Annotated in this window: 110 protein-coding genes, 2 tRNA genes, 2 pseudogenes and 6 other annotated features (1 of these 120 running past the window's edge); of the genes and pseudogenes, 92 read left to right on the top strand and 22 right to left on the bottom strand. The window is 36.7% G+C overall.

Translation table 11 applies throughout. The features are described 5' to 3' along the window. The 12 genes from ACQKNI_RS11110 to ACQKNI_RS11055 all read left to right on the top strand — a co-directional run. Nucleotides 1-701 carry the 3' portion of a glyceraldehyde-3-phosphate dehydrogenase gene (locus tag ACQKNI_RS11110; RefSeq protein ID WP_088230810.1) on the top strand. The gene continues 328 nt to the left of window position 1, outside the view, so only the last 701 of its 1029 coding nucleotides appear in the window; its start codon lies beyond the left edge, outside the window; it ends in the stop codon at nt 699-701. Between the two features lie 385 nt (nt 702-1086). Next, a complete protein-coding gene (gene speD / locus ACQKNI_RS11105) occupies nt 1087-1470 on the top strand; it encodes an adenosylmethionine decarboxylase (RefSeq protein WP_098413228.1) in 384 nt (127 codons plus the stop codon). A gap of 286 nt (nt 1471-1756) precedes the next feature. Next, a complete protein-coding gene (nrdR, locus tag ACQKNI_RS11100) occupies nt 1757-2218 on the top strand; it encodes a transcriptional regulator NrdR (RefSeq protein WP_001203687.1) in 462 nt (153 codons plus the stop codon). Between the two features lie 139 nt (nt 2219-2357). After that, entirely contained in the window at nt 2358-3764 is a 1407-nt protein-coding gene (locus tag ACQKNI_RS11095; RefSeq protein ID WP_088230808.1) for a replication initiation and membrane attachment family protein, read from the top strand. 33 nt (nt 3765-3797) lie between these two features. Next, nucleotides 3798-4736, top strand: a complete 939-nt coding sequence (gene dnaI, locus ACQKNI_RS11090; protein WP_088230807.1) for a primosomal protein DnaI — start codon at nt 3798-3800, stop codon at nt 4734-4736. Nucleotides 4737-5015: 279 nt separating this feature from the next. Next, nucleotides 5016-5897 carry a putative sporulation protein YtxC gene (gene ytxC, locus ACQKNI_RS11085; protein ID WP_088230806.1) on the top strand — a complete coding sequence of 294 codons (882 nt, stop codon included), beginning with the start codon at nt 5016-5018 and terminating at the stop codon, nt 5895-5897. 31 nt (nt 5898-5928) lie between these two features. Beyond that, nucleotides 5929-6157 (top strand) — a binding site (T-box leader). A gap of 48 nt (nt 6158-6205) precedes the next feature. Continuing rightward, a complete protein-coding gene (gene thrS / locus ACQKNI_RS11080) occupies nt 6206-8143 on the top strand; it encodes a threonine--tRNA ligase (RefSeq protein WP_098253179.1) in 1938 nt (645 codons plus the stop codon). A 210-nt stretch (nt 8144-8353) separates the two neighbouring features. Then, nucleotides 8354-8474 (top strand) — a sequence feature (ribosomal protein L20 leader region). Nucleotides 8475-8536: 62 nt separating this feature from the next. Continuing rightward, the gene (infC, locus tag ACQKNI_RS11075; RefSeq protein ID WP_000973214.1) at nt 8537-9040 is read left to right on the top strand and encodes a translation initiation factor IF-3; all 504 of its coding nucleotides are present in this window, start codon (nt 8537-8539) and stop codon (nt 9038-9040) included. A 21-nt stretch (nt 9041-9061) separates the two neighbouring features. Next, on the top strand, nt 9062-9262 hold the full coding sequence (rpmI, locus tag ACQKNI_RS11070) for a 50S ribosomal protein L35 (protein ID WP_001125945.1): 201 nt from the start codon (nt 9062-9064) through the stop codon (nt 9260-9262). Nucleotides 9263-9299: 37 nt separating this feature from the next. Further along, entirely contained in the window at nt 9300-9656 is a 357-nt protein-coding gene (gene rplT, locus ACQKNI_RS11065; RefSeq protein ID WP_001138362.1) for a 50S ribosomal protein L20, read from the top strand. 494 nt (nt 9657-10150) lie between these two features. Next, on the top strand, nt 10151-10642 hold the full coding sequence (locus tag ACQKNI_RS11060) for a dUTP diphosphatase (RefSeq protein WP_000365050.1): 492 nt from the start codon (nt 10151-10153) through the stop codon (nt 10640-10642). A 70-nt stretch (nt 10643-10712) separates the two neighbouring features. Further along, the gene (locus ACQKNI_RS11055; protein ID WP_060632484.1) at nt 10713-11798 is read left to right on the top strand and encodes a M42 family metallopeptidase; all 1086 of its coding nucleotides are present in this window, start codon (nt 10713-10715) and stop codon (nt 11796-11798) included. 41 nt (nt 11799-11839) lie between these two features. Here the strand turns inward: ACQKNI_RS11055 and ACQKNI_RS11050 are convergent, their stop codons facing one another. Further along, the gene (locus ACQKNI_RS11050; RefSeq protein ID WP_088230804.1) at nt 11840-12457 is read right to left on the bottom strand and encodes a TetR/AcrR family transcriptional regulator; all 618 of its coding nucleotides are present in this window, start codon (nt 12455-12457) and stop codon (nt 11840-11842) included. 296 nt (nt 12458-12753) lie between these two features. On the opposite strand from ACQKNI_RS11050, the gene ACQKNI_RS11045 reads away from it, so the two are divergent. The 4 genes from ACQKNI_RS11045 (at nt 12754) to ACQKNI_RS11030 (ending at nt 16912) form a co-directional block, all read left to right on the top strand. After that, nucleotides 12754-13407: an HlyD family secretion protein gene (locus ACQKNI_RS11045; protein ID WP_071771032.1), complete on the top strand. Its 654-nt coding sequence runs from the start codon at nt 12754-12756 to the stop codon at nt 13405-13407. Between the two features lie 12 nt (nt 13408-13419). Then, nucleotides 13420-15213 (top strand): DHA2 family efflux MFS transporter permease subunit, encoded by a 1794-nt coding sequence (locus ACQKNI_RS11040; protein WP_088230803.1) that lies wholly within the window; start codon nt 13420-13422, stop codon nt 15211-15213. Between the two features lie 112 nt (nt 15214-15325). Next, a complete protein-coding gene (locus tag ACQKNI_RS11035) occupies nt 15326-15865 on the top strand; it encodes a sigma-70 family RNA polymerase sigma factor (RefSeq protein ID WP_088230802.1) in 540 nt (179 codons plus the stop codon). Between the two features lie 21 nt (nt 15866-15886). Continuing rightward, complete coding sequence (locus ACQKNI_RS11030; RefSeq protein WP_088230801.1) at nt 15887-16912, top strand: DUF4179 domain-containing protein; 1026 nt, start codon at nt 15887-15889, stop codon at nt 16910-16912. Between the two features lie 30 nt (nt 16913-16942). Here the strand turns inward: ACQKNI_RS11030 and ACQKNI_RS11025 are convergent, their stop codons facing one another. The 3 genes from ACQKNI_RS11025 to sspI all read right to left on the bottom strand — a co-directional run bounded on the left by ACQKNI_RS11025 (nt 16943) and on the right by sspI (nt 18769). Further along, complete coding sequence (locus ACQKNI_RS11025; RefSeq protein WP_088230800.1) at nt 16943-17656, bottom strand: CPBP family intramembrane glutamic endopeptidase; 714 nt, start codon at nt 17654-17656, stop codon at nt 16943-16945. A gap of 168 nt (nt 17657-17824) precedes the next feature. Beyond that, nucleotides 17825-18382: an HD domain-containing protein gene (locus ACQKNI_RS11020; protein ID WP_088230799.1), complete on the bottom strand. Its 558-nt coding sequence runs from the start codon at nt 18380-18382 to the stop codon at nt 17825-17827. A gap of 177 nt (nt 18383-18559) precedes the next feature. Next, nucleotides 18560-18769, bottom strand: coding sequence for a small acid-soluble spore protein SspI (gene sspI / locus ACQKNI_RS11015; RefSeq protein ID WP_000009509.1), 210 nt, complete (start codon nt 18767-18769; stop codon nt 18560-18562). Nucleotides 18770-18851: 82 nt separating this feature from the next. Between sspI and ACQKNI_RS11010 the strand changes: the two genes are divergently transcribed. The 6 genes from ACQKNI_RS11010 to ACQKNI_RS10985 all read left to right on the top strand — a co-directional run bounded on the left by ACQKNI_RS11010 (nt 18852) and on the right by ACQKNI_RS10985 (nt 26705). After that, nucleotides 18852-19649 (top strand): TrmH family RNA methyltransferase, encoded by a 798-nt coding sequence (locus ACQKNI_RS11010; RefSeq protein WP_140417361.1) that lies wholly within the window; start codon nt 18852-18854, stop codon nt 19647-19649. A 91-nt stretch (nt 19650-19740) separates the two neighbouring features. Beyond that, nucleotides 19741-19969 (top strand) — a binding site (T-box leader). A 43-nt stretch (nt 19970-20012) separates the two neighbouring features. After that, nucleotides 20013-21047: a phenylalanine--tRNA ligase subunit alpha gene (gene pheS / locus ACQKNI_RS11005; protein WP_088230797.1), complete on the top strand. Its 1035-nt coding sequence runs from the start codon at nt 20013-20015 to the stop codon at nt 21045-21047. Between the two features lie 18 nt (nt 21048-21065). Beyond that, entirely contained in the window at nt 21066-23486 is a 2421-nt protein-coding gene (gene pheT, locus ACQKNI_RS11000) for a phenylalanine--tRNA ligase subunit beta (protein WP_088230796.1), read from the top strand. A gap of 235 nt (nt 23487-23721) precedes the next feature. Next, nucleotides 23722-23973: a binding site (T-box leader), on the top strand. Nucleotides 23974-24025: 52 nt separating this feature from the next. Next, on the top strand, nt 24026-25417 hold the full coding sequence (gene asnS / locus ACQKNI_RS10995) for an asparagine--tRNA ligase (protein WP_088230794.1): 1392 nt from the start codon (nt 24026-24028) through the stop codon (nt 25415-25417). Between the two features lie 175 nt (nt 25418-25592). Continuing rightward, complete coding sequence (locus tag ACQKNI_RS10990) at nt 25593-26495, top strand: SDR family oxidoreductase (protein WP_088230793.1); 903 nt, start codon at nt 25593-25595, stop codon at nt 26493-26495. Nucleotides 26496-26570: 75 nt separating this feature from the next. Further along, nucleotides 26571-26705 (top strand): YuzL family protein, encoded by a 135-nt coding sequence (locus ACQKNI_RS10985; RefSeq protein WP_002138569.1) that lies wholly within the window; start codon nt 26571-26573, stop codon nt 26703-26705. A gap of 175 nt (nt 26706-26880) precedes the next feature. On the opposite strand, the gene rnhC is transcribed toward ACQKNI_RS10985, so the two are convergent. Then, nucleotides 26881-27819, bottom strand: a complete 939-nt coding sequence (gene rnhC, locus ACQKNI_RS10980) for a ribonuclease HIII (RefSeq protein WP_088230792.1) — start codon at nt 27817-27819, stop codon at nt 26881-26883. 124 nt (nt 27820-27943) lie between these two features. Here rnhC and zapA point away from each other — a divergent pair, with 124 nt between their 5' ends. The 12 genes from zapA to srtB all read left to right on the top strand — a co-directional run bounded on the left by zapA (nt 27944) and on the right by srtB (nt 43325). Further along, nucleotides 27944-28213, top strand: a complete 270-nt coding sequence (gene zapA, locus ACQKNI_RS10975) for a cell division protein ZapA (RefSeq protein WP_000082701.1) — start codon at nt 27944-27946, stop codon at nt 28211-28213. Between the two features lies 1 nt (nt 28214). Beyond that, nucleotides 28215-28754 (top strand): CvpA family protein, encoded by a 540-nt coding sequence (locus ACQKNI_RS10970; RefSeq protein ID WP_088230791.1) that lies wholly within the window; start codon nt 28215-28217, stop codon nt 28752-28754. 55 nt (nt 28755-28809) lie between these two features. Continuing rightward, the gene (polX, locus tag ACQKNI_RS10965; protein WP_088230790.1) at nt 28810-30528 is read left to right on the top strand and encodes a DNA polymerase/3'-5' exonuclease PolX; all 1719 of its coding nucleotides are present in this window, start codon (nt 28810-28812) and stop codon (nt 30526-30528) included. 19 nt (nt 30529-30547) lie between these two features. Beyond that, nucleotides 30548-32908: an endonuclease MutS2 gene (locus ACQKNI_RS10960; protein ID WP_088230789.1), complete on the top strand. Its 2361-nt coding sequence runs from the start codon at nt 30548-30550 to the stop codon at nt 32906-32908. Nucleotides 32909-33101: 193 nt separating this feature from the next. Further along, nucleotides 33102-33791: a 23S rRNA pseudouridine(2604) synthase RluF gene (locus ACQKNI_RS10955; RefSeq protein ID WP_088230788.1), complete on the top strand. Its 690-nt coding sequence runs from the start codon at nt 33102-33104 to the stop codon at nt 33789-33791. Between the two features lie 108 nt (nt 33792-33899). Next, nucleotides 33900-34151 (top strand) — a binding site (T-box leader). 114 nt (nt 34152-34265) lie between these two features. Next, nucleotides 34266-35591 (top strand): branched-chain amino acid transport system II carrier protein BrnQ6, encoded by a 1326-nt coding sequence (gene brnQ6, locus ACQKNI_RS10950; protein ID WP_088230787.1) that lies wholly within the window; start codon nt 34266-34268, stop codon nt 35589-35591. Nucleotides 35592-36076: 485 nt separating this feature from the next. After that, on the top strand, nt 36077-36787 hold the full coding sequence (gene isdC, locus ACQKNI_RS10945; protein ID WP_088230786.1) for a heme uptake protein IsdC: 711 nt from the start codon (nt 36077-36079) through the stop codon (nt 36785-36787). 54 nt (nt 36788-36841) lie between these two features. Next, a complete protein-coding gene (locus ACQKNI_RS10940; RefSeq protein WP_427282412.1) occupies nt 36842-39805 on the top strand; it encodes an NEAT domain-containing protein in 2964 nt (987 codons plus the stop codon). 69 nt (nt 39806-39874) lie between these two features. Beyond that, nucleotides 39875-40756 carry a heme ABC transporter substrate-binding protein IsdE gene (gene isdE / locus ACQKNI_RS10935; protein ID WP_140417360.1) on the top strand — a complete coding sequence of 294 codons (882 nt, stop codon included), beginning with the start codon at nt 39875-39877 and terminating at the stop codon, nt 40754-40756. Between the two features lie 28 nt (nt 40757-40784). Beyond that, nucleotides 40785-41768 carry a FecCD family ABC transporter permease gene (locus ACQKNI_RS10930; RefSeq protein WP_088230783.1) on the top strand — a complete coding sequence of 328 codons (984 nt, stop codon included), beginning with the start codon at nt 40785-40787 and terminating at the stop codon, nt 41766-41768. Then, nucleotides 41758-42528, top strand: coding sequence for an ABC transporter ATP-binding protein (locus tag ACQKNI_RS10925; RefSeq protein ID WP_088230782.1), 771 nt, complete (start codon nt 41758-41760; stop codon nt 42526-42528). The genes ACQKNI_RS10930 and ACQKNI_RS10925 overlap by 11 nt, the downstream gene beginning before the upstream one ends. A 32-nt stretch (nt 42529-42560) precedes the next feature. Then, nucleotides 42561-43325, top strand: a complete 765-nt coding sequence (gene srtB / locus ACQKNI_RS10920; protein ID WP_088230781.1) for a class B sortase — start codon at nt 42561-42563, stop codon at nt 43323-43325. A 66-nt stretch (nt 43326-43391) separates the two neighbouring features. On the opposite strand, the gene isdG is transcribed toward srtB, so the two are convergent. Next, nucleotides 43392-43715 (bottom strand): heme oxygenase, encoded by a 324-nt coding sequence (gene isdG / locus ACQKNI_RS10915; protein WP_088230780.1) that lies wholly within the window; start codon nt 43713-43715, stop codon nt 43392-43394. Nucleotides 43716-44009: 294 nt separating this feature from the next. On the opposite strand from isdG, the gene ACQKNI_RS10910 reads away from it, so the two are divergent. Beyond that, nucleotides 44010-45209 carry a class I SAM-dependent rRNA methyltransferase gene (locus ACQKNI_RS10910; protein ID WP_088230779.1) on the top strand — a complete coding sequence of 400 codons (1200 nt, stop codon included), beginning with the start codon at nt 44010-44012 and terminating at the stop codon, nt 45207-45209. A gap of 38 nt (nt 45210-45247) precedes the next feature. Here ACQKNI_RS10910 and ACQKNI_RS10905 read toward each other — a convergent pair whose 3' ends face one another. After that, nucleotides 45248-45442, bottom strand: coding sequence for a YwbE family protein (locus ACQKNI_RS10905; protein ID WP_001014310.1), 195 nt, complete (start codon nt 45440-45442; stop codon nt 45248-45250). Next, entirely contained in the window at nt 45443-45616 is a 174-nt protein-coding gene (locus tag ACQKNI_RS10900) for a hypothetical protein (RefSeq protein WP_001293578.1), read from the bottom strand. It lies immediately after the preceding gene. Nucleotides 45617-45786: 170 nt separating this feature from the next. On the opposite strand from ACQKNI_RS10900, the gene ACQKNI_RS10895 reads away from it, so the two are divergent. From ACQKNI_RS10895 to ACQKNI_RS10875, 5 genes are all read left to right on the top strand, one after another. Then, nucleotides 45787-46479 (top strand): response regulator transcription factor, encoded by a 693-nt coding sequence (locus ACQKNI_RS10895; RefSeq protein WP_088230778.1) that lies wholly within the window; start codon nt 45787-45789, stop codon nt 46477-46479. Nucleotide 46480: 1 nt separating this feature from the next. Further along, on the top strand, nt 46481-47416 hold the full coding sequence (locus ACQKNI_RS10890) for a HAMP domain-containing histidine kinase (protein WP_427282367.1): 936 nt from the start codon (nt 46481-46483) through the stop codon (nt 47414-47416). Between the two features lie 126 nt (nt 47417-47542). Then, nucleotides 47543-48466 carry an ABC transporter ATP-binding protein gene (locus ACQKNI_RS10885; RefSeq protein ID WP_088230776.1) on the top strand — a complete coding sequence of 308 codons (924 nt, stop codon included), beginning with the start codon at nt 47543-47545 and terminating at the stop codon, nt 48464-48466. Between the two features lie 14 nt (nt 48467-48480). Then, nucleotides 48481-49179 carry an ABC transporter permease gene (locus tag ACQKNI_RS10880; protein ID WP_088230775.1) on the top strand — a complete coding sequence of 233 codons (699 nt, stop codon included), beginning with the start codon at nt 48481-48483 and terminating at the stop codon, nt 49177-49179. A gap of 168 nt (nt 49180-49347) precedes the next feature. Further along, nucleotides 49348-50043: an ABC transporter permease gene (locus tag ACQKNI_RS10875; protein WP_088230774.1), complete on the top strand. Its 696-nt coding sequence runs from the start codon at nt 49348-49350 to the stop codon at nt 50041-50043. A 63-nt stretch (nt 50044-50106) separates the two neighbouring features. Here the strand turns inward: ACQKNI_RS10875 and ACQKNI_RS10870 are convergent, their stop codons facing one another. The 4 genes and pseudogenes from ACQKNI_RS10870 to ACQKNI_RS10855 all read right to left on the bottom strand — a co-directional run. Continuing rightward, on the bottom strand, nt 50107-50439 hold the full coding sequence (locus ACQKNI_RS10870) for a spore coat protein C (RefSeq protein WP_098253414.1): 333 nt from the start codon (nt 50437-50439) through the stop codon (nt 50107-50109). A 287-nt stretch (nt 50440-50726) separates the two neighbouring features. Next, nucleotides 50727-51257, bottom strand: coding sequence for an SMI1/KNR4 family protein (locus tag ACQKNI_RS10865; RefSeq protein ID WP_427282364.1), 531 nt, complete (start codon nt 51255-51257; stop codon nt 50727-50729). Between the two features lie 361 nt (nt 51258-51618). Further along, complete coding sequence (locus ACQKNI_RS10860; protein WP_088230771.1) at nt 51619-52122, bottom strand: DinB family protein; 504 nt, start codon at nt 52120-52122, stop codon at nt 51619-51621. Between the two features lie 58 nt (nt 52123-52180). After that, nucleotides 52181-52831 (bottom strand): annotated as a pseudogene (locus ACQKNI_RS10855) (iron chelate uptake ABC transporter family permease subunit); the annotation flags it as partial. Nucleotides 52832-53046: 215 nt separating this feature from the next. On the opposite strand from ACQKNI_RS10855, the gene ACQKNI_RS10850 reads away from it, so the two are divergent. The 8 genes from ACQKNI_RS10850 to uvrC all read left to right on the top strand — a co-directional run bounded on the left by ACQKNI_RS10850 (nt 53047) and on the right by uvrC (nt 61878). Continuing rightward, nucleotides 53047-54192 (top strand): BclA C-terminal domain-containing protein, encoded by a 1146-nt coding sequence (locus ACQKNI_RS10850; protein WP_427282363.1) that lies wholly within the window; start codon nt 53047-53049, stop codon nt 54190-54192. A gap of 191 nt (nt 54193-54383) precedes the next feature. Then, nucleotides 54384-56069 carry a long-chain-fatty-acid--CoA ligase gene (locus tag ACQKNI_RS10845; RefSeq protein ID WP_140417359.1) on the top strand — a complete coding sequence of 562 codons (1686 nt, stop codon included), beginning with the start codon at nt 54384-54386 and terminating at the stop codon, nt 56067-56069. Between the two features lie 106 nt (nt 56070-56175). Then, nucleotides 56176-56763 carry a TetR/AcrR family transcriptional regulator gene (locus ACQKNI_RS10840; protein WP_000742218.1) on the top strand — a complete coding sequence of 196 codons (588 nt, stop codon included), beginning with the start codon at nt 56176-56178 and terminating at the stop codon, nt 56761-56763. An 11-nt stretch (nt 56764-56774) separates the two neighbouring features. Further along, nucleotides 56775-57551, top strand: coding sequence for an enoyl-CoA hydratase (locus tag ACQKNI_RS10835; RefSeq protein WP_088230770.1), 777 nt, complete (start codon nt 56775-56777; stop codon nt 57549-57551). A 78-nt stretch (nt 57552-57629) separates the two neighbouring features. After that, a complete protein-coding gene (gene etfB / locus ACQKNI_RS10830) occupies nt 57630-58403 on the top strand; it encodes an electron transfer flavoprotein subunit beta (RefSeq protein ID WP_064474654.1) in 774 nt (257 codons plus the stop codon). 37 nt (nt 58404-58440) lie between these two features. Further along, a complete protein-coding gene (etfA, locus tag ACQKNI_RS10825; protein WP_088230769.1) occupies nt 58441-59418 on the top strand; it encodes an electron transfer flavoprotein subunit alpha in 978 nt (325 codons plus the stop codon). 212 nt (nt 59419-59630) lie between these two features. Then, nucleotides 59631-59945, top strand: a complete 315-nt coding sequence (gene trxA / locus ACQKNI_RS10820; RefSeq protein WP_001018943.1) for a thioredoxin — start codon at nt 59631-59633, stop codon at nt 59943-59945. 148 nt (nt 59946-60093) lie between these two features. Beyond that, nucleotides 60094-61878 carry an excinuclease ABC subunit C gene (uvrC, locus tag ACQKNI_RS10815; protein ID WP_088230768.1) on the top strand — a complete coding sequence of 595 codons (1785 nt, stop codon included), beginning with the start codon at nt 60094-60096 and terminating at the stop codon, nt 61876-61878. 114 nt (nt 61879-61992) lie between these two features. On the opposite strand, the gene ACQKNI_RS10810 is transcribed toward uvrC, so the two are convergent. Further along, entirely contained in the window at nt 61993-62442 is a 450-nt protein-coding gene (locus ACQKNI_RS10810) for a YslB family protein (protein ID WP_000042215.1), read from the bottom strand. 300 nt (nt 62443-62742) lie between these two features. On the opposite strand from ACQKNI_RS10810, the gene sdhC reads away from it, so the two are divergent. The 4 genes from sdhC (at nt 62743) to ACQKNI_RS10790 (ending at nt 66467) form a co-directional block, all read left to right on the top strand. Continuing rightward, nucleotides 62743-63369 carry a succinate dehydrogenase cytochrome B558 gene (sdhC, locus tag ACQKNI_RS10805; RefSeq protein WP_088230767.1) on the top strand — a complete coding sequence of 209 codons (627 nt, stop codon included), beginning with the start codon at nt 62743-62745 and terminating at the stop codon, nt 63367-63369. A 13-nt stretch (nt 63370-63382) separates the two neighbouring features. Continuing rightward, nucleotides 63383-65176 carry a succinate dehydrogenase flavoprotein subunit gene (gene sdhA / locus ACQKNI_RS10800; RefSeq protein ID WP_061677094.1) on the top strand — a complete coding sequence of 598 codons (1794 nt, stop codon included), beginning with the start codon at nt 63383-63385 and terminating at the stop codon, nt 65174-65176. Next, a complete protein-coding gene (gene sdhB, locus ACQKNI_RS10795) occupies nt 65169-65930 on the top strand; it encodes a succinate dehydrogenase iron-sulfur subunit (RefSeq protein WP_088230766.1) in 762 nt (253 codons plus the stop codon). Before sdhA ends, sdhB begins: the two co-directional genes overlap by 8 nt. Nucleotides 65931-66020: 90 nt before the next feature. Continuing rightward, complete coding sequence (locus tag ACQKNI_RS10790; RefSeq protein WP_088230765.1) at nt 66021-66467, top strand: acyl-CoA thioesterase; 447 nt, start codon at nt 66021-66023, stop codon at nt 66465-66467. A 36-nt stretch (nt 66468-66503) separates the two neighbouring features. Here ACQKNI_RS10790 and ACQKNI_RS10785 read toward each other — a convergent pair whose 3' ends face one another. Beyond that, nucleotides 66504-67283, bottom strand: coding sequence for a M15 family metallopeptidase (locus ACQKNI_RS10785; protein WP_088230764.1), 780 nt, complete (start codon nt 67281-67283; stop codon nt 66504-66506). A gap of 262 nt (nt 67284-67545) precedes the next feature. On the opposite strand from ACQKNI_RS10785, the gene motA reads away from it, so the two are divergent. Both motA and motB read left to right on the top strand, forming a co-directional pair. Beyond that, complete coding sequence (motA, locus tag ACQKNI_RS10780) at nt 67546-68340, top strand: flagellar motor stator protein MotA (protein ID WP_088230763.1); 795 nt, start codon at nt 67546-67548, stop codon at nt 68338-68340. Then, on the top strand, nt 68330-69115 hold the full coding sequence (gene motB, locus ACQKNI_RS10775) for a flagellar motor protein MotB (protein ID WP_088230762.1): 786 nt from the start codon (nt 68330-68332) through the stop codon (nt 69113-69115). The genes motA and motB overlap by 11 nt, the downstream gene beginning before the upstream one ends. Nucleotides 69116-69139: 24 nt before the next feature. On the opposite strand, the gene ACQKNI_RS10770 is transcribed toward motB, so the two are convergent. Further along, nucleotides 69140-69967, bottom strand: coding sequence for a 5'-nucleotidase, lipoprotein e(P4) family (locus tag ACQKNI_RS10770; RefSeq protein ID WP_088230761.1), 828 nt, complete (start codon nt 69965-69967; stop codon nt 69140-69142). A gap of 310 nt (nt 69968-70277) precedes the next feature. On the opposite strand from ACQKNI_RS10770, the gene ACQKNI_RS10765 reads away from it, so the two are divergent. The 3 genes from ACQKNI_RS10765 (at nt 70278) to ACQKNI_RS10755 (ending at nt 72941) form a co-directional block, all read left to right on the top strand. Beyond that, the gene (locus ACQKNI_RS10765; RefSeq protein WP_088230760.1) at nt 70278-71162 is read left to right on the top strand and encodes an ABC transporter ATP-binding protein; all 885 of its coding nucleotides are present in this window, start codon (nt 70278-70280) and stop codon (nt 71160-71162) included. A 2-nt stretch (nt 71163-71164) separates the two neighbouring features. Next, nucleotides 71165-72391 (top strand): ABC transporter permease, encoded by a 1227-nt coding sequence (locus ACQKNI_RS10760; RefSeq protein ID WP_088230759.1) that lies wholly within the window; start codon nt 71165-71167, stop codon nt 72389-72391. A 118-nt stretch (nt 72392-72509) separates the two neighbouring features. Further along, nucleotides 72510-72941, top strand: a complete 432-nt coding sequence (locus tag ACQKNI_RS10755; protein WP_033691283.1) for an Rrf2 family transcriptional regulator — start codon at nt 72510-72512, stop codon at nt 72939-72941. A 61-nt stretch (nt 72942-73002) separates the two neighbouring features. Here ACQKNI_RS10755 and ACQKNI_RS10750 read toward each other — a convergent pair whose 3' ends face one another. After that, the gene (locus ACQKNI_RS10750) at nt 73003-73668 is read right to left on the bottom strand and encodes an aquaporin (RefSeq protein ID WP_088230758.1); all 666 of its coding nucleotides are present in this window, start codon (nt 73666-73668) and stop codon (nt 73003-73005) included. Nucleotides 73669-73811: 143 nt separating this feature from the next. After that, nucleotides 73812-74777: a DMT family transporter gene (locus ACQKNI_RS10745; RefSeq protein ID WP_098882740.1), complete on the bottom strand. Its 966-nt coding sequence runs from the start codon at nt 74775-74777 to the stop codon at nt 73812-73814. Nucleotides 74778-74876: 99 nt separating this feature from the next. On the opposite strand from ACQKNI_RS10745, the gene ACQKNI_RS10740 reads away from it, so the two are divergent. Continuing rightward, complete coding sequence (locus ACQKNI_RS10740) at nt 74877-75449, top strand: helix-turn-helix domain-containing protein (RefSeq protein WP_088230756.1); 573 nt, start codon at nt 74877-74879, stop codon at nt 75447-75449. A gap of 71 nt (nt 75450-75520) precedes the next feature. On the opposite strand, the gene ACQKNI_RS10735 is transcribed toward ACQKNI_RS10740, so the two are convergent. Then, nucleotides 75521-75706, bottom strand: coding sequence for a PspC domain-containing protein (locus ACQKNI_RS10735; protein WP_088230755.1), 186 nt, complete (start codon nt 75704-75706; stop codon nt 75521-75523). A gap of 180 nt (nt 75707-75886) precedes the next feature. Here ACQKNI_RS10735 and ACQKNI_RS10730 point away from each other — a divergent pair, with 180 nt between their 5' ends. The 7 genes from ACQKNI_RS10730 to ACQKNI_RS10700 all read left to right on the top strand — a co-directional run bounded on the left by ACQKNI_RS10730 (nt 75887) and on the right by ACQKNI_RS10700 (nt 83321). Beyond that, nucleotides 75887-77128 carry an amidohydrolase family protein gene (locus ACQKNI_RS10730; RefSeq protein WP_098841303.1) on the top strand — a complete coding sequence of 414 codons (1242 nt, stop codon included), beginning with the start codon at nt 75887-75889 and terminating at the stop codon, nt 77126-77128. Between the two features lie 98 nt (nt 77129-77226). Beyond that, complete coding sequence (locus ACQKNI_RS10725; RefSeq protein ID WP_088230753.1) at nt 77227-78522, top strand: purine/pyrimidine permease; 1296 nt, start codon at nt 77227-77229, stop codon at nt 78520-78522. 165 nt (nt 78523-78687) lie between these two features. Then, complete coding sequence (gene gerE / locus ACQKNI_RS10720; protein ID WP_000659484.1) at nt 78688-78912, top strand: spore germination transcription factor GerE; 225 nt, start codon at nt 78688-78690, stop codon at nt 78910-78912. A gap of 446 nt (nt 78913-79358) precedes the next feature. Then, nucleotides 79359-79892 carry a hypothetical protein gene (locus ACQKNI_RS10715; protein WP_088230733.1) on the top strand — a complete coding sequence of 178 codons (534 nt, stop codon included), beginning with the start codon at nt 79359-79361 and terminating at the stop codon, nt 79890-79892. 307 nt (nt 79893-80199) lie between these two features. After that, the gene (locus tag ACQKNI_RS10710; RefSeq protein WP_240522898.1) at nt 80200-80868 is read left to right on the top strand and encodes an ABC transporter permease subunit; all 669 of its coding nucleotides are present in this window, start codon (nt 80200-80202) and stop codon (nt 80866-80868) included. A 10-nt stretch (nt 80869-80878) separates the two neighbouring features. Next, nucleotides 80879-81886, top strand: coding sequence for an ABC transporter permease (locus ACQKNI_RS10705; RefSeq protein ID WP_255291247.1), 1008 nt, complete (start codon nt 80879-80881; stop codon nt 81884-81886). A 175-nt stretch (nt 81887-82061) separates the two neighbouring features. Next, nucleotides 82062-83321, top strand: coding sequence for a helix-turn-helix domain-containing protein (locus ACQKNI_RS10700; RefSeq protein WP_427282362.1), 1260 nt, complete (start codon nt 82062-82064; stop codon nt 83319-83321). A 361-nt stretch (nt 83322-83682) separates the two neighbouring features. Here ACQKNI_RS10700 and ACQKNI_RS10695 read toward each other — a convergent pair whose 3' ends face one another. After that, complete coding sequence (locus ACQKNI_RS10695; RefSeq protein ID WP_098253409.1) at nt 83683-84249, bottom strand: TcaA NTF2-like domain-containing protein; 567 nt, start codon at nt 84247-84249, stop codon at nt 83683-83685. A gap of 166 nt (nt 84250-84415) precedes the next feature. Between ACQKNI_RS10695 and gerE (ACQKNI_RS10690) the strand changes: the two are divergent. From gerE (ACQKNI_RS10690) to ACQKNI_RS10645, 10 genes and pseudogenes are all read left to right on the top strand, one after another. Beyond that, nucleotides 84416-84505 (top strand): annotated as a pseudogene (gerE, locus tag ACQKNI_RS10690) (spore germination transcription factor GerE); the annotation flags it as partial. A 77-nt stretch (nt 84506-84582) separates the two neighbouring features. Then, on the top strand, nt 84583-85245 hold the full coding sequence (locus tag ACQKNI_RS10685) for a type 1 glutamine amidotransferase domain-containing protein (protein WP_098253408.1): 663 nt from the start codon (nt 84583-84585) through the stop codon (nt 85243-85245). 438 nt (nt 85246-85683) lie between these two features. Next, complete coding sequence (racE, locus tag ACQKNI_RS10680) at nt 85684-86493, top strand: glutamate racemase (protein ID WP_088230729.1); 810 nt, start codon at nt 85684-85686, stop codon at nt 86491-86493. Nucleotides 86494-86616: 123 nt separating this feature from the next. Beyond that, a complete protein-coding gene (locus ACQKNI_RS10675; RefSeq protein WP_088230728.1) occupies nt 86617-87663 on the top strand; it encodes a GerMN domain-containing protein in 1047 nt (348 codons plus the stop codon). A gap of 130 nt (nt 87664-87793) precedes the next feature. Continuing rightward, a complete protein-coding gene (rph, locus tag ACQKNI_RS10670) occupies nt 87794-88531 on the top strand; it encodes a ribonuclease PH (RefSeq protein ID WP_001261769.1) in 738 nt (245 codons plus the stop codon). A gap of 11 nt (nt 88532-88542) precedes the next feature. Next, entirely contained in the window at nt 88543-89151 is a 609-nt protein-coding gene (locus tag ACQKNI_RS10665; RefSeq protein ID WP_141555273.1) for an XTP/dITP diphosphatase, read from the top strand. Nucleotides 89152-89164: 13 nt separating this feature from the next. Then, nucleotides 89165-89668, top strand: a complete 504-nt coding sequence (locus tag ACQKNI_RS10660) for a metallophosphoesterase (protein ID WP_088230726.1) — start codon at nt 89165-89167, stop codon at nt 89666-89668. 109 nt (nt 89669-89777) lie between these two features. Beyond that, nucleotides 89778-89851, top strand: a tRNA-Gly gene (locus ACQKNI_RS10655). A 1-nt stretch (nt 89852) separates the two neighbouring features. Beyond that, a tRNA-Arg gene (locus tag ACQKNI_RS10650) sits at nt 89853-89926 on the top strand. 531 nt (nt 89927-90457) lie between these two features. Then, nucleotides 90458-90658, top strand: a complete 201-nt coding sequence (locus ACQKNI_RS10645; RefSeq protein ID WP_088230725.1) for a cytoplasmic protein — start codon at nt 90458-90460, stop codon at nt 90656-90658. A gap of 85 nt (nt 90659-90743) precedes the next feature. Here ACQKNI_RS10645 and ACQKNI_RS10640 read toward each other — a convergent pair whose 3' ends face one another. Further along, nucleotides 90744-91358, bottom strand: coding sequence for a PH domain-containing protein (locus tag ACQKNI_RS10640; protein WP_088230724.1), 615 nt, complete (start codon nt 91356-91358; stop codon nt 90744-90746). Between the two features lie 316 nt (nt 91359-91674). Between ACQKNI_RS10640 and ACQKNI_RS10635 the strand changes: the two genes are divergently transcribed. The 7 genes from ACQKNI_RS10635 (at nt 91675) to ysxC (ending at nt 101114) form a co-directional block, all read left to right on the top strand. Continuing rightward, nucleotides 91675-91923: a hypothetical protein gene (locus ACQKNI_RS10635; protein WP_088230723.1), complete on the top strand. Its 249-nt coding sequence runs from the start codon at nt 91675-91677 to the stop codon at nt 91921-91923. Between the two features lie 198 nt (nt 91924-92121). Next, entirely contained in the window at nt 92122-93120 is a 999-nt protein-coding gene (locus tag ACQKNI_RS10630) for a hypothetical protein (protein ID WP_088230722.1), read from the top strand. 309 nt (nt 93121-93429) lie between these two features. Beyond that, complete coding sequence (gene tig / locus ACQKNI_RS10625) at nt 93430-94707, top strand: trigger factor (RefSeq protein ID WP_088230721.1); 1278 nt, start codon at nt 93430-93432, stop codon at nt 94705-94707. 264 nt (nt 94708-94971) lie between these two features. Beyond that, on the top strand, nt 94972-96231 hold the full coding sequence (gene clpX, locus ACQKNI_RS10620; protein WP_000472280.1) for an ATP-dependent protease ATP-binding subunit ClpX: 1260 nt from the start codon (nt 94972-94974) through the stop codon (nt 96229-96231). A gap of 106 nt (nt 96232-96337) precedes the next feature. Next, on the top strand, nt 96338-98008 hold the full coding sequence (lonB, locus tag ACQKNI_RS10615; protein ID WP_140417367.1) for an ATP-dependent protease LonB: 1671 nt from the start codon (nt 96338-96340) through the stop codon (nt 98006-98008). Nucleotides 98009-98190: 182 nt separating this feature from the next. After that, nucleotides 98191-100521, top strand: coding sequence for an endopeptidase La (gene lon, locus ACQKNI_RS10610; protein WP_088230719.1), 2331 nt, complete (start codon nt 98191-98193; stop codon nt 100519-100521). Continuing rightward, complete coding sequence (gene ysxC / locus ACQKNI_RS10605) at nt 100518-101114, top strand: ribosome biogenesis GTP-binding protein YsxC (RefSeq protein ID WP_088230718.1); 597 nt, start codon at nt 100518-100520, stop codon at nt 101112-101114. The genes lon and ysxC overlap by 4 nt, the downstream gene beginning before the upstream one ends. Nucleotides 101115-101145: 31 nt before the next feature. On the opposite strand, the gene ACQKNI_RS10600 is transcribed toward ysxC, so the two are convergent. Continuing rightward, on the bottom strand, nt 101146-101562 hold the full coding sequence (locus ACQKNI_RS10600; RefSeq protein WP_088230717.1) for an organic hydroperoxide resistance protein: 417 nt from the start codon (nt 101560-101562) through the stop codon (nt 101146-101148). A 2-nt stretch (nt 101563-101564) separates the two neighbouring features. Beyond that, nucleotides 101565-102017, bottom strand: a complete 453-nt coding sequence (locus ACQKNI_RS10595; RefSeq protein ID WP_088230716.1) for a MarR family winged helix-turn-helix transcriptional regulator — start codon at nt 102015-102017, stop codon at nt 101565-101567. Nucleotides 102018-102433: 416 nt separating this feature from the next. Here ACQKNI_RS10595 and hemA point away from each other — a divergent pair, with 416 nt between their 5' ends. From hemA to ACQKNI_RS10545, 10 genes are all read left to right on the top strand, one after another. Continuing rightward, entirely contained in the window at nt 102434-103768 is a 1335-nt protein-coding gene (gene hemA, locus ACQKNI_RS10590) for a glutamyl-tRNA reductase (protein WP_088230715.1), read from the top strand. A gap of 17 nt (nt 103769-103785) precedes the next feature. Beyond that, nucleotides 103786-104619, top strand: coding sequence for a cytochrome c biogenesis protein (locus ACQKNI_RS10585; protein ID WP_088230714.1), 834 nt, complete (start codon nt 103786-103788; stop codon nt 104617-104619). Nucleotides 104620-104634: 15 nt separating this feature from the next. Then, entirely contained in the window at nt 104635-105564 is a 930-nt protein-coding gene (gene hemC, locus ACQKNI_RS10580) for a hydroxymethylbilane synthase (protein WP_088230713.1), read from the top strand. A gap of 2 nt (nt 105565-105566) precedes the next feature. Next, nucleotides 105567-106319, top strand: a complete 753-nt coding sequence (hemD, locus tag ACQKNI_RS10575; RefSeq protein ID WP_088230712.1) for a uroporphyrinogen-III synthase — start codon at nt 105567-105569, stop codon at nt 106317-106319. Between the two features lie 20 nt (nt 106320-106339). Further along, a complete protein-coding gene (hemB, locus tag ACQKNI_RS10570) occupies nt 106340-107329 on the top strand; it encodes a porphobilinogen synthase (protein ID WP_001087076.1) in 990 nt (329 codons plus the stop codon). Next, complete coding sequence (gene hemL, locus ACQKNI_RS10565; RefSeq protein ID WP_088230711.1) at nt 107329-108618, top strand: glutamate-1-semialdehyde 2,1-aminomutase; 1290 nt, start codon at nt 107329-107331, stop codon at nt 108616-108618. Before hemB ends, hemL begins: the two co-directional genes overlap by 1 nt. Nucleotides 108619-108696: 78 nt before the next feature. Further along, a complete protein-coding gene (gene spoVID, locus ACQKNI_RS10560) occupies nt 108697-109704 on the top strand; it encodes a stage VI sporulation protein D (RefSeq protein ID WP_098357521.1) in 1008 nt (335 codons plus the stop codon). Between the two features lie 61 nt (nt 109705-109765). After that, the gene (gene ysxE, locus ACQKNI_RS10555; protein ID WP_088230709.1) at nt 109766-110791 is read left to right on the top strand and encodes a spore coat protein YsxE; all 1026 of its coding nucleotides are present in this window, start codon (nt 109766-109768) and stop codon (nt 110789-110791) included. Nucleotides 110792-110916: 125 nt separating this feature from the next. Then, nucleotides 110917-111148: a binding site (T-box leader), on the top strand. 38 nt (nt 111149-111186) lie between these two features. After that, on the top strand, nt 111187-113832 hold the full coding sequence (locus tag ACQKNI_RS10550) for a valine--tRNA ligase (RefSeq protein ID WP_088230708.1): 2646 nt from the start codon (nt 111187-111189) through the stop codon (nt 113830-113832). 94 nt (nt 113833-113926) lie between these two features. Then, nucleotides 113927-115228: a bifunctional folylpolyglutamate synthase/dihydrofolate synthase gene (locus ACQKNI_RS10545; RefSeq protein ID WP_088230707.1), complete on the top strand. Its 1302-nt coding sequence runs from the start codon at nt 113927-113929 to the stop codon at nt 115226-115228. Nucleotides 115229-115343: the final 115 nt, after the last annotated feature.

Genomic DNA, 115343 nt, shown 5'->3' with positions numbered 1-115343 from the left:
AAGCTGGAGCGAAAAAAGTTATTTTAACAGCGCCTGGTAAAAATGAAGATGTAACAATTGTAGTTGGTGTGAACGAAGACCAACTAGATATTACAAAACATACTGTTATTTCAAACGCATCTTGTACAACAAACTGTTTAGCGCCTGTTGTGAAGGTGTTAGATGAGCAGTTCGGAATTGAAAACGGTTTAATGACGACTGTTCACGCTTATACAAATGACCAAAAAAATATTGATAACCCACATAAAGATTTAAGAAGAGCACGTGCTTGCGGACAGTCAATTATTCCGACAACGACAGGTGCTGCGAAAGCGCTAGCAAAAGTTCTTCCGCACTTAAATGGAAAACTTCATGGTATGGCACTTCGTGTACCAACACCAAACGTGTCTCTTGTTGACTTAGTAGTAGATGTAAAACGTGATGTGACAGTTGAAGCTATTAATGATGCATTCAAAACTGTTGCGAATGGTGCATTAAAAGGCATTGTAGAATTTAGCGAAGAGCCTTTAGTATCTATTGACTTTAATACAAATACACACTCAGCTATTATTGATGGTTTATCTACAATGGTAATGGGTGATCGTAAAGTGAAAGTACTTGCTTGGTATGATAACGAGTGGGGCTACTCTCGTCGTGTTGTAGATCTTGTAACGTTAGTTGTTGATGAATTAGCGAAACAAAAAAATGTGCAACATATTTAAGTGAATGAGGGAGAGGGCAAATAAATATTTGCCCTCTTTTTTTATTTTTTTCTGAAAAGGAAAAAATATATGAGTATATTTTAAAAAGTGGACATACCACGAACCGTTGTTATTACTGTATTTGTGAATCATTTATTTTTTTTAGGGAAAAGTAAAGAGGAAATTATGACAGAAAATCGAAAAAACTGTTGTTGCAAAATGAAAATAAACAAAGTATACTAACACTCGTAAACTTAAGAGCTGAGGTACGTAGTCACTACTTAAAGGGTTAGGACCTCTCTGGACTAACTTTCCCCCGTGGTAGTGGAGCAAGCCAAATTGCAAATTAGTTTTCAATTCGAACAGTTAGAATAAATTTACAAGGGGGAACTGTAGAATGGATACTATGGATACGATGGGTCGTCACGTAATCGCTGAACTTTGGGATTGCGATTTCGACAAGCTTAATGACATGCCATATATTGAACAATTATTTGTGGATGCAGCACTAAAAGCTGGTGCTGAAGTACGTGAGGTTGCTTTTCATAAATTTGCACCACAAGGTGTAAGTGGAGTAGTAATTATCTCGGAATCACATTTAACAATTCATAGCTTTCCGGAGCATGGTTACGCAAGTATTGATGTTTATACTTGTGGGGATCGTATTGATCCAAATGTTGCTGCAGAATATATTGCAGAAGGTTTAAACGCGAAAACGCGTGAGAGCATCGAGCTTCCTCGAGGCACTGGTAGCTTCGAAATTAAGCAGAGAGAAACAAAAGCTCTTTAAAAAAGAACATAATTGATTTAAAATGTAAAGAGGTGTATAATGCACCTCTTTTTTAGTTTATAAAAAGGGAAAAACGTAACGTACTCGTTAGTTGAATAAATTGAACTTTTACAAATAAGTTAGCGCTTCATCTACCATCTTATTTTTTGAAAACGGGATGATAACATAATGCGTGTAAACTTAAAGTGGTAAGAGCGTTAGAATGAGTTATATAATATTGTATATATATTTTCAGGCGAAGTGAGTAGAGAAAAAATAAAGGGTATAGTGTAAAGGAGTGAATATATTGCGTTGTCCGTCCTGTTCTCATAATGGCACAAGAGTGTTAGATTCGCGTCCGGTAGACGAGGGACGCTCTATTCGAAGAAGGAGAGAGTGTGAAAGCTGTTTAAGTCGCTTTACGACATTTGAAAGAGTAGAAGAATCACCTCTTATCGTTGTTAAAAAAGAAGGTACACGAGAAGAGTTTAATAAAGAAAAGATTTTACGCGGTTTAATTAAAGCGTGTGAAAAAAGACCAGTATCTTTAAGACAATTAGAGGAAGTAACACAAAGTGTGGAACGTGAGCTTCGTAATTTAGGTATTTCAGAAGTGAAAAGTGATATGATTGGTGAAATAGTTATGGAAGAGCTTCGTGATATCGATGATGTTGCTTACGTACGTTTTGCTTCTGTATATCGTCAATTTAAAGATTTAAATGTATTTATTGAAGAATTGAAAGATATACTGCAAAAAGAAAGAGAATAGAAGCCTATTCAATTCTCTTTACATACTGTAAGTAATGAGATAAGAGAGCTAGGAGCGTAAGCTAATAGCTCTTTTTCGCTAATAAAGTGAAGCTTTGATCAGTAGAGGATAGATTGGATGAGAGAAAGGAAAAGCAAGAATGGAAAAACAGTCATGGATGGAGCTATTGCCGATTGATCGTTATAAAGTAAGTGCGAAAGGGCTACTACATAATTACGACCGAAAAGTGTTAACAATGTTGTATCAACCGTTAATAGGTAGTAGAGCTTTTAGCTTATACATGACGCTATGGGGAGAGTTAGAACAAGATCGTGTATTTGGAAAAGAGAATACACACCATTCCCTTATGGTGACCATGCAAATGCAACTTCCTGAAATATATGAGGAACGAGTGAAGTTAGAGGCAATTGGGCTTTTAAAGGTATATATTAAGAAAGAAAAAGATATTCGAATGTTTATATACGAGTTGCAACCGCCTTTATCTCCAAAGCAGTTTTTTGATGATATTGTTTTAAGTATCTTTTTATACAATCGATTGAGTCGGACAAAATATAATCAAGTAAAGCAATATTTCTTAGAGGAAGAGTTTGATTTTGCCTCTTATGAAAATGTTACGCGTTCGTTCAATGATGTGTTTGGTTCGTTTAATCCAGGACAGCTTGAGCATGCGCAAGAAGACCTTCGTATTCCAAAAACGACAACTATGCCAAGTAACGAGAAGGGAGACGCTCCGAAAGTTTGGAATGATTTCTTTGATTTCTCCTTATTTGTAGACGGATTGTCCGCTCTTGTTCCTAAAAAGGCGATTACAGATCCAGTTCGAGAGTGTGTGATTACGCTTTCTTACGTATATGGTGTAGATGTGTTATCGATGCAAAATATCGTTCTTGGTGCGGTGACAGAGATGCAAACAATTGATATCGAAAGGCTTAGAAAAGGAGCGCGCGATTGGTATCAATTTGAAAACGGGCAAGCATTACCTGTATTAAGCGAAAGAGTGCAGCCTCATAGTGCGCGTATGATGAAAGAGAAAGAGCCTTCAACGCAGGAAGAGATGCTAATAAAGCAGTTAGAAGAAATCTCGCCAAAACAACTATTGAAAGAGATATCTGGTGGTGCAGAGGCGACGAAAGCGGACTTGCAAATCGTTGAAGATGTAATGATCAATCAAAAACTAACGCCAGGCGTTGTAAATGTACTTATTTATTACGTTATGCTACGCTCAGATATGAAGCTCGCGAAAACGTATGTGGAGAAGATTGCTGGTCATTGGGCGCGTAAAAAGGTCGGTACAGTAGCTGAAGCGATGGCATTGGCGAAAGAAGAAAACCGTCAATATCAAGAGTGGGCTGAAACGAAGAAAAAAGGCCGTACGTCGAAGAAAACAGTACGAAAAGAAATGGTACCAGATTGGCTGAAAGAAGAGCCGAAGGAACAAGCGAAAGAAATTGCGAAGAAAGATGTAAGTTCGGAAAAAGGTGCAAGTACGTTAGAAGATGAAAGAAAACGACTAGAAGAAGTGTTGAAAAAATATAAGCGTGATTAATAGAAGAGAATGAACGCTCTTTGAGGTGAGAAAATGGAGCATATTCAAAATTCATTTGCAAAATTAATGGAGAATAAAAATTTTAAAAATAGATATGAAGTATTAAAGGCAGAAGTGATGGCACACCCGCGTGTGAAAGAATTTATAGACGAACATAAAGGTGAAGTAACAACTTCGATGATTGAGCGCAGTCTTGTGAAGTTATATGAATATATTGGACAAAGTGTAGGTTGTGCGGATTGTCCGGATTTAGGATCATGTAAAAACATGCTGCAAGGATATGAGCCAAAGCTTGTTATCCAAGGTAAGATGATTGATATTCAATATGATCGCTGCATTAGAAAAGTAGCGTATGACGAGAGAAAGAAATATGAAAAACTCGTTCAAAGTGTATATATGCCAACTGATATTTTACAGGCAACGATGGAGAATTTAGATCCTTCCGATTTAGATGCACGTATCGATGCAATTGGAGCGGCGAATGAATTTTTAAGTACATATGAACCAGGTAAAAAAGTACAAGGTTTATATTTGTACGGTAAATTTGGTGTAGGGAAAACGTATTTGTTAGGAGCAATCGCGAATGAACTTGCTCGAAAGAAAATAAGTTCGATGCTCGTATACTTCCCGGAATTTTTACGTGAAATTAAAAGTTCGATTCAAGATAATTCAATCGGGGAAAAGATTGATGCGGTGAAACGTGTACAAGTGTTAATGTTAGATGATATTGGAGCCGAAGCGATGTCAAGCTTTGTACGTGACGATGTGCTTGGCGCAATCTTACAATTCCGTATGCTTGAAAACTTGCCGACGTTCTTTACGTCTAACTTTGATTTCAAGGAGCTGGAACATCATTTAACGTATACACAGCGCGGTGAAGCGGAAGAAATGAAAGCAGCTCGTATTATGGAACGAATTAAGTATTTAGCGAAACCAATTCCAATTGGCGGGAAAAACCGTCGTCATAAGTAAAAGAGTAAGCTGAGAAGCTTGCTCTTTTTTTCGTTTGGAATGCTTTTCATAGTAGTCGAATTGTAAAATGAAAAGTTCTTATAGAAAATTCATTGTGGCTTGTATCATTTTTTTCTTTCTCCCTTAATATATATAAAATTAGCAAGCCATATCGAGTGGGTTTTCTAACGATAGGAAATGAAATTCTACTAAGAGTGAACTTCCAAGGGCCAAAACTCTTATAGGATTTGTAACGTATAGATACAATCCTTTAGAGCGGGGATAAAAGGGGGGACAAAAGTGATTGAAATTTGCTTCGAAGAAAAAAATGATGCTATGCACGTATATAAACAACTACTGAAAAGAGCGGAAATGTTATATAAGGAAACGAGTGTGTACTTACAGGAACAGAAAGTTGTGATTCACATACCAGTGCGTGAATCGAATTATATTGAAAAGATTTTATTGCCAGTAATGGTGTATTTCATTGTGAATGTGAAACAAAATGAGTGGATATATACAATTTTAAAAGAAAAGTTTTTTTATGAAGAACAAGAAGAGTGTCATCAAATATTGCATATGGCACAGGAGATTTTAAAGGGAAGAAGAAAAGGTGTAGCTCAGGATTTAACACGCAATACATTTGAATCATACATTAAGTCTTCTTTAAATAACTGGATTTGTGATCCGCTCTCATTCTCGTTTTCATCGTATGTTCGTTTTCGTCTTCGTACATATAGGGAAATGGTAGCTAAGCTTGCGGAAGTAGCGATTGATGAGTATAAGATGGAACAAGAATATCAAATGTTCATTGAGACGCTCCGGCAACAAGTGAGTAGCCGGAAATCGCGTTTGTCCTGTATGCACCTTATTTTTGATGAAAGCTTTATTTTTTATGATGATAAAGGTAGACGTTTAAAACAGGAGAAATTGGTCCAATATATAGATGAAGAATTATTAAAGCAAAAGGATGTATATATTGATACGAAAGTAATTGCACCACTTCTTTCTATTTCGCCGAAAAAAATTTATTTATATACGAAAGAACAAGACCATAATATGATTATTACGTTGCGAAACGTATTTCAAGAACGATTACAATTACATGGATTACATGAGTTTGAACGCAATGTGAAAAAATTAAAAAATAAAGGTAACGCCCTTGATTTTCTAAGTTTTTGAGCATATAATTACCTACATAAATGAAATATATTGAAATGTCATGATGAGGACATGAGTAGTTTTCTACGATTTTCAGAGAGGGAAGCCTTAGGGTGTGAGCTTCCTAGTACGGGATTATTACTTACCACCTCTAAACTTTAGCAGTGAACGATTTTTTTAGTAATTGCTAACGGACAACACCGTTATGTTGAACTTGAGCAATTAACAATTATGTTAATTGGAACAAGGGTGGAACCACGAATTCAACACTCGTCCCTTTTTACGGGATGAGTGTTTTTTATTTTGAAAAAAAAGAGGAGTGACCAGTGATGGCAGATGTAGTTAAAATTACTTTCCCTGATGGAGCTGTGAAGGAGTTTCCAAAAGGCGTAACAACTGAAGAAATCGCAGCTTCTATTAGCCCAGGCTTAAAGAAAAAGGCTGTGGCTGGAAAATTAAATGATGAGATGATCGATCTTGTTACACCAATCGAAGAAGATGGTGCAGTTTCTATTATTACATTAGATTCTGAAGATGGCTTATACATTTTACGCCATTCAACAGCCCACCTTTTAGCACAAGCGTTAAAACGTTTATATAAAGATGTTAAGCTTGAGCTTGGTATTGGTCCAGTAATTGAAAATGGCTTCTACTACGATATTGATATGGAAGAAGCAATTACAGTTGAAGACTTCAAGAAAATCGAAAAAGAAATGCAAAAAATCGTGAATGAGAACTTAGAAATCGTTCGTCATGAAGTACCACGTGCAGAAGCACTTCGTCGCTTTGAAGAAATTGACGATGAGTTAAAATTAGATTTAATTAACGATCTTCCAGAAGATGCGGTTATTTCAATCTATGAGCAAGGCGAATTCTTCGACCTTTGTCGTGGTGTTCACCTTCCATCTACAGGAAAAATTAAAGTGTTTAAATTATTAAGCGTTGCGGGTGCTTACTGGCGCGGCGATAGCAATAATAAAATGTTACAACGTATTTACGGTACTGCATTCGTTAAGAAAGCAGAATTAGATGAGCACTTACGTATGCTTGAAGAAGCAAAAGAGCGCGATCACCGTAAATTAGGTAAAGAATTAAAACTATTTACTAATAGCCAAAAAGTAGGACAAGGTTTACCACTTTGGTTACCAAAAGGCGCAACAATTCGCCGTATTATCGAGCGTTACATAGTTGATAAAGAAGCAAGCTTAGGCTATGATCACGTATACACTCCAGTACTAGGAAGCAGAGAGCTTTATGAAACTTCTGGTCACTGGAACCACTACCGTGATGGCATGTTCCCATCAATGGAAATGGATAATGAAGAATTAGTTCTTCGTCCAATGAACTGCCCTCACCACATGATGGTTTATAAAAACGATATTCACAGCTACCGTGAACTACCAATCCGTATTGCGGAACTTGGAACAATGCACCGCTATGAAATGTCAGGTGCGTTATCTGGATTACAACGTGTACGCGGAATGACTTTAAACGATGCGCACATTTTCGTTCGTCCAGATCAAATTAAAGAAGAGTTAAAACGTGTTGTAAACTTAACTCTAGAAGTGTACAAAGATTTCGGTTTAGAGAACTATTCATTCCGTCTATCTTATCGTGACCCAGCAGATACTAAAAAGTATTATGCGGATGATGAGATGTGGGAAAAAGCACAAGGTATGTTAAAAGAAGCGATGGACGAAATGGGTCTTGATTACTATGAAGCTGAAGGTGAAGCGGCATTCTACGGTCCAAAACTTGATGTTCAAGTTCGTACTGCTCTTGGAAAAGACGAAACACTTTCAACTGTACAATTAGACTTCTTACTTCCAGAACGCTTTGAATTAGCTTACGTTGGTGAAGATGGTAAACAACATCGTCCAGTTGTAATTCACCGTGGTGTTGTATCAACTATGGAACGCTTCGTAGCCTTCTTAATTGAAGAATACAAAGGTGCATTCCCTACTTGGTTAGCTCCAGTTCAAGTACAAGTGATTCCAGTTTCTCCACAAGTGCATTTAGACTACGCGAAGAAAGTACAAGACGAATTACGACGTGCTGGTATCCGTGTTGAATTAGATACTCGTGAAGAGAAAATCGGTTACAAAATCCGTGAAGCACAAATGCAAAAAATTCCGTACATGCTTGTAGTAGGTGACAATGAAGTAACTGAAAACGGCGTAAACGTACGTAAATATGGTGAACAAAAATCAGAGACAATCGCATTAGAGGCGTTTGTTGACATGATTAAAGTAGAAGGAAAACGATAAGAAAGAGCCGCGGTATACCGCGGCTTTTCTATATAAGATAAGTGAGGAAAATTAGCAAAAATAACCATATAACACTTATCATAAAAAAGTATTGCAAGTATGGTAGTTGTTTGTTACAATATTTCTTGTTGTTAGTAAAACACATCGCGTCTTCTTGACAGACGTCATGTCCTATGATAAACTCATCAAGGATAATAGAATATTGTTTTGTGGAACAAGTAGAAGCACCCGCTTCTCACCTGATGGACGCATTCGCAGTTTACAGGTAAATGTATTTCTTACTTAAGATTTTACAAGTGTGGGTGTCGTATGCCCGCACTTTTTTTGTCGGGTTCTATGACTACAAAATATGTTCTGAGAAAACCTTGGAGGTGGCTTACTATTAGCAAGGATATGATGATTAACGAGCAAATTCGTGCACGTGAAGTACGCTTAGTTGGCGCAAATGGCGATCAACTTGGAATCAAGTCTCGTAATGATGCTTTAGACTTAGCTGCAAATCTTAATCTTGATTTAGTATTAGTTGCTCCAAATGCGAAACCGCCAGTATGCCGCATTATGGACTACGGTAAATTCCGCTTTGAGCAACAGAAGAAAGAAAAAGAACAGCGCAAAAATCAAAAAGTAATTAGCATGAAAGAAGTTCGTTTAAGTCCAACAATTGATGAACACGACTTTAACACAAAACTTCGTAATGCTATCAAGTTTTTAGAGAAAGGCGACAAGGTTAAAGCGTCAATTCGCTTTAAAGGACGTGCCATTACTCATAAAGAAATCGGTCAACGTGTTTTAGATCGCTTCTCAGAAGCTTGTGCTGAAGTTAGTACAATCGAATCTAAGCCTAAAATGGAAGGACGTAGTATGTTCTTAGTTTTAGCACCGAAAAACGATAAGTAATAGATAGAGGAGGAAATACCTATGCCTAAACAAAAAACTCATCGCGGCGCTGCAAAGCGTTTCAAAAAGACTGGATCAGGTAAACTGAAACGTTCTCACGCTTACACAAGCCATTTATTCGCTAACAAATCTACAAAAGCTAAACGTAAACTACGTAAAGCTGGTGTAGTAAGCGCTGGTGACTTCAAACGCATTCGTCAAATGCTTGACAACTTAAAATAAGTTCGGCTGATATATAGAACAATTAGGAGGTAATATTATGCCAAGAGTAAAAGGTGGTACAGTTACTCGTCAACGTCGTAAAAAAGTAATTAAATTAGCAAAAGGTTACTACGGTTCAAAAAATACATTATTCAAGGTTGCTAACCAACAGGTTATGAAATCTCTAATGTATGCATTCCGTGACCGCCGTCAAAAGAAACGTGACTTCCGTAAATTATGGATTACACGTATCAACGCAGCAGCTCGTATGAATGGTCTTTCTTACAGCCGCTTAATGCACGGTCTTAAAAATGCTGGCATCGAAGTTAACCGCAAGATGCTTGCTGACTTAGCTGTTCATGACGAAAAAGCTTTCGCTGAATTAGCAACAGTTGCAAAAAACAACATTAACTAATTAGTTAAAACCTTAGAAGAGAAATCTTCTAAGGTTTTTTGTTTATATGTATTGCAAATGTTCCATGGTTTGTAAAATCCCCTACATATTATCGTTATTGATATGACAAAATCAATACAAAAACTACAGCAATATAGAAGAATATATGTATAAAGTCGGGAGAATCTTCCTGGCTTTTTTTATTTATGCTCCTTTGGAAAGAAGAGTATCTTTCCTAGCAGAAACGACACTGCTATAATGGAAAGATGATATGGAACTTTCATCAGATGAAGTAAAACTTTAATCAGTGGGTGCTACCCTTGGCTAAGTATTAGCTATTACCGATCGTGTGAACAATCGAATAGTGATGATTGAAACGTATTTGTAAATTAAGGACAAGCTATTTTATAAAGAGTTAGATAGCTGACTTGTTAATAAGAACTGAAACATAATAATGAACTTTGAGATGAAACAACATTGTTGCATAAAATGCGATGTTGGAGGAGGACAATAGAATGGACTTACTACAACTATTTAAATTACAAAAGGAATTAGATGACCGTATTGCGAAAGAACATGATTTACAACCGAAAAAGTTGTTGAAAGAAAAAATGTTAGCTCTTCTTGTGGAAATCGGAGAACTTGCAAACGAAACACGTTGTTTTAAATATTGGAGCAACAAACCAGCTTCAGAACGTGAAGTGATATTAGAAGAATACGTAGATGGTTTACATTTTATTTTATCAATCGGAATTGATTTAGGTATTGATAAAAACTTCCTATTCTATAAGTGTGCACAAACGAATAAAACACAAGTAGAAATTTTCCTAGACACATATGCGAAAGTGATTCGTTTTACAGATCAACCATCTATTACAAACTATATTGAATTATTTACAAGCTATCTTCGACTTGGACAGGCGCTTGAATTTGAACAAGAAGAGATTGAGAAAGCGTATTTAGACAAAAATGAAGTAAATCATCAGCGTCAAACACAAGGATACTAATTTAATTTTTGAATATTTCAATTTAATTATTGTATAATGAAGTGACTGAAGAAAAAGGAGGGTGTTGGCAATGACAAAATTAGACGCGACATTGACAATGCTAAAAGAATTAACAGATGCACGTGGTATTGCTGGTAACGAGCGTGAACCACGTGAAGTAATGAAGAAATATATCGAGCCGTTTGCAGATGAACTTTCTACTGATAATTTAGGAAGTTTAGTTGCGAAAAAAGTAGGGGAAGAAAACGGCCCGAAAATTATGGTTGCAGGTCATTTAGATGAAGTTGGCTTTATGATTACGCAAATTGATGACAAAGGTTTCCTTCGTTTCCAAACGGTTGGTGGCTGGTGGTCACAAGTTATGCTTGCACAGCGCGTAACCATTGTAACGCGTAAAGGAGATGTAACAGGTGTAATTGGTTCAAAACCACCACACATTTTACCTCCAGAAGCACGTAAAAAGCCAGTTGACATTAAAGACATGTTCATTGATATCGGTGCTTCTAGCCAAGAAGAAGCAATGGAATGGGGCGTGCGACCTGGAGATCAAGTTGTACCGTACTTTGAATTCCAAGTGATGAAGAATGAAAAAATGTTGCTTGCAAAAGCATGGGATAACCGAATTGGTTGTGCAATTGCAATTGACGTATTAAAACAATTAAAAGATGAAAAGCATCCGAACGTTGTATATGGCGTAGGGACTGTACAAGAAGAAGTCGGTCTTCGCGGTGCGAAAACATCTGCAAACTATATTAAACCAGATATCGCATTCGCAGTAGATGTTGGTATCGCTGGGGATACACCTGGTGTAACGGCAAAAGAAGCGCAAAGTAAAATGGGTGATGGACCGCAAATTATTTTATATGATGCTTCTGTTATTGGTCATACAGGTTTACGTGACTTTGTAGTTGATGTTGCTGATGAATTACAAATTCCATACCAATATGACTCTGTAGCGGGTGGTGGAACGGATGCAGGTGCCATTCACATTGCTGTAAACGGTATTCCATCTATGGCAATTACGATTGCAACGCGCTATATCCATTCACATGCGGCAATGTTACACCGTGATGATTATGAAAATGCAGTGAAGTTAATTGTAGAAGTTATTAAACGTCTTGATAAAGAGGCTGTACATAACATTACTTTTAATTAATAGAAAAAAGCGAAGGAGATTCTCCTTCGCTTTTTTACGTTTTAAAAAGGTCTTTCTAATCCTGCAGCAGTATGGGTCCCTAAAATAATTAAGCGCGTTAATTGCATGGCCATAAAATGTGGGGTATAGATCATACCTTTTTTAAGCCATGACATAATCATTCCTAGATGAGCACCAGTAACATAGCTAATGAGAATGTCACGAGGGACCATAAGTTTTTCATCGTTAGGCTGTGAAATAGATAAGCTTAATGTTAAGTATGTTTGAATGGCTTTCATCATTTTATGAGTATAGTTTCCAGCTGCTTTATCACCAAGCATAACATTATAGAACTGAGCATTTTCTGCGATATGCTCAAACAAATCCAAAAATGTCGGATGTGGTGAATCGAATGTCAGTTGAAACTCTTCTTTATTTCTAATTTTCGGTTTAATTACTTCCGTTAACTTCTCTAACATTTCTTCAATACTTTTTTCTAATAGGTCATATTTATCGTGGTAATGGCTATAAAACGTAGCACGATTTACAGGAGCACGTTCTGCGATATGTTGAACAGTTACATTTTCAAATCCTCTTTCGCCTACTAAAGCGACAAAAGCATCCTGTATGAGTTGTCTCGTTCGTTTTACACGGGGATCATTTGTATTTTTAATAGACATTTTAACTTCTCCTTGTTTAGTTTTTTATATTTAAACAACACATTTATATTATTTTGTTGTTTAACCGACATTTCATGCTTAAATTGTCGGTTGTAGATTCAAAATAATTATTTATAATTATAAACGATAGTCCTTCAGTAATCAGCACCGCTCGCAGGTAGACGAATTACAGTTTACACTGCAAAGGTGTGATTTTTTTGTTTAAAAGTTAATATAATTAACAATTAAACAATATAAACAATAAGGATGTAAATAGTTTAGAAAAAAATTATATGCGATATAAGGAGAGGAATGCAATGAATCAGTTTCGAAGAATGGTAATTATCAACATTATCACATTAATTGTATTAGTTGGCGGCGGTATCGGCGGTTATTACTATTACAATCAAACGGAAAACTATTTAAAAACAGACAATGCAAAAATTGACGGAAAGGTAATTCCAATTGCGTCACCAGTAGCGGGTAAATTAACCGACTGGAAAGCTGAAGTAGGCAAAAATTACAATGAGAACGATAAGTTAGGTGCTGTCACTGTAGCAGCGGCTAATGGAGAACAAACAGTAGACGTAACAATTCCGCAAAATGCAACAGTTGTACAATCAAACGCAACAACAAATGCCTTCGTTGGAGCGGGAAGCCCAATTGCTTACGCATTTGATATGAATAATTTGTGGGTAACAGCAAATATTGAAGAAACAACTATTGATGATGTTCAAAAAGGCCAAACAGTAGATGTGTATGTAGATGCATACCCAGATACAACGTTAACAGGAAAAGTAGAACAAGTTGGATTAACAACAGCAAATACATTCTCAATGTTACCATCAAGTAACGCAACAGCGAACTATACGAAAGTAAAGCAAGTTGTACCAGTTAAAATTTCTTTAGATCATAGTAAATCAGTAAATATTGTTCCTGGAATGAATGTGTCAGTTCGTATTCATAAGTAAGGGGGAGATGAAATGTCCTCAATTGCAATTGTAGGATATGCACTATTTTGTATAATCGTCTTCTTCCTTGTAAATCGTCTTTTACGAAAGAAAAAAACGAACGTGGGAGAAGAACAAGTCCCAGCCGTAAGTAAAATAGAAGTAAGTAAGGTAGAAATAGAAGAGAAAGAAATCGAACAAAAACAAGAAACAGAAGCTTCTAACGTTGTAGAATTAGAAACAGGGAAGCAAGAGCAAGTAAAACAGGAAAAAGAAATGCTGAAAAGACAATTACCAGTAGAGAATGTGAATGTAAAAGCAGTTGTAACGGTATTAATTCTCGGTATGTTCATTTCTATTTTAAATCAAACGATCATTAATGTTGCATTGCCTCCGTTAATGAACGAATTTAACGTATCAACTTCAACGGCCCAATGGTTAATTACAGGCTTCATGCTTGTAAATGGAATTTTAGTACCGATTAGTGCCTTTTTAGTTTCACGGTTTACGTATCGTAAATTATTTGTAGCGGCAATGCTATTTTTCACGGTAGGATCTATCATTTGTGCTACATCAGGTAACTTTACAATGATGATGACGGGCCGTATTATTCAAGCGGTTGGTGCAGGTATTTTAATGCCTGTTGGTATGAATATCTTCATGACATTATTCCCTCCTCATAAGCGCGGAGCAGCGATGGGATTATTAGGGGTAGCGATGATTTTAGCGCCAGCTATCGGACCAACTATAACAGGTTGGGTAATTGAAAATTATAGCTGGAACTTAATGTTTTATGGAATGTTTGTGGTTGGCTTAATTATTACGTTCTTATCTTTAAAATTCTTTACACTAGCACAGCCGGTGTCTAAAACAAAGTTAGATGTATTTGGTGTTATTAGTTCAAGTATTGGACTAGGTAGCTTACTGTACGGATTTAGTGAAGCTGGAAATAATGGCTGGACTAGTGCAGAAGTTATTATAACACTTATCATCGGTGTCATTGGTTTAGCAGTATTTATTTGGAGAGAGTTAACAACAGACAATAAAATGCTGGATTTACAAGTGTTTAAATATCCAACGTTTACTTTCACATTAGTAATTAACGCAATCGTAACAATGGCATTATTCGGAGGTATGCTATTACTTCCAGTATACTTGCAAAATATTCGCGGCTTTACGCCGATGGAATCTGGTCTATTACTCCTTCCAGGATCATTAATTATGGGGATTATGGGACCAGTAGCAGGAAAGTTATTCGATAAATATGGCATTCGTCCATTAGCGATTGTTGGGTTAGCGATTACGACATTTGCGACATATAAATTTACAACGTTATCGATGGATACACCGTATAGCGTTATTATGACGGATTATATTATACGTTCGATTGGTATGTCATTCATTATGATGCCAATTATGACAGCTGGTATGAACGCATTGCCGATGAAATTAATTTCTCACGGTACAGCGACGCAAAATACGTCAAGACAAGTAGCTGGTTCAATCGGAACGGCGATATTAATTACGCTTATGACGCAACAAACGACTGCTCACGTAGCAGATTACGGAAATATGTTAACAACGTCAAACCCAATATTAGTTGATAAAGTACACGGTATGGGGCAAAGCTTAGCGGCATTAGCCGGCTCAGCGCAAGCAGGAGATGCGATGAGTACGCAACTATTATATGGACAAATTTCAAAGCTATCTGCAATTAACGGTATTAACGATGCCTTCTTAATTGCAACAATACTCGCGGGTGTTGCTTGGGTGCTATCGTTCTTCTTACCATCAGGCAATAAACGAAATAGAAAAGCAGGGAATTAATTTCCCTGCTTTTTTTATTTGGGTATTATTAATAAATGTATATAATTTGATAGAAATGAGTAGTGACGATACGAATTAATAGATGTAGAGCACGTTAGAGAGGAGGGGACACATGAAACTTACAGAAGAGAACGTTGTGAATCAGCTAAGGAAAAGGAACGAAAAAGCACTATACTTTATTATCGATCATTACGGTGGACTTATAAAAAGTATTATTCAGAAGCATTTAGCTTCGTTTCAAGATGTACAAGAGGAATGCATGGATGATGTGTTATTGGCAATTTGGAATCATATTGAAAAGTATGATGAAGAGAAAAATACATTAAAAAATTGGATTGCAGCTATTACAAAATATAAATCTATTGATTATGCAAGAAAATATGCGAAGACAGTAAATGAAAAAGGATTAGACCAAATAGGTGAAATAGCGATGCATACTACTCTTGAAAACGAAATTAGTAATGATATGGAACATATATTAAATCATTTAAAGAAGAACGATAAAGAAATCTTTATGAAGCATTACGTGGAAGAAGATAGTGTAGAAGATATTGCGGAGAAAATGGGAGTGAAAACTTCTTTTATATACAATCGTCTATCAAGAGGTCGAAAGAAGTTAAGGGCATTATTTTTACATAACCGGATGAAATAAATAAGAAAAGAGGTGAAGGAAATGAAAGATCTATATGAAATGTTAAATGATATAAAAATGGATGAGAATGAATATGAAGAGGTTAACTTAACTCACATAGAGAAACAGAAAATGAAAAAGCGAATTCGTAAAAAAATAAAAAAGAATAAAGCTCATACGAAAAGGAATGTAGCGATTATAACATCTGCTGCGGCATTATTTATCATGATGATGACTGTAGACATGAGAAGGATGATTGCAGATATACCGTTAATCGGAAGTAAAATGGAAGACTACGTAAACAGTAGAGGCGAACCTTTAAAAGAATATAAAACGACAATAGGACAAACAGTTTATGATAACGGTGTAGAAGTGCGGTTAGATGAAGTGTTGATAGATGAAGGGCAGATTATTGTTAATAGTACGTTTAAGTCTAACCGTATTAATTTAGCAGAGGCCCATCCTAGTCCTGATATTTATATAAACGGAAAATTGTTAAACGGCAGTGGTACTGGCGGAGAAAAGAAAATAAATGAGTACACGTATACATTTTTCTCAAATAAAGATTTAAAAGATGATGGAATGAATCCGCTAGAAATTCTTGGAGAATGTGATATACAAGTTGTGTATCGAGATATTGTTTTAAAAGAGGGGAATTCAACATGGAAAGGAGAATGGGGCTTTTCTTTCAAAGCATCTGGAGACAAATTGAAAGCTGAAACGAAAACAATCCCAATCCATAAACATTTTGAATTGGAAAATGGACAAAAAATAGAAGTGGAAGATTTGAAAGTGTCTCCTATATCTACGAAGCTGAACTATAAGATGTTGAACGGAACAAAGTTAGACGTAACATTTATCGGGAAGGATCAAGATGGTAAAGAGTTAAAACTAGATTCAGGCCTTACATTATCGAAAAATAGTTATTGGCGTTTTGAAAAACTAGAGGATAGTGTAACGAAAATTGTCCTGACGCCTGTCTTAACTTCTGGTGAAGAAGGAGAAAAGAAAACGAATTATCGAAAAGTTTTAACGGAAGAAGAGTTTGAAGTTGTGATAAAAGAATAAAGAGAGGAGGTATCTGGATGATACCTCTCTTTATACTAAAAAGGCGAACATATTATTCATAATATGAAATAACATAGCTGGAATAATGGAATTTGTTTTCTTACATAAAATAGCCATTAAAAGTCCCATGAAGAAGGTGATTACCATGACTCCGAGTGAGTATGTGTGTGCGATACCGAAGAAGAAACTCGTTAAGACTGCTGCAATCCAAAATGGAAAGCGTTCTGAGAAGAAGCGAAGTATGAAGCCACGGAAAATGAGTTCTTCAAAAATGGGTGTGAGTATTGCAAAGCCAATAAGTAGTAATGTTTGATATTGATTAAAAACTTCTAAGTTTAGTGCAGAAGATTGTTGTTTTGTTGCGTCTTGAAATACATAATTTGACATGATGAAATTAAGAAGAATATTTAATGCGAAAAACAGGAACAAGTATATGTATGTACGCCATTCTTTGAGTGCCCTAAAGTTAAATGCCTCTAGTAATAGTCTTTTTGCAGGTTCGTATTTAAAAATGAAGAACAATAAAATCCCTAGTTGCAATGCGATACTTGTAGTATTTGCAATAGAATCATATAAGGCTATTTGCTTTTTATTTGTGAGACCAGCTGTATAAATCATTAAAGGTAATGCTAGAAATAAAGTGATAAGTCCGGTTCCAAAAAAGGCAAATAAGACAGAGCTAATAAATTGCCCCCATGACATGGAGTGTTTCTGTTCGTATGGAAGTTGTGTAGTGGATTGCATGTATAAAATCACCTCTTTTATATTCTTATATATAATTATAAAGTATTGTTATTTATAATGTTATGTTCAAATATTACATACAAAGTTAGAAATTTTTAAATTGAACTTCTTGTTACATGATTAGTAAAAATAATAAAAGAGGTATCACCCTATAGTGATGCCTCTCTCTCATTGATAACTATGTTCTGCCTTATTGTTCGATTTTGATTGCTCTATTTGCAATTCGCGCTCTACCAATCGGTCTAATTGCTGAATTGCTTTCAATGCTTTTTCATAAGAAATCGTTCTATAATGATGTGCCCCGCCCGGTTCTTCATCGGCTTCATCCGCCCACTTAATAACGTTTTGTAGAGGTGTTCTTTCAAGCGTTTGTTCTAATAGGAAAGAATCGGTGTGTAGAAGAATTGCAACAGAAATTTCTTTTGCTAGTTTCGGATGTTCTCCTAATCTAATAAGCAATTTATGTGCTCTTTCAGCGCCTTTAATTGCATGGATATCATTCTTTTTATATAAGTCATAGTCCCATTCGCCGCCTGTGTACCACGTATGGTGTCCGATATCATGAAGGAAACCAGCTTTTGTCGCAGCATCGACTGAGGCGTGATGCTTTTTAGCTAAGTGAAACGCATGGTAAGCGACAGCAATCGCGTGGACCATCCCAGAACGGTTTACGTATTTTTGTGTAATGTGGTGTTTAAAAACTTGTTCAAGCGTAATACGGTGCATAAAACATTCACTCCCTTTATCTAATGGTGTATATGAAGAAAAATCGATCGGTTTAAATGTATTTTGAACATTGTACTCCATCGGGGTAGCGTTAGTAAAGTAGAAATGTTTAGGAAAAGAAAAATTTTACTGGCATAAAAAATCACCTTAGTGTTTTCTAAGGTGATTTTTTATTGCTTATTTTTTTAACCCTTGCTCTAGTGTTTCTAACATTTCGTGTTTTTCATTTTCATCAGCATTTTTCCAAATAACTTCGAATAAAACGCCAAGACCTGGAAGCATTTTTTCTTCGCCACTTTGAATTGCATCGACAATCGTTTCTTGTAATTGGTCTTGTGAATTTCCAGATACATTCGCTAATACAGCGCCGCGTAAATTAAAACTCATGATTTTCACCTCTTTTTCAGAATTGAAACTGACGTTAGTTTTTGTTCTTTTTTATGTAAATATGTATGAAAAATAGGCTATAATGATAAGACAAGAAGAGAGGGAAATACATATTATGAAAAACATTGATTCAGTACAAAATCCGCGTGTGAAGCAGTGGAAAAAGCTGCAGACGAAAAAAGAGCGCGATAAAAAAGGTTTATTTTTTGTAGAAGGGTTCCATTTAGTAGAGGAAGCTTTAAAGGCAGGAGTTGTAACAGAACTTATCGTTTCAGATCAGACGGACCTTCCGAAAGATTGGACAGTTAATGATGTGGAAATGTATATCGTGCCTGAGGTAATTGTGAAAGTACTTCGTGAAACAGAAACGACGCAAGGTGTATTTGCTGTTTGTGAAAAGCATGAGAAAGAAGTAGTACTTACTGATGGGAAATTTCTTTTATTAGATGGTCTTCAAGACCCAGGTAATTTAGGAACGATTATTCGTACAGCTGATGCAGCTGGTATTCATGCCGTTGTGCTTGGAGAAGGTTGTGTTGATGTTTATAATAGTAAAGTACTCCGCTCTACACAAGGTTCTATTTTCCACTTACCAATTGTAAAAGGAAACTTAGAAGAATGGGTAGACAAGCTAAAAGAAAATCACGTCCCTGTATATGGAACAGCTCTTGAAAATGGAGTTCCGTATGGTGAAGTAACACCGGCCGGAAGTTTTGCATTAATTGTAGGAAATGAAGGAAGCGGCGTACGCCAAGAAATTCTTGCAAAAACGGATCAAAACTTGTATATTCCGATTTGCGGCGGGGCAGAATCATTAAATGTTGCGGTTGCAGCAGGGATTTTAACGTATTATTTACAAAGTCCAGTTGCGAACAAATAAAAAACTTCTTATAATAAGTTGAAGTACATGTTCATAAAAAGTGGTGAACTGAGTATCGAACTTTTTTGAACATACAATAAAAGTTAAATAACGAAAAACGTTGATAGAGAAGAGTAGCTTACAAAATCGCCATATAGGGAGAGAATGCCGTAGACTGAAAGCATTCTTATGGTAGATGGAAGTGAATTCACCTCTGGAGTTGACGCCAGGACCATGTATATGTAAAGGCGTTCCGGTCAGAATTGATCGTTATAACTAATGAGTGGGCAGACTTGTTCTGTCAATTTAGGGTGGTACCGCGAATTTACCTCGTCCCTTTTTGGGAGCGAGGTTTTTTTATTTTTAAAATTAGGAGGGTTCCAAATGGAAGCACGTTTAAAAGAGCTAAAACAACAAGCGTTAGCGCTTATTGAAGAAGCGAAAGAGCTAAAAGGCTTAAACGATGTACGCGTAGCGTATTTAGGTAAAAAAGGTCCAATCACTGAAGTATTACGTGGTATGGGAAAATTATCAGCAGAAGAGCGTCCACGTATGGGAGCATTAGTAAATGAAGTACGTGAAGCGATTCAAACGCGTCTAGAAGACAAAATTGGTAACTTAGAAAAAGCAGTAATTGAAGCGAAATTAGCTACTGAAACAATTGATGTTACATTGCCAGGTCGTCCTGTTGAAACAGGTTGTCATCATCCGTTAACAGCTGTTGTTGAACAAATTGAAGATGTATTCATCGGTATGGGTTATGAAGTAGCTGAAGGAACAGAAGTAGAAAAAGACTACTACAACTTCGAAGCACTAAACTTACCGAAAGATCACCCAGCGCGTGATATGCAAGATACATTCTACATTACAGAAGAAACGTTACTACGTACGCATACATCTTCTGTGCAAGCACGTACGATGGAAAATAATAAAGAAAAAGGCCCAATTAAAATTATTTGTCCTGGTAAAGTGTATCGCCGCGATGACGATGATGCGACGCATTCACACCAGTTCATGCAAATTGAAGGTCTTGTAATTGACAAAAATATTCGCATGAGTGACTTAAAAGGTACACTGCAAGTCTTCGTGAAGAAGATGTTCGGTGAAGATCGTGAAATCCGTCTTCGTCCAAGTTTCTTCCCATTCACAGAGCCATCTGTAGAGATGGATATTTCTTGTATGATGTGTCACGGCAAAGGTTGCGGCACTTGTAAAGGAACTGGCTGGATTGAAATTTTAGGAGCAGGTATGGTTCACCCGAACGTGCTTGAAATGGCTGGTTATGATTCAAAAGAATATCAAGGTTTCGCATTCGGTATGGGCGCAGAGCGTATCGCAATGTTGAAATACGGCGTTGATGACATTCGTCATTTCTATACAAATGATGTACGTTTCTTACAACAATTCAAACGAGCGTAAGGGAAGGAGAGGATAAATATGTTCGTATCATATCGTTGGTTACAAGAGTATGTAGATATTAAAGATGTAACAGCACAAGAACTAGCAGACAAAATCACGAAAAGTGGTATTGAAGTAGAAGGTGTTGAAGTATTAAATAAAGGTGTAAAAGGTGTTGTAGTTGGTCACGTATTAGAATGTGAAAAACACCCAGAAGCTGATAAATTAAGCAAATGCTTAATCGATATCGGTGAAGAAGAACCAGTACAAATTATTTGTGGTGCTGCTAACATTGCAAAAGGTTTAAAAGTACCAGTTGCAAAAGTTGGTGCTGTACTTCCTGGTAACTTTAAAATTAAAAAAGCAAAACTACGTGGTGAAGCTTCTCACGGTATGGTTTGTGCTCTTCAAGAGCTTGGCATTGATGGAAAGTTAGTTTCAAAAGAATACGCAGATGGTATCTTCATCTTCCCAAGTGACGCTGAAGTTGGTGCGGATGCACTTGAAATTCTAAACTTACATGATGAAGTACTTGAGCTTGGTTTAACACCAAACCGTGCAGATTGCTTAAACATGTTAGGTGTAGCATATGAAGTAGCTGCTATTTACGGACGTGAAGTGAAACTTCCAGCTATCGACTTACAAGAAACAGCAGAAAAAACTTCTGATTACATTTCTGTAAGCGTAGAAGCGAAAGAAGAAAATCCATTATACATTGCAAAAATGGTTAAAAACGTAAAAATTGGTCCATCACCAATGTGGATGCAAACGCGCCTTATGGCAGCTGGTATTCGTCCAATTAGCAATGTAGTTGATATTACAAACTACATTTTAATGGAATACGGTCAACCGTTACATGCATTCGATTACGATAAATTAGGTTCAAAAGAAATCGTTGTTCGTCTAGCAACAGAAGGCGAAAAGATTCAAACGTTAGATGATCAAGAACGTTCATTACAAAGCCACCACCTTGTGATTACAAATGGCACAAAAGCTTTAGCTGTTGCTGGTGTAATGGGCGGAGCTGATTCTGAAGTTACAAATGATACAGTAAACGTTCTAATTGAGTCTGCATACTTTGCAGGTCAAACAGTACGCCGTACATCAAAAGACTTAGGTCTTCGTAGTGAATCAAGCGCACGTTTCGAAAAAGGAATCGACCCAACACGTACATTCGAAGCAATTCAACACGCAGCTGCTTTAATGGCGAAATACGCTGGTGGTGAAGCACTTGAAGGTGTAGTAGAAGCTGATAACTTACAAGTAGAAGAGCGTACAGTATCTGTTACTGCTGAAAAAGTAAACCGTGTATTAGGTACAAATATTTCTGCGAGTGAAATGGGTACAATGTTCACAAACTTGAAATTCCCATTCACAGAAGTAGAAGGAACATTCCATGTAAATGTACCAGCACGTCGTCCTGATATTACAATTTCAGAAGACTTAGTAGAAGAAGTGGGCCGTCTATACGGTTATGACCACATTCCAGTTACATTACCTTCTGGAACGATGACTCGTGGTAAATTAACAGCAGCACAAACGAAACGTCGTAAAGTACGTCGCTTCCTAGAAGGTGCTGGTTTATATGAAGCAATCACGTATTCATTAACAAGCGCTGACAAAGCGAAACAATACATGGTTGAGCCAAACGAAAAAGCACCTGTAAACCTTGCACTTCCAATGAGCGAAGAGCGTAGCCAACTTCGTTTAAGCTTAGTGCCACAATTGTTAGAAGCAGTTTCATACAACGTTGCACGTAAAAACGACAGCGTTGCTTTATACGAAGTAGGTTCTATCTTCTTACCAACAGAAGCAGGAGAACTTCCGAAAGAAGAACAACATCTTGCAGGTGTTATGACAGGTCTTGCTCTTCACCATGCGTGGCAAGGTGAGAAGAAAGTTGTAGACTTCTTCGTAGTTAAAGGTGTGTTAGAAGGATTATTCGACGTACTAGGCGTTGCAAACCAAATCACATATGCACCAACAAAACGTGAAGGTATGCACCCAGGTCGTACAGCTGACATCGTATTAGATGGCGAAGTAATTGGTTTCATCGGCCAATTGCACCCAGAAGCAGAAAAACAATTAGATGTGAAAAATACATTCGTATTCGAACTATCTCTTGTAAAAGTATTCGGTGCAGACGCAGAAGAAACTTACTACTCAGCAATTCCACGTTTCCCATCTATGACACGTGATATGGCTGTTGTCGTAACGAAAGAAACAAAAGCTGGCGAAATGAAGCAAGTTATTGCTGAAGCTGGTGGAGAACTTCTGAAAGACGTAACACTATTTGACTTATACGAAGGTGAAAAAATGGAAGAAGGCAAGAAATCACTTGCATTCTCTATGAATTACTTCGATGCAGAACGTACGTTAACAGACGAAGAAGTAACAGAAGCACATAACCGTGTATTAACAGCGGTAGAAGAGAAATTTGGTGCGGAGTTACGTAAATAATAAGAAATTGCCGGATTCATTCCGGCAATTTTTTTATGGAACGATTGTCGGAAAGTGTCGGTAGGTCGATATTCTGTGTCGAACCGCCGATATAATTAAAGTTACGGTTGATATATTATGAAAATCGCTGATATATTTGGAGTTACGGTTGATATATTGTAAAAATCGCCGATATATTTTCTGGCGTCTTGCATCTTTCTCTCGAATGTAGTACATTAATTTTAGTTTAACAAAATGAAAGACGATGATAAGGAAAAGTAGTATATACTATAATCCAAAGCGAGTCAGGGGCGGTGAGAGCCTGATGAGGCGGTATATGTGAAGAACACCTTGGAGTTGCTAACCGAAATTGAATCTCGTATTCAAGAGTAGACTTAGACGGGAATCCGGCCTGTTACAAACCGGGAAGTATGTATTACATACGAGTTAAAGTTGGTCTTTATGACAAATTGGGTGGTACCGCGAAGTTTAACCTTTCGTCCCTTTATGGATGAAAGGTTTTTTTGTATTTAAATACATGGGTAAAGGAGCATTTCACTATGGAAAACACATTAGTAAAAAGTCTGTATAGAGATACAGAAAAGTATGCAGATCAAACAGTACAAGTATCAGGGTGGATTCGTAACTTACGTGATTCAAAAGCATTTGGTTTCATCGAATTAAACGACGGTAGCTTCTTCAAAAGCGTTCAAATCGTTTTCGATACAGAATTAGAGAACTTCAAAGAAATTGCAAAGCTTCCACTTAGCTCTTCAGTTAAAGTAGAAGGTAAAGTAATTGCAACGCCTGGAGCAAAGCAACCATTTGAAATTAAAGCAGACAGAATTGATATCGAGGGCTTATCAGATTCTGATTACCCACTTCAAAAGAAGCGTCACACATTTGAATACTTACGTACAATCGCTCACTTACGCCCAAGAACAAATGCATTCTCTGCAACGTTCCGCGTACGTTCTATCGCAGCATTTGCAATTCACCAGTTTTTCCAAGAGCGTGGATTCGTACATGTTCACACACCAATCATCACTGGTAGTGATACAGAAGGTGCTGGTGAAATGTTCCGCGTAACAACGCAAGATTTAAACAACGTACCAAAAGGTGAAGACGGACAAGTTGACGAATCAAAAGACTTCTTCGGCAAAGAAACAAACTTAACAGTAAGTGGACAGCTGAACGCTGAAGCTTACGCATTAGCATTCCGTGATGTTTACACATTCGGACCTACATTCCGTGCAGAAAACTCAAACACAACTCGCCACGCGGCTGAGTTCTGGATGGTTGAGCCTGAGATTGCATTCGCTGAATTAGGCGACGTAATGAACCTTACAGAAGATATGCTGAAATATGCAATGAAATACGTATTAGAGCATGCACCAGAAGAAATGGAATTCTTCAACAGCTTCGTTGATAAAACAGTTCTAGAGCGCATGAACAACGTAATCAACTCTGACTTCGGTCGCATCACTTATACAGAAGCAATTAAAGTACTTCAAGAATCAGGTGCTGACTTCAAATACCCAGTAGAATGGGGAATTGACTTACAAACAGAGCACGAAAGATACTTATCAGAAGAAATCTTCAAACGCCCTGTATTCGTAACTGACTATCCGAAAGACATTAAAGCATTCTACATGCGCTTAAATGACGACGGTAAAACAGTAGCTGCTACTGACCTTCTAGTTCCTGGCATCGGCGAATTAATCGGCGGAAGCCAACGTGAAGAAAGAATGGACGTTTTAGTAGACAGAATTAAAGAACTAGGTATGAACGAAGAGGACTACTGGTGGTACTTAGAACTTAGAAAATACGGCGGTACAAAACACGCTGGATTCGGTCTAGGTTTCGAGCGCTTCCTAATGTACATCACTGGCATGGCTAACATCCGTGACGTAATTCCATTCCCAAGAACTCCAGGTTCTTCTGAATTCTAAAATATACAAAAAAACGAGAGCGATTGCTCTCGTTTTTTTATTGGAACAGGGTGTAATTAGAACTCGAATTTTATAAAGTATTTTACGATTGGGAAAGATGTTGTTCAAAGTTTCCTTCTCACCTCATATATAAGTAAAATGAATGCGACATTTATGGGGAAGGGGTTTTGATACAATGGGGGACATTCCAAGTCATACAAAGTGGAATTTGGGTGACAAGTATATAGTAATCACTGGTGCAACAAGTGGTATTGGATTAGCGGCAGCTAAAGTATTTGCAGAACGTGGTGCCAAGCTAGGAATCATTGCTCGTAATGAAGTGAAAGCGAATGATGTGATGACTCAAATTGAAAATTTAACGAATGGGAATGCAGTGGTAGACATATTTTTCGCTGATATGGCTTCCCAACAATCTATACGCCAGGTAGCTACTGAGATTTTAGAAAGGTGTCCGAGAATTGATATATTAGTGAATAATGCTGGAGCTTTATTTCAAACAAGGCAACTTACGGAGGACGGTTTGGAGATGACTTGGGCGGTAAACCATTTAGGTCCATTCCTACTTACTAATTTACTGTTGGGGCGTTTAAAGGAAAGTGCTCCTGCTCGTGTGATCACCACCGCATCTCACGGTCACAAAATGGCTAAAAAGGGAATTGATTTCGGTGATTTAGATGCAGAACAACTTTATCGTGGTGTTAAGAAGTTTATGGGCGGTCCTACCATGCGTTATGCTCAATCAAAATTAGCAAATATTTTATTTACCACTGAATTGGCAAGGCAGTTGGAGGGGACGGGTGTTAGTGCATACAGCTTCGACCCAGGGCTAGTGGCTACGAATTTCAACCAACATAATGGTCTAGTTGCTCGCTTAACGATGGCAGCAATGAAACCTTTCTCGCGTACGCCCGAGGAAGGTGCTGAAACTTTAATATGGCTAGCAGAATCAACTGGAGTTACTAATCATAGTGGCTGTTACTATGCCGATAAGCAAATCGGAAAAACGTCTGAAGCTGCCTTGGATAAAGATGCCGCAAAACGTCTATGGGACATTAGTGAAAAACAGATAGGAGAGTAAATGAGTGTTTGTTCATATGGCTATGTTGAATAGTTTTTTACCCTTAAGTAAAAAGTAATCTTGGGGGTGAGTGCAATGAGTAAAAAAGTGAAAACAGATCATTCTAGATCAGTCCTAGGTTCTCCAGAGGTGGAAGGACAAGGAACAACTACGCATGAAACGGGTTCTCATAAAGTACCTTCATCAAATAAGAAGCAGAAGCGAAGTTAAATATGAAAAAGGGGAGTCATGGAGACTCTCCTTTTTTACTTAATAAAGAATGTTGTATATTAGCGATTCGAAACAGCATATTAATTTGCCCATATTTCATTCATAAAAGGCGAAAAGAATTCAATTCTTTTCGCCTTGTTTAGTTCATAAAAATCCTGTCGATACTAAAAAGTAGTTATTTTTTCAATAAGCGAAACGCCTTCTCTGTATTAGCAAAATGCAGTTTCACAAACTCAGGTAATCTTTCTTTACCAACTTTTTGAATTAATTTAGCAGCGGCGATATCAACTTGTTTACCAGCACCTTTTGGAAGTGGCATACCAGCTTTTTTACTTAGTTCATCAAACTGTTTTACGAATGAGTAACGGGCTAAAATGGAAGCGGCAGCTACTGCTAAATGGACGCTTTCGCCTTTTGTAGCGAAGTAAACATTTTCACGCTGTACCTGTTTTTGTGTTGCTAAATATTTATAGTATGTATCAGGTTGTGTGAATTGGTCGATTAAGATGCCTTCTGGTTTTGTTGGGGCCATTTTTGCTAATAAGTTTGTAATTGCTTTATTGTGTAGTAAAGCTTTTAGCTTACCTTGATTATTTCCTTTATCAAACAGCTCGTTATATTTTTCGTTATGAAGGACAAGAGAGCTGTAAGGAACAACGTGTAGAAGTTGTTTCGCAATCGCAGTAATTTGATCATCATTTAAGTTTTTGGAGTCTTTTACACCAAGTTCTTTTAAAAGTGGAATTTGCTTCGCATCCACATATACAGCAACTACTGTCATCGGTCCGAAGTAATCGCCAGTACCAACTTCATCAGACCCTACGATAGACATTGTACCGATGGAAGCAGGCGGTGCATAACGGTGTGAATCGACAGATTTTTTTACAGCTGTTTTTGGTGTTTGAGAGACAGTTTGCCAACGAGAAGCTTCTGCTTCAGCACGGCCTCCTTGGAACATAACTTTTCCGGATTTATACGCTGTAATCGTGCAAGATGGCACCTTTGCCATGAAGATACCGCCTTGCGGAATTTTGGGGCTAAGTGCTTGTTTATATTGTTGTTTCATGTCTTCAATTACTGTGGAACTTGTTTGTATTACGATAGAATTTGACAAGATGGTCACTCCTTTTTTTATATTGTTATTTTTATCATATCGGATTGTTCTTTCTGTTTCCATAATATGATGGTTCATGGTATGATAAACTTTAGGATTCTGTACGTGATTGGAGGCCGGTGAGTTGTCACAACAAAAGGGAAAGAAAAGTCGAATTAATGTAGAAATCTATGGTCAGCAATATTCAGTTGTTGGCGATGAAAGTACAAGTCATATCCGCATGGTAGCAGCGATTGTGGATGATAAAATGCGCGAACTCAATGCCAAGAATCCTTCGCTTGACACGAGTAGACTAGCGGTATTGACGGCGGTAAACGTCATACACGATTACATAAAATTAAAAGAAGAACATGAAAAATTGAAAGAAAGTATGACAAAAAAAGGAATGGAATAACATGATTGATATTATTATCATTTTACTGCTTGTTATGGGGTTTTTCCTCGGCTTACGCAGAGGGTTTATTCTACAACTTGTAAAGTTAACAAGCTTTATTATCGCATACCTTGTTGCATACTGGTACTGTAAAGATTTAGCGCCAGCACTTGCGAAATTTATTCCGTATCCATTTGATAAAAATGTATCTGTTCCAGAATGGATTGATGCAAATAATATCGAAACTGTATTTTATCAAGCGATTGCGTTTATCGTATTATTTATTATTACAAAAATCGCACTTTCATTGCTTGGTAATTTATTAAATATGTTTGCAGAAATACCGGTTTTAAAGCAAGTAAATGCGTTTGCGGGGGCAATCCTCGGATTTTTAGAAGTGTATATTATTTTGTTTGTCTTAATTATCGTTGGAACGATTCTTCCAATTGAACAAATACAAACACCATTACAAAAATCATCAATTAGCAAAATAATTGTAGACGATACACCGATTCTTTCTGAAAAGGTGAAGGAGCTATGGCAGACAGGTAGCAGAGTATAACTTCTCTTTTTTCGGAAAGGGAAGTTTTTTTCTATGAAAGAAAGGCGGGGCAATGATGAAAGTGAATAAAAAACAAGTTATTAAATTACTGGAAACAATTGGGCTTTTTATGGAACTGAAGGGTGCAAATCCATTTAAAATATCTGCATTCCGTAAAGCGGCAGCAGCGTTAGAAATTGATGATCGTAGTCTTTCTGAAATTGAAGATTTTACAAAGATTCCAGGCATCGGAAAAGGAACAGCAGCAGTTATTCAAGAATATATAGAATCGGGAACATCTGAAGTATTGCAAGAGCTTGAAAAAGAAGTACCGAGTAGTTTACTACCGTTATTAAAACTTCCAGGCCTTGGTGGTAAGAAGGTAGCTAAGTTATATAAAGAACTTGGTGTTGTTGATATGGATTCGCTAAAAGCTGTTTGTGAGGAAAATAAAGTACAAGCTTTAGCAGGTTTTGGTAAGAAAACAGAAGAGAAAATATTAGAAGCAATTGAGCAAGTAGGGTCTCGTCCAGAGCGTTTACCAATTGCGATGGTATTGCCTATTGCCGGGGAAATAGAGGAGAAATTGTCGAATATTGCTGAAGTAATTCGTTTTTCTCGCGCTGGTAGTTTGCGCCGTGTTCGTGAGACAGTGAAAGATTTAGACTTCATTATTGCAACGACAGAACCAGCTGCAGTACGTGAGCATTTACTGCAATTCGATAATATGATTGAAGTAATCGCGAGCGGTGATACGAAAGTTTCTGTTCGTCTTCAATATGAATATGATATTTCAATTGATTTCCGCTTAGTAAAACCAGAAGAGTTTATTACAACTCTTCACCATTTCACAGGATCAAAAGACCATAACGTAAAAATGCGTCAAATCGCAAAAGATAAAGGCGAGAAAATTAGTGAGTACGGTGTAGAGAACTTGGAAACAGGTGAAGTGAAGACATTTGAAACAGAAGAGGAGTTCTTTGCTCATTTCGGTCTTCCATTTATCCCGCCAGAAGTACGTGAAGATGGAAAAGAAATTGAATTAATTAAAGAGTATCCAAACTTAATTCAGTTCTCTGATATACAAGGTGATTTACATATGCATACAACATGGAGTGACGGTGCCTTTTCCATTGAAGAAATGGTACAAGCATGTCGTGCTCGTGGATATAAGTTTATGGCGATTACGGACCATTCACAATACTTAAAAGTAGCGAACGGTTTAACGAAAGAGCGTCTTCGTGAACAAGCGAAAGAAATTGAACGTATGAATGAGAAGTACCCAGACATTACAATTTTACGCGGAATTGAAATGGACATTTTACCGGATGCCTCGCTTGATTTTGATGACGAAGTATTGGCAGAACTAGATTATGTCATTGGAGCGATTCACTCTAGCTTCTCACAAGACCGTGAAACGATTATGAAACGTCTTCGCGCTGCGCTAGAGAATAAGCATGTCACAATGATTGCTCATCCGACAGGACGTCTTCTTGGACGACGCGCAGGCTATGATGTAGATACAGATTTATTAATCGAGCTCGCAAAAGAGACAAATACAGTTTTAGAATTAAATGCGAATCCGAACCGCCTAGATTTAAGCGCGAAATTATTAAAACAAGCACAAGATGCTGGTGTAAAAGTAGCGATTAATACGGATGCTCATACGCTTGAAATGTTAGAAGATATGGAAACAGGTGTAGCGGCAGCACGTAAAGGTTGGATTCAAAAAGATAACGTGATTAACACGTGGGATATTGAACGTTTATTAGACTATATTAAACGTAATAAGTAACACAAGGGGGACCTGCAACATGTTAGAAAGAACGTTGCGTGTATTAGAATACAATAAAGTAAAAGAACAATTACTTGAACATACAGCCTCTTCACTTGGTCGTGATAAAGTGAAGCATTTAGTGCCGAGCACCGATTTTGAAGAAATTGTAGAGATGCAAGATACAACGGATGAAGCAGCGAAAGTCATTCGTTTAAAAGGTAGTGCACCATTAGGTGGTATTACGGATATTCGCTCAAATGTGAAGCGTGCAAAGATCGGAAGTATGTTAAGCCCAAATGAACTACTGGATATTGCGAATACGATGTACGGTAGTCGTAATATGAAACGTTTCATTGAAGATATGGTTGATAATGGTGTCGAGCTTCCAATTTTAGAAACTCATGTCGCTCAAATTGTATCTTTATATGACTTAGAAAAGAAAATTACAAATTGCATCGGTGATGGCGGTGAAGTAGTCGATAGCGCAAGTGATAAACTGCGTGGTATTCGTACTCAAATTCGTACTGCGGAAAGCCGTATTCGTGAAAAGTTAGAAAATATGACGCGTTCTTCAAACGCGCAAAAGATGCTGTCTGACTCGATTGTTACGATTCGTAACGAACGCTACGTAATCCCGGTAAAACAAGAATACCGCGGCGTATATGGCGGTATTGTTCACGATCAATCGGCTTCTGGACAAACGTTATTTATTGAACCGCAAGTCATTGTAGAATTAAATAACGCGCTTCAAGAAGCGCGTGTGAAAGAAAAACAAGAAATTGAACGCATCTTATTGATGTTAACAGAAGAAGTGGCAGTAGAAGCAGATATCGTTTTATCTAACGTAGAAGTAGTTGCGAATCTTGACTTCATTTTTGCGAAAGCTTTTTATGCGAAACGTATTAAAGCAACGAAACCAATCGTAAATAACGAGCGTTACATGGATTTAAGACAAGCACGTCATCCGCTTATTGATCCAGAAATTATCGTGCCAAATAACATTATGTTAGGTAAAGATTTCACGACAATTGTTATTACAGGACCGAATACAGGTGGTAAAACAGTTACGCTGAAAACAGTTGGTATTTGTGTATTAATGGCGCAATCGGGTCTCCACATTCCAGTAATGGATGAGTCAGAGATTTGTGTATTCAAAAATATCTTTGCTGATATCGGTGATGAGCAATCGATTGAGCAAAGTTTAAGTACGTTCTCCTCACATATGGTGAACATTGTTGATATTTTAGAAAAAGCGGATTTTGAAAGCTTAGTTTTATTCGATGAACTAGGTGCTGGAACAGACCCACAAGAAGGGGCTGCACTTGCAATTTCAATTTTAGATGAAGTATGTAATCGTGGTGCTCGCGTTGTTGCAACGACGCATTACCCAGAATTAAAAGCATACGGATATAACCGTGAGCAAGTTATTAATGCGAGCGTTGAGTTTGATGTGAACACGTTAAGTCCAACGTATAAATTATTAATCGGTGTACCAGGGCGCAGTAACGCCTTTGAAATTTCGAAGCGTCTTGGATTATCTGATCGCGTGATTGATCAAGCACGTAACCATATTAGTACAGATACAAATAAAATTGAAAATATGATCGCGAAGTTAGAAGAAAGTCAAAAGAACGCAGAGCGTGACTGGAACGAAGCAGAAGCGCTTCGCAAACAATCTGAAAAACTTCATCGTGAATTACAACGTCAAATTGTTGAATTTAACGAAGATCGTGATGAGCGATTATTAAAAGCGCAAAAAGAAGGCGAAGAAAAAGTCGAAGCTGCGAAGAAAGAAGCAGAAGGCATTATTCAAGAACTACGTCAATTGCGCAAAGCACAGCTTGTAAATGTGAAAGACCATGAGCTTATTGAAGCGAAGAGCCGTCTAGAAGGCGCAGCACCAGAGCTTGTGAAGAAACAAAAAGTAAACGTGAAAAACACTGCGCCGAAACAACAGTTGCGCGCAGGTGATGAAGTAAAAGTATTAACGTTCGGTCAAAAAGGTCAATTACTTGAAAAAGTAAGCGATACAGAGTGGAGCGTACAAATCGGTATTCTGAAGATGAAAGTGAAAGAGTCTAACATGGAATACATTAACACACCGAAACAAACAGAGAAAAAAGCAGTCGCAACAGTAAAAGGTAGAGACTATCACGTTTCATTAGAACTTGACCTTCGTGGTGAACGATTTGAAAATGCAATGGCGCGCGTTGAGAAATATTTAGACGATGCCCAGCTTGCAAGCTATCCGCGCGTATCAATTATTCACGGTAAAGGAACGGGAGCACTTCGCCAAGGTGTTCAAGAGTACTTGAAGAAGCACCGCGGTGTGAAAACCTTCCGTTACGGTGACATGGGCGAGGGAGGCCTAGGCGTAACAGTTGTCGAATTAAAATAGAAAACAACGAAACAAAGGGGAAACCATTATATGTTTATGGACAAACTTGCAAAAGTATTGTTAGCTTGTTGTGGAATATTTTTGGTGATTGGGGTTATTTATTTAGTTGTTTTTGCGAAGTGAAAGAGCGTCAATCGTGGCATAATAATATTGCCATAGATTGACGCTTTTAATATATGAAAAGGAATAAGCTATGAAAATCAACCAATACATAAGCGAAGCAAAATCCTGCTCAAGACGTGAAACAGATCGCCTTATTAAAGCTGGATGCGTGGCTATTAACGGGGAAATATGTACGCACGGTGCACTCGTGAGCGATGGTGATGTTGTAACGATAGATGGACAGATTATTGTAAAAGAAGAGAAAGAAAAAGTGTATATCGCCTTTCATAAACCAGTCGGAATTACTTGTACAGCAGCTGATCATATTGAAGATAACATAATTGATTATATCAATTACCCAGAGCGTATCTTTCCTGTTGGACGATTAGATAAAGCGTCAGAAGGACTTATTTTATTAACGAATGATGGTGCGATTGCGAATCAAATTTTACACGGAGATCATGAGCATGAGAAAGAATATGTTGTGACGGTCGATAAGCCTTTTACAGATTGGTTTATTGATGAGATGTCCAGCGGTGTACAGATTAAAGATGGGATGACGAAGCCGTGTAAAGTGACGAGAGTGGATCAGTCTACATTCCGCATCGTTTTAACGCAAGGAATGAACAGACAAATTCGTAGAATGAGCCGAGCTTTCGGGTTTACTGTAATAAAGCTAAAGCGAGAACGCATTATGAATATAGAGCTAAATGATCTTGAAGTAGGAAAGTGGCGAGACATTACAGCTGAAGAATTAGAATTATTAATAGGACAGTTATAGGGAGGAAAAATTTTCTCCCTATATTTTTTTGTCAGAAAAAATAAAACTATTGATTTTTAAAAAAATAGCCCATATAATAAAAAACAACAAGTTTCGACAAGATATTTAATAAAAGTAATGATGAGGACATGAGTTGTTTTTTACGATTCTCAGAGAGGGAAGCCTTAGGCTGTGAGCTTCCTAATACGAAAAGACAAGCTTACCACCTCTAAACTTCAAGAGTGAACTGCATGATGCATTGTAATTCTTGACGGATAAAACCGTTATCAATTTACACGAGCTATAAAATGAGCTTATTTCGTTATAAATTCATTTTATTAGAATAAGGGTGGAACCACGATTTCAACACTCGTCCCTTTGTTAGGGACGGGTGTTTTTTGCGTTCTTTTACGGGGAAGTATGCTTGAAAGAGGATATTTGACGGATTTTAATTCAGAATATTTTGTTAATAAATCATTTAGGGGGTTAGTAGAAATGAAATCATCTTTAAAGTTTTCTGAGATGTTTGCAATAAGTTTAATGTTATTTGCACTATTTTTTGGCGCAGGTAATATGATTTTTCCACCAGCGTTAGGGCAAGGTGCTGGAACTGATGTATGGATCGCCTTGTTTGGTTTTATTGTAACAGGAGTTGGATTGCCTTTATTAGGCGTAATTGTTATAGCGTTAAAGGGAGATATTAACGAGCTAGCGGGACGTGTACATCCTATATTTGCACTTGTTTTTATCACTGCCATTTATTTATGTTTAGGTGTATTCGTAAGTGTTCCGCGTACAGGAACAGTTGCTTATGAAATGAGTGTTGCACCGTTTTTACCTAGTGAGGTAGCTGGTCAATCATATCCACTTGTTATCTTTACATTTATTTTCTTTGCACTAACTTTCTATTTAGCTTTAAATCCATCGAAATTAGTGGGACGCATCGGTAAAGTATTAACTCCAATTTTGTTAGCTGTTATTGCAATTATTGTAGGGAAAGCACTTATTACACCAATCGGAGAATTTGGTGCACCGACAGAAGCATATAGTGCTCCTCTTTTTAAAGGTTTTATTGACGGATATTTAACGTTAGATGGACTTGCAGCACTTGTTTTCGGAAATGTTGTTATTAATGCGTTAAAAGCAAAAGGTGTTACAAATAAGAATAGCATTGCGAAAGTAACAATCTTTGCAGGGTTTATTGCAGCACTTGGTTTATTACTTGTGTATTTAGCACTTGCTTACCTTGGAGCTTCTAGTGTATCACTTGGAATGGGTGCAAACGGAGGAATTATTTTAACAAATGTTGTGAATCATTTATTTGGAAGTTACGGAACTTTATTACTAGGTATTGCGATTACAGCAGCATGTTTAACAACTTCTGTAGGTATCGTCGCTGCTTGTGGAGAATACTTTTCTTCCTTATTACCGAAACTTTCATATCAAAAAGTTGTTTTCATTTTCTGTGTATTAGCATTTATGGTAGCGAATCTTGGATTAACTCAGTTAAATGCATTAGCATTACCAATTTTAATTGCAATTTATCCAATTGGAATCGTTCTTATCGTATTATCACTCGTTGAAAACTACGTTCGTCTTCCATTAGCGATGTACGTGGGGGGGATTGTAGGAGCATTTGCAATAAGTTTCTTTGATGGACTACACAATGCGAATCTTCAAATTGCAGCATTAGCACCTATTTTAGATAAGATCCCATTATATAGTGTAGGGATTGGCTGGTTAATTCCAGGTATGATCGGTATAGGATTTGGTTATATAATTTCTAAGTTTCAAAAGCATGAAATTGCTGTAGAAAAATAGAGAAAAGAGGCTTTCTATGAAAGGAGGCCTCTTTTTTTGTAGGAAAAGCCGTATATAGGGAAATTTAGATATTAAAAATTTTATACGTAATATAGTTGACAAAAAAATTATGAGTAGGCTAAGATTGACTTAGTTGTGGAAATATTGGAAAGGAAGTGACGGGAGCAAGGAAAGAGGTTTTCTATGACTATATCATTTTGGGAAGAAGAGGTGATAGAACAATAGAAGAGGTAGGTTATTTTTTTTGATTTGCATTGAGAATGATAATCAATAAAACAATTGAAGTATTTTATAGAGCTTATTATAGCGGAAATGAAGGGAATTATTTTTTTGATCTTCAATGAGAATGATAATCAACGATGCTTATGTTACATAAAGTAATGACAATTAAATAAAGGAGAAGAGATTATTTTCTCTTACCTATTGAGAATAATTATCATTTTCAAATTATAAAGCGAAAGATAAACAAGGAGGAAGTAAGCAAGATGAGAAAGTTTTCAGTATTACCCGCATTTATCATAACGTTAGTATGTATGCTAGCTTTTCTCGTAATGCCATCTGGACAAGCTTCAGCAAAATTAGCTGACGGTATTTACGATATTAACTACGTTATCAAAAAGGCGGAAGATGATTCGGCTTCAATGGCAAATGATTATTTTGAAAAACCAGCTAAGTTAGTTGTAAAAAATGGTGAGATGAAAGTACAAGTTCCAATGAATCATAGTGCTTGGATTACAGAATTTAAATCACCAGATAATGGTAATTTTGTTGATTCAAAAGTAATTAGTAAGGACGAAGCAGCAGATAAAAGAACGGTTGAATTTAAAGTTGATGATTTATCTAAACCGTTAGGAGTAAAAATTCATGTTGTTGTACCAAGTGCAAACTATGATCACCACTACACAATTCGTTTTGCATTTGATGCAAACGTAAAAGCTGTAGGCGACGATAACAATGCAGCTGTTGTAACAAAAACTGATGATCAAACTAAAAAAGATGGACAAGTAAAAGAAGAGCAAAAGAAAGAAGAAAGTAAAGAAACAAACAAAGATGCAAATAAAGGAACAAATGAGAGTGGCAAGGCTGAAAAAACAGATAACCCAAAAACAGGTGATGATGCACGCATTGGATTATTTGCAGCGTTAGTTCTTATCTCGGGCGTTTTCTTAGTTCGTAAAGTGAAGTTAAGTAAATAAATTTTAAAAGGGAGAGTAATTCTATTGAACAGGTATTTAAAGATTGTTGTTGCAATGTTTCTAACGATTTTTACATTCGTATCAACACTACACCCCCTTGCAGTTCAAGCAGCTACAACTTTAGCTGACGGTGAGTATTCAATTGGGTTCAAAGTGTTAAAAGATACATCAGATGAAGAGTCAATGATGAATCAATATTCAGTAAGCCCGGGAACTTTAAAAGTGAAGGATGGGAAAAAGAAAGTATCCTTTACATTAACGAATAGTTCGTGGATTACGAAGTTTGAAACAGAAAAAGCAGGTCAGTTCATTGAGACAAATGTAATTAGTGAAGATAAAGAAAAAGATACAAGAGTAGTAGAATTTGATGTAGAAGATGTAGAGAAGGTATTAAATGCGAAAGTAAAAGTAGATATTGACTTTTTAAATTATCATCATGACTATAACGTTCGTATCGCATTTGATCAAAATAGCATTACACCAATTCATGTAGAAGAACCAGACGAAAAAGAGGACCCAGCTAATAAGCCAGATCCAAATGAAACTACGGATCCAGGTCAGAAGCCCGACCAAAAGCCTGACCCAGATCAACAACCAAATTCTAACACAATTGCAGATGGTGAGTACAGCATTCCATTTAAAGTGTTAAAAGATAAAACAAATGAAGAATCTAAAATGAATACTTACATGGAAAATCCAGGGGTATTGAAAGTGGAAAATGGTAAGAAAAAAGCAATTGTAACGCTAAAAAGTAGCTCATTAATTAAAAATTTCCAAACGGAAAAAGATGGTGCATTTGTTGATGCAAAAGTAGTGAGTGAGGATAAAGAAAAAGATACAAGAGTAGTAGAGTTTGAAGTAGCCGATTTATCAAAAAAACTGAATACAAAAGTATTCATCGAGATGGCATCAAAAAATTACAAGCAAACGCATGACGTACAACTTGTATTTGAGCAAGACAAACTTGAACCAATTAAAAGTGGAGATAAACAACCAGATGGAGATAAACAACCAGACGGAGATAAACAACCAGACGGAGATAAACAACCAGATGGAGATAAACAACCAGACGGAGACAAGCAACCAGATGGAGACAAACAACCAGACAGAGACAAACAACCAGATGGAGACAAACAACCAGACGGAGACAAGCAACCAGATGGAGATAAACAACCAGACGGAGACAAACAACCAGATGCTGAAACAATTAAAGATGGCGAATACAGCATCAATTTTAAAGTGTTAAAAGATAAAACCGAAGAAATTTCAATGATGAACACGTACACGAAGAGTCCAGGTGTATTAAAAGTGAAAGAGGGCAAAAAGTATGTATCCTTCACATTAACGAATAGTTCATGGATTACAAAGTTTGAGTTTGAGAAAAATAATTCGTTTGTTAATGCAAGTGTATTAAGCGAAGATTCGAAAGCTGATACAAGAGTAGTGGAAGTAGAAGTAGCCGATTTATCGAAAAAATTGAATGCAAAAGTGAAAGTAGATATCGATTCAATGAATTACCACCATTTCTATGATATTCAATTTGCATTTGATAAAGACAGCATACGGTCTTTAGACAACCAAGGTGGAAAAGACAACCAAGGCGGAAACAACAACCAAGGCGGAAAAGACAACCAAGGCGGAAACAACAACCAAGGTGGAAAAGACAACCAAGATGGAAAAGACAACCAAGGCGGAAACAACAACCAAGATGGAAAAGACAACCAAGGCGGAAACAACAACCAAGGTGGAAAAGACAACCAAGGTGGAAACAACAATCAAGGTGGAAAAGACAACCAAGGCGGAAAAGACAACCAAGATGGAAAAGACAACCAAGGCGGAAACAACAACCAAGGTGGAAACAACAATCAAGACAATAACATAACAATTGATCCAAATGCTCTTAAAGATGGTGAATACAGTATCGGTTTTAAAGTGTTAAAAGATAAAACTGAAGAAATTTCAATGATGAACACATATACGAAGAGTCCAGGCGTATTAAAAGTGAAAGATGGTAAGAAGTATGTATCCTTCACATTAACGAATAGCTCATGGATTACAAAGTTTGAGTTTGAAAAGAATGGCGCGTTCGTCGATGCAAAAGTATTAGGTACAAGTAAAGAGCGAGATACAAGAGTAGTAGAAGTGGAAGTAGATGATTTATCGAAAAAGCTAAATGCAAAAGTGAAAGTAGATATCGATGCGATGAACTATCACCATGTTTACGATATTCAATTTGCATTTGATAAAGGTAGTATTAAAGCTTTAGGTAACCAGGGCGGAAACAACAACCAAGATGGTAAAGGTAACCAAGGTGGAAACAATAATCAAGATGGTAACGGTAACCAAGGCGGAAATAATAACAAAAATGGACACGTAACAGTTGATCCAAAAAATTTAAAAGACGGTCAATATGATATTGCTTTTAAAGTGTTAAAAGATAAAACGGATGAGATTTCAATGATGAATCAATACGTTGTAAATCCAGCGAGATTAACAGTAAAAGATGGCAAAAAATATGTTGCGGTGGCACTAAAAGATAGTGCGTGGATTACGAAATTCCAAACAGAAAACGCTGGTGCATTTGTTGATGCAAAAGTAGTGAGTGAAGATAAAAATGCAAATACGAGAGTAGTAGAATTTGAGATTGATGATTTATTTGCGAAATTAAATGCGAAAGTAAAAGTAGATATCGATTCAATGAACTACCATCATTTCTATGACGTACAAATTCAATTTGATACAAATAGTATTGGTGCAGTAGGAACTATTAAAGAGGATCCAAAAAACGATCCGAAAAATCCAGTGATTACACCGAAAGTAAAAAATGTAAAAACAACTGGTACTCCTGATTTTAATCGAAATGCAGATGGTAAGAAGAAAAACGATGCTACAGATAATGGTGCAAAAAAAGAGAAAAACTCAAAAACAGCAGATACAGCACAGATTGGAATGTATATGTTGCTATTACTAGGATCACTTGCTTTCTTAGTTCGTAAATATAGAGCAGGTAGACTGTAAAACTTGGAGTCTTGATGCATGGTTTCATGCATCAAGACTCGTTTCATATTGTACTGAAAGGAGTGGTGATTGAGAGTGAAGAAAATCACGAGTGTATTCATGGCTATCATTCTTTTATTTAGTATAGCTGGGTGCTCATCATCAAAAAAAGAAACGGCAAAAAAGGTAAAGAGCAGTAATGAGGAACGTGTTATTGCAACGACAGTCGCCGTGACCGAAATTATGGCTGCGTTAGAAGTAGATTTAGTTGGTGTTCCAACTAGTTATAAAACATTACCGAAGCGTTATAAAGTTTTACCGGATGTTGGAAATCCGATGAGTCCTGATATGGAAAAAGTAAAATCACTGAAACCATCAGAAGTATTATCTGTTACGACACTTGAATATGAGTTGAAGCCAGTTTTTAATGAAGCGGGCATTAAAGCAAACTTTTTAAATTTAACGAGTTTAAAAAATATGCAAAACTCAATTACAGAACTGGGTAAAAAATATGGGCGTGAGAAACAGGCTGAAGCAGTCGTAACAAAGTTTGATAAAAAGGTTGCAGACATTCAAAAACAAGTAAAAGGGAAGAAAGAACCGACAGTCCTTATTTTACTTGGAGTGCCTGGAAGCTATTTAGTAGCGACAGAACACTCATATATTGGGGATTTAGTAAAACAGCTAGGTGGTAAAAATATCGTACAAGGTGAAAAGGTAGAGTATTTAGCTTCTAATACAGAGTATTTAAAAAAAGCTGACCCAGATATTATTTTACGTGCAGCACATGGTATGCCAGATGAAGTTGTGAAAATGTTTGATAAGGAATTTAAAACGAACGATATTTGGAAGCATTTTGCTGCAGTTAAAAATAATAGAGTGTACGATTTAGAAGAGCGTTTATTTGGAACAACAGGGAATTTAGCAGCTATAGAGGCGTTAGATGAACTAAAGAAAATGATGTATCCATGATACATTTCATAAATAAAGGAAGATTACGATGAATAAAAAATTTTGGAGTTTTTTCATAGTTACTGTATTACTCGTTGTGATGACTACTATTTCGGCAGTGAAAGGGAGTCTAGAAGTTGGAGTTTTTGAGCTTTTACAAGGTATATTTACAGAGACAAATGAAGATGTTGAAGTCATTAAAGATTTACGTTTCCCGCGCATTATTATTGCACTTTTTACTGGAGCAGCGCTTGCTGTTTCTGGTGTGCTCTTCCAAGCTGTTATGAAAAATCCACTTGCGGATGCTGGGGTTATCGGGATATCTTCAGGGGCCAGTTTTATGACGCTTGTTATCATTACGCTATTTCCTCAGTTCTTTTTCTGGACACCACTATTCGCGTTTTTAGGTGGAGCGTTTGCTTGTTATCTCGTTTATTCGTTTTCTTGGAAATCAGGTTTAAGTCCGCTGCGCATCATTTTAATCGGTATAGCGATTAATGCGATGTTTACTGGTTTAAATGAATCTTTCGTTACGATTTGCGGATATTTCATTAAAAGTATTAAACAGACGACAACATCTAATATAACGATGAAGACATGGAGCGATGTGGAAGTGCTTGTTACATATGGATCGATTGGCCTCATACTTGCACTGTTTGTAGGGGCATGGTGTAATTTATTATCTTTACAAGATAAAACGGCTAAAAACCTTGGACTGCATGTGACAAGGGTACGCCTTATTATTTCAGCCATTGCTGTCCTGTTAGCAGCTGTATCAACTGCGATTGCGGGCGTTATCGCTTTCGTTGGATTACTTATCCCACATATTTCAAGGCAATTGGTTGGATCAGACCATAAAGTACTTATTCCGTTTTCAGCCCTTGCAGGTGCGTTATTAATTTTAACGGCGGACACAATCGGTAGGCTAATCGTACCGCCTAATGAAATTCCAGCGGCAACGATTATGGCAGTTATCGGTGGTCCGTTCTTAATATTCTTGCTTAGAAAGAGTGATCGAGTTCATGGAAATTAAAAATGTAACCTTTTCTTATGATAATGTAACGGATCGCTTAAAGTCTGTTAGTAGTGAGATAGAGGTTGGAAAAATTACAACAATTATTGGTCCAAATGGTTGTGGGAAATCAACATTACTAGGTGTTATGTCGCGAAATCATAATCCCCGTAGCGGGGAAGTAATGCTAGATGGGAAAGCTATTAGCCAGTATAAGCCGAAAGAATTTGCTAGAAAGCTAGCGGTCGTTCATCAGCAAAATGAGGCGCCATCAGATATTACAGTTGAGAAATTGACGAGTTTTGGGCGTATGCCATATAAAAATATTTTTTCTACACAAAGTGATGAGGATAGCGAAGCAATCGAAAGAGCATTGACGTGTACGAGACTACAAGATAAGCGTGATAAGCCAATACATGCATTATCTGGTGGAGAAAGGCAACGTGTTTGGATTGCGATGACTTTAGCGCAAAATACGCCCATGCTGTTCTTAGATGAACCGACGACGTATTTAGATATCTATTATCAGCTTGAAATATTAGAGTTAGTGAAAGAGTTAAATGAAGTACATGGTTTAACGATTGTTATGGTATTACATGACATTAATCAAGCAATCCGTTATAGCGATCATATTATCGTTATGAAAGATGGAGAAATTGTGATGAAGGGTAAGCCAGGTGAAGTCGTAACGGAAGAAATGATTAAGACGATATATGGTGTAGACGTTGTTGTAAAGCACGATGAAGATACAGGGTTATACATGGTACCAATGGGAATTTAAAGGCTGAGTATAATCCGTTTTGAGGTGATAATTTGAATAGTAAGAAAGAACGGAAAAAGAATTCTTTTTTTCAACGAATACTTACAATTGTATTTTTAGGAATATTTTTCTATTCAATGTATGAATTGGGTGGGATTTTCATGGATTATTATGAAAATCGTAAAGTAATGGCTGAGGCGCAGCATATTTATAAGAGAAGTCCAATGGAAGAAAAATCAGAAGATGGGGAGGTACGTAAACAGTTTCAAGCTCTCCAAAAAATCAACCCAGAAATAGTTGGATGGATTACGATGGATGATACACAAATTAATTATCCAATCGTTCAAGCGAAGGATAATGATTATTATTTATTTCGTAATTACAAAGGTGAAGATATGAGGGCGGGAAGTATTTTTATGGACCATCGCAATGATGTGAAATCTCAAAATCGAAATACGATTTTATATGGTCATCGTATGAAGGACGGTTCTATGTTTGGGAGTTTAAAAAAGATGTTGGATGAAGATTTCTTCATGTCCCATCGTAAATTGTATTACGATACATTATTTGAAGGATACGACGTTGAAGTGTTTTCAGTATATACGACAACAACGGACTTTTATTACATTGAAACGGATTTTGAAAGCGATGCAGCATATACAGCGTTCTTAAAGCAAATTCAAGATAAATCACTTTACAAAACGGATACGGAATTGACGGCTAATGATGAAATTGTAACATTTTCTACATGTGACTATGCGCTTGATCCAGAGGCTGGAAGGTTAGTTGTACATGCAAAATTAGTGAAAAGAAATTAAAGAAAAAAGTATAGAATATGAGGAGTGATAACGCTCCTCATATTCTATACTTTAAAAAAATGATTTTTACTGTGCAGCAGCCATTGGCATACGTACAACTTTAACATCATAGTAAGCTATTTTATTATCAAGAATAAAGTCTGGTCGCCCACCTTGATGTGAGTGAGCATCTTTAAAGGCAGAGCTCTTTGTCCAGCCTTGAAAATCTTCTTTTGCATTCCAACGAGTGCTAATTGTTACTTCATCGTAATCAACTGTATTTTGTGTTAAAAGAACTTCTAGACCTAAAAAGCCAGGCATTGTTTCGACTTTACCTACTTTATTAAAACGCTCAATTAATTTATGTCCATTGCCCTTCGTAATTTTAGTTGTATTTGTAACAATAATCATGTGTATTCCTCCTATATAGATCACTTTATTTTCGAGAACTCATATACATTAAATGATAATGAAAATCATTATCAATGTCAATAGTAATTATGAAATATACAATTTTTTTGGTTATTGTGGATAGGAAGATGTTTACTTTAAAAGTTAGTAAATGTATAGCGGTTTGCGAGAGTATGAGCTAGTTGTACTAGCAAAGCAATAATATGGTATAGTGAAACGAGGCTGTTTTTTAGCCTCGTTTTTTACATGCTTCCTACGAATTAGAAAGCATTCAAATGGAAAGGAAGACATTACATGCGATCAGAAGTAACTATAAAAATAAAACCGAAATTTATAAAAGAAATTAAAAGTGGATATCCGCTTATTTTAAAAGATGCAATTCAAAACTTAAATGATGTTCGAGAAGAAGGAACAATCATTAAAGTGGTAGATGAGAAGAACCAATTCATCGGAAAAGGTTATTATGGAAAACAAAATAAAGGATATGGTTGGATTTTAACGAGAAAAGAGAGTGAACAAATTAATCAATCTTTCTTTGAAAGTAAAATAAAATCCGCCTTACATAAACGCAAGCCATTTTACAAATCAAGTGATACGACAGCATTCCGTGTTGTAAACGGTGAAGGTGATGGGCTTGGAGGCTTAATCATCGATTATTATGACGGCTATTATGTAGTAAGTTGGTATAGTGAAGGGATTTATACTTTCAGAGATGAGATTATAGCAGCTCTTCAAAAAGTAGCAAACTTTAAAGGTATTTATGAGAAAAAGCGCTTTGATACGAAAGGGAAATACATTGAAGGTGATGATTTCGTAGCAGGAGAGCGCGGTGAATTCCCGCTTATCGTAAAAGAGAATGGTGTGAACTTTGCGGTTTATTTAAATGACGGAGCGATGGTTGGTGTATTTTTAGATCAACGTAACGTTCGAAAACAAATTCGTGATAAATATGCAAAGGGAAGAACAGTGTTAAATATGTTCTCTTATACAGGTGCTTTCTCTGTATTTGCAGCGCTTGGTGGAGCGAGCAAAACGACGAGTGTCGACCTTGCAAATCGTAGTTTAAGTAAAACGATTGAGCAGTTTAGTGTAAATGAAATTGATTATGAAGCACAAGATATTATTGTAGAAGATGTGTTTTTATATTTCAAATATGCAGCTAAGAAAAAGATGAAATTTGATATGGTCGTACTAGACCCTCCAAGCTTTGCCCGCTCAAAAAAATATACATTTAGTGCAGCAAAAGATTATAAAAACTTATTAAAAGAAACAATTGCCATTACAGAAAATAACGGGATTATCGTTGCTTCTACAAATTGTAGCGCGTTCGATATGAAAAAGTTTAAAGGCTTTATCGATACAGCATTTAAAGAAATGAACGGCAAATATAAAATATTAGAAGAACATTCTTTACCAGAAGATTTCCGTACAATCGATCAATTTAAAGAAGGAGACTATTTAAAAGTAGTTTTCATCGAGAAAATTAAAGGTTAATAAAGAAAAGGAGCTCGAGTTTACTTGAGCTCCTTTTCTTATTGGACGATATTTTGTACTCTACCGACTTGCCCGTCCTGCAATCGTACTTTAATGCCATGCGGATGAGAAGGGGAGTTTGTTAAAATATCTTTTACAATGCCACGTGTTAATTTGCCAGTGCGTTGATCTTGTTTTAATACAATATCAACTTCAAGGCCGGGTGCGATATTAGAACGTTTTTGTCCGTTCATTTATACACCTGTACGTCTACGTTGGTTGTTTGTTTTCTTTGTTTGTTGGTTTTGTAATTTTTTTGTTTCTTGGCTTTGGTTTTTTGCATTTTGACCATTACCGTTACCTTGCTTTTTCTTTGCAAGTTGTTCACGCATTAAATCAGCTAAGCTTACTTTTTTGTTTTCTGACATGATAAGTCTCCTTTATATAAAGTTAATTATGAACTATCGTAGTAAATTTCATCATATCATTGTTATGGAAGGAAGGGAAGTTGGTTTGAAAATTCATATAATTCTTCACAGTGTTCATTCGTTACGATACAATTAAAATGTTAATGTTTGTAAAAAAAGGGGATAGAAATATGTCACATCATATTTTATTAGTTGAAGATGATATCTCAATTCAAGAGATGGTGGGAAAATATTTAATGAAGGAAGGCTTTCAAGTTACAATTGCGTCTGATGGAGAAGAAGGGGTGCAAGCCTTTTTTAAATCACCTTTTGATTTAGTTATCCTCGATATCATGATGCCGAAGTTAGATGGATTAGAGGTTGTACGTATTATTCGTGAGAAGAGTGCAGTTCCGGTTTTAATGATGTCAGCAAAAGATACAGATGTTGATAAAGCTGTTGGATTAGGACTTGGAGCAGATGATTACATTTGTAAGCCATTTTCTATGATTGAATTGGCTGCACGTGTAAAAGCAGGTATTCGAAGATCTACGAAATATTCAACGACAGAAACAACAGAAAAAATGATTCAGATTGGTGATTTAACCATAGATCCAATCAACTTTACTGTGGAGAAAAACGGGAAGCCTCTCAAACTTACTTTAAAAGAATTTGAGATTTTGAAACTGTTCGTAAAGAATCAAAATCGTGTATTTACGAAAGCTCAAATATATACGTTAGTTTGGAATGAAGAGTATTACGGTGATGATAATGTTATTAATGTTCATATGAGAAGATTGCGTGAGAAAATCGAAAATGATCCATCTAATCCAGAATATATTAAAACGTTATGGGGCATCGGCTATAAGCTGGAAGTGATGTAGTATGGTCAATTTGTTAATGGGCATTATTTTTATATTGTTATGTGTCATTTACATACAATATAAAATGAGAAAAACTAGTATCAAAAATTTACGATACACATATGAAAAGCTAGAAAGTATTGTAAATGAACAAACAGGCGAGAAGTTACTCATTATGACGGATGATCAAGAATTACAAAAGTTATTAGTGGCGATTAATCATTTATTAGATGCAAAGCAGAAAACGAATGCAGATCATGCGAAAGTAGAAATTTCAATGAGAAAAATGCTTTCAAATATTTCGCATGACTTAAAAACACCACTAACAGTTATTCTTGGATATACAGAAATGTTAAATGAGGATGAAACGATAAACAAAGAAGAACAGCAAGTATTACTTGAAAAGGTGCATGTGAAAACATTAGAAGTAATGGAATTGATTCATAAGTTTTTTGATTTAGCAAAATTAGAATCAGGTGACAAAGCAATCGAGATAACAAAAGTAAATATGAATGAAGTTTGTCGCGAGAAAATTTTATCCTTTTATGATTTGGTGACAGCGAAAGGTTTTCAAGTTCATATTGATATACCAGAAAGAAATATATATGCACTTGGAAATGTAGAAGTATTAGGCAGGGTATTGAATAATTTAATATCAAATGCGATTACATATGGAGACGATGGAAAGATGATCGGTATGACTTTAAGAGAGGATGCAACGAGTGTGTATATAGATGTATGGGACACAGGAAAAGGAATTGATGAGTCTCATATTGACAAAGTGTTTGAGCGTATGTACACACTTGAAGATTCCAGAAATAGATTGTACCAAGGTAGCGGTCTAGGATTAACGATTACGAAAAGGCTTGTGGAGGCGATGGATGGAGAAATTCATCTTTCTAGTAAGCCGTATGAAAAAACGACTTTTACAGTTTTATTAACAAAGATGCAGTTTTAGCTTGTAGAGCAGTAGATTCTACAAGCTTTTTTTTCAGCGTAAGGAATTTGTAAGGAACGGGTAAGAAAAAAGAGATTTCCGTTGTCTATTATAGAAATATAGAGTAGTGCGAAAGGGGAAAGTGACATGACATATATATTAAAAACGAACCAGTTAACGAAAGTGTTTAAAGGAAAAGAGGTCATTTCTAGTGTTAATATGCATGTGAAAAGAGGAGAGATTTACGGCTTTTTAGGACCGAACGGTGCGGGTAAAACAACGATTATGAAAATGATTACGAATTTAATTAAACCGACGAGCGGAGATATTGAAATTTTCGGTGAGAAGTTAACAGACACTTCTTATGAAGTATTAAAAAGAATGGGGACAATTATTGAATATCCGGTTTTTTATGAGAAACTAACGGCGAAGGAAAACTTAGAATTACATTGTGAATATATGGGTTATTACGATAAAAATGCAATTGATCATGCTTTAAATTTAGTGAAACTGCACGGCATAGATAATAAAAAAGTAAAAGATTTCTCATTAGGGATGAAACAACGACTCGGTATTGCAAGGGCAATCATGACAAAACCAGAGCTACTTATTTTAGATGAACCGATTAACGGTTTAGATCCAATTGGTATTAAAGAATTGCGAGACTTATTTAAAATGCTCTGCAAAGAATATGGCATTACTTTATTAGTTTCTAGTCATATTTTAGGTGAGATGGAACAAATGGCAGATACAATTGGCGTTATTCAAAATGGGAAACTAATAAAAGAAGTTTCAATGAAGAGTATTAATGGAAAACAAACAGAGTACATTGAAATTACTGTTCCTGATGTGAAACGGGCGGCTTATGTTTTAGAAGATAAACTCGGTATAAAAAATTACAAAATAATGAGTGGAAACATAATTCGTGTGTATGATACGGCAGTGTCTCAGCAAGCTATTTCAAAAGCACTTATTATGAACGATGTGGAAATTGAAAGTATTAATAAGAAGCATAGTTCGTTAGAAGAGTATTTCTTGAATGTAATGGATGGGGAAGGCATTCATGCTTAATGGAGGTGGTTTATATGTTTAAACTAATGAAGCTCGAATGGAAGAAACATCAACTATCTAGTTACTTTAAAGGGGTAGCGATTTGTATTATAGCAATTTTTGCTGCAGTAAGCCTTATGGGATTAGGAGCGAAAGGTGAAGTAGATGCGGCGCTCACTGATTTTACAAAATATATGACCTTAGCAAACATCTTTATTAGGATGACATTTCTTATTTTTAGTGCGGTCATTTTATCACGTTTAGTAATTGATGAGTATAAGAACAAAACAATGCAACTACTGTTTATGTATCCATTGCAAAGAAAAATGTTAATGAGGGCGAAATTAACAATTGTTTTTAGTTTTTGTTTTGTGAGCATGGTTATTGCTACTTTCACTATTAGTTTGCTCATATTTTTTATGAATCCAATGATGGGAGTAATTGAAACGCCTGTCACGATGGGTGAAATAATAGCTACCGTTCCAGCTACTTTTATAAATGCATTTATGATATCTGGCATAAGTTTAATTCCTTTATTTTTTGGGATGAGAAAGAAATCGGCACCGACAACGATTACTTCTGCAGTAATAATCGGGATGATAATGAACAGTAACATTGGAAGTAATCAAGTAAGTTTTTATAATTTTATAGCTATCCCAATAGTGCTCTGTTTATTAGGGATTTTTATTAGTTATCTTTCATATCGTAAAATCGACAAGATTGATGTGGCGTAAAACAACGACGAACTGGGGTATGATCAGTGAAGAAAATAATAGTAATTTCTATTTTATTTCTTACAATTGCTAGTGTAGTTTTTGGTTTTAAGGCATTTTAGGGAAAGGATTTTAAGTAAAACAGGAGCAATTTATATTGATTAAGTCTTAAACGAGAGGAGGACCATCATGCTACGTCTTATGAAGCTAGAACTAAAAAAAATTAAGCTCGGATGGTATGTGAAGAGAGCAGTTATTGCAAATATTGTTATACTGGCATTATTGATCTTTGTTAGTATCGTTTCTCAAATAGAAGGAGATCCAGAAATAAGGGATCCACAGGCGATTTTGTTAATGGCTAGTGCATTAGTAAGAGCAACATTTATTATTTTTGGTGGTGTATTAATAGCCAAATTAATAATTGATGAATATAAAAACAAAACAATATTACTGATGTTTTCTTATCCTATTAACCGAAAGAAAATGATGATTAGTAAGTTGGCTATTACAGCAATAGTAACATTCATAACAGTTATTTTATCTAATATTTTTGTAGTAGGAATTTTCTTTGGAATAGATAGTTATTTTTCGATTCTTCCTAATCCATTCACAGTAGATCAATTGATGCAAGAAGGTATAAACCTGGTTCCTTTAGCGATTGCAACTGCGGGAATAAGTTTAATTCCTCTATACTTCGGAATGCGTAAACATTCGGTGCCGACTACAATTGTTTCATCTATTATCGTTGTATTAGTCGCAATTAATAACCAGCCAATGTTTCCTATAGCGACTTTTCTTCCTCTTCAACTAGCATTTGCAGCAATTGGAGTTGCGATTGCATATTACGGAATTAAAAATATAGAGAGGGAAGATGTAACAGTGTGACAAGAATAAGAAAAAAGAGTTGGCGTTACACCAACTCTTTTTTTGTATATGTATGTTTCGTTACTACTCTTTAAATTTGTAGTGTTTACTTAAATACTCTTGAACTCCTGGAGAAATGTTAAAGTTATTAGGACCTTTATATTCGATAGTAAACTCTCCATCTTCACTTGTTTCAAAGGCGATTGCATAGCTATCCATTTTCGAATCGTAAGAAGTATTTTTGACTTTCGCGTCTAGATTAAAGTATTTTGTAATATAATTTTTTGATTCTGCAATTGCTGTTTGTTTTTTCCAAGGGGTACCATAATATGTGAAATAAAGAGATACACTGATAACTCCAATAATAGAAGTTAGTAAAACAGTTCCCATTGCTATTTTTTTTTTTTTGTATTCAATTTGGTTTACCCTCCTAATAATATGTATTTATCTCGCTATTTGTGGGCAGTCCGTAAACGTCAGATTGATTAAAGTTTTACTTTATTTTAACGTATCTTTTCCATAAAACAACCATTTATTAAAAATAGTTTCACATGAAACAAGTTACAGAAAAAGACAAGGTGAAACCATTTATCAAGACCTAAAATGAAAAAAGTTAGATAAATTAAAAGACATTACATATTTTATATGACTAATATGTAATGTCCTTTCTTATTTAACTAAAGCACCCGTTACTTTAAGTACATTTATTCACAATTCTCTTCTTTTAAACAAATTTCGATGAATTCAAAAATATTCTTTGCCTTAATAGCACGTCTTCCCCAATCATGGTAAAAGTATAAAACTTGTCCTGACACTCCAACTTCAGATGGATCTGTGTCAATGCAAAGATAATCTCCGCCACCATTTTCTGCAATTGGAATCCACTTAGAATTCCAAAGATCTGGTTTAAGCTCTTTTTCAATATTTGGCTCTAAATCATCATCAGGATCGAATTCTTCCTGTAAAAATCTCCAATTATTGATAATTTCAGAAGTAGGGGACAGAGTCAAATTCCTTACAAATGGATTCACCCCGGGTTCCCAAGTTTGTCCGTTATACACTCTGTAAAAGCTCTTCATTTCTTCAGGGAGTGTAACCCCCAGTGTATCCTCAATAAGTTGAAACTCTTCATCACTTGCACCTGGCTGAAGATTTAATGATTCTTTAAAGTTACCTTCAGAATTTGATCCTCTTTCGATAATACGTTGCCACAACCATTCAGCTTGATTTATCATGCTATTTATCCTCCTCTTACGTCTTAAACATAATACCTTCACTACAGTGATTGTTTAGTAAATTTTAATCTTATTCAAAATCAAATTCTCATTTCTTCTTACACAAATAAATTTTACCATAAAGATCTATTGTTCTAGTTCAACTATCCTATGTTGTTGTAGTAATAAATGATAAGCTTGTTCGCGAGTCGAATAGGAAAGGAGAACACCTTTCTCTTTATAATAGATATTGAACTATATTTTCAATATCTGTATAACTAATCTAATATGTATAAGAAAAGAGGATATATGCTCATATATTGAACATAATATCCTCTTCTTAGTTTAGTCTATTTAACGTGAACACCTTGTTTTTTTGTCGTTACATTTTAGGAGCTTCCATTCCAGCCACAGCCCATTCTTCTTTTGCAGGGCCGTATACGCCAGGAACGGTTAAGCCAGCTTGTCGCATTAAAACCGTCATTTGTCCGCGGTGATGATTTTGATGATTAATAAGTGTCATTAAAAATATAGAATTCGGCATAGGACGGCCAAAGAAGTCATTAATAGTAGCCAAGTCTTTATCGGTCCATTCACTTTGAAGTGCTTCAACAAAAGCTGCATTCACTTTACGATATTCATCTGCAATTGTTTTTGCTGAAGTTGGCACAGGATAATCTTTTGTTTCTCCTTCAAACTTTAGTCCTGTTCCAGATAGCATAACTGGAATTGCCGTAACGATATGCCAAGCAACTCGTCCTAAATTCCAATGTCCAGGCGCAATTTCTTGTGATAAAGATTTATCCGTTAATGCATTGAGCATTTTCTGAGTAGCCTCAGCTTCGTATTTCCATGATTGTAGAAAGCCTTCAATTGTTTGGTACATATTTATCCCTCCTAATTATGTTTATAGGTTAAGTTCGAGATACTTGATTTATTCCCTTTTAATTAACCTTTTTCCCACTCTTCCTCATCAGCCACAAGAAGTATGGTGCTCCAAGTACAGCAACAACAAGACCAGAAGGAATTTCTTTCGGATATGCAATTGTTCGCCCGATTAAATCAGCAATGGAAAGAAGGATTGCTCCAAACAGTGCTGAACAAACGAATAGTCTTTGGTGATTCATCCCAACAACGATTCTTGCTAAGTGTGGTGCGACAAGGCCTAAAAAGGCAATTGTGCCGACAGCAGCGATATTTACAGATGCAAGTAGTGTCGCTAACACAATTAGAGTTAGGCGCGTTTTATTTACTGGTTGTCCGAGTCCAGTTGCTAAATCATCTCCAAGTACAAGAACATCAAGTTGTTTCATTAAGAAAAAGATAATGAGTACGAGAATAAGCGATGGATATAGAATGATATTTTCTAAGTGATTCCATCCTCTTGCATACGTACTGCCAGATAACCACGTTAAAGCAGCGGCAACATTCAAATTTGCTCTAACGATAAAGATTTGAATAATTGCTGAGCCAAGCGCGGGAATGCCAATCCCTATTAAAGCGAGAGCTGTTGGACTAAATCCTGATTTCCAAGCGAAGAAGAGGACAATTCCAACTGCAAGTAGTCCGCCAATAAATGCACCAATTGGATTGAAGTTTGTATATGTATGAAGACTTTAGAAGAGTGATTTTGTTTAAGCAAAAAGGCGAAAGTACAAGCAAAAGGAGAGAATGTCGCATGTAATAATTATTAGAATGTATGGAATAGACGTGTGCTTATCACTATAGAATCTAGTTTTTTATTATTTGATACGTGTTTTCTAATTCGTTGCTTTTGCTTAAAAGATTGAATTTGAAGGAAGGGATTAGCATGTCTTCATGGCTCAATAATACAAATGGACATTGTGGGTGTAATAATCAAAATGGTGTACATGTTGATACATGCTGTTTTAGTTGCGATGGGACAGTCCCTAAGCTCGGTCCAACAGGTCCAACAGGTCCAACAGGTCCAACGGGAGCAACAGGATCAACAGGAACAACAGGAGCAACGGGAGCAACGGGAGCAACGGGAGCAACGGGAGCAACGGGAGCAACGGGAGCAACGGGAGCAACGGGAGCAACGGGATCAACAGGCGAAACGGGAGCAACGGGAGCAACGGGAGCAACGGGAGCAACGGGAGCAACGGGATCAACGGGATCAACAGGAGCAACAGGATCAACAGGCGAAACGGGAGCAACGGGAACAACAGGAGCAACGGGAGCAACGGGAGCAACGGGATCAACGGGATCAACGGGAGCAACGGGATCAACGGGATCAACGGGAGCAACAGGGGCAACGGGATCAACGGGATCAACGGGATCAACGGGATCAACGGGAACAACAGGAGCAACGGGAGCAACAGGATCAACGGGAGCAACGGGAGCAACAGGATCAACGGGAGCAACGGGAGCAACGGGAGCAACGGGAACAACGGGAGCAACGGGAGCAACGGGAGCAACGGGAACAACAGGAGCAACGGGAGCAACGGGATCAACGGGAGCAACGGGATCAACGGGATCAACAGGGGCAACAGGTCCAACAGGCGACACAGGAGCAACAGGCACAAGTATAACGGCAACATACGCGTTTGCAAATAATACGTCAGGTACAGCAGTATCGGTCCTACTTGGTGGCACAAATGTCCCGCTTCCAAACAATCAGAACATCGGACCAGGAATTACGGTGTCTGGGGGGAACACAGTATTTACAGCTGCAAATGCAGGGAATTATTATATTTCATATACAATTAATATAACAGCTTCGTTATTAGTAAGTTCACGAATTACAATTAATGGAGCGCCACTTGCTGGGACTATCAATGCTCCTGCATTAGCAACAACATCGTTTAGTGCAACAATTATTACGACTCTTGCAGCGGGAAGTGCAATCAGTCTGCAATTGTTTGGATTGTTAGCTGTTGCAACATTATCAACAACTACTCCAGGAGCGGTGTTAACGATTATAAGACTCAGTTAAATAAACCTCTCTTACTCTTTGAAGGGTAGGAGAGTGTTTATACATATAATAAGAAGTTAATGAAGTAAAGCATAGTTATATAAAAGTCAGAATATTATGATTGTAACGCAATGGTGACTATAATATAATGAAAACAATCATCATGAATGAACATTCATTTATTTTTACAAGTATTGGAAGGAGGAATGAGTGTGGAAAAACCTTGGTTACAGAGCTATCCAGAGGAAATTCCAGAAACAATTGCCTATGATATTCAACCACTTCATAGATATTTAGAAAAAATGGTTTCACGTTACCCAGAAAAGAAAGCGCTTCATTTCTTAGGGAAAGATGTAACGTTTGCAGATTTCCATGATAAGGTAAAGAGATTTGCAAACTATCTTCAAAGGCTTGGTATTAAAAAAGGTGATAGAGTCGCGATTATGTTACCGAATTGCCCACAATCTGTAATTGGTTACTATGGTACTTTGCTTGCCGGGGGGATTGTTGTACAAACGAATCCTCTTTATACAGAAAGAGAACTCGAGTATCAACTTCATGATTCGGGAGCAAAGGTCATTCTTTGCCTGGATTTAGTTTTTCCGAGAGTTACTAATGTTCAGAATGCTACAAGGCTTGAGCATGTTATTGTAACTCGTATTGCAGATTTTTTACCGTTCCCTAAAAATTTACTTTATCCATTTGTACAAAAAAAGCAAACAAACCTTGTTGTGAATGTGTCAGAAAGTGAAACAATCCACCTTTGGAAATCAGTAGAAAGGGAAAGTAATACTGATGTTGAAGTTCCATGTGATCCTGAAAATGATCTGGCTCTTTTGCAGTATACTGGTGGAACGACAGGTTTTCCAAAAGGGGTTATGTTAACGCATAAAAACCTTGTTTCAAATACTTTGATGGGTGCACATTGGTTATACAATTGCACAGAGGGAGAAGAAGTAATTCTTGGAGTCCTACCATTTTTCCACGTATACGGCATGACAGCGGTAATGAATTTGAGTATTATGCAAGGATATAAAATGGTGCTTATTCCGAAGTTTGATATGAAAATGGTTTTTGAGGCAATTAAGAAACATAAAGTTACATTATTTCCAGGAGCACCAACTATTTATATTGCCCTTTTAAATAGCCCTCTTTTAAAAGAATACGATATTTCTTCTATTCAGGCTTGTATAAGTGGCTCTGCACCGCTTCCAGTAGAAGTACAGGAAGAGTTTGAGAGAGTTACAGGTGGTAAATTAGTAGAAGGATATGGATTAACAGAGTCATCACCAGTTACACATGGGAACTTTTTATGGGAAAAACGTGTGCCAGGAAGTATTGGTGTGCCGTGGCCGGATACAGAAGCAATCATCATGTCACTTGAAACGGGAGAGGCATTACCCCCAGGTGAAATTGGTGAAATTGTTGTAAAGGGCCCGCAAATTATGAAGGGGTATTGGAATAAACCAGAAGAAACAGCAGCTGTATTGCAAGATGGCTGGCTTCATACCGGTGATGTTGGCTACATGGATGAGGATGGCTTTTTCTATGTGAAAGATCGTAAGAAAGATATGATTGTTGCTAGTGGATTTAATGTATATCCTCGTGAAGTGGAAGAGGTATTATATGAAAATGAAAAGGTGCAAGAAGTAGTAACAATTGGCGTCCCTGATCCGTACCGTGGGGAAACAGTAAAAGCATTTGTTGTTTTGAAGGAAGGCGCCGAATGCACGGAAGAAGAGTTAGATCAGTTTGCACGTAAATATTTAGCAGCATACAAAGTACCGAAAGTATATGAGTTTAGAAGTGAATTACCGAAGACGACAGTCGGAAAGATTTTACGCCGTGTCCTAATAGATGAAGAAAAGAAAAAGAGTGAGGATGAGCAAACGGGCTAAGGCCCTTTCTTTTTGAAAAAATAGGATTGACACTTTTCTAAATAGTCAGTATTATAAGAATATGAATGACTATTCATTCAGTCATCTTCTTGAAGGGGACAGTAAAGTGAAGAAAAATAGACCGAAATACAATCAAATTATTGATGCGGCAGTCATTGTGATTGCGGAGAATGGATACCACCAAGCACAAGTTTCGAAAATCGCAAAGCAAGCTGGGGTAGCTGATGGCACGATTTATTTATATTTTAAAAATAAAGAAGATATATTAATATCCTTATTCCAAGAGAAGATGGGGGAATTTGTCGAAACAATTCGTCAAAAAACAGCAGGAATTGAAAGCGCTGTAGCGAAATTGTTCATGTTGGTAGAAACGCACTTCTTGCTGTTATCACAAAATGATCCTCTTGCTATCGTTACGCAATTAGAGCTAAGACAGTCCAATCAAGACTTACGCCTTAAAATAAATGAAGTATTAAAAGGCTACTTACAAGTTATGGATGAGATTTTAGAGACAGGCATAAAGCAAGGTGAATTCCAAGCGGACTTAAATGTTCGTGTGGCAAGACAAATGATCTTTGGAACAGTAGATGAAGTTGTGACCAATTGGGTAATGAGCGATCATAAGTATGATCTGGTCGCACTTTCAAAAACGGTACATGGGCTACTTATTGCAGCTTGTGGTTATCGTCAATAATGGGAGGGATCATGTTGAAATTCCTATCTGTAAGAGTTGAAGACCATATCGCGGTGGCGACGTTAAACCACGCACCAGCGAATGCGATGTCTTCGCAAGTTATGCATGACGTTACTGAATTAATCGATCAAGTAGAAAAGGATGATAACATTCGTGTTGTTGTTCTCCATGGTGAAGGACGCTTTTTCTCAGCAGGAGCAGATATTAAAGAATTTACATCTGTTACTGAAGCGAAGCAAGCGACTGAGCTGGCGCAGCTTGGACAAGTTACGTTTGAGCGCGTAGAAAAATGTTCAAAACCAGTTATTGCAGCAATTCATGGAGCGGCACTGGGCGGTGGCCTGGAGTTTGCTATGTCTTGCCACATGCGCTTTGCAACTGAAAGTGCAAAACTTGGTTTGCCTGAATTGACGCTCGGATTAATTCCTGGCTTTGCAGGTACGCAGCGCTTACCACGTTATGTTGGGAAAGCAAAAGCTTGTGAAATGATGTTAACAAGTACACCAATTACTGGTGCAGAAGCATTGAAATGGGGACTTGTTAACGGATTGTTCTCTGAAGAATCACTTTTAGATGATACGCTTAAAGTCGCAAAACAAATTGCTGGAAAAAGTCCAGCAACAACTCGTGCTGTATTAGAGTTATTGCAAACGACAAAATCGTCTCATTATTACGAAGGTGTACAGCATGAAGCTCAAGTTTTTGGTGAAGTATTTACGAGTGAAGATGGAAGAGAAGGTGTAGCGGCGTTTTTAGAAAAACGTAAGCCTTCATTTAGTGGCAGGTAGTTCAATTATTTTTTTAATATAAATTAACAGAATTTTAAAATTGATAGAATCTTTCCGAAAAATAAGGGGGTAAATGGAATGAACATCTACGTACTCATGAAACGAACATTTGATACAGAAGAAAAAATCGTAATTAAAAACGGTGCAATTTACGATGGCGAAGCGGAATTCATCATCAACCCTTACGATGAATATGCGATTGAAGAAGCAATTCAAGTAAGAGATGCACAAGGTGGAGAGGTTACTGTCGTAACAGTTGGCGGGGAAGATAGTGAGAAAGAACTTCGTACTGCATTAGCGATGGGCTGTGATAAAGCGGTATTAATTAATATTGAAGATGATGTTGAAAACGGTGACCAGTTCACGACAGCAAAAGTACTTGCTGAATATTTAAAAGATAAAAATGCAGATTTAATTTTAGGCGGGAACGTTGCGATTGACGGAGCGTCTGGACAAGTTGGTCCACGCGTAGCTGAAGCGTTAAATATCCCATACGTAACGACAATTACAAAACTTGAAATTGACGGTACAAACGTGAAAATTGAGCGTGATGTTGAAGGTGACACAGAAGTTATTGAAACATCATTACCAGTTTTAGTAACAGCGCAACAAGGTTTAAATGAACCTCGTTATCCATCGCTTCCAGGTATTATGAAAGCGAAGAAAAAGCCGCTAGAAGAAGTAGAATTAGATGATTTAGATTTAGAAGAAGATGATGTGGAAGCAAAGACAAAAACAATTGAAATCTATTTGCCTCCTAAGAAAGATGCAGGAAAAGTGTTACAAGGCGAGCTGCAAGATCAAGTAAAAGAACTTGTATCGTTGCTCCATACAGAAGCGAAAGTAATCTAATAAAATACGAAATTATATACGCAGGAGGGAAAAAACTATGGCTCGTAAAGTATTAGTAATGGGTGAAGTTCGTGACGGATCGCTACGTAACGTTTCGTTTGAAGCGGTAGCAGCAGCAAAAACAATTGCAGAAGGCGGTGAAGTGGTAGGTCTTCTAGTTGGAGACAGTATTGCCTCTTTTGCAAGTGAATTGATTCATTACGGTGCAGATCGCGTTGTGACAGTTGAAAGTGATAAATTAAAATCATATACGTCTGATGGTTATGCACAAGCGTTTTTAGCTGTATATGCTGAAGAAAAACCAGAAGGTATTGTATTTGGACATACAGCACTTGGTAAAGATTTATCGCCAAAATTAGCTGCAAAGCTTGAGGCTGGTCTAGTTTCTGACGTAACTGCTTTAGAAGTTGAAGGTGGAAATGTTATCTTTACTCGTCCAATCTACTCTGGTAAAGCGTTTGAGAAGAAGATTGTAACTGACGGTATATTATTTGCGACAGTGCGTCCAAATAATATCGCAACTCTTGAAAAAGATGAGTCTCGCACAGGTGACGTGTCTTCTATTACAGTTGATGTGAAGGATTTACGTACAATCATTCAAGATGTTGTCCGCAAAACTGCAGAAGGTGTTGATCTTTCTGAAGCGAAAGTAATCATCGCTGGTGGACGCGGTGTGAAGAGTGAAGAAGGATTTAAACCATTAAAAGAGTTAGCTGACGTATTAGGCGGCGCTGTTGGTGCATCTCGTGGTGCTTGTGACGCTGAGTATTGCGATTACTCATTACAAATCGGCCAAACTGGTAAAGTTGTTACGCCAGACTTATACATTGCATGCGGTATTTCTGGTGCGATTCAGCATTTAGCTGGTATGTCTAACTCAAAAATTATCGTTGCGATTAATAAAGATCCAGAAGCGAGTATCTTCAAAGTAGCTGACTACGGTATTGTCGGTGACCTATTTGAAGTCGTACCTCTTTTAACAGAAGAATTTAAAAAGTTAAAAGTACATTCATGATTTGAGTACCCTTGAGTTCCAAGTGAAGTACCCCTATATATAGAAAAAGGTGAGAGATCCCCTGTCTCTCACCTTTTTAGTATTTTATCCGTATTTTTATATAGTATAAAGGAACATTTTTTTGTTACAATACATAACGATACATAATATTCGCCACGTATATAAGTTAATGATATACTCTTGGTAGAATATACTTGAAGGAGGAAATAAAAATGGCAATTGTAAATGCAAATGACCAAAGCTTCGCAGCTGAAACTAGCGAAGGTGTTGTATTATTAGATTTCTGGGCACCTTGGTGTGGGCCTTGTAAAATGATCGCTCCTGTATTAGAAGAAATCGATGCAGAATTAGGCGAGAAAGTAAAAGTAGTAAAAGTAGACGTTGATGAAAACCAAGAAACTGCTCGTCAATTCGAAGTAATGAGCATTCCAGCTCTTTTCGTATTAAAAGACGGTAAAGTAGTTGATCAAGCGTTAGGTTACAAACCGAAAGAAGCGTTAGTAGAATTAGTTTCTAAACACTTCTAAAATAAAAAAGCTACCATTTGGTAGCTTTTTTTATTTTCTTTTTTTACACCTTTCCGTTACAATAAAGGAACGTATGTTGGGTGTTTTGGCATAGTATGTTTTCATGTGAAAATAAAAAAGCTAAGCATGTAGAAATGGGGGTAGACGAGTGCACGGACATTTGAAAGAGAAATTGGCTATTTTACCAGACCAACCTGGTTGTTATTTAATGAAAGATAAGCAAGGAACGGTTATATATGTTGGAAAGGCAAAAGTGTTAAAAAACCGTGTGCGCTCGTACTTTACTGGTTCGCATGATGGGAAAACACTTCGGCTTGTAGGAGAAATTGTAGATTTTGAATATATTGTAACCTCCTCAAATTTGGAGGCTCTTATTTTAGAGTTAAATTTAATAAAAAAATACGACCCAAAATATAATATTCAATTAAAAGATGATAAAACATATCCTTTTATTAAAATTACGGCTGAAAAACAGCCGCGCTTACTTATTACGCGCAATGTCAAAAAGGATAAAGGAAAGTATTTTGGACCTTATCCGAATGCACAATCAGCTCATGAAACGAAAAAACTATTAGACCGCATGTATCCACTTCGTAAATGCACGAATATGCCAGATAAAGTTTGTCTGTATTATCATATGGGCCAATGTTTAGCACCTTGTGTGAAAGAAGTGACAGAAGAACAAAATAAAGAAATTGTAGATGAAATTATTAAGTTTTTAAATGGTGGGCATAAAGAAATTCGTTCAGAATTAGAGATAAAGATGTACGATGCTTCGGAGAAACTAGAATTTGAACGTGCGAAAGAATTGCGAGATCAAATTGCTCATATGGATGCAATTATGGAAAAACAAAAGATGATTATGAGTGACTTAGTGGATCGTGATGTATTTGGATATGCAGTTGATAAAGGGTGGATGTGCGTTCAAGTTTTCTTTGTTCGAAAAGGAAAGTTAATTGAACGTGATGTTTCGATGTTTCCAATCTATGATGAACCGGAAGAGGGATTTTTAACATTTATCGGTCAATTTTATGAAAACAGTAGTCACTTTAAGCCAAAGGAAATTGTCGTTCCAGGAAGTATAGACTCAGAATTAGTAGAGCGCTTTTTAGAAGTTGAAGCGACACAACCGAAACGTGGTAAGAAAAAAGATCTTGTAGAATTAGCAAATAAAAATGCAAAAATTGCTCTTGAAGAGAAGTTTTATTTAATTGAACGTGATGAAGAACGGACGATTAAAGCTGTAGATCATTTAGGGAAGCAGCTTGGGATTGAAACACCCTATCGTATTGAAGCGTTCGATAATTCAAATATTCAAGGAACAAACCCTGTTTCAGCAATGATTGCTTTTATCGATGGGAAACCGGCGAAGAAAGAGTATCGTAAATATAAAATTAAAACGGTTCAAGGACCAGACGATTATGAGTCTATGAGAGAAGTTGTGAGGCGTCGTTATACAAGGGCGCTTAAAGAAAATTCACCTTTACCGGATTTAATCATTATTGATGGAGGGAAAGGCCACCTAGCGGCTGCAAGTGATATTCTAGAGAATGAGCTTGGGTTATATATTCCAATGGCAGGGCTTGTGAAAGATGATAAACATAAAACATCACATTTAATTATTGGAGATCCACCTGAACCTGTAATGCTTGAGAGGAATAGCCAAGAATTTTATTTATTGCAGCGCATTCAAGATGAAGTACATCGATTTGCAATTACATTCCATCGACAATTACATGGGAAATCTGTCATTCAATCGGCACTGGATGATATTCCTGGAATTGGTGATAAACGAAAAAAGATATTGCTGAAACATTTTGGGTCGTTAAAAAAGATGAAAGAAGCCTCTGTAACGGAATTTGTCGAAGCAGGTATGCCGAAAAATGTCGCGGAGACGATCTATACTTATTTAGCAGATAAGAAGACGTTGTAGTTTACAATGTCTTCTATTTTTTGTTATAATTTCTGAAGATTTAAAATAAGTAGACCTGAATGAAAATACAAAAAAGTCAACTAAACTTATGTGTCTAGTTGACTGCAGGAAATGCTACACTTCAATGAGATCTTTTATATCCCATTTTACAAGAAATGTAATAGAGTCTGAACGTTTTTTCTTTTCTTCGTATGACTCTGCAACGACGTTTCGTTGTTTCTGAATTTGCTCAGCAATGAATCCAGCCTCTAGTTGATACGAAGAATGTCTGTTTTGTTTTTGACGTTCAGCAATGAGTGTGCCTTTAAGTTGGAACTGCATTTCACGACGTTTATGTTCAATAATACTTAAAGTGCCCCAACCAGCTTTTTCAAAGAACTGAATAACTTCTTCAATTGTTTCTAGTGGATATTTTCTCGCAAGGTTTCTACCAGACCAGTATAAAATACCATCTAAATCGTTACCAATTAAGTCAGGTAGTAATTCTTCACGTAGCAATTCATAAGCGAAGGCATTCAATGAAACATCTTCTAAAGATGTTATATCGATTGTATTTTTACTCACAATAATCCCCTCTTTCTATAGGGATTATTATATAACATTTCACATTTATAAAAACAGATTTTTCTTTAGGAAAATCTGAATATATAAGAAGAAAAAAAGAAATGGCAAATTATATGCAAATTATGTATACGTTTTCTTGACGCTTCGACAAAAATAGGAGTAAAATGAACTTGGTATCAAATTATGCTGAAATATTTCGAATAATTTTTTCAGTTTTTCTTATGCCAATAGTGAAAAAACATTATTGTTATAAACTAATCTGAAAACAGCAGTCAAACATTCGAGGGGGGTAATGGGGACATGAAAGGCCGCGAGTATACGTTTCGTAAGTGGCACTCATTAATGGGGGTCATCCCGGTTGGTGTCTTTTTGACGCAACATTTAGTAGTAAACAACTTTGCAACAAGAGGAGCAGAGGCTTTTAACAAAGCTGCAGGCTTTATGGAGCTCCTTCCATTCCGGTATGCGCTAGAAATTTTCATCATCTTTTTACCGATACTGTACCATGCTATATATGGCTTATATATTGCATTTACAGCTAAGAACAATGCGGTATCTTATGGTTATTTCCGTAACTGGATGTTCGTCTTCCAACGAATTTCAGGTATCGTTACATTGATCTTCATTTCTTGGCACGTCTGGCAAACTCGTATTCAAGCAATGTTAGGTAAAGAGGTAAACTATGATATGATGGCAGATATTTTAAGCAATCCAGCTATGTTTGCATTCTACTTAGTTGGTGTTGTTTCAACGATTTTCCACTTTGCAAATGGCCTATGGACATTCTGCATCAGCTGGGGAATTACAGTATCTCCACGTTCACAAAGAATCTCTACTTATGTAACATTAGCTATTTTCTTAGGTCTATCTTATGTAGGTGTGAGTGCATTATTAGCGTTCATCGATCCACAGCTAGCAAACCAGTAAGGAGTGGGAGAGCATGAAAGGGAAACTTATAGTAGTCGGCGGTGGCTTGGCCGGCTTAATGGCAACGATTAAAGCGGCAGAAGCAGGAGTAAATGTTGAACTGTTCTCTTTAGTACCAGTAAAACGTTCACATTCTGTATGTGCCCAAGGTGGAATTAACGGTGCCGTAAATACGAAAGGTGAAGGGGATTCTCCATGGATCCACTTTGACGATACAATTTATGGTGGGGACTTCTTAGCGAACCAACCACCGGTTAAAGCAATGTGTGAAGCAGCACCTGGTATCATTCATTTAATGGACCGTATGGGTGTTATGTTCAACCGTACGGAAGAAGGACTTCTTGATTTCCGTCGTTTTGGTGGAACACAACATCACCGTACAGCATTTGCTGGTGCAACAACTGGACAGCAATTACTATACGCATTAGATGAGCAAGTACGTCGTCATGAAGTAGCAGGACTTGTAACGAAATATGAAGGCTGGGATTTCTTACGAGCTGTTGTTGATGATGAAGGTGTGTGCCGAGGAATCGTTGCACAAGACTTACAAACTATGGAGATTAAAAGTTTCCAAGCTGATGCCGTGATTATGGCAACAGGGGGCCCTGGTATCATCTTTGGAAAATCAACTAACTCTATTATTAATACAGGTACAGCAGCATCTGCTGTATATCAACAAGGTGCATATTATGCGAACGGTGAGTTCATTCAAATTCACCCAACGGCAATTCCTGGAGACGATAAGTTACGTCTTATGAGTGAATCTGCACGTGGTGAAGGTGGACGTGTTTGGACATATAAAGATGGTAAGCCGTGGTACTTCTTAGAAGAAAAATATCCTGCTTACGGAAACCTTGTACCTCGTGATATTGCAACGCGTGAAATCTTTGACGTTTGCGTAGAGCAAAAACTAGGTATTAACGGTGAAAATATGGTGTACTTAGATCTTTCTCATAAAGATCCGAAAGAACTAGATATTAAACTTGGTGGAATCATTGAAATCTATGAGAAATTTACAGGTGATGATCCTCGTAAACTACCAATGAAAATCTTCCCAGCTGTTCATTATTCAATGGGCGGATTATGGGTTGACTATAAGCAGATGACAAGTATTCCAGGTTTATTTGCAGCAGGTGAGTGTGATTATTCTATGCACGGTGGTAACCGCTTAGGTGCGAACTCACTATTATCAGCAATTTACGGTGGTATGGTAGCGGGACCGAACGCAATTGAATATATGAAAGGTCTTTCTAAATCATCTGATGCTGTTTCATCTACTGTATATGAGCAAAATGAATTAATCGAAACAGAGAAATTTAACAATATTTTAACGCTTGATGGTAACGAAAATGCATATGTTCTTCATAAAGAGCTTGGAGAATGGATGACAGATAACGTTACAGTAGTTCGTGAAAATAAAAAGTTATTAGAAACAGATGCGAAAATTGAAGAGTTAATGGCTCGTTACAAACGTATTAACATTAATGATACAGCAAGATGGAGTAACCAAGGTGCTTCGTTTACACGCCAACTTGCAAATATGTTTGAGTTAGCACGTGTTATTACAATTGGAGCATATAACCGTAATGAAAGCCGCGGAGCGCATTACAAACCAGAATTCCCAAATCGTGATGATGCAAACTTCTTAAAAACTACGATGGCGAAATTTGAGGGAGAAGGAAAGGCACCAGCATTCCATTACGAAGAAGTGGATGTTTCATTAATTAAACCACGTAAACGTGACTACTCCTCAAAACACGATGTAGCAGCTAAGGGTGAAGAGAAGGGGGATAAACAACATGTCTGAGAAAACAATCCGCCTCATCATTACAAGACAAGATGGACCAGATGCGCAAGCGTTTGACCAAGAGTTTGAAATTCCATATCGTCCAAATATGAATATTATTTCGGCGCTTATGGAAATTCGACGTAATCCTGTTGATTCAAAAGGGAACGAAACAACTCCGATTGCATGGGATATGAACTGTTTAGAGGAAGTATGTGGCGCATGTTCGATGGTAATTAACGGAAAACCACGTCAATCATGTACAGCTCTTATTGATCAATTAGAACAACCAATTCGCTTAAAGCCGATGAAGACATTCCCGGTTGTACGTGACTTGCAAGTTGACCGTAGTCGTATGTTTAACGCGTTAAAACGCGTTAAAGCTTGGATTCCAATCGACGGTACGTATGACTTAGGACCAGGACCGAGAATGCCAGAGAAAAAGCGTCAATGGGCTTATGAGCTTTCAAAATGTATGACATGTGGCGTTTGCTTAGAATCATGTCCGAACGTAAACAGTAAATCTGACTTTATTGGACCAGCACCGTTATCACAAGCTCGTTTATTCAACTCACATCCAACTGGTGAAATGCATAAAGCAGATCGCTTACGTGCAATTATGGGAGATGGAGGACTTGCAAACTGTGGTAACTCTCAAAACTGTGTACAATCATGTCCGAAGGGTATTCCATTAACAACTTCAATTGCGGCATTAAACCGTGATACAACAATTCAATCGTTCAAAGATTTCTTTGGTAGCGATAATAACTATTAATAAATATTGCCTCTTCAAGATGAAGAGGCAATATTTATAACTTTATTTTTCAGTTTATTCTGTTTATTAACAGAGGAAGGGGAGAGAATAATGAAGAGAATTTCTTACATTGAAGACTTCGAGAAATGGGAAAGTGGTTTTTCATTTTACAATCCTGTCAAAGTTCGTTTTGGTGAAGTAGATATGTTTGGGCATGTAAATAATGTCGTTGCTTTTACCTATTTTGAAGAGGCACGTATAGCATTGTTTAAAGAACTTGGATTTATGCAGGAATGGACGCATGAATCATCAGAAACGATGATCGTTGTTGCGGATTTACAATGTAATTTTATTAAGCAAATATATTTTGATGAACAGTTGAAGGTATATGTAAAGGCAGGGGCAGTTGGGAATTCTTCTTTAGATTTACACTATATGGTCAAAAATACAGCAGGGGAAGTTTGTTTAGTTGGACGTGGTATGATGGTTCAAGCATCGAAAAACACCGGAAGAGGCGAACCGTGGCTTGAGGAGTGGAAGAAAAAATTACTACAATGATAGAATGAAAGAAAAATAAGAGAGCAAATCGCTCTCTTATTTTTTGTCTTCCATCGCTTCTTCTAATGTTAAATGATGTTTATATATGTATGTAGCGTATGGATTACCAACGTATCGTAAGTGCCACGGTTCATATGCGTATTCTGTTGTTTCTGTTTTATCCTCTAAGTAACGAATGACAAAGCCGAATTCATGGGCATGCTCTGCAACCCATTTGCCTTCTGCTGTTTCTCCAAAGATAGGCTCTAATTGGAATTTAGCGGATTTTGAACTAATATCCATTGCTAAACCAGTTTGATGTTCACTTGTGCCAGGAATTGCACTTACTGAATCAGCTTCAGCTTTCCCTTGGCGCTTAATATATGTGTTATGTAACGATTGTTGACGTTTGTAAGAACGATAACCTGAAACTGCTGTAAGTTCTAACCCTTCTTCTTTCGCTGCTTGGAACATGTTTTCAAGCGCATCTGCAGCATCTTTACGTAATAGAGTTTTTTCTTTGTCTTTTGGACTAGTAAATGGTACGTTCGGTTTCGTTAAATCCTCTGGAATGTACCCATCTGGTAATTTACGATGTTTATTGACTAATACAAGAGCAGAATCTGGATTTGTTACAACGGAAAAATTATCATCTAGTTTCTTTGCATTATGATCAGCTTTTGGAAAAGCAGGAATCGCTTCTTTTGGGTGGTTACTATGTTTTTGACTTTCGACAGCTTTCGCCTCATTTTGTAGTGGTGATTTAGAACCAAAGTAAGCGAAAGATGTGATACCGATTACAATAGTAGCGGCAGAAATAATTATTATTTTTTTCATGATGCCTTGTAATCACAGTCCTTTCTTAATAAAATATGTATCGGTTTTATTATAAGTCTAGTTTATTGAAAAAGAAATATAAGAGTCGTAACGTAATAGAAATGCAAAGAAAATGTCAAAAAATGTGTGGAAATGTAGTGTTTTTTCATATAATTCATTTCTTATCTTTCATGAAATTCATTTTTTATGTAATATATATATAAGAAGATGTAACGATTATAGAGAATAAAGAACTTCTTGTATAGACTAGGAGTGAAAGGGAATGGATTTTGCAACAATTATTGGAATAATTTTAGGAGTAGCGGCGGTAGTAGTAGGGATGATTGTCAAGGGCGCTGACGTAATGGCCTTAGTTAATCCTGCCGCAGCATTAATTATTTTTGTTGGTACATTTGCTGCAGTATGCATAGCATTTCCGATGAATCAACTAAAAAGGATTCCAAAATTATTTAAAGTTCTTTTTGGTTCAAATAAAAATGATTTAAGTTATGAACAGTTGCTAGAATTGTTTGTTCATTGGACATCTGAAAGTAGAAAATACGGTATTCTGTCTTTAGAGCAACAATTAGATAAAATTCAAGATGAATTTCTTTTGCGTGGTATGAAATTTGTGATTGATGGTGTATCCGCGGAAGATTTAGAGCAGATTTTAGAAGCTGAATTAGAAGCAATTGAAGAGCGGCATGCAAAAGGAGCTACTATTTTTTCACAAGCGGGTACGTATGCACCTACACTAGGGGTTTTAGGTGCTGTTATTGGTCTAGTAGCTGCGCTAGGTAATTTAACTGATGTAGAAAAGTTAGGGCATGCTATTTCGGGTGCATTTATTGCAACGATTTTTGGTATTTTTTCAGGTTATATACTATGGCATCCATTTGCAAATAAGTTAAAGCAAAAATCTGCAGCTGAAATAGAGAAAAAACGTTTAATTATTGATTGCTTATTAATGTTACAAGAAGGTACATATCCATTTATAATGAAGAACCGCATTTTAGGTGCACTTTCCGCAACTGAGCGTAAAAAGCTCGAAAAAGGAGCAGAAAAAAATGCGGAGTAAAAAAAATAGAAGAAACAAAAAGAAAAAGCATGATGAGCATATTGATGAAAGTTGGCTAATTCCATATTCTGATATGTTAACGTTGTTATTTGCATTGTTCATCGTTTTATTTGCAATGAGTAGTATAGATGCAGCGAAGTTTAAACAGATGGCAGTAGCTTTTCGAAGTGAACTAGCAGGTGGAACGGGAAATAAAGAGTTTTTAAGTAATCAAAAGCCGAATGAAGAAAAAGAGTTGTCGGCAAGTAGTTTAGAGTCTGAGAAGATGAAAAAGAATGCTGAGGCTGAAGTGAAGCAGCAAGAAATGAACGAATTAAAAGCGGTACAAAAAAGTATCGATAAGTATATTGAGGAAAAGCAATTATCTTCTTCTTTTAAAACTGATTTAACAGAAAAAGGATTGAAGGTAACAATATTAGAAAATGTACTATTTGATTCAGGGAAAGCAGATGTGAAATTGGAATCGTTAAGTATGGCGAAGGAAATGTCTAACCTACTAGTTTCCACATCACCTCGTGAAATTACAGTATCTGGCCATACAGACAATGTACCTATTGCAAATGCGCAATTTGCATCGAATTGGGAATTGAGTACGCAGCGGGCAGTTAATTTCATGCAGGTATTACTGCAAAATAAAGAATTACAACCAGAAAAATTCAGTGCTGTTGGTTACGGAGAATACCGTCCCATTGCTCCAAATGATACACAAGAAGGAAAGGCGAAAAATAGACGTGTAGAAGTGTTTATTTTACCTTTAACGAGAAATATGAAATAAAGAGGATGGCGAGTGCCATCCTCTTTATTTTGTATCAAATGATTTTAAGTTGTCGCGACGGATTTTATCTTTTTCTGCATCTGATTTTTTGAAATCATAATCATATAAAGCACCTTCCCAATCACCATACATTGGATTAGGGAAAATAATGAATTTCTCACCAAATTGTGCTTTTGAATCTGCTACGGTTTGATTGCGGTCTTTTACAGTTTTTCCATCAAAACCAGTGAAATCAGATAAGTTATCACCGAAGAATAAGACAATGTCATGTGTTTGAGAAACGAGTTCACGGCGTTTTTCTTTTCCCTTTTCTTTTGGATCTTGTAGTAATATATGTTCTTTCGTTGCTTGAGGAGCACCTACACGCTCAAGGTTTTTAATTGTTGCATCTAGTTGATTCGTTTTGCGATTTGAAATGTAGTAAATATCTACACCTTTAGACTCTGTATATTTTAAGAAATCAATTGCACCTGGAAGGGCTTCCGCTTCAGCCTTATTAATCCAGTCATCCCATTTGTAAGGATAGCCTTTTCCTGTTTTTACACTCATTGCTTGATGAGGGCTGTTATCTAAAACAGTTTCATCTAAATCAAGTACGATAGCAGGTTTTTTCTCTGTCCCTTTTGCAAGAGCTACATCAAGCTTCAATTGACCAATATTGTATCCTTGATAGTAAAGTGCTTTCGTTTCGCCAGCTGTTTGATACCATAAGTCAGCCATTAATTGCTGTTCTGTTAACTTTGCTTTCTCTTCTTTCGCCATTGATTTTTCTGTTGTTCCTGAACATGCTACAAGCGATGTAGACAGAACGGCTACAGATAATAAAGTGGTAATGCCCCTCTTCATCTTCATATGTATCCTCCTTGATGTTAGAAAATCATCTTATATTATATATTAAAATATAAAAATTTTTTTATGAACATTTGCATATTGCCTTTTGTATATATGGTAGTTTGTCCTATATTAGAAAGATGAGTAAGATAATGATAGTTATTTTGACAATTATAATTGTCAAATGGTAATTTGTTATTTGCAATTTTACCTAAATAGAACAAAGATGCTGTTACATATAAGAGGATGAAGTGTAGTGCGATATTTTGTCCTGAATAAACATAGTCTTTGAAAGAGAGCGTAAACGATACTAAAGGGGAGGCTTTATACTTTGAGCTTACAAATTCAAAATTTAACGAAAAAATTTGGGGAATCAAAAGCAGTTAACGGCTTGCAAATTTCGGTACCAAAAGGTGAAGTGCTAGGATTACTTGGACGAAATGGTGCAGGGAAAACAACAACAATCAAAATGCTTCTCGGGTTATTAACGCCTAATGAAGGTTCGATTACGTGGGATGGAAAAGTATTCGGGAATAGTGGCGTAACGATTGGGTATTTACCAGAAGAAAGAGGCTTATATACAAAAAGCAGAGTAATAGATCAGTTGCGATATTTTGGTAGATTAGAAGGAATGTCGAAGAAAGGAGTAGATCTTGCTATTGATCACTGGTTAGAGCGATTAGCAATCCCGGAATATAAATTTAAAACGGCCGGAGAGCTTTCAAAAGGGAATCAGCAAAAAATCCAATTAATTGCTGCTCTTCTTCATAATCCGGAGCTTCTTATTTTAGATGAGCCATTTAGTGGACTAGATCCAGTTAATGCTGGGATGTTAGCTAGTATTATTGGAGAACAAGTAAAGAGCGGAAAGACAATTATTTTATCCAGTCATCGTATGGAGCAAGTAGAGGCTTTTTGCCAACATGTATGTATTTTGAAAAAAGGCGAAGCAGTTGTAAAAGGCCAGTTAAGTGATATTAAGAAAGAATATGGTTTCCGTAATTTAACGATTGAAGATACAGAAGAGAATGAAAAGGGATTAGAAGCTATACATGTCCCGTATGAAAAACAACAAGGCCTTCTTTATATAAAAGTACAAGATGATGCAGAAGCTCTAAACATTTTGCAACAGTTGCAAGAACAAGGTGTTAGCTTACGCCAATTTAAAATGTTAGAGCCGACGTTAAACGAAATCTTTGTAGAGAGGGCGAAGTAACGATGCGTAAATTTTCTCACGTATTTTCATTTTATTTTAGAGAAGCGTTTTTATCTAAAAAATCATTAATTACGAGTGCGATTTTATTTTTAGTTGTGTTTGGGATTTTTGCCTTTAATCATTTCACTTCTGGAAATGATAAAAATAAAGACAAAGATAAAATTGCGGTTGTAACAGAAAGTTCCACATATAAAGTAAAAAAAGAAGAGTTAACGAAGTTATTACCAACAGCAAAAATAACTGTCGGTTCAAAAGCGGATTTTGATAAAATGCATAAACAAGTAGAAGATGGCGAGCTGGATGGTTTGTTTCATATAACGGAAAAGAACGGAGCTCCAGAGGTTACGTATATGTATAATGGATTTCCAAGCCAAGGAACTTCTGCAATTATGGCAAGTTATTTAAAACAACAATATACAATGGTGACAATTGCAAAGCATAATGTTTCACCGGAAATTGCACAGCAATTGCAAACTGAAATTTCAGTGAAACAAGAAGCGATAAAAGATCGTTCTTCTTCTTTCGGAATTTCCTATTTCTTTACATTTGCTTTATATATGTTTATTGTCGCGTTTGGAAATACAATTGCAATGAATATTGCTTCAGAAAAGGCGTCACGCGTAATGGAAGTAATGCTTCCGAAAGTAAAACCGCTTACGATGATGTATGCGAAAATATTAGCAGTTGTTTCAACAGCGTTATTACAACTTGTCGTATTAGCATGTGGTTACTTGATTCCTTGGTTACTAGGTTGGGTTGATTTAGAGAATGCTTCCTTATTCGGAGTGCCAATCGACTTTACGAAATTAGATGCAAAGGTTATAAGCATGTTCCTCGTTTATTTCATTACAGGATATTTACTTTATGCGATGATGTACGCTGCTGCTGGAGCTGTTGTTTCTAAGACGGAAGATTTACAAGCTGTATCTTTCCCAGTAATGATTTTAATTATGGCTGCATTCTTCATTAGTATTAAATCATTAAGTGATCCGAATAGTACTATCGTTGTTGTAAGTTCTTACGTTCCGTTCTTTACACCGATGGTTACCTTCTCGCGTATTGTAGCTGGTGAAGCAGGCACGTTAGAAATTACGATAACATTAGTAGTCTTATTGGCAACAATTGGTGTATTAAACGCTGTTACAAGCCGCATTTACGTAAATGGTGTAATGAACTACTCAGATAAAGTGAAATTTAAAGATTTAGCAAAATTTATAAAGCGTCAATAAAGAGAGAAAAGCATGATTTTCTATTGTAATCATGCTTTTTCTTTATGTATAAATTAAAAATAGTATATAATAATAAGAGTCGTCTTTTAATAGAATGAATACGAAGGAGGGTGTGCAGATGGGAATTAGTAGTCGGTTTACAGTAGGTGTTCATATGCTAACCTTACTTGCGATAGATCGAAACTCTCGCTGTACCTCTGAATGGATTGCTGGTAGTGTGAATACAAATCCAGTTGTGATTCGTCGCATTACAGGAATGTTGAAGAGAGCAGGACTTGTTGATGTACAAGCTGGTAAAGGTGGTACGACACTTGCTCGTGATTTAGAAGAAATTACATTACTTGATGTATATAAAGCAGTGGAAGTTGTAGAAGAAGGACAGCTATTTTCCTTCCATGAAAATCCCAACATCGAATGTCCAGTAGGAGCTAATATTCAATCAGTATTAGAAATTATTTTAATGCAAGCGCAAGAAGCGATGGAAAACGTACTTGCAAACGTAACGGTAGATCAATTAGTTACAAATTTAAAGTCTAAAATTAAAGAATAAAAAAAGCGAGCCTCCTCATAATGAGGGCTCGCCTTTGTTTTATTCAGAAATATTGAAAATTCTATTTTTCAGTATTTAAAATACATTTACCTACAATAGCTGCTACGATACCACCAAGAATTGGGGCAACGATGAATACCCATAGTTGAGAAAGAGCTTCTCCACCAACAAATACAGCTGGTGCGATACTACGAGCTGGGTTAACAGATGTTCCAGTTAACGGAATACCTAATAAGTGAATTAATACTAATGTGAAACCAATTACTAGACCCGCTAAAGAAGAACTTCCTTTTTTACCTGTTACAGCCATGATAACTAAAATAAATACGAAAGTTAAAACGAACTCAACTAAAAATGCTCCAGATAAACCAAGAGTTCCGAAACCATTTTGTCCTAAATTATCTAAAGGTGTTTTAGCGGATTTTAAAATTGTTACTAACGTTGCAGTACCTAATAAACCACCTAAAATTTGAGCTAATACATAATAAAAAAGTTCCATAGCGTTCATTCTTTTATTGATGAACATAGCGATTGATACCGCTGGGTTAATGTGACATCCAGAAACTGTTCCGATGCTATATGCCATAGCGACAATAGATAGACCGAAAGCCATAGCGATTCCTAATGTTCCAATTCCTTCAATTCCGCCGCCAGTGACAGCTACTCCAGTTCCGAATAATACAAGTACAAATGTACCAATAAATTCAGCAATTGCTTTTTTTAACATAATTTACCTCCTGTTATTGCGCATGAAACGTATTATAACATAGGTTTTAGTATAAACAGCCAATGAAATACTATTCTGATAAGGCGGAATAGGGGGACAATATAAAAGGAGTATGGTTCTTTGCCACAGAACCATACTCCTTTTTATGCTGTTTTTTTCTGTTTAATGACTGGAGCAGAACGGTTTAAAATACTATTTGCAACCATTCCTAACATAATAATCATCATTCCAAGTAGGGAAAGCCCATCAGGAAATGAACCATTCAAGAAGATGATTTCACCAAGCACTGTAAAGATCATTGTACCAGCTTGTGTTGCTTCAACAGCACCAAGTAAAGCGAGATTATCTTTTGCTAAATCAGTAGCAAAGAAAAACGTCATCGTTGCAATAACACCAGAACATAATGCTAATAAAAATCCTTGCAGCATTTGGCTAGATGTTGGAATACCTGTAGTGGAAAATCCATATATAGCAAGTAGAATTGTTATAGGGAGACTTCCGATTGCCATTCCTAATACACGTTGGAATGTATCAAGGCGCCCGCCAACAAGTTCCATCATTTTTCGGTTGCCGAACGGATATAAAAAAGCGGCTAATACGACAGGTAAAAACCCTGAAATGAACTGAGTTACTGTAATGTGGCCTGCTGCAGTTGCTTGCATACAAATTACACCAAGTAAAATAAACAATGCTACATATAAACTGCGAAGTGGAATTTTTCCACGTACAAGTTTTGTACCTGATTGCGTTTCTACTTTAACGAAAAATAGTGGTGATAGTAGTAAACCTGCTAATATAGTAACTTGCCAAGTTCCAGCAACGAGCCAAGCTGGAGAAAAGACAGCTGCGAAACTTAATAAAGAATAGAAACCAATACCTGCAACGGAGCCCCATCCGATCCATGCAAATGGATGTTTTTTTAATTCTGTCCATAAATCCCCTAAGTTTTTGCGAAATAAAACGATAAGGAATAAAATAGGGAGAGCGAATAAAAAGCGGAAGGAAGCAGTCCAAGCCCAGCTTGTTCCAGATACATTCATCGCTCTATTAATAATAAAGGTTGCGGAAAAGAAGGCTGATGATAAAAGTCCTAATAATATTGCGCGCATGAAGTAAGCACTCCTTTCAAAAATAAATAATTATGTATAGTATACTATACTTTAAAGTAATAAAAGTAAACTATTTTATACATTAAGGTGGTTTTATAGATGAAAGAAAATGAAGATATGCAAACGAAAGAAGTCATTCAGCAAGTAGGTCAGCTACTAAGACAAATTCGAAATGAAAAAAAATTAAGTTTAGAAGAATTAGCTCAAAAAACAGGGGTTAGTAAATTAACATTAGGAAAAATTGAAAGAGGAGAAACGAATCCAACGTTAGCCGTCATTTGGAAAATAACGAAAGGATTATCCATTCCTTTATCGAGGTTAATGGTTGTTGGAGAACCTGTAGCTGTTGCGCGCTGCGGTGAAGGGTTTGCAGTAGATGTAGGACAAGCGTGGCATTTAGAAACGATGTTCCGTTATACGAAAGAAACGGGGATGGAAATGCACCGTGCTTGTTTAAGATCAAATAGTATATATGAACCGGAAGCTCATCATGAAGGTGCTATTGAACTTGTAACGGTAATGAAAGGGAAAGTTTCGATTCAAGTGGAGAATGATACATACGAATTAAATGAGTTTGACTCTATCCAATTTGAAGCAAATAAGAAACATAGTTACCGAAATAATGGGGATGAAGTGGCGGTATTACATTTAACGATGAAGTATTCTTCATAAAAACAAGCACCTATAGAACAGAATTCTATAGGTGCTTGCTTATATTTCGTTTAAGTATATAAATGATGCCGTTAGTACGAACGTGGCATAAGTAATAAACAAATGAGATAGATTAAAAAACCTGTTCCAAAACATAGAACGGCAATGACCCAAAGTATTCGAATGAGAGTAGAACTAATATCAAAATATTCTCCTAAACCACCACATACACCAGATAACATTTTATCAGTTTCGGATTTACATAATTTTTTTGACATATTACGATCAACTCCTTTTTATATCAAACTACATACTTCTATTCTATATGGAAATTTATGAGAAGACTATGAGGTTGTATGACATTTTTTTAGGGAGCAGTCTTATTAATTGTCTTAATTTTCAGGTGATATTAAAATTATAAAAAAGGTAACTTTTAATAAAGGGTGGGGGCAATAGAGATGACAGTATACTGGTTGACTAATGTAACGCTTGAATCGGGGTATACATATGAAGAAGGGAGAATTTCTAAAACAGAAACAGAGTTATGTAGTTTACTCATTGAAGGTGGACAAATTAAAAAAATTATAGCAGGGGCTGTTCAAGAGGAAGGGGTACTAATTCTTGATGCTAATCGTTTATTGATTTTGCCCGCTTTCGAAGAGATGCATATTCACATTGATAAGACCTATTATAGTGGTCCTTGGAAAGCTTGTATGCCAGCAGAAAGTATTTTTACACGTTTTAATGAAGAAGAAAAAATTTTGCCAAAGCAATTAGCAAGTGCTCAAGATAGGGCGGGAAATATGTTAGCGTTATTGCTTCGAAATGGTGCAACGAATATAAGAACGCATTGTAACGTTGATCCGATTATTGGACTTGGTAATTTGGAGGCGACGTTAGCGGCGTTGGAAACATATAAAAATCAGGTTTCTGGTAGAATTGTTGCTTTTCCGCAACATGGATTATTGCGCAGTAACTCTGTGCAACTTGTGAAAGATGCGATGCGTATGGGTGCGCATCTAGTCGGTGGAGTGGATCCAGCTACAGTGGATAATGATATTGAAAAATCATTACATACAATTATGGATATCGCGGTAGAGTTTAATGCGGATGTTGATATTCATCTGCATGATGCGAACAATCTTGGAACGTTTACGATGAAGAGATTGGCAAGTCTAACAGAAGAAGCGGGATGGCAAGGTCGCGTAACAATTAGTCATGCGCTTGGACTTGGTGGTGTTACGGATAAAGAAGCTGAAGAAGTGGCGGAAAGACTAGCTGCTTTAAACATTGATATTACTTCAACGGTGCCAATTGGGAAACAAGTAATCCCAATTCCGTTATTAGATAAAAAGGGTGTGAAAGTTTCATTAGGAAATGATAGTATTACTGATCATTGGTCACCGTTTGGAACGGGTGATATGCTGCAAAAGGCAAATCGATTAGCGGAACGTTTTGGGTGGAGTGATGAAAGGTCTTTAGGAAAGGCACTTCGCTTTATTACGGGAGGAAAAGAAACGTTAAACAATGAAGGGGAGCGAGCGTGGCCGAATGTAGGAGATGAAGCGAGTTTTGTTTTGACGAATGCAACATGTACTGCTGAAGCGGTGGCGCGTCAAACAGAGAAGCGCTTAGTCGTACATAAAGGAAATGTTGTTGTTGGCAGTTTAAATGAAGTGGAATTAAATAATCTTGTGTAAAGGAATCGTTTAAATGTTTTGGGAAGGGTTCTAATTGTAAGTGTAGAACCTTTCTTTTTTATGCTTACAGTATATTTCTTATAAGGAATATAGAAGGGATGAAAAAATTGGGCAATCAACACAATCAAAATCATATTATGGGAACTTTGCAATGGTTTATATTTTTATTAGCGAATTCAATCGCACTACCAATTGTTGTTGGCGGATTATTTCACCTTACGACGGAAGAAATATTTTATTTAATGCAGCGTACGTTTTTTGTAGTTGGTATATCCTCTTTTTTACAAGGTTGGATTGGACATAGACTACCAATTGCGGATGGGCCAGCTGGATCTTGGGTTGGTGTATTTACTGTACTTGCTTATGCAACTGTCGGGCAGGATCAATTACATAGTACGTTGCAAATTTTAGAATTAGGAATGATAATTTCCGGTGTAATTTTAATAGGATTAGGAGTAAGTGGTTTTATAGGGCGTATTTTATTTTTATTTACGCCGCTTGTGACAGGGACGTTTTTACTTTTGTTATGTTTACAACTAAGTGGTGTATTTTTGAAAGGAATGCTAGGAATTACAGCCACTGTTTCTCAAGTCGATGGATTTACAGCAATAATCGCGTTTAGTATATTTTTGTTCGTTATTATACTATCTAATTTTGGGAAAGGTTTTGTTAAAAGTTATGCAGTTTTAATTGGATTAATTAGTGGGTGGATTATCTTTTTAATTGCAGGGAAAGTGACGATTCCGTCTCAAGTAACTCACTTTGTGCAATTTCCACATATATTTGCTTGGGGACTTCCGAAATGGAATACAGGGATGGCTGTATCAAGTTTCGTTATGGTATGTATTTTAGTTTCAAATACAGTAGCTGCTATTATAGCGATTAATCAAGCTACCATTCATAAAGCGACGATTGAACAAAAACAGTTGAGAGATGGTACGTGGGTTGGAGGCATCTCGCATATTATTTCCTCCGTATTTTCAACTGTAGGTGTCGTTCCGTTACCAGCAACAGCAGGATTTATACGCTTAACAAAACAAAAATATATACGATCGTTCTTAATGGCATGTGTACTACTAGTCGTTATGTCGCTTTTTCCAAGTATTATTCGTTACTTAGCGTCGTTACCATCCGCTGTTGCATCTGCAGTTTTAATGGCTTCATTCGTACAGTTAATCGGGATCGGGCTAAACAATATAAAACAAGTGGAGCTTAATGAAAGGAATGTAACAATTTTAGGAGTAGCAGTATTATTTGGCAGCGGTGTTATGTTTTTACCGTCTGGAGCACTCCAATCGTTGCCGTCTGTTATGCAATATATATTCGGCAATGGTTTGTTCGTAGGTACAGTTGTGAGTATATTACTAGAACAAATATGGCGCATTGGAAAGTAAGTGGATAAAAAGAGGGTGCGCACTGTATAAAAGTCTAAAATAACATAGGAAATAAAGCCCATTTTCATTCACCACCTGCACATTTCGTTCATACAATATCTTGACTAAATAAACACCCAACTTACACATACACGGCTCTGGCTTAAGCAAGGAGGGTTATACCAGTTGAAGGAAAAAGCGTATCAATCTAAACCTTTACTCACAAAGAGAGAAAGAGAAGTATTTGAATTACTGGTTCAAGATAAAACAACGAAAGAAATTGCAGGTGAACTTTTTATTAGTGAAAAAACAGTACGCAATCATATCTCAAACGCAATGCAAAAGCTAGGGGTTAAAGGACGTTCACAAGCAGTTGTAGAGCTTCTTCGCATGGGAGAGCTCGAACTATAAGAAGTAAGCCGACTTTTATACAAAAAGTCGGCTATTTTTTGTTTGTATTTTGAAGTGAATGATTGAAACAAAAACATGCTGAGAAGTAAGAGACGTCTAGTTTTTAATTTGTGAATTTTTCCACTTCAATTCTTGATTTACTTAACATATCTATTACCTGCTAGGTAGCTCATATTAATTTTTAGTCCGATAATTAGTGTTAATTTTCCCAATTGTCTGATTTTAAAGTTGTGTGGATAATAAAGATATAAGTTCAATAAAAAGTATTTTAACAGGTTGGGAGTTGGTTTTAACAAATATGAAGTTATACATATTACTTATATTGTCATAATTGACCAAGATTTTAAGAATAAATGGAAATTATTGAGGGGAAAAAGGGTTGGATAGACATATTAAGAAAGTTTAATAGTAAGTCATTACAAATTTCAAATCAATAGGAGGGGACCATGAAAAAACTTTGGGTTGTCATTGCGTTACTTTGTTTGGTATTTGTGGGATGTAGTAACGAAAAAGTTTCACGAGTAGTGAAAAAAGAGGTTACGTTAGATGCTGGGGTCAAAGGGATAGGAAATAAAATCTTTTTGTACGGTAATAGTAATTTACCCGAAGGAACATTCATTAAAGTGGTTTTTAAGGAGATTGATGCAAATCAATCTATAGCTGAAAATACAGTTAAGGTTGATAAAGATGGTAAGTATAATTGGGAGACAGATAAACCGAAGTTAGATCAAGAGTACGAATTGAACGTCATGTTTTTACCAGAAAAACAATCAAAAGAAGTTCAACAGAAATATGGTAAAACGGGAGAAGCAATTGATAAGGAATCGATAGGTTTCATTAAATACGAGGTAGAGGGAAAGACATATACAGGTATTAAAATGTATTCTCGTGTTCATAAGATTACAAAGGAAGAAAATGGGCAAAGTACACAAGGGCAAAGTACAAGGTTATCTGAAGTAATGCAGCCACCTCTTGATTAATTCTACAGTATTTTGAATTAAGCTTTTGTTAAGTACGTTGAAGAAAGGGGGACAAGGCATAAAGTCTCGATCTTATATAAGATCGAGACTTTTGCCAATTATTATGAAAATAGTAAAGGTATTTTGTCGATATGGAGTGGATTTGCTTCTCACCCTCTTTACTATTCTATTCATCATTGCTTTTTCGAGAAGTTATATTCATCTTCCAAATCTGCAGGGATGGAATGTACTTTGGGAGCAACTTCAACATCTTTTTTTTAGTTTATTATCAATCAATGAAATTCAAGTGCGGATTAACAATTTACATATGGAATCTTTAGTTTCGGCAATGAAAGAGCCATATGTATACTCATTAAGTATTTTATGGGGAGGATTCATCGTCTCATTTTGTATTGCGATGGTTTTTGCTTATTTATGTTTTAACTTACCAAAGAGGGTACAGAAGGTTATTAAAGGAGTAGCCTTTTTTATTGAGTCTATTCCTGATGTGGTGTTTATTTTCTCCATTCAACTCTTTGTTATTTGGGTATTTCAAAAAACGGATTTATTAGTGGTAAAACCATTGGCTGGATTTGATAATGTGTATATGTTACCGATTTTTACGATAGCAATTTTACCTTCTGTTATGTTGTTTCAAATGATGATTTTAGCGTTTCAAAATGAGGAAACGAAAACATATGTTGAATACGCAAAAGCAAAGGGGTTGTCACGAAAAGATATTTTATTTCGACATATCTTTCGTAATGCGTTAGTAACGGTGTTTTCTAATATGCAATATTTATTTTGGTTTATGCTGTCCAATTTGTTAGTGGCGGAATATTTGTTTAATATGCGTGGTTTTTTTAGTTTTCTCTACAAGCACAAGTTTGAAACGGAGGTTTTAGCAATAGGTTTGATTGCGGTTTTTATTCCGTTTTATATTGTAGATATTGTAGGGAAATGGTTTATTACTTATTTAACAGGAGAGGGTGAATAGGGTGAATAGGGTGAAACGTTTGTTGCGTAATAAGTATTTTGTTTGCAGCTTTCTATTCATTTGTTGTTTATTAATCATGAGTTTTCTATACTCTTGGTATTTAAAAGAACATATCCCTATTCCTCCTAAAATGTTATATGGAGATCAAGAACAGGTAGTTGATATCCCGCCTTATCCACCTAGTTGGAAGTATCCGTTTGGTGTAGATCGCCAAGGGGAAGACGTATTTTGGAAGGTTATAGATGGGGCAAAATATACCATTTTTATAGCGTTAATAACGAGCTTATTGCGAATTTTTCTTGGTGTAATAGGCGGAGTAATCTATGCGTTTTATCTGAAACGATTTCAATTTATAATAGAGGGAATGATTAGAGCATTTCGTTTTGTTCCAGCTGTAATGCTTACAATTTTGTTTTTTGTTGGATTGCCATTTGTTGAAAATGGTTCAAGCCTAGATGTAATAGGAAAACAAATTGTTATCTTAGCTCTTGTAGCAGTTCCTCCTTTAATTAGTTTAATTGGAATGGAAGTGAATCAATTTTTGAAAAATGAATTTGTAGCTTGTTCGCGCACTTTAGGTGCAGGTGATATGTGGTTATTACGAAGGCATTTATTTCCTCATTTGCGCCCGAAGTTATTTTTATTTTTTATGCAACAAACAGTACAAGTTTTGTTACTTCTAGTTCATCTAGGGACATTTCAAATTTTGATTGGCGGAGCTAAAGAGATATTAAAATCTGGTGGAACTGGACCAGCGCAGACAATCTCCTTATCATTATCAAACGAATGGTCAGGAATTATTGGTTTATCCTATCAGGAATTAATGCTGGATCAATGGATTATAGTAGGACCATGTATAGGATTTGTCCTTGTTATTTTTGCTTTCAATTTGATGAGCAAAGGAATTGAGCAAGTTATGAATGAGAGAAAAGTATATACACAAGTAGAAGCTGTAGATAGTAATAAAGTGAATCATTCAAAAAATGGTACAGACTTTGAATTTGTAAATTTACAATAGGTCATTATATAACTCATGAAAAAGAAGGTATGATATTGTTGTCAAGATAAATGACTAATGGTATCATACCTTCTTTTTTAATCGTATATTTGATTTTGTGTAGCTTTAGATGATTGAATATTCAGTAAAATAATAGTAAAATTTATATAGTAATTATTGGAAAAGGGGATCTTGTATGGGTATTGGGAAAATTATTTATTACCACAGAAAAAAACAAGGTAAGACGCAAGAAGAATTGTGCGGGGGTATATGTTCGGTTACGCATTTAAGTAAAATAGAGAATAACTCAAAAGAAGCAAATATAGGTACTTTAAAATTATTATGTGAGCGATTGGAGATATCTATTGAAAAGGAAGAGGGGAAAATAAGAGATATTCAAAAGAAAATAGATGGTTTCTATGATGCGATAGAGCGATTAAATAAAGTAAAAGCACAGTCCTTATACAATTTTTTGAGCAATGATAAAGAGTATATAAGTTGCACGAAATACATTTATTTATACGAATTATGTGAATTGAGATATTATTTGTTTTTAGATAAATTAGATGAGGTCGAAAAAATGTTTGAAAAAATTAATAAGCATAAAAGGAAATTTTCCCAGTATGAAAGGTGTTTATCAGATTTTTTATATGTTATATATTATCTAAAAAAGAATGAATTTACTAATGCACTAAAAGCATTACATGATATTAGCGAGTTAGTTGAAATTTATGGAGATAAAATAAAAGAGTATGATTATTATCAAGCTTTAGTACATAGTAAATTGAATCATTCCACTTTAGCTATCTATTTCGGATATAAAGCGTTAAAAATATTTCAAGACACGAGCAATATTTATCGTATACTACATGCTAAAACAATTATTGCAATTCATCTTATAAGAACAGGCGAATATAAGGCAGCTGAAACAACCCTATTGGAGATGTTAGATGATGCTGAATTGATGCAAAATGAATCAGAAGCAGCAAGAACTTTGCATAATTTGGGTTTTTTGTATGAGTCTCAGAAAAAACAAGTAAAAGCATTAGATTATTACTATAAATCATTGCAGTTAAAACAAAAGCATACACAGATTTATTCCCTAACATTAAGAAATATTGCGCAAATTTTTCTGGAACTGCAAGAGTTTGAAAAAGTAGTTGAGATCCTAAAAGAAGAACTTCTCGTTTTTGAAAATAAAGAAAATACAGAATATGTGAAGTTAAATGTGTTATATCTACAGGCATTAGGGAAAGAGGAATCTTTAATTCACTATTTAATTCATCACGGTCTACCTATTATGAAAAAAAATAATCAACTAGAAGAAGCTTTAGAATATGTAGAGAAAATTGCTTTCTATTATAAAGAAAGTAATCTTCCATTATCTAATGAGTATCTTCGTATTAGTAATAATATATTAAAAAGCTTATTGCATAATAGGGAATATAATGAGTAAGTTGATTAAATATATCGTATTACGTATTATCTTTTTATCTCTGTGGATATATCGAGTGCATAAGGCGAAATGTATCACCTAGGTTTCGGTGCCATTTTATTAATTAGAATGAATCGAAGGTGAATAAAACAATATACATAAGAATTTATTATTCACTAATTCTTATGTGTATAAAATAATTTATTTACAGCAGTAAAAACAGTACATAAAAGGCAGTTCCGTAAGTTTGGAACTGCCCAAAAGATTAAAATTCTTCATAAGTTTGTCTAATCTCAATTGTTTTTTATTGAGAACTTAAGTGTGATAAAAAGTCTATGTAAACCATTATAGAATGGTTTATTATCTTTTTGCTAAGAAAAGTTTACAATGGTTTATGATCACTTACCTTAAGTTTGTTATTTTCATCAACTATAAGCGTGTATTTATGCTCACCCTTATCCGCAGGTTTCTTTTTCCCATGATTATAAATGTCATATTCTTCGTATGTGTATACTACGTATTCATTGGGGTTTTTCACTTCTACCTCTGTAACTTGACTCTTTAGTAGTTCCTTTGTGGTTTTGTTGGTGTAGTTTTCATCGATCTCCTGAAGTTGTGCTGCTTGAAAACTTCCTTTAGAGGTCAGATAACCTTTAACTTCATCCAAATCATTGTCATTTAGGACCCTTACATTTGCACTGTTATTTAGAGCTTGTACACTTGCGCGGTTATAGCGGCTCATAAATTCATCAATTTCAGTTTTGGAAAAATTTTTTGTTTTTTCCGAAACTTCACTTTGCTGTAGTGCAGCTTCTTTAGAATTGTTTTTATCAAAGAATCTCTCCAAAAAAGATGCACCATCATTTAAAAGGCCAAATAGAGCAGCACCACCAAAGATAATACCGCCTGCAAGTGCCTTTGCACGCCCCGATTTTTTTTCAGAACTCATAAATCTCCATCTCTCCTTGTATAAATATGAATAAATAAATTCTAGTGTAATTTTACCATGTCATTTTAAAGAAAAATAGAACTTTAATTTTTTTATTCTAAGTATATCTGTAGGAGAAAAAGTAGCGTTTATTTGACACTTATGTGGTGAAATTTAGGTTCTACTACACATCTCAAACGCAATGCAAAAGCTAGGGGTTAAAGGACGCTCACAGGCAGTTGTAGAGCTTCTTCGCATGGGAGAGCTCGAACTATAAGAAGTAAGCCGACTTTTATACAAAAGGTCGGCTATTTTTTGTTTGTTTCATGCATAAATAGGTAGTAAGGAGGGGATATGTTGAAAAGGATATTATTAGTTTCAACAAGTGCTCATGATATGAATGGACACCCGACTGGTTTGTGGCTTGAAGAGCTTGCTGCTCCTTATCATTTGTTTAAAAAGGCTAAGTTTGATGTTGATATTGTGTCGATAAAAGGCGGGAGAGTACCTATTGATAGAGTATCTATCCCAAACGGTATCCCACGTGAATTTAAGTATGTCGCTTCTTTATTGCAAAATACGAAGCCGATCTCTACTGTTCATTTTTCAGATTATGATGCGGTTTTATTTGGTGGTGGGCACGGGGCGATTGTAGATTTTCCAGGTAATCCGTATGTAGCAAATTTAATTGAGAATATGTACAATAGTAACCGGATTGTCGCTGCTGTTTGTCACGGAGTAAGCTCCTTAGTAGGTGTGAAAAATAAGGATGGCTCGTTCTTTAGTGCTGGTAAGCGTATAACAGGTTATACGAATGATGAAGAAAAAGCTGTGCATTTAGAAAAACGAGTTCCATTTTTGCTAGAAAGTAAGTTGAAAGAGGAAGGGGCTTTCTTTTATGTTGCTCCTAATTTTACGCCGCATGTTGTAGTAGATGGGCATTTAATTACAGGGCAAAATCCGCAGTCTAGTGTGGAAATAGGTAAGGCTATAAAAAGAGTTGTAAACAAATTATAGTCTTTTTAATTTCTGCGCATTGCTTCTTATTAATAGGAATGTCTTCTATTCAGAGAAAGGTAGCGTAATAAATACGTACTTTATTATAGAAGAAACCGACTTTCATTTAGAGGGCCGGTTATTTTTCTGTCTTGCAAATTACGAAAAAAAGGAGCAAAATAAAAAAGGTCCTAGTCTATACAGGTACACATAAAAATTTTTCATACAGGAGCATTTTAAGTGAGCGAACTTAAAATGCGTAAAATATAATGATAAACATAAAGTGAAACTTTAATCAGTGGGGGTGTTCATCCCCGCTGATTATTAGCCTTCACCAATCGGGTGTTTATAGGCAGTGGATCTCCTGCTTAACTTCTTTGCTGCAACCGAATGTTGAGGTGGGAGTTTTACTGCCCGTTAACGCGGGATAAAATAAGATGATGAATGAGAAAACGGGTGATGAAGTTGAGTAGAGCAATCGGTGTTATCGATTCAGGAGTTGGCGGTTTAACAGTAGCGAAGGAATTAATTCGTCAGTTGCCGAAAGAGCGTATTATATATTTAGGAGATACAGCACGTTGCCCGTATGGTCCGCGTTCTCGAGAGGAAGTGCGTCAATTTACGTGGGAAATGACAGAGCATTTATTAGATTTAAATATTAAAATGCTAGTTATTGCGTGTAATACAGCAACTGCGGTTGTACTAGAAGAAATGCAGAAGCAATTACCGATTCCGGTAGTAGGAGTTATCCATCCGGGGTCACGCACAGCTTTAAAAGTGACAAATACGTACCATGTTGGGATTATTGGAACGATTGGAACGGTGAAAAGTGGTGCGTACGAAGAGGCGTTAAAGTCTATTAATAACCGTGTTATGGTAGAAAGTTTAGCTTGCCCGCCTTTCGTTGAACTTGTAGAGAGTGGGAATTTCGAAAGCGAAATGGCGTATGAAGTTGTGAGGGAAACGTTGCAACCGCTGAAAAGCACTGATATTGATACGCTTATTTTAGGGTGTACACATTATCCGATTTTAGGCCCGGTTATTAAAAAGGTAATGGGAGATAAAGTGCAATTAATTAGTTCGGGTGATGAAACAGCGCGTGAAGTAAGTACGATTTTATACCATAGTAAAATGTTAAATGAAGGAGAAGAACAAAGTGATCATCTCTTCTTAACGACTGGTAAAATAGGCTTATTTAAAGAAATTGCATCAAAGTGGTTCGGTCAGCCGATTGAAAATGTGAAGCATATCAATTTAGAAGCAGAATAATAGTAGACTCATATAAGTGAACTCCTGAGAAATCAGGGGTTTTTATTTATAAGTGGCTTGTTCTAAAATGTGAAACAGCTCGTATACATAATAGTACAAACTTAGCTTTTAGGGGGGAATGGCATGCCTAAATCCACTTTTAAATGGGTTGTTGGTGCTACTGTGAGTGCTGTTTTACTAACAGGGTGTGGCTTTATAAATCAGGAGAAAGCAACTGAACAAATTGATCCACCAAAACAAGTTACTTATACAGAGGGTGGAAAGAAAGAGGTAGCTAAGAAAGATAAACAAGGGCAAACGATAAATAGGGAACTATACCTTGTTGATAAAAATGGTTATGTCGTACCACAAACGTTAACTATACCAACTCCGAAAGCGAATGAGGTCATGCAGCAAACGCTAGAATACCTTGTGCAAGATGGGCCGGTAACGGATTTGTTACCGAATGGGTTCCGTGCGGTCATTCCAGCAAATACAACGATGACCTTGAATTTGAAAAAAGATGGGACGGCAGTCATTGATTTCTCTAAAGAGATGAAAAACTACGCCAAAGAAGAAGAGCGTCAAATTGTTGAATCTATAGCGTGGACGTTGACGCAATTTAAAGAGGTAAAACAAGTGCAGTTCCAAATAAATGGTGAAAAAATAGCGAGGATGCCTGTCGGTGGTACGCCGCTTGGTGAAGGGGTGAGCCGCGCGAATGGTATTAACTTTGATGATGAACAAGTAGCCGATGTAACAAATACAAAACCAGTCACATTGTATTTTATGGCGCAAAATAATAAACAGCAATATTATGTGCCGGTTACGCGTCGCGTTGCCGAAGGGAAAGAAAATGATATTACGACAGTTGTAAATGAACTAGTTAAAGGGCCGAATCAAAATTCACTGTTGAGTGACTTTAATCCAGGGGTCAAACTTATTACGAATCCGAAATTGCAAGACGGGAATATTACGTTAAACTTTAATGAAAATATATTTGCGAATAAAGATAAAAGTAAGATTTCAAATTACGTATTGAAATCATTAGTTTTATCTTTAACGGAAAAACAAGGTGTGAAAAATGTTTCTATTCAAGTGAATGGGAAAGCAAATCTTATGGATGAGAAGGGTGAAAAGTTAACAAAACCTGTGAATCGTCCAGAAAACGTGAATACAGGTGGTTTTTAATCACGGATAATTTGATATACTTATGTAAGAAAGGGGAATTGCTTTTTGGGTTCTCCTTCTTTTATTGTATACATATCATACATTTAAATTTGGCTATACTAACGAGTAGTAGTTATGAGGAGGTTATTTTATGCGAGTAGATGGTAGAGAGAAAACAGAATTACGCCATATACATATTCATACGAATTATTTAAAACATCCAGAAGGATCAGTATTAATTGAAGTTGGGGATACGAAGGTAATTTGCTCAGCGACAATTGAAGAGCGTGTACCACCGTTTATGCGTGGAGAAGGAAAGGGCTGGGTAACAGCTGAATACGCGATGATTCCACGTGCGACAGAACAACGTACAATCAGAGAGTCAAGTAAAGGGAAAGTAACAGGGCGTACAATGGAAATCCAACGTTTAATTGGACGAGCATTACGTGCGGTAGTTGATTTAGAAGCGCTTGGCGAGAGAACGGTTTGGATTGACTGTGATGTGATTCAAGCAGATGGTGGAACGAGAACTGCTTCTATTACAGGTGCATATGTAGCAATGGTATTAGCGTTTGAGAAGTTATTGCAAGCAGAAAAAGTATCTAAAATTCCAGTGAAAGATTATTTAGCAGCAACGTCAGTAGGGATTGTTGAAGAGCAAGGTGTTGTTCTAGACTTAAACTACATAGAAGATTCTAAAGCAGACGTTGATATGAACGTAATTATGACTGGAAAAGGTCAGTTTGTTGAAGTGCAAGGAACTGGGGAAGAAGCGACGTTTAGCAGAGCGCAGTTAAATGAATTACTTGATGCTGCGGAACAAGGCATTTTCCAACTAATTGACATGCAAAAAGAAGCGTTAGGTGACATCGTATCTCATATAGAGTAGAGGTGGAAAATATGAAACAAGTTGTTGTAGCAACAAATAATATGGGGAAAGTACGTGAGTTTGCTGAGTTATTTGGGCGATTTGATTTAGAAGTGAAATCATTACACGATTTTCCTCATATTGAAGAAGTTGAAGAAACGGGCGAAACATTTGAAGAAAATGCAATCTTAAAAGCAGATAGTCTAAGTAAACAGCTGGATGCAATCGTAATTGCGGATGATTCAGGTCTTATTGTAGATGCTTTAAACGGAAAACCAGGCGTGTATTCAGCTCGTTTTGCTGGAGAACCGAAAGACGATCAAGCGAACATCGATAAAGTGTTACAAGAATTAAATGATGTCGATTTTGAAAAACGTAAAGCTCGTTTCTACTGTGCACTAGCAGTTGCATTCCCAGAAGCGGATAAAGAACCGGTAATTGTGAATGGAACGTGTGAAGGGTACATTTTAGAACAGCGCCGCGGGGAAAACGGTTTTGGATATGATCCAATCTTTTATGTAGAAGAATATAAAAAAGCGATGGCGGAACTAAGTTCAGATGAGAAAAACGCCATTAGTCACCGCGGGCGTGCTCTTCGTAAGTTAGAAGAAAAAATCCCGGAATGGTTTTTAGGAGAATAAGGGAGAGAGATTGATGAAAGCTTTAATCGTAAGCGATAGTCATAGCTCTGTGAAGGAATTACAGCAGTTAAAAGCGAAATATGAAGGGAAAGTAGATATCATGATTCATTGCGGTGATTCAGAGCTAACACCTGCTCATGAAGAACTGCAAGGTTTCCACGTTGTAAAAGGGAACTGTGATTATGCTAACTTTCAAGACGAAATTGTAACGGACGTAGATGGTATTCGTTTCGTAGTGGTACATGGACATCGTCATAACGTGAAAATGACATTACAAACGTTAGCGTACCGTGCAGAAGAGGCAGGGGCACAAGTTGCGTGCTTCGGACACTCTCACGTATTAGGTGCGGAATTAATCGACGGCGTTTTATTTATTAATCCAGGCAGTATTTTATTGCCACGTCAGCGTGTAGAGAAGACATTTGCTTTATTAGAAATGGATGAAAATCAAATGGAAGTTCGTTTTGAAACATTAGACGGACAACTAGTTGAACAAGCAGTTTTTAAAAGAGGATAAGAAAAATTATCCTCTTTTAAAAAAGATGTTGACTTTATGAGTGGTTATACATATAATAAATATTGTCGATAGGGCAACAGCGCTAACGAAGAAGAAAAAAATAATATATGCGGGTGTAGTTTAGTGGTAAAACAAGAGCCTTCCAAGCTCTGGTCGAGAGTTCGATTCTCTTCACCCGCTCCATGTCCCAGTAGCTCAGCCGGATAGAGCATACGCCTTCTAAGCGTACGGTCGGGAGTTCGAATCTCTCCTGGGACGCTAACAAAACCTTGTTATCTTTTGATAACAAGGTTTTTTGTTTGTCTAAAAATTGCTGTATGTGAAAGAACTGTGAAATTTTTCCGAATCTCTTTCTATTTCGTTAGCTATTTTATCGAATTCTGCTAAAACAGTGGACATATTGATACATACGTTATCAGCAACGAAGACTGACACGATGTGGATGATCAAAAGAAAGTACGATTAATGAACTCGGCGGATCGAACGTTGCACAATCAATTCAAAAGATATGATATCCCTTATAATGCAATATGCGCATTCAACGCATGCTTAGTAATCGTTTATAACGATACAAACAAAATGCAGCGGCAAGGGATCGTATCGTTTGGCGTAACTGGCGTCGGCTCAGTCGAATGCAAAGGAAATATCGTTCTTGGTGCGATTGAGCAGCTGTTATCGGAACTTATCCCCCGACAGTGTGTTACAATTAATCGAAGTGGAAAGCGAGGATCTCCAATTGACTGGTTGGACAGTTTAAGAAGGTTGTATAAAAAGGGAGATGGCGCAAAGATGGCGAGATCAAAAGAAAATGATTTAACAGAAAAATTGGCAGAAGGTAAACGAAAATATGGTGACGGCAACTTTACAATACGGAACATCGGTGATGAAACTGACCCGAATTGGACTGTCGTAAAAAATGTGAGGAAGGGATCAGCAGGCATTCGCGAAGAGGAAGATATATTAAGACTGCGATCAAAATATATAAAATAGTACGGAAATGGGCGGATCGGGAGTTCGAATCTCTCCTGGGACGCTAAGAAACCCTTGTTATCTTTTGATAACAAGGGTTTCTTGTTTAGTTATTAATAAACTTCTCAAAAACAAAACCATAATCTTTCACATTATATTGTTTCTTCGTATCAACAAGCCAGTTAAAGGCGATCTCGTTCATCTCTTTAAATTGCTCTGCTAAATTTACTTGTGCGTTTGAAATGCGGCTGAAAGCGTTAGATGCCATATCTAGGCTTTTATGTGCATACTGCAATGTAATATTGTTGTCGTATGAAATTTCTTCGATTTTAAGTAAAGCTTTATATAAATCTTTTAATTCTTCAATATGTTTTTTATGAACATCAATTGAATAATGCTCATCGCCCATTTGAAACTTAATTTCTACATCTAAATCAATTGTTCCCGCAGTTTCGAGTGCTACGTTTTTAATTGGATATTTACTATAGTTATAGCGGCGAAGTGTGCGCTTTTTACTTGTTGCACTTGTACCGTCTAGGTGGATTAATCCTTTGTTTGTGAAGCAGTATTCATCTGTTTTTGATTTAATTAGAAAATAAATTTTTTCTCCATCTTCATGCATCACGTAATCATCAGCATCAACTTTATCATAATCTTTCGGTGTAATAACAGAACCTACATCGCTTAGTCCTAATACATCTGCAGCCATTTTTTTAAACATATATAATCCCCCTTGTAAATTAAATTCTTAATTGTACAAAAATATCTTAACACGATTTTAAATCAATTTTTGAAATCTTACAATTCTGTAAGGTAACTGTAAGGAAGTTCGATGGTAACAAATTACTAATTCTCTATAATGAAGATAACAACGATAAAACGAGGAGGAAGAAATGATGAAAGGGTTAATCGTAACAGGTTTAACGGTAGCTTTTGGATTTGTAGCGTATGAGAAATTAACGTATGTAATTGATGTTGTAAAACATTTAGTAGCGTAGAAAAAACTACCATGAGAGGGAAAGGGAATGAGTGAATGAATGGAATGGTTATTTGGAATTATAGGTACTTGTAGTGTAGTGTTATTGTTCTTTGTCCCAAGTGGTATACTTAGTTCGACAACGAGTTTTTTCTTCTTAAGTTTGTTTGGTTGTACGATGCTTATTATTATGTTTTTAATGAAGCGAAGTAAACCAATCTTCTATTTTAGCATGATTGTTATGGCAATTATTGTTCTCCAAATTATTACCCTTGTTCTATACCCCACAATTATAAAAGCTTTCCATTAATAGTGAATCCTCTGCGCTTGTTGCTGAGGGTTTTTATTTATATAATCTTGTTTTTTTAATAAAGATTTGTTCGTATTGAAATATAAAAATAGAATATTTTTATATTTCAAATAAATATTTTGGGGATGTTGTGTTCTCATTACGCATTTGATATATTTACTTTGAGCATAATTAAAATCAAGAAAAAGAGGCGGACGTATGGATAAAAAAGAAAATACGGTCGTATTGTTTCCTCAACTATCAGAGCGTTATATTGATGAAGGTTTTTTAGCCCTGAAAGAGCGGAAATTTGAAGATGCATTGCGCTGCTTTGAAATATTACGTCAGTATAATGCGGAAACGGAACAAACGGAATTAGCTTCAGTTATTTGTTTGTTGGAATTAAAACGTATGGAAGAAGCGAAAGACAAATGTGAACAGTTACTTGAAACAGGAGCTGTATTATTTGGTGATATTCTTGAAACGTATGTGACGATTTTAGTTCAAACAAATGATTATGAAGGTGTTATTGAAACTGTTGAAAAAGTTTTGCAAACGAAAGACATAATGCCGGAACAAAAAGAAAAATTAGCGCAGCTCGCTTTATTTGCAGAAGGAATGCTAAATGAGGAAGATGCATCATTAGCAGATTCTAATTTTGATTTGGACGAGTTTACTAATGAGATTTTTGGTGAAAACTTCGGGCAAAAGTTAAGGGCAATTCAGCAACTTTCGTTAAAAGATTTGGATCTTGCATTACCTGTTTTAAAGAAATTTTTAATAGACGAACAGCAGCACCCTTATTTGAAAACTTCTATTTTATATAAAATGATAGAAAATCAAATAGAAGAAGAGATAGAAGTAGAGAAGTTTGGAAATACGATCAAGGTGATTCCAGCATTTACAGGTCATAATGAGGAGCAATCCGATAACATTATACATATATTATCAAGCCGATTAGAGCAAAATTATCCGGATATATTTGATGCGATGGTTACATACTGGAAAGAACTACAAATTGGTGTTTTCCCATTCGCTCTATTAATGGATAAAGTAGAGATCTGGGCAGCTGTTTTAGAGAGAATTGGAAGAAAGCGTTTCGGATTGGCTATTGATGAAGAAGAGCTTATGACAGCGTACAATATTGAATTAGAAGAGTTTCATATTGCCTATCAATGGTTATTACGTGTTGAAAGAGAAGGATATTTGCCCGTATAATTATGAAAAAGAGTTGTTCAGTTCTTGAAACGAGCATATTCTATGTTATAATGTAAGGGTTGCAAAAGGCAGAAATCTGCCTGTTTGTAAGAGAAGAGAAGTGTAATTCTCTTACTTAATATGTTTCATATTATTCTCGAACAAAATATACCGTAATTGTCTTTTAGACAATTAATAGATTGAAACATTATATCTGAAAGCTTTTGCTAGAGGATTATTTGTGCATTTGTTATTTCAAAAAAGAGATAATGAAGGTCTTAATCTATAGAGGTATGTGCATACATTATTATAGTTGGAGGGAAAGAATAAATGTCTACAAAATGGGAAAAATTAGAAGGTAACGTTGGCGTTTTAACAATCGAAGTTGATGCTAAAGAAGTAAACAGCTCTATCGACGCTGCGTTCAAAAAAGTAGTAAAAACAATTAACGTACCAGGTTTCCGTAAAGGAAAAATGCCTCGTCCGTTATTCGAACAACGCTTTGGTATCGAATCTTTATACCAAGATGCTTTAGATATCATCTTACCAAAAGCATACGGTGAAGCAATCGATGAAGCTGGCATCTTCCCAGTTGCTCATCCTGAAATCGACATCGAGAAGTTCGAAAAAAATGCTAACCTTATCTTCACTGCAAAAGTTACAGTGAAACCTGAAGTTAAATTAGGTGAGTACAAAGGTTTAGCAGTAGAAAAAGTTGAAACAACTGTAACTGACGAAGATGTAGAGAACGAATTAAAAGCTTTACAAGAGCGTCAAGCTGAACTAGTTGTTAAAGAAGAAGGAACTGTTGAAAACGGTGATACAGCTGTAATCGACTTCGAAGGTTTCGTTGATGGCGAAGCATTTGAGGGCGGAAAAGGCGAAAACTACTCTCTTGCAATCGGTTCTGGTACATTCATCCCAGGTTTCGAAGAGCAAGTAATTGGTCTTAAATCTGGTGAGTCTAAAGACGTTGAAGTATCATTCCCAGAAGAGTACCATGCTGCTGAATTAGCTGGCAAACCAGCAACATTCAAAGTAACAATTCACGAAATCAAAACAAAAGAACTTCCTGAGTTAAACGACGAGTTCGCTAAAGAAGCAGACGAAGCGGTTGCAACTCTTGATGAATTAAAAGCGAAACTTCGCACAAACTTAGAAGAAGGCAAAAAGCACGAAGCTGAGCACAAAGTACGTGACGAAGTAGTAGAATTAGCTGCTGCTAACGCTGAAATCGACATTCCAGAAGCTATGATCGACACTGAGTTAGATCGTATGGTTCGCGAATTCGAGCAACGTTTAAGCCAACAAGGTATGAACCTTGAGCTTTACTACCAATTCACAGGTACTGACGCTGACAAGTTAAAAGAGCAAATGAAAGAAGACGCTCAAAAACGCGTAAGAATCAACCTTGTTCTTGAAGCTATCATCGAAGCTGAAAACATCGAAGTTACTGAAGAAGAAGTAACTGCAGAAGTTGAAAAAATGGCTGAAATGTACGGTATGCCAGTAGATGCTATCAAGCAAGCTCTTGGAAGCGTAGACGCTTTATCTGAAGATCTTAAAGTGCGTAAAGCTGTAGACTTCTTAGTAGACAACGCTGCGTAATAAAATAACAAGGCACGATTAAAATCGTGCCTTGTTTTATAAATATAGAAATATATTTATAAAACTTTTTGACGAAGAAGGAAATGTTCCTTTGTAAGTCGAATATACATATTTCAAAAGTTTTAAAAATTTTTTATTTGTACATAACTAGTCATATTATTTGTATTTCTCGCCACGTAGTGACATAATATGTATTTACATACGATACATTTATCGTGTACATACGAAGGCAAGAGGTTAGCACTTTGTAAGGGGTGTGAAAATATGTTTAAATTTAATGATGAAAAAGGGCAATTAAAATGTTCTTTCTGTGGTAAAACACAAACGCAAGTTCGAAAGTTAGTTGCAGGTCCAGGTGTTTACATTTGTGACGAGTGTATCGAACTTTGTACTGAAATTGTACAAGAGGAGCTTGCGAAGGACGAAGAAGTAGAATTCAAAGATGTACCGAAACCGGTAGAAATTCGTGAAATCTTAGATGAGTATGTCATCGGACAAGATAACGCGAAAAAAGCACTAGCGGTAGCGGTATATAACCATTACAAACGCATTAATTCTAACAGCAAAATTGATGATGTAGAATTAGCGAAGAGTAATATCGCACTTATCGGGCCAACAGGTAGTGGTAAAACATTATTGGCACAAACGTTAGCGCGTATTTTAAATGTTCCATTTGCAATCGCGGACGCAACATCTTTAACAGAAGCTGGATACGTTGGGGAAGATGTAGAAAACATCTTACTAAAATTAATCCAAGCAGCTGATTATGATGTAGAAAAAGCGGAAAAAGGAATCATTTATATTGATGAGATTGATAAAGTGGCACGTAAGTCCGAAAATCCATCAATTACACGTGATGTATCTGGTGAAGGTGTGCAGCAGGCACTTCTGAAAATTTTAGAAGGTACTGTAGCAAGCGTTCCGCCTCAAGGTGGTCGTAAGCATCCACATCAAGAGTTTATTCAAATTGATACAACGAACATCTTATTCATTTGTGGTGGAGCGTTTGATGGCATCGAGCCAATTATTAAACGCCGCCTTGGTGAAAAAGTAATTGGATTTGGTTCTGAGAAGAAAAATGCTGATGTAAATGAAAAGCATGTTTTATCGCACGTATTACCAGAGGACCTTTTAAGATTTGGTTTAATTCCAGAGTTTATTGGTCGTCTTCCAGTTATTGCGAACCTAGAGCCACTTGATGAAGATGCTCTTGTTGATATTTTAACGAAACCGAAAAATGCACTTGTTAAGCAATTCCAAAAATTATTGGAGCTTGACGATGTTGAGTTAGAGTTTGAAGAAGGTGCACTAATCGAAATTGCGAAGAAAGCAATTGAACGTAAAACAGGTGCTCGTGGACTTCGTTCTATTATTGAAGGCTTAATGCTTGATGTAATGTTCGAACTTCCATCTCGCAAAGATATCGAGAAGTGTGTTCTTACAAAAGAAACAGTAGCTGATAATGCAGCACCAAAATTGGTGTTACAAGACGGTACTGTACTTGATACAAAAACATCTGCATAATACAAAGGAGAAACAGCAATTTTTATAATTGCTGTTTTTCTTTATGTTTAGCTACGTTCCTCCGCGGAAATACTAAAGGATAAAACATTGCGGGAGGAAATAAATGATGAGCTGGACAAATATATTTTTAGTTGTTCAACTTGTTTTTGGGGTAATTGTCGGATTGTATTTTTGGCATTTACTTCGAAATCAGCGAACACAAAAAGTTTCAATTGATCGAGAATCAAAAAAAGAATTAGAGCAACTTCGTAAAATGCGCGAGATTTCTTTAACAGAGCCGCTTGCAGAAAAGGTGCGTCCTACATCCTTTTTAGATATTGTAGGGCAAGAGGACGGAATTAAGTCGTTAAAAGCGGCTCTTTGTGGTCCGAACCCGCAACATGTAATTATCTATGGCCCGCCAGGTGTCGGAAAGACAGCGGCAGCACGCCTTGTATTAGAAGAAGCGAAACGAAATCCGAAATCTCCATTTCGTACGAATGCAACATTTATTGAACTCGATGCGACGACAGCGAGGTTTGATGAACGTGGTATTGCAGATCCTTTAATTGGCTCGGTGCATGATCCAATTTATCAAGGTGCGGGTGCGATGGGGCAAGCTGGTATCCCGCAACCGAAAAAAGGCGCTGTAACAGATGCGCACGGTGGTATTTTGTTCATTGATGAGATTGGTGAACTGCACCCGATTCAAATGAACAAAATGTTAAAGGTGTTAGAAGATCGGAAAGTATTTTTAGAAAGTGCGTATTACAGTGAAGAGAATACGATGATTCCAACATATATACATGATATTTTTCAAAAAGGTTTACCGGCAGATTTTCGCTTAGTCGGTGCGACGACACGTTCACCAGAGGAAATTCCACCTGCCATTCGTTCGCGTTGCCTAGAAGTGTTTTTCCGTGAGTTAGATACAGAGGAAATTCAAAAAGTCGCGAAGAATGCAGCTGAAAAAGTGGAAATGCAAATAGGTGAAAATGGTGTTGAGATGATTGGCATGTATGCAAGAAATGGACGAGAAGCGATTAATCTTGTGCAAATTTCTGCTGGTATGGCGATAAATGAAGAACGTACTTTCATTAAAGATGAAGATATAGAATGGGTTGTTCATTCTAGTCAACTTACACCGAAATATGAAAAACATATTTATCCGATTCCGAGGATTGGTCTTGTAAACGGACTTGCTGTATATGGTCCGAATACGGGCGCGTTATTAGAAATTGAAGTAACAGCAATCGAGGCAAAAGATAAAGGATCCGTAAATGTTACCGGAATTGTAGAAGAAGAAAGTATTGGTAGTCAAACGAAATCGATTCGCCGTAAAAGTATGGCGAAAGGTTCTGTAGACAATGTATTAACAGTACTTCGTTCTCTAGATGTGTTGCCAGAAGGGTACGATATACATATTAATTTTCCAGGCGGTATCCCGATTGATGGGCCTTCGGCAGGAATCGCTATGGCAACAGGTGTATATTCAGCAGTGCATCGTACGTATGTGAATAATGAAGTAGCGATGACAGGTGAGATAAGTATACACGGAGAAGTGAAGCCTATTGGTGGTGTGTACGCGAAAATAAAAGCTGCGAAAAAAGCCGGGGCTAAGAAAGTCATCATCCCTGCTGAAAACATGCAACCGCTTTTGTATACAATAAAGGGAATTGAAATTATTCCTGTTCGTAAGTTAAAAGAAGTATTTGAGCTAACGTTTATGCAGGAAAATACGCATCGCGGGCTTGATGTACATACTGCTGTAGATGAAACAGATGCACAATCAATGTGAGGATAGATGATAATAAAATTTGCAAGACTTCGTTTAAGTTTGTATGCTTAAGCGGAGTCTTTTTCGTTTCATAAGGAAGAAAAAACAAGGGATTTACAGTTGCGGAGAATCTCTGCAATTGCATCTAGATGTATTGTAATATAAAATAGTTGAACAGGAGTTTAATTTATTATGGAGGTGCTATGTCTAGTATGAATACGAATGAAAAAATCGTACCCCTCCTACCATTAAGAGGCGTTCTCGTATATCCAACGATGGTTCTGCATCTTGATGTAGGACGTGATAAATCGATACAAGCACTAGAGCAGGCGGCAATGGATGAAAATATCATCTTTTTAGCGATGCAAAAAGAAATGAATATCGATGATCCGAAAGAAGATGACATATATAGTGTAGGTACAGTCGCGAAAGTGAAGCAAATGTTAAAATTGCCGAACGGTACGCTTCGTGTCCTTGTAGAAGGTTTACATAGAGCAGAAGTAGTAGAGTTTATCGAGGAAGAGAATTTTGTACAAGTTTCTATTCAAACGGTAACTGAAGAAGTGGAAGATGATCTAGAAGAGAAAGCTCTTATGCGTACGTTACTGGAGCATTTTGAACAATATATTAAAGTTTCGAAAAAAGTTTCAAATGAAACATTTGCAACGGTAGCTGATGTAGAAGAACCAGGCAGACTAGCGGATTTAATTGCTTCTCACTTGCCGATTAAAACGAAGCAGAAACAAGAGATTTTAGAGATAGTATCTGTGAAAGAACGATTACATACACTGATTTCAATTATTCAAGATGAACAAGAGTTACTTAGTTTAGAAAAGAAAATTGGACAAAAAGTGAAACGTTCAATGGAGCGCACACAAAAAGAATATTTCTTACGTGAGCAAATGAAGGCAATTCAAACTGAACTTGGCGATAAAGAAGGTAAGGGCGGGGAAGTTGAAGAACTTCGTGAGAAAATTGAACAGTCAGGAATGCCTGAAGAAACAACGAAGGCTGCGCTGAAAGAATTAGATCGTTATGAAAAGTTACCAGCAAGTTCTGCGGAGAGCGGTGTTATTCGCAATTATATTGATTGGTTATTAGCACTTCCGTGGACAGAAGCAACAGAAGATATGATTGATCTTGCTCATTCTGAAGAGATTTTAAACAAGGATCATTACGGTCTTGAAAAAGTGAAAGAGCGCGTACTTGAATATTTAGCTGTACAGAAGTTAACGAATTCATTAAAAGGACCTATCCTTTGCTTAGTAGGACCTCCTGGGGTCGGAAAAACTTCGTTAGCGCGTTCGATTGCAACGTCATTGAATCGTAACTTTGTCCGTGTATCTCTTGGTGGTGTACGTGATGAATCTGAAATTCGTGGTCACCGTCGTACGTACGTTGGGGCAATGCCAGGACGCATTATTCAAGGTATGAAAAAGGCGAAGACAGTTAACCCAGTCTTTTTATTAGATGAGATTGATAAAATGTCTAACGATTTCAGAGGAGATCCATCAGCTGCATTACTTGAAGTATTAGATCCAGAACAAAATCATAACTTCAGTGATCATTACATTGAAGAACCATATGATTTATCGAAAGTTATGTTTGTAGCAACTGCTAATACACTTTCAAGTGTTCCAGGTCCATTACTTGACCGCATGGAAATTATTTCGATTGCTGGCTATACAGAACTTGAAAAAGTTCATATTGCTCGTGAGCATTTATTGCCGAAGCAATTAAAAGAGCATGGCCTGCGAAAAGGTAATTTACAAGTACGTGATGAAGCACTTCTTGAAATTATTCGTTATTATACACGTGAGGCGGGTGTTCGTACGCTAGAGCGCCAAATCGCAAAAGTTTGCCGTAAAGCAGCGAAAATTATCGTTACAGCAGAACGTAAACGTATTGTTGTGACAGAGAAAAATATTGTAGATTTACTTGGTAAACATATATTCCGTTATGGGCAAGCAGAGAAAACAGACCAAGTCGGAATGGCAACCGGTTTAGCTTATACAGCAGCTGGTGGCGATACACTTGCAATTGAAGTATCTGTAGCACCAGGTAAAGGGAAATTAATTTTAACAGGGAAACTTGGGGATGTTATGAAAGAGTCCGCACAAGCAGCGTTTAGTTATATTCGTTCTCGTGCAGAAGAGCTTCATATTGATCCGGATTTCCATGAGAAAAATGATATTCATATTCATGTTCCAGAAGGAGCAGTTCCAAAAGATGGACCGTCAGCAGGTATTACGATGGCAACGGCACTTATTTCTGCACTAACAGGTATTCCTGTAAGTAAAGAAGTTGGTATGACAGGTGAAATTACACTTCGTGGCCGTGTATTACCAATTGGTGGTTTAAAAGAAAAAACATTAAGTGCTCACCGCGCAGGCTTAACAAAAATTATTTTGCCAGCAGAAAACGAGAAAGATTTAGATGATATTCCAGAGAGCGTAAAAGAAAACCTTACGTTTGTGCTTGCATCTCATTTAGATGAAGTATTGGAGCACGCATTAGTAGGAGTGAAACAATGAAAGTAACAAAAGCAGATATTGTAATTAGTGCTGTTAAACCAGAACAATATCCAGACAGTGATTTACCAGAAATTGCATTAGCAGGTCGTTCAAATGTCGGGAAGTCTTCCTTTATTAATAAAATTTTAAATCGTAAAAAGTTAGTGCGTATTTCTTCTAAACCAGGAAAAACGCAAACACTGAACTTTTTCTTAATCAATGAGATGATGCATTTTGTTGACGTTCCAGGTTATGGATATGCGAAAGTATCTAAATCGGAGCGTGCAGCATGGGGCAAAATGATTGAAACGTACTTTACAACACGTGAGCAATTAGACGCAGCTGTGTTAGTAGTTGATTTACGTCACAAACCAACAAACGATGACGTGATGATGTATGATTTCTTAAAGCATTATGAAATCCCAACAATTATTATTGCAACGAAGGCCGATAAAATTCCGAAAGGAAAATGGCAAAAGCATTTAAAAGTTGTAAAAGAAACGCTTGCTGTTGAAATTGGTGATGAAATTGTTCTCTTCTCTTCTGAGACAGGACTTGGAAAAGAAGAAGCGTGGAAGGCAATTCATAAAATGACAAAAACAAAAAACGCGTGACGAATGTCGCGCGTTTTTTTCTTTATATATACTAGCGTACATTTAATGTAACTTCAATATTTCCTCTCGTTGCTTTCGAGTACGGACATACACCGTGAGCAGCTTCTACAAGTTCTTGTGCTTCGGCATGAGAAACGCCAGCGACATGTACATCAAGTACAGCAGATAGTCCGAAACCACCATCTGCATCTTTTCCAATCGAAACATGAGCAGTTACTTCTGTACTTTCCACTTTCACACGTTTTGTACGAATGACAAGTTGTAATGCACTATCAAAACAAGCTGCATAACCAGCAGCAAATAGTTGTTCAGGATTTGTTGCCTCTCCACCTGCACCACCTAGTGCTTTTGGCATTTTTACATCAAGATTTAATATGCCGTCATCGGAGATTACTTTCCCGTTTCTTCCACCTGTTGCTGTTACTGAAGCAGTATATAGTTTATCCATGTTTATTCCCCTTTTCTATCATTTACTGTTTTCATTGTTTCAATTAGTTTATTTAATTGAATTAATAAAGAGCGATATTCTTGCTCAGTAATTCCTAAATTTGTAGCCATCGTTGTCGGTAAGGAACAAGCCTTTTCTTTTAAAGCGTTACCTTGTTCTGTTAATTCAATACAAACTTTTCGCTCGTCTTCTTTGGAACGAACACGTTTTACAAGTTGTAATGATTCCATTCGTTTTAACATAGGTGTTAACGTACCAGAATCTAAAAATAGACGTTCTCCAATTTCTTTTACTGTTAGTCCATCTTGCTCCCATAGTACGAGTAAAGTAATGTACTGGGGATACGTAATACCCATTTCTTCTAAATATGGTCGATAAAAACGAGTAACCTCTCTAGAACAAGCGTAAATAGAAAAGCAAAGTTGGTTATCTAGATGCAAAGAGTCCTCTGTCATACATAACTCCTTTCTAATTAAGTTGTGCACAATTTAATTTCGTGAAATCAATATAACGAAAAAGAAACACAATGTCAAATACATTGTACTTGGAAAGTGAGTGCTACATTTTGGAACAATCATACATATTTTCCTGCATGATGAAAGAAGATAGAAAAGATGATGTTATAATGAATATGGAATAGTTTCCATCACTTGATTATGAGGACTTTTTTTGGTAACGTACAAATAGAGTTGTTAATTTATAATCATTATAAAGTAGGAAGCCTTTTATTAGTTTTACGGAATCTCCTTCATTACATACGGAGAATAATTAAAAAATAACCAGTTGTTCACACGATTGTCAGATTCATAAGAGGAAAGTTGTATTATGATAGTAGATAAAGTGATAAAACGGGTGAAGGGGGACATGCTGCGTGCATATTCTTGTTGTTAGTGTAAATTATCGAACAGCCCCTGTAGAATTTCGTGAGAAACTCACATTTCAGGCAGCAGAGCTAGAGCAAGCAATGACTACATTACAAAATCAAAAGAGCGTGTTAGAGAATGTCATTGTATCAACTTGTAATCGCACTGAGATTTATGCTGTTGTCGATCAATTACACACGGGACGGTATTATATTAAGAAATTTTTAGCTGATTGGTTTCAGCTTGAGATAGAAGAGGTTGCACCATATTTAACTATTTTTGAACAAGATGGTGCAGTAGATCATTTATTCCGCGTAACGTGCGGTTTAGATTCTATGGTAGTTGGAGAGACGCAGATTTTAGGTCAAATAAAAGATAGCTTTTTAGAAGCGCAACAAGTGAAAACAACAGGCACAATTTTTAATGAATTGTTTAAGCAAGTGGTTACGTTAGCAAAACGTGCGCACTCAGAAACGACAATTGGTGAAAGTGCGATGTCTGTTAGTTATGCTGCTGTTGAGCTCGGAAAGAAAATATTTGGTGAGTTAACAGACTGTCATGTGCTTATTCTTGGTGCTGGTAAAATGGGTGAACTTGCGCTGCAAAACTTATACGGAAGTGGCGCTCGTAAAGTAACTGTCATGAATAGAACGCTATCGAAAGCGGAAGTAATGGCTGAGAAGTATATGGGACATGCAAAACCTTTAAGTGAATTGCAATGTGCGTTATTAGAAGCAGATATTTTAATTAGTTCAACTGGTGCATCGGAGTATGTCATTACGAAAGAGATGATGACAAAGGTAGAGAAAATGCGCTCTGGTCGTCCATTATTTATGGTTGATATTGCAGTGCCACGTGATATTGATCCTGCAATTGATGAGTTAGAAGGTTCTTTCTTATATGATATCGATGATTTGCAAGGAGTAGTTGAAGCAAACCGTGCTGAGCGTTTGAAAGAAGCGGAGAAAATTCAATTTATGATTGAAGAGGAAATGGTTTTATTTAAAACGTGGTTAAGTACACTTGGCGTTGTTCCGTTAATATCGGCTCTCCGTGATAAAGCACTTGCTATTCAAAGTGAAACGATGGAAAGCCTTGAAAGGAAAATACCAAATCTTAGTGACCGTGAGAAAAAAGTAATTAGTAAGCACACGAAAAGTATCATTAACCAATTATTAAAAGACCCAATTCTAGTAGCGAAAGAAATAGCTGCTGAAGATGGGGCGACAGAAAAACTCGCTTTATTTGCAAAGATTTTTGATTTAGAAATGGAAGAAGTAGAGAGTCGTGCGGAAGAAGTAAAACATAAAAGAGCGTGGACACCATCCGTTCCATCTTTATAATTTGGAAGGATGATCGGATGAGTTTTTTAAATAACAGCATTATTTATCATATTGCAATTATTTTATATGCTTGCAGCATTAGCTTATATTTTATAGATTATTTCCAAAGTAACCGAAAGGCGAACCGATTTGCTTTTTGGTTACTTTCGATTGTATGGGTTCTGCAGTCTATTTTTATGCTGCTTCGGGCTACAGATTCAGAAACAAACCCTATTTTAACTTTATTATCAGGGATTTATTTTTATGTTTGGTTATTGATTACGATGTCGTTAGTCATTAACCGATTTATGCGCGTGGACTTTTTAGTCTTTTTTACAAATGTTGTAGCATTTGGCGTAAGCGCTTTTTCTATTTTTACACCGCTCGGAAAGATGTCGCCAGTACTTGCAGAGCAATTAGTTTCAGAACTTGTATACGTGCATGTCGGTATGGCTATTACTTCTTATGCCACGTTTACTGTATCGTTTATTTTTTCTATTATGTATTTATTGCAATATCGCCTATTAAAAAAGAAAAAGTGGAATGCGAGATTAAGAAGGTTAGGGAATTTACCAAAGCTCGAATCTACGTCTTACGGATTAAATTTATTTTCTGTTCCGTTTTTCTTATTAGCGATTTTATTAGGATGCATATGGGGATATACAAAATTGGACAATTTTCATTGGTATGATACGAAAGTAATCGGATCTTTTGTCGTTTTATTTGTATATTGCGCAGGTTTATATTTACGAGCGGCAGACGTGTTGCAAGGGAAGAAAATTGTACTGTGGAATATCGGGGCATTTCTCGTAATGCTAGTTAACATTTTTCTATTAAGTAGTTTATCTAATTTCCACTTTTGGTATTTATAATGAGGAGAGAGAATTATGCGCAAAATTATTGTAGGTTCACGAAAGAGTAAACTAGCATTAACACAAACAAATTGGTTTATCGATCAGTTAAAAGCGCTAGGCTTACCATATGAATTTGAAGTGAAAGAAATCGTCACAAAAGGTGATGTTATTTTAGATGTTACGCTTTCAAAAGTAGGCGGAAAAGGTTTATTTGTAAAGGAAATTGAACATGCGTTACTTACGAAAGAAATCGATATGGCTGTACATAGTATGAAAGATATGCCAGCCGTACTTCCAGAAGGATTGATGATCGGTTGTACACCAAAGCGTGTTGACCCTCGCGATGCTTTTATTTCTAAAAATGGAGAATCATTTAAAGACTTAGCAGAGGGTGCGATTTTAGGGACGAGTAGTTTGAGACGTAGTGCACAATTGTTAGCCGCGAGACCAGATTTACAAGTGAAGTGGATTCGTGGAAATATTGATACACGCTTACGTAAGTTAAAAGATGAAGATTACGATGCAATTATTTTAGCGACAGCTGGATTACAGAGAATGGGCTGGGACGGGGAAGTTATTACAGAACATTTAGATGAAACGCTATGTGTACCAGCTGTAGGGCAAGGGGCATTAGCGATTGAATGTCGTGAGGACGATAAGGATTTACTGCAGTTGTTAGCGCATATGAATGATGCCGTAACAGAGAGAACAGTAGCAGCAGAGCGAGTATTTCTTCATAAACTTGAAGGTGGATGCCAAGTTCCAATCGCTGGATACGCAACGCTTACAGAAAACGATGCAATTGAATTAACAGCTCTTGTCGGTTCTATGGATGGCTCTGTTTTATTGAAAGAGACAGTAGCAGGCACTGATCCAGTGGAAGTAGGATTAGAGGCGGCGGACCGTTTAATTAAACAAGGCGCAAAAGAACTCATTCTTGCTGCAAATAAGGGGCAACAATAAATATGAACGCTCTCGCTGGTAAAACGGTATTGATTACACGTGCCCAGCATCAAGCGAAACAAATGAGTGTGGCGGTAAAAGAAAAGAGCGGAATTCCATTGGAAATTCCGCTTTTGCGTATGGAAGGTATGTCTTCTAGGCAAATTCAACATATAGCAGAGCAACTACATTCGTATGACTGGGTTATTTTTACGAGTAAAAATGGTGTAGCTTTTTTTCTAGATAGTTTGAGAAAGAAAATCCCAGCAGCGATTAAAATTGCTGCTGTCGGTGTGAAAACAAAGCTAGAGTTAGAAAAACGAGGTTATAAAGTAGACTTTGTACCAACATCATTTGTTGCAGAAGTATTTGCAGAAGAGTTTATCAAAAAACTAAGTGGAAACGAGCGTATTTTATTTCCGAAAGGGAATTTAGCACGGGATGTAATTCCAGTTACACTTCGAGGAATTGGTATTTCTCTAGATGAATTAATCGTATATGGTACGAAAGAAAATGTAGAGAAAAAGCGAGCGCTTATAGAAGCATTAGAAGTAGGGAAAGTTGACATTATTACATTTACGAGTCCTTCAACTGTTACTAGCTTTGTTCGTTTACTTGAGGGCACAAACTGGAGAGAATGGACAAAAAAATGTACAATTGCTTGTATAGGTCCTATTACGGAAAAAGAGGCGAGTCTTTATTTTCCGCATGTTATTGTGCCGAAAGAGTACACTGTAGAAGCATTGCTACAATGCATTTGTGAATCTATAAAATAAAAGAATGGGGATAGAAATCTATGAACTCTTTACAATTTAATCGTCATCGTCGCTTAAGACAAAGCGGTAATATGCGTGCGCTTGTGCGTGAAACGTTTTTACATACGGAAGATTTTATTTACCCTATTTTTGTATTAGAAGGTGAAAATGTTCGCAATGAAGTTCCTTCTATGCCAGGCGTATATCAAATGTCTTTAGATTTATTGCAAGCTGAAATGCAAGAAGTTGTTGATTTAGGTATTCGTTCTGTTATTGTATTTGGTTTACCTGCTGAAAAGGATGAAGTTGGATCATCAGCATATTGTGATCACGGAATTGTACAACGTGCAATTAAGCAAATTAAAGGTGAGTTCCCTGAATTAGTAGTAGTTGCGGATACATGTTTATGTCAATTCACAAGTCACGGTCATTGCGGTGTAATTGAAGATGGGATTATTTTAAATGATGAGTCTCTTGCAGTTCTTGCGAAAACAGCTGTAAGCCAAGCGAAAGCAGGAGCGGACATTATTGCGCCATCAAACATGATGGACGGATTCGTAACAGCAATTCGTCATGCATTAGATGAAAATGGTTTTGGACACGTACCAGTTATGTCATATGCTGTGAAGTATTCATCAGCGTTTTATGGACCATTCCGTGATGCTGCGCACGGTGCACCGCAATTTGGTGACCGTAAAACATATCAAATGGACCCAGCAAACCGTATGGAAGCATTCCGTGAAGCAGAATCAGATGTAATGGAAGGGGCAGACTTCTTAATTGTAAAGCCAGCTCTTTCTTACTTAGATATCGTTCGTGATGTGAAAAATAACTTTAACTTACCAGTGGTTGCTTATAACGTGAGTGGTGAATATTCGATGATCAAAGCGGCAGCGCAAAATGGTTGGATTAATGAAAAAGAAGTTGTACTTGAAAAGTTAATTAGCATGAAACGCGCAGGAGCAGATTTAATTATTACGTATCATGCGAAGGATGCAGCAAGATGGTTACAAGAAGGAGGCGCTAAATAATGAAAAAGTTTGATAAGTCGATTGCGGCGTTTGAAGAAGCTCAAGATTTAATGCCGGGCGGCGTAAACAGCCCTGTTCGTGCTTTTAAATCTGTCGGTATGAATCCGTTATTTATGGAGCGCGGAAAAGGTTCTAAAGTATATGATATCGATGGAAATGAATACATCGATTACGTATTATCATGGGGACCTTTAATTCATGGTCATGCAAATGATCAAGTTGTTGAAGCGTTAAAATCTGTTGCTGAAAGAGGGACAAGCTTCGGTGCACCAACAGAAATTGAAAATAAATTAGCGAAACTTGTTATTGAGCGCGTACCATCAATTGAGATTGTACGTATGGTTAACTCTGGAACAGAGGCGACAATGAGTGCGCTACGTTTAGCTCGTGGTTATACAGGTCGTAATAAGATTTTGAAATTCATCGGCTGCTACCACGGTCATGGAGATTCGTTATTAATTAAAGCGGGTTCTGGTGTGGCGACACTAGGTTTACCAGATAGCCCTGGTGTACCAGAAGGTGTAGCACAAAATACGATTACAGTAGCGTATAACGATTTAGAAAGTGTGAAATACGCTTTCGAACAATTTGGTGATGATATTGCTTGTGTAATTGTAGAACCAGTGGCAGGAAATATGGGCGTTGTTCCTCCTCAGCCAGGATTTTTAGAAGGACTTCGTGAAGTGACAGAGCAAAACGGCTCATTACTTATTTTTGATGAAGTAATGACAGGATTCCGAGTTGCTTACAATTGTGGACAAGGTTACTACGGTGTAACACCTGATTTAACTTGTTTAGGTAAAGTAATCGGTGGTGGCTTACCGGTAGGAGCATACGGTGGTAAAGCAGAAATTATGCGCCAAGTTGCACCGAGCGGACCGATTTACCAAGCTGGTACTTTATCAGGTAATCCACTTGCAATGGCAGCAGGTTATGAAACGTTAGTACAGTTAACGCCAGAATCGTATGTAGAATTTGAGCGTAAAGCCGAAATGTTAGAAGCTGGATTACGTAAAGCGGCGGAAAAACATGGTATTCCTCATCATATTAATCGTGCGGGTTCTATGATTGGTATTTTCTTTACAGATGAGCCAGTTATTAATTATGAGGCAGCAAAATCTTCAAACCTACAATTCTTTGCGGCATACTATCGTGAAATGGTAGAACAAGGTGTGTTCTTACCACCATCTCAATTCGAAGGATTATTCTTATCGACAGCGCATAGTGATGCTGATATTGAAGCGACGATTGAAGCGGCTGAAATTGCAATGTCAAAATTAAAAGCATAATGCATGAAAGAAAATCGCTCTCCATAAGGGGAGCGATTTTTTTATTCATAAAGTAGGCTTTTGAAACATAAATCTGTAATGACATATAGTTTGGGAGGGGGAAAAGAAGTGACAACAGATCATTCATTACGATTCTCATTAAAAGAATCTGTTTGGTTCCAAAAAGGACAGGAAGTCGAAGAACTTTTGTCAATTTCGTTAGATCCAGACGTTGAAATAGAAGAGCTTGATCATGAAGTTATCGTGAGAGGGCAATTAGATTTAACGGGAGAGTATGTCGCACGGCAAGATGATTCAGCTTATTCATTAAGAGAACTATCGCCAGCAAAGTCAATTGATTATGTAGAAACAAGGGAAGATGGGGTTAATGAACTTGTTCATTCCTTCCCGCTTGAAATATCAATACCAAGAAACCGGGTGAAAGTAATTGAAGAACTATTTGTATCAATCGAGGAATTTGATTATGAATTAAAGGAAAATGGTTGCTTACAATTACTAGCGGATATATCTATTACAGGTTTATGTGATGAGGAAAGAATCGAGGATGAAGAGGAAGAACCGGTGTATGCGGAGTTAGAAGAAGATGATACAGCACAAGAGGAGGAAAATAGACCTACGCCGCATGTAGAAGAACCAGCTTATAAGGAATCGGATGAGTGGGAAGATTATGCATTTGAACCGTTCCAGCTAGAAGAAAGAAAAGAGCAAGAAGTAGAGGAAGAGGAAATAGAAGAACATGAATTTGCAGGGCGTGAAGAGGAGAAAGAAATAACGCCGCAATTTGAATTGTTCGGACGAAAAGATTTCAAGAAAGAAAAAGCGAAAAAGCAGGAAGAGCAAGAAGAAGTGTACTCACAGAGAGATGAGAATGCACTTTATTTAACGAAATTATTTACGAAAGAACCGGAAGAAGAATTTACAAAGTTAAGAATGTATTTCGTGCAAGAAGGAGATACAATCGAATCTGTTGCAGAACGTTATGAAACGTCTGTACAGAACTTGTACCGTGTCAACCAAACAGAAGATATATATTTAACTGAGGGACAAATTATTTATATTCCGGTTTCAAGAGCGAAGGCAAAATAAGGGGGAAGAGTTTCCCCTTATTTTCCTAGAGGTTATGCTTTGAATAGAAAGGGTTATTCGTATGGATATTGAATTACGAAATCGTTATGAACCCATTGTAAGGCAATATAGATTGGATACGCAGCATATGGAAGAGCACGGAAGTGTAACGAAAATTTACACGAATCAAGGTCCATATGCGCTCAAGAAAATAGAAGATAGAAAATTAGAGCGAAATAATTTTCTGCATCATATTCAATATTTGAAAGAGAAAGGTTTTTCAAATTATGTACCTATATACCATGCGACGGATGGGAATTATATTTTAAGTGACGGGACGTATAATTATTATTTAATGCCTTGGTTAGAGCGTGCGGAAGGAAACGGAGAGGATAATGATCAATACCATAAAATGTTTCAGACACTTGGAACGTTGCATCAAAAAACGGTAAAAGAAGAAACGTATACAGAAGAGGATTTAGAAAAGCATTATACGAATATATCCGAGCGTTGGGAAAATGATGGTGAGATGCTAGAAGAGTTTCTTGTAGAGTCTGAAGCGAAGTGGTATATGTCTCCGTTTGAATTACAATATTGTACGTACTATCATCATGTAATGAGGGCGCGGGAATTTGCAACGAAGCAATTAAATGAGTGGAACGATGCGATGAAAGAAAAAGAAAAAACACGCATTACGTTTGTACATGGTAACGTGTCACTGAATCATTTTTTATTTGACTATGAGCGGAATGGCTATTTTATTAGTTTAGAAAAATCAAAGTTTGCAACGCCTGTGCAAGATATTGTAGGCTTTTATTCTCGGTCTTTAAACACATACCCAATTGCGCGAAGTGATCGGTTTGAATGGTATCAAATGTACCAAAAAAACTTCCCGTTTACGAAAGAAGAACAACTTCTCATGTTTGCTTATATGACGTATCCATCGCAATTTATTCGGCAAATCCAGTCTTATAAGAAAAGAAGAGAGAATCGCAATGAGGAAAATGAAATTCGTGGAGTAAAGAGTTTGCAACAATCGCATTGGCTCGTTAGCAATATAGAATATTTCCTGTCACAATTACAAGCTGCCCAGCAAGGGAACGGATAAGAAGATAAGTAGAGGGTGCTACTTACCTTCTTTTTTTGTATTCGCCCGAAAGTGGTAGTATTAAATTTATCTTGACGAATAAGGTTTCGTTTTTTACACTATTGTATATAATAATTAACAATCATATAAATGCCTTGAAGGGGAAGAGTATAACATGAAACGTCTTCAGAGAGGAGAATCATTAGCTGGGAGATTCTCTAGATAGTTATGTTAGAAGGTAGCCCTGGAGCATCTTTTCTGAACGGAATAGTTCTCATTAGGAAAAGACGGATTTGTCCGTTATCAAATTAAGAGTATAAGCAAATTCTGAATTTGTTTGTAAATAAAGGTGGTACCGCGATGTCCCTCGTCCTTTTTTGGATGAGGGGCATTTTTTATTTTAAGGAGGGAAAATAATGTCAAACACGGAAAAGAATTTACCAACTAAATATGATCATATGTCCGTTGAAGAAGGCCTGTACCAATGGTGGCTTGAAGGCAAATATTTTGAAGCAACAGGAGATGAGAAGAAACAACCATATACAATTGTAATTCCACCTCCGAACGTAACTGGTAAGTTACACTTAGGTCATGCTTGGGATACGACTCTTCAAGATATTTTAACTCGTACGAAGCGTATGCAAGGTTACGATGTATTATGGCTTCCAGGAATGGACCATGCGGGTATTGCAACACAAGCGAAAGTAGAAGGGAAACTTCGTGAAGAAGGTATTTCACGTTACGATCTTGGCCGTGAAAAATTCCTTGAAAAAGCTTGGGAATGGAAAGAAGAATACGCTTCTCACATTCGTCAACAATGGGGAAAAGTTGGTTTAGGACTAGACTATTCTCGTGAACGTTTCACATTAGACGAAGGTTTATCTGATGCGGTTAATAAAGTATTCGTTCAATTATACGAAAAAGGCTTAATTTACCGTGGTGAATATATTATCAACTGGGATCCAGCAACACGTACAGCTCTTTCTGATATTGAAGTAATTCATAAAGAAGTTCAAGGTGCATTCTACCATATGAACTATCCATTAACAGATGGTTCTGGTCACATTCGTCTTGCAACTACTCGTCCAGAAACGATGCTTGGTGATACAGCAGTAGCAGTTCATCCAGAAGATGATCGTTACAAACACTTAATCGGAAAAACAGTTACGCTTCCAATCGTAGGCCGTGAGATTCCGATTATCGCTGATGAGTACGTAGAAAAAGACTTCGGAACAGGCGTTGTAAAAATTACACCAGCTCATGACCCGAATGACTTTGAAGTAGGTAACCGTCATGACTTACCACGCATCTTAGTAATGAACGAAGATGGAACGATGAATGAAAAAGCTGGTAAGTATAACGGTATGGATCGTTTCGAATGTCGTAAAGAATTAGTGAAAGACTTACAAGAAGCTGGCGTATTAGTAGAAATCGAGCCTCATATGCATTCAGTAGGTCATAGTGAGCGTAGCGGTGCAGTTGTTGAGCCTTACTTATCAACACAATGGTTCGTAAAAATGGCGCCACTTGCTGAAAAGGCAGTAGAGCTACAACAAAAAGAAGAAGAAAAAGTAACGTTCGTACCAGAGCGTTTTGAAAACACATACTTACGCTGGATGGAAAACATTCATGACTGGTGTATTTCTCGTCAGTTATGGTGGGGACACCGCATTCCAGCTTGGTATCATAAAGAAACTGGTGAAGTATACGTAGGTACAGAAGCACCAGCGGATATTGAAAACTGGAATCAAGATAATGATGTACTTGATACATGGTTCAGCTCAGCATTATGGCCGTTCTCAACACTTGGTTGGCCAAATGAAGATTCAGCAGACTTTAAACGTTACTACTCAACGGATGCATTAGTAACTGGTTACGACATTATCTTCTTCTGGGTATCTCGTATGATTTTCCAAGGTTTAGAGTTTACAGGCGAGCGCCCATTTAAAGATGTATTAATTCACGGTTTAGTTCGTGATGAGCAAGGACGTAAAATGAGTAAATCTCTTGGTAACGGTATCGACCCGATGGATGTTATCGAGAAGTATGGTGCAGATGCAATGCGTTACTTCTTATCAACAGGAAGTGCACCAGGCCAAGATTTACGTTTCAGCATGGAAAAAGTAGAATCTACTTGGAACTTCATTAATAAAATTTGGAACGCATCACGTTTCGTATTAATGAACATGGATGATATGAAGTATGAAGAAATCGATTTAACTGGTGAAAAATCAGTTGCAGATAAGTGGATTTTAACTCGCTTAAATGAAACAATCGAAAGTGTAACACGTAACATGGATAAATATGAGTTCGGTGAAGCTGGTCGTTCATTATACAACTTCATTTGGGATGATTTCTGTGACTGGTACATTGAAATGGCGAAACTTCCATTATACGGTGAAGATGAAGCGGCTAAGAAAACAACTCGTTCTATTTTAGCTTACGTATTAGACCAAACAATGCGTCTATTACATCCATTCATGCCATTCGTAACAGAGAAAATTTGGCAACATTTACCGCACGAAGGCGAATCTATTACAGTAGCAGCGTGGCCAACAGTTCGCGAAGATTTACAAGATACAGAAGCGGCAGCAGAAATGCACCTTCTAGTTGATATTATTCGCTCTGTTCGTAACATCCGTGCCGAAGTAAATACGCCAATGAGCAAAAAAGTTCAAATGCAAATTAAAGCAAAAGATGAGACTGTACTTGCTCAACTTACGAAAAACAGCTCTTACATTGAGCGTTTCTGTAACCCGAGCGAATTAACAATTCAAACGGATTTACAAGCGCCAGAAAAAGCAATGACTGCAATCGTATCGGGTGCAGAGTTATTCTTACCGTTAGCTGATCTTATCAATCTTGATGAAGAGAGAGCTCGTCTTGAGAAAGAACTTGAGAAGTTTGATAAAGAAGTAGAACGTGTACAGAAGAAACTTTCAAACCAAGGTTTCGTAGCGAAAGCTCCTGCAGCAGTTATTGAAGGAGAGCGTGCGAAAGAGCAAGATTACTTAGAAAAACGCGAAGCAGTTCGCCAACGTCTAGCAGATCTTGAGAAATAAAAATATTTTTTAGAGACTCACTATATTGGTGAGTCTCTTTTCTTTGCGTATAATAGAAGTATGAAGGTTGTCTTTTGAAAGGGGAAAAGCATACGTGATACATACATACGAAGAAGCGATAGGATGGATTCATAGCCGATTGAAGTTTGGAATTAAACCAGGATTAGAAAGAATGCGATGGATGTTAGAAGAACTCGGAAATCCAGAGCGTCACATAAAATGTGTTCATCTTGCTGGTACGAATGGAAAAGGTTCAACTTTAACATATATGCGCTATATGCTAGAAGGCGCGAAATATAAGGTAGGAACGTTTACCTCTCCTTATATCGAAACATTTAATGAGCGTATTAGTGTGAACGGAACACCAATTGCAGATGAAGAGATTACTGAACTTGTAAAGATGGTAAAGCCAGTCGTTGAAAAACTAGACGAGACGGATTTAGGGGAAGCGACTGAGTTTGAAATTATTACTGTTATGGCAATTTGTTATTTCGGTAAAGTCAATTTCTGTGATGTTGTTTTATTTGAAACAGGTCTTGGAGGGCGCTTTGACTCTACCAATGTCATTCACCCTGTTTTAACAATTATTACGAATATCGGTCACGATCATATGCATATTTTAGGGAATACACTAGGAGAAATTGCATATGAAAAGGCAGGAATTATTAAGTCTGGTGTTCCGGTAATTACAGGTGTGCAAAATGAGGAAGCGTTGCAAGTCATTCAAAAGGTTGCGAAGGAAAATCATGCAAACTTATACGAGATTGGCACACATTTTACAGCGTTACATAAACAGTCTAGTGCAGATGGAGAACAATTTGATTTTACTTGTCCTTTCGTCGCGTTTGAAGAGGTGCGAATCTCAATGAAAGGTAGTCATCAAGTAGGAAATGCAGCGCTAGCGCTTATGGCAGTCATGTATGTAAAAACATACTTATCATTTTTAATTGAGGAAGAGGAAATAAGAAGTGGATTACAGGAAGCGTATTGGGTTGGGCGCTTTGAAAAACTGCAAAGCAATCCAGATATTATTATAGATGGTGCTCATAATCCAGAAGGTATCGAAAGTCTTGTGAAAACAGTAGACTCACATTATAAAGATAAAAACGTAATCGTTTTATTTACAGCTCTTGGTGATAAACAACTGCATAACATGGTAGGTCAATTAGAAACTATTTCTGATGAAATTATTTTTACAACGTTTGCTTTTGATCGTGCTATTTCTGCTGAAAAGCTTGCATCATATTCACAAAAAGAGTCAAAATTAGTTTTCGAGAATTGGAAAGAGGCAATTGATACGAAGATGGAAATGATAGGAGAAAATGATGTTTTCATCATAACAGGTTCTCTGTATTTCATTTCTGAGGTTCGAAAGTATATTCGCGAAAAAAACTAGATAGTATTTACTATCTAGTTTTTTTCAGGCTGTGGAGAAAGTCTTCTCCATAGCCTGTTTTTGTGTCTGAACCTCTTTTTGTGTGTCAACACTGATAAAAAAGAGGAAAAGGAGA

The sequence above is a fragment of the Bacillus sp. NPDC094064 genome (assembly GCF_050279585.1).
Classification (GTDB): Bacteria; Bacillota; Bacilli; order Bacillales; family Bacillaceae_G; genus Bacillus_A.
The sequence above is the reverse complement of the archived record's forward strand: the minus strand, read 5'-3'. Positions and strand labels throughout refer to the sequence as shown.

What these genes read in the sequence shown, in the direction of transcription:
- speD (WP_098413228.1), top strand. Translation starts at nt 1,087, where the DNA reads ATGGATACGATGGGTCGTCACGTAATCGCTGAACTTTGGGATTGCGAT.
- ACQKNI_RS11095 (WP_088230808.1), top strand. Translation starts at nt 2,358, where the DNA reads ATGGAAAAACAGTCATGGATGGAGCTATTGCCGATTGATCGTTATAAA.
- dnaI (WP_088230807.1), top strand. Translation starts at nt 3,798, where the DNA reads ATGGAGCATATTCAAAATTCATTTGCAAAATTAATGGAGAATAAAAAT.
- thrS (WP_098253179.1), top strand. Translation starts at nt 6,206, where the DNA reads ATGGCAGATGTAGTTAAAATTACTTTCCCTGATGGAGCTGTGAAGGAG.
- infC (WP_000973214.1), top strand. Translation starts at nt 8,537, where the DNA reads ATGATGATTAACGAGCAAATTCGTGCACGTGAAGTACGCTTAGTTGGC.
- rpmI (WP_001125945.1), top strand. Translation starts at nt 9,062, where the DNA reads ATGCCTAAACAAAAAACTCATCGCGGCGCTGCAAAGCGTTTCAAAAAG.
- rplT (WP_001138362.1), top strand. Translation starts at nt 9,300, where the DNA reads ATGCCAAGAGTAAAAGGTGGTACAGTTACTCGTCAACGTCGTAAAAAA.
- ACQKNI_RS11060 (WP_000365050.1), top strand. Translation starts at nt 10,151, where the DNA reads ATGGACTTACTACAACTATTTAAATTACAAAAGGAATTAGATGACCGT.
- ACQKNI_RS11055 (WP_060632484.1), top strand. Translation starts at nt 10,713, where the DNA reads ATGACAAAATTAGACGCGACATTGACAATGCTAAAAGAATTAACAGAT.
- ACQKNI_RS11050 (WP_088230804.1), bottom strand. Translation starts at nt 12,457, where the DNA reads ATGTCTATTAAAAATACAAATGATCCCCGTGTAAAACGAACGAGACAA.
- ACQKNI_RS11045 (WP_071771032.1), top strand. Translation starts at nt 12,754, where the DNA reads ATGAATCAGTTTCGAAGAATGGTAATTATCAACATTATCACATTAATT.
- ACQKNI_RS11040 (WP_088230803.1), top strand. Translation starts at nt 13,420, where the DNA reads ATGTCCTCAATTGCAATTGTAGGATATGCACTATTTTGTATAATCGTC.
- ACQKNI_RS11035 (WP_088230802.1), top strand. Translation starts at nt 15,326, where the DNA reads ATGAAACTTACAGAAGAGAACGTTGTGAATCAGCTAAGGAAAAGGAAC.
- ACQKNI_RS11030 (WP_088230801.1), top strand. Translation starts at nt 15,887, where the DNA reads ATGAAAGATCTATATGAAATGTTAAATGATATAAAAATGGATGAGAAT.
- ACQKNI_RS11025 (WP_088230800.1), bottom strand. Translation starts at nt 17,656, where the DNA reads ATGCAATCCACTACACAACTTCCATACGAACAGAAACACTCCATGTCA.
- ACQKNI_RS11020 (WP_088230799.1), bottom strand. Translation starts at nt 18,382, where the DNA reads ATGCACCGTATTACGCTTGAACAAGTTTTTAAACACCACATTACACAA.
- sspI (WP_000009509.1), bottom strand. Translation starts at nt 18,769, where the DNA reads ATGAGTTTTAATTTACGCGGCGCTGTATTAGCGAATGTATCTGGAAAT.
- ACQKNI_RS11010 (WP_140417361.1), top strand. Translation starts at nt 18,852, where the DNA reads ATGATAAGACAAGAAGAGAGGGAAATACATATTATGAAAAACATTGAT.
- pheS (WP_088230797.1), top strand. Translation starts at nt 20,013, where the DNA reads ATGGAAGCACGTTTAAAAGAGCTAAAACAACAAGCGTTAGCGCTTATT.
- pheT (WP_088230796.1), top strand. Translation starts at nt 21,066, where the DNA reads ATGTTCGTATCATATCGTTGGTTACAAGAGTATGTAGATATTAAAGAT.
- asnS (WP_088230794.1), top strand. Translation starts at nt 24,026, where the DNA reads ATGGAAAACACATTAGTAAAAAGTCTGTATAGAGATACAGAAAAGTAT.
- ACQKNI_RS10990 (WP_088230793.1), top strand. Translation starts at nt 25,593, where the DNA reads ATGGGGGACATTCCAAGTCATACAAAGTGGAATTTGGGTGACAAGTAT.
- ACQKNI_RS10985 (WP_002138569.1), top strand. Translation starts at nt 26,571, where the DNA reads ATGAGTAAAAAAGTGAAAACAGATCATTCTAGATCAGTCCTAGGTTCT.
- ACQKNI_RS10970 (WP_088230791.1), top strand. Translation starts at nt 28,215, where the DNA reads ATGATTGATATTATTATCATTTTACTGCTTGTTATGGGGTTTTTCCTC.
- polX (WP_088230790.1), top strand. Translation starts at nt 28,810, where the DNA reads ATGAAAGTGAATAAAAAACAAGTTATTAAATTACTGGAAACAATTGGG.
- ACQKNI_RS10960 (WP_088230789.1), top strand. Translation starts at nt 30,548, where the DNA reads ATGTTAGAAAGAACGTTGCGTGTATTAGAATACAATAAAGTAAAAGAA.
- ACQKNI_RS10955 (WP_088230788.1), top strand. Translation starts at nt 33,102, where the DNA reads ATGAAAATCAACCAATACATAAGCGAAGCAAAATCCTGCTCAAGACGT.
- brnQ6 (WP_088230787.1), top strand. Translation starts at nt 34,266, where the DNA reads ATGAAATCATCTTTAAAGTTTTCTGAGATGTTTGCAATAAGTTTAATG.
- isdC (WP_088230786.1), top strand. Translation starts at nt 36,077, where the DNA reads ATGAGAAAGTTTTCAGTATTACCCGCATTTATCATAACGTTAGTATGT.
- ACQKNI_RS10940 (WP_427282412.1), top strand. Translation starts at nt 36,842, where the DNA reads ATGTTTCTAACGATTTTTACATTCGTATCAACACTACACCCCCTTGCA.
- ACQKNI_RS10930 (WP_088230783.1), top strand. Translation starts at nt 40,785, where the DNA reads ATGAATAAAAAATTTTGGAGTTTTTTCATAGTTACTGTATTACTCGTT.
- ACQKNI_RS10925 (WP_088230782.1), top strand. Translation starts at nt 41,758, where the DNA reads ATGGAAATTAAAAATGTAACCTTTTCTTATGATAATGTAACGGATCGC.
- isdG (WP_088230780.1), bottom strand. Translation starts at nt 43,715, where the DNA reads ATGATTATTGTTACAAATACAACTAAAATTACGAAGGGCAATGGACAT.
- ACQKNI_RS10910 (WP_088230779.1), top strand. Translation starts at nt 44,010, where the DNA reads ATGCGATCAGAAGTAACTATAAAAATAAAACCGAAATTTATAAAAGAA.
- ACQKNI_RS10905 (WP_001014310.1), bottom strand. Translation starts at nt 45,442, where the DNA reads ATGAACGGACAAAAACGTTCTAATATCGCACCCGGCCTTGAAGTTGAT.
- ACQKNI_RS10900 (WP_001293578.1), bottom strand. Translation starts at nt 45,616, where the DNA reads ATGTCAGAAAACAAAAAAGTAAGCTTAGCTGATTTAATGCGTGAACAA.
- ACQKNI_RS10895 (WP_088230778.1), top strand. Translation starts at nt 45,787, where the DNA reads ATGTCACATCATATTTTATTAGTTGAAGATGATATCTCAATTCAAGAG.
- ACQKNI_RS10890 (WP_427282367.1), top strand. Translation starts at nt 46,481, where the DNA reads ATGGTCAATTTGTTAATGGGCATTATTTTTATATTGTTATGTGTCATT.
- ACQKNI_RS10885 (WP_088230776.1), top strand. Translation starts at nt 47,543, where the DNA reads ATGACATATATATTAAAAACGAACCAGTTAACGAAAGTGTTTAAAGGA.
- ACQKNI_RS10880 (WP_088230775.1), top strand. Translation starts at nt 48,481, where the DNA reads ATGTTTAAACTAATGAAGCTCGAATGGAAGAAACATCAACTATCTAGT.
- ACQKNI_RS10875 (WP_088230774.1), top strand. Translation starts at nt 49,348, where the DNA reads ATGCTACGTCTTATGAAGCTAGAACTAAAAAAAATTAAGCTCGGATGG.
- ACQKNI_RS10865 (WP_427282364.1), bottom strand. Translation starts at nt 51,257, where the DNA reads ATGATAAATCAAGCTGAATGGTTGTGGCAACGTATTATCGAAAGAGGA.
- ACQKNI_RS10860 (WP_088230771.1), bottom strand. Translation starts at nt 52,122, where the DNA reads ATGTACCAAACAATTGAAGGCTTTCTACAATCATGGAAATACGAAGCT.
- ACQKNI_RS10850 (WP_427282363.1), top strand. Translation starts at nt 53,047, where the DNA reads ATGTCTTCATGGCTCAATAATACAAATGGACATTGTGGGTGTAATAAT.
- ACQKNI_RS10835 (WP_088230770.1), top strand. Translation starts at nt 56,775, where the DNA reads ATGTTGAAATTCCTATCTGTAAGAGTTGAAGACCATATCGCGGTGGCG.
- etfB (WP_064474654.1), top strand. Translation starts at nt 57,630, where the DNA reads ATGAACATCTACGTACTCATGAAACGAACATTTGATACAGAAGAAAAA.
- etfA (WP_088230769.1), top strand. Translation starts at nt 58,441, where the DNA reads ATGGCTCGTAAAGTATTAGTAATGGGTGAAGTTCGTGACGGATCGCTA.
- trxA (WP_001018943.1), top strand. Translation starts at nt 59,631, where the DNA reads ATGGCAATTGTAAATGCAAATGACCAAAGCTTCGCAGCTGAAACTAGC.
- sdhC (WP_088230767.1), top strand. Translation starts at nt 62,743, where the DNA reads ATGAAAGGCCGCGAGTATACGTTTCGTAAGTGGCACTCATTAATGGGG.
- sdhA (WP_061677094.1), top strand. Translation starts at nt 63,383, where the DNA reads ATGAAAGGGAAACTTATAGTAGTCGGCGGTGGCTTGGCCGGCTTAATG.
- sdhB (WP_088230766.1), top strand. Translation starts at nt 65,169, where the DNA reads ATGTCTGAGAAAACAATCCGCCTCATCATTACAAGACAAGATGGACCA.
- ACQKNI_RS10790 (WP_088230765.1), top strand. Translation starts at nt 66,021, where the DNA reads ATGAAGAGAATTTCTTACATTGAAGACTTCGAGAAATGGGAAAGTGGT.
- ACQKNI_RS10785 (WP_088230764.1), bottom strand. Translation starts at nt 67,283, where the DNA reads ATGAAAAAAATAATAATTATTTCTGCCGCTACTATTGTAATCGGTATC.
- motA (WP_088230763.1), top strand. Translation starts at nt 67,546, where the DNA reads ATGGATTTTGCAACAATTATTGGAATAATTTTAGGAGTAGCGGCGGTA.
- motB (WP_088230762.1), top strand. Translation starts at nt 68,330, where the DNA reads ATGCGGAGTAAAAAAAATAGAAGAAACAAAAAGAAAAAGCATGATGAG.
- ACQKNI_RS10770 (WP_088230761.1), bottom strand. Translation starts at nt 69,967, where the DNA reads ATGAAGATGAAGAGGGGCATTACCACTTTATTATCTGTAGCCGTTCTG.
- ACQKNI_RS10760 (WP_088230759.1), top strand. Translation starts at nt 71,165, where the DNA reads ATGCGTAAATTTTCTCACGTATTTTCATTTTATTTTAGAGAAGCGTTT.
- ACQKNI_RS10755 (WP_033691283.1), top strand. Translation starts at nt 72,510, where the DNA reads ATGGGAATTAGTAGTCGGTTTACAGTAGGTGTTCATATGCTAACCTTA.
- ACQKNI_RS10750 (WP_088230758.1), bottom strand. Translation starts at nt 73,668, where the DNA reads ATGTTAAAAAAAGCAATTGCTGAATTTATTGGTACATTTGTACTTGTA.
- ACQKNI_RS10745 (WP_098882740.1), bottom strand. Translation starts at nt 74,777, where the DNA reads ATGCGCGCAATATTATTAGGACTTTTATCATCAGCCTTCTTTTCCGCA.
- ACQKNI_RS10740 (WP_088230756.1), top strand. Translation starts at nt 74,877, where the DNA reads ATGAAAGAAAATGAAGATATGCAAACGAAAGAAGTCATTCAGCAAGTA.
- ACQKNI_RS10735 (WP_088230755.1), bottom strand. Translation starts at nt 75,706, where the DNA reads ATGTCAAAAAAATTATGTAAATCCGAAACTGATAAAATGTTATCTGGT.
- ACQKNI_RS10730 (WP_098841303.1), top strand. Translation starts at nt 75,887, where the DNA reads ATGACAGTATACTGGTTGACTAATGTAACGCTTGAATCGGGGTATACA.
- ACQKNI_RS10725 (WP_088230753.1), top strand. Translation starts at nt 77,227, where the DNA reads ATGAAAAAATTGGGCAATCAACACAATCAAAATCATATTATGGGAACT.
- ACQKNI_RS10715 (WP_088230733.1), top strand. Translation starts at nt 79,359, where the DNA reads ATGAAAAAACTTTGGGTTGTCATTGCGTTACTTTGTTTGGTATTTGTG.
- ACQKNI_RS10710 (WP_240522898.1), top strand. Translation starts at nt 80,200, where the DNA reads ATGGAATCTTTAGTTTCGGCAATGAAAGAGCCATATGTATACTCATTA.
- ACQKNI_RS10700 (WP_427282362.1), top strand. Translation starts at nt 82,062, where the DNA reads ATGGGTATTGGGAAAATTATTTATTACCACAGAAAAAAACAAGGTAAG.
- ACQKNI_RS10695 (WP_098253409.1), bottom strand. Translation starts at nt 84,249, where the DNA reads ATGAGTTCTGAAAAAAAATCGGGGCGTGCAAAGGCACTTGCAGGCGGT.
- ACQKNI_RS10685 (WP_098253408.1), top strand. Translation starts at nt 84,583, where the DNA reads ATGTTGAAAAGGATATTATTAGTTTCAACAAGTGCTCATGATATGAAT.
- racE (WP_088230729.1), top strand. Translation starts at nt 85,684, where the DNA reads ATGAAGTTGAGTAGAGCAATCGGTGTTATCGATTCAGGAGTTGGCGGT.
- ACQKNI_RS10675 (WP_088230728.1), top strand. Translation starts at nt 86,617, where the DNA reads ATGCCTAAATCCACTTTTAAATGGGTTGTTGGTGCTACTGTGAGTGCT.
- rph (WP_001261769.1), top strand. Translation starts at nt 87,794, where the DNA reads ATGCGAGTAGATGGTAGAGAGAAAACAGAATTACGCCATATACATATT.
- ACQKNI_RS10665 (WP_141555273.1), top strand. Translation starts at nt 88,543, where the DNA reads ATGAAACAAGTTGTTGTAGCAACAAATAATATGGGGAAAGTACGTGAG.
- ACQKNI_RS10660 (WP_088230726.1), top strand. Translation starts at nt 89,165, where the DNA reads ATGAAAGCTTTAATCGTAAGCGATAGTCATAGCTCTGTGAAGGAATTA.
- ACQKNI_RS10645 (WP_088230725.1), top strand. Translation starts at nt 90,458, where the DNA reads ATGGCGAGATCAAAAGAAAATGATTTAACAGAAAAATTGGCAGAAGGT.
- ACQKNI_RS10640 (WP_088230724.1), bottom strand. Translation starts at nt 91,358, where the DNA reads ATGTTTAAAAAAATGGCTGCAGATGTATTAGGACTAAGCGATGTAGGT.
- ACQKNI_RS10635 (WP_088230723.1), top strand. Translation starts at nt 91,675, where the DNA reads ATGGAATGGTTATTTGGAATTATAGGTACTTGTAGTGTAGTGTTATTG.
- ACQKNI_RS10630 (WP_088230722.1), top strand. Translation starts at nt 92,122, where the DNA reads ATGGATAAAAAAGAAAATACGGTCGTATTGTTTCCTCAACTATCAGAG.
- tig (WP_088230721.1), top strand. Translation starts at nt 93,430, where the DNA reads ATGTCTACAAAATGGGAAAAATTAGAAGGTAACGTTGGCGTTTTAACA.
- clpX (WP_000472280.1), top strand. Translation starts at nt 94,972, where the DNA reads ATGTTTAAATTTAATGATGAAAAAGGGCAATTAAAATGTTCTTTCTGT.
- lonB (WP_140417367.1), top strand. Translation starts at nt 96,338, where the DNA reads ATGAGCTGGACAAATATATTTTTAGTTGTTCAACTTGTTTTTGGGGTA.
- lon (WP_088230719.1), top strand. Translation starts at nt 98,191, where the DNA reads ATGTCTAGTATGAATACGAATGAAAAAATCGTACCCCTCCTACCATTA.
- ysxC (WP_088230718.1), top strand. Translation starts at nt 100,518, where the DNA reads ATGAAAGTAACAAAAGCAGATATTGTAATTAGTGCTGTTAAACCAGAA.
- ACQKNI_RS10600 (WP_088230717.1), bottom strand. Translation starts at nt 101,562, where the DNA reads ATGGATAAACTATATACTGCTTCAGTAACAGCAACAGGTGGAAGAAAC.
- ACQKNI_RS10595 (WP_088230716.1), bottom strand. Translation starts at nt 102,017, where the DNA reads ATGACAGAGGACTCTTTGCATCTAGATAACCAACTTTGCTTTTCTATT.
- ACQKNI_RS10585 (WP_088230714.1), top strand. Translation starts at nt 103,786, where the DNA reads ATGAGTTTTTTAAATAACAGCATTATTTATCATATTGCAATTATTTTA.
- hemC (WP_088230713.1), top strand. Translation starts at nt 104,635, where the DNA reads ATGCGCAAAATTATTGTAGGTTCACGAAAGAGTAAACTAGCATTAACA.
- hemD (WP_088230712.1), top strand. Translation starts at nt 105,567, where the DNA reads ATGAACGCTCTCGCTGGTAAAACGGTATTGATTACACGTGCCCAGCAT.
- hemB (WP_001087076.1), top strand. Translation starts at nt 106,340, where the DNA reads ATGAACTCTTTACAATTTAATCGTCATCGTCGCTTAAGACAAAGCGGT.
- hemL (WP_088230711.1), top strand. Translation starts at nt 107,329, where the DNA reads ATGAAAAAGTTTGATAAGTCGATTGCGGCGTTTGAAGAAGCTCAAGAT.
- spoVID (WP_098357521.1), top strand. Translation starts at nt 108,697, where the DNA reads ATGACATATAGTTTGGGAGGGGGAAAAGAAGTGACAACAGATCATTCA.
- ysxE (WP_088230709.1), top strand. Translation starts at nt 109,766, where the DNA reads ATGGATATTGAATTACGAAATCGTTATGAACCCATTGTAAGGCAATAT.
- ACQKNI_RS10550 (WP_088230708.1), top strand. Translation starts at nt 111,187, where the DNA reads ATGTCAAACACGGAAAAGAATTTACCAACTAAATATGATCATATGTCC.